Genomic DNA, 115343 nt, shown 5'->3' with positions numbered 1-115343 from the left:
TTTTATGGTTACAAGATTATCAATGGGTGGCAATAAGTTCCATTGCAACAACTGCGGGCGTTTTGATTGCGTTGTTTATTCCTTTAAAGAATAAGCGACAAGAAAGAAGCAATATCATTTACCTGCATTCTCAGGAAATTCTATCTTTTATCTATACTATTGATGATTTGCAGAATGTTGGGAGACGTGACGATAGTCCTGAAAATATTATAATCAAGCAAGCTTGTATGTTTAGTGTCCTTGATTTTAATACTTGGGAAAAAGAATCTTATGAATTAGCGAAGTATAATAGAGAAATATACGAATTATTTGGTTCCGTTACCATTGCAATTAGATCAGCAAGCAACATGGCTCAAGAGTTGTTAGATCCAAAAAACGCGGATATTTATGATGATACTTGTTTGGCCTTTGTAAAAGAGAGGGACAATGCGTTTGATCTGGTTAATGACAATAGGAAATCATTGGAAAAGAAAATAATTCATTAGGAGATCGTGTCATGATTAATTGGTTCAATTCAAATCAAGGGTTTGTAATGATAATTCTCACCTTTGCCTATGTTGTAGCTACAATTATCATTGTCGTTTATAGCAGTAAATCAACCAAGGAAATGAAGATTACTCGAGAGAACGAACTTCGGCCATATATCTTCGGACAGTTCACAAAGTTTAATGACTATAACAATATGATAGATTTTCAGATTAGAAATTCAGGAAAAACTGGCGGGATAATAAAGGAAATTGTTGTTACTCCAGAATTCCCCTTAGTAGATAAAAATGACAAGCTGAATCTTTTAGAGAATTTTGTTCTTGCACCTAATCAATTATTTACTGTTCAGTTATTTGGAAAGATAAAGGATCTGACAAGTAATATTTATAAAATTCATATTAAATATCAGGCAATAGGTTCTACAAGGTCATATACAGAAGATTATAAAATCCCTCTTGTTGCCTATGCCCTTATGGGGCATTCCTACACAAGTAGTGGAGGTATTTCCGATGAAGCAAATGCAATGAAAAATATTGCGAGCATCCTTTCCTCAATCAATAAAAGAATCTAATCTGGTAAAGCTCAAACTATTATCTCAAAGGGTATAAGATTCCTGGGGCCTCCGTTTTTGCAAAGTACTATCAGGTACTTATCAGAAGGAGGCCTCTATGGTTGATGCTCATTTAAATAGCAAGGAAATAAATACAAAGGATATTACCCGTCTTGTTATTGGTGGACAGATCAGGGTTGATGGTATCCGGTTTTGCATTGCCCAGACTGTCGCAGGCGTCTTGGGTTAGTATCATAAAAAAGTCCAACTTTTTGTACTCACCCCCCTTGATTAAAAGCAGCGCTCGAAGGGCTCTGCGCCCAGCTCGTGCAATATCATACCCCTTTGAAGTTCCCTGCGGATGGTCCTCTCATTCTTGCCCAATAACCGACCAAGGAGTGTGGGGCTGGTAATCTTCTGGTATCTGTTTGTTCCCAAGTAGTGATACTGGAGTCTCAAACGCTCCTCCCAAGTGAAATGAGTATGCTTGCATACAGACTTTATGATAAGCTTTGTCCGTCCCATAGTCACCTTGTTATTTAGTTCTGGTAAAACCATAGTAACAGAGCTCCATGGGACTTTGTTTTTCTTTCCGCGTTTCGGCGGACAATTCATCTTACTGTTCACCCATCTTACTGTTCACCCCCAATTTTATTGACATCTGAGGAAAAGTGTTTAAGACTATGAACTAGGAGACTATAATGTACTGAAATATCTATTCTATCAGTTTTTATAAACAATTCATTATCACCTAAAAAGGAGTGTACTGGCATGAAGAGGAAATTTTCAATCTGTTTTCTTCTTGTGATGATTGTTACATTGGTTCCATTAATTGGAGCAAAAACGGGCTGGGGTGGTACTGGAGAAGTAAATGTTCGATTGGCAAATAGCAACGAGCTCATCGTTGACTATCTAGTTACTGAAGGTAGAGGAACCGGGACTGCAAGCTTTCAGTGTGAGATAATTTCACCTGAAGGAAATGTATTTTCCGCCCAAAAAGCATCATCGACATGGAATAGGGGTGTTGCTTCCTGCCGATTCAACTTTCCAAGAGACTTCAGAGGTAATGATGCTATCATTTCTTCACAGCTCATATCAGGTGAATATTTAGTACTAGCATATTGGTATATTGATGGCTATGGAGTAAATGGGAAAGTCGCTGCTTGCTATTCATTGGTATCGATTTATTGATGTAAGATTCGATGAAGTTAAACTAATAATAAAAATCTATACTTTCGATACAAGATAACCAAACTACTGGCAAAATAGATAAGACGCTGTTTGGACGAATACAATCGGCTGGAGGGACTGGATCTGATCGATTAGGTTGTTGAGGCCAGAGAGAAGCGGAACAGATAAGGGATCGGATAGAGACTCTGTAAATAAAACTGTGTAACTGCAAATTCTAGGTAGCCCAGTAAGGGCGGAGGAGCATAGAATGAGCAGTATCATGGAAAGAGACAAGCTTGATTAGATGGCCGAAGAGTTGACCAAGGGAGTCACCTCCGAGAAGGATCTGAGTGCCTCATTCTCAGAGTTGATGAAAAAGGCCCTTGAGAAGGCCCTCGAAGCGGAAATGGATGTACATCTCGGCTATGGGAAGCATGAACCATCGGGCAGAAACAAGCAGAACAGTCGCAACGGGTACAGCAGAAAGAAGCTGAAGACAGAATCCGGTGAATTCGATCTGGAGACCCCTCGGGACAGGGAAAGCAGCTTCACTTCCCAGATTGTGCAGAAGGGGCAACGGCGTTTCACCGGGCTGGACGACAAGATACTCCTGTTATATGCGAAGGGACAATCCACACGGGATATCGCCGAATCATTGCAGGAATTGTATGGGGTGGAAGTATCCCATACCCTGATCTCACAGGTCACCGAAGCCGTGGTGGATGAGGTGCGCGAATGGCAGGCCCGACCCCTGGACAGCGTATATCCGATCGTGTATCTGGATTGCATTGTGGTGAAGATCCACCAGGACAAGAGAGTCACCACGAAATCGATCTACCTTGCACTGGGAATCAATACGGACGGCAGGAAGGAACTGTTGGGCCTCTGGATCAGCGAGAACGAAGGCTCGAAGTTCTGGATGTCGGTACTCACCGAGATGCAGCAGAGAGGGGTGCAGGATATCTTCATAGCCTGTGTGGATGGCCTTACCGGCTTCCCGGAGGCGATCAATGCCGTATTCCCCCGGACAAAGATACAGCTGTGCACGGTCCACATGGTGAGGAACTCGCTGAAGTACGTTTCCTACAAGGACAGGAAAGAAGTTGCGCGGGACCTGAAAAGGATCTATGCTTCCCTTACCGTGGAAGAAGCCGAAACGGAGCTGGAGGCATTCTCGGAGAAATGGGATGCCAAGTACGGATCGATCAGCAAGATGTGGGAACGGAATTGGGAGAATCTGATTACCATGTTCGAGTATCCTGACGAGATACGGAAGGTGATCTACACCACGAATGCCATCGAATCACTGAACAGCGTCATCCGGAAGTGGACCAGGAATCGCAGGATCTTTCCCAATGACACCTCGGCGATCAAGATCGTGTACCTGGCCATCCAGCAGGCCTCGAAACGGTGGACCATGCCGGTCCGTGACTGGGGACCGGTCATAAATAGACTTTTGGTAGAATATGGGGATAGATTTTCCCATGCGTAAGAAAGCCAGTTACACAGGAAAATTTACAGACTCTATCAAAAGCACCTTTCTTGCGTTTCAATCGGCCTTTCCTCGGCAGGTCCCCGATTGTGACACTGGGGATGTCACTGGCCCCTATCCAGTTGTACAGGGTTTTCTCGCAGATCCTCAGCCCCTCTGGCCACGTCTCATCCTTGTCGAGTGTCTTCAGTACGGCATAGGGGCTGTATTTGTGTTTCAGAATCAGAAGGGACATTCTTTGCACCAGTGCGTAGTGCCTGCCCGACTTGGGTGACGGTCCCTTGTACTTCATCTTCTCCTCTGCATCGATCTGGGCATGGTCTGCATTGTATTCTGTCCGAGAGAACGGGATGTCTGCAAGCACATGCTCCCCCATACCTCGCTGCAGTTCCCTGCTTATCGTTTTGGCGCTCTTGTGGAAAACAATTCCCAGTACCGTAGGGCTTCGCTCTTTGCTGTATCCGTTGCTGCCTGCATAATGATATTGCAGCTTCAGCCTCTCGCCCCAAGTGAAATGGCTTCCCTTGCAGTGCCTTCCCAGTGTAAGCTTTCTACGTCCCATGGTGTCTGTGTGTATGTTTTGATTTGTGGTTAAACCAAGAATAACACGATTCCCATGGGATTCTTTTTTGTCTTCAGCATTTCTTTTTTAGGTGGACATTTAATATTACTGCTCGCGGGATTGTACTAAATGCGATATTTATCTTGACAACTACAAGAATGATGCTGATACTGCAAACAAAGTATTGTATTTAAGACAGGGAATTTGATTCTCCAAGATGTACTATCCTGCGTAAAAATGAAAGACATTCATTGATTGTAATGGAGTGCTATATGGAGAAGAGATCATTGCCTTGTTTTCCCCAAAACATTGGTTCACCAATTTCTGTATTGGATCCGAATCCGATTGGAACAGGGTTGTTTTTGCATTCCTGGAAACTGTTTGCCTAAGCCTATCATCAATTCCTAAGAGATGGTGGAAGTGATTTTTTAAACGTATTGTTAAAGAGTAAAACTTGGAGATATTTTGCATTTTCCTCGTGAGAACCAGGGCCTTGATGGGGTGTTTCTGGCTTTTATAAACTTCCGATCTAATTACAATGATATAGATATTGTAGATGGGTAAGAACTTAAGAAAAAGGAGAAACCTATGAAATCAAAGTTGACTGCATTGCTTTTAATTTTTCTTGTTGCTTTTCCCCTATATGCCGGGGTATGGGATTCCATCAGGAGCGCAGGGCAGCATTTAACCGAAGCAACAAAGGATGTCGTTTCTGCTGGCAAGGAGGTTGTTGAACAGGCCAAACCGGCTATTCAGAAGACAACATCAAAGTTACAAGATCTTCAGAATAAATATGGACCACAAGTTTCCAAATTGTATGAGTCTGCCAGTAGTGTATTGAAAACTGCAATAGATAAAGCCCAAGAGGTCCTTCAATCAGAAACGATGAGAAATATTGCTGCGATTGCTTCAAAATATGGCAATCAAGCAGCACAGGAATTGTACGAATTGGGAGGACGTATGGGCGATGCTGCAGCAAGAGAAGCCGTGCGCATGTATAATAAATATGGTCCTGAAGTTGGTAAGGTCATGACGGACCTTTATCTCAGTGCAGGATCCTCGTTGAAAAGCGCCATTGACAGAGCAAGTCAAGTCTTGACGCCTGCCACCATGAAGAGGATTGCTCTCAGCGCTGGGAATTTGGGAATGGCTGCTGTCGAGAGCATATATCTTGCAGGAGCAAATTTTGGTGAAGCCGCTGCAAAAGAAGCTTTGAGTTACTATGACCAGAACGGGGTTCAGAAAGGCAATCAATATATAAATTCCTCACAATTCAAGAACAAGTATAGATGACCACTAGAATCAATTTTCAAAGTGATGAAGATGATTTTATAATCGACTAAATATTTGTACACAAATTGGCTTACAGGAGGTACATGATGAAATTTTTGTTGAAGCTTTTAATTTTTACGGTACTCATTCTCGGAGTTTATGAGATTTTCGTGAATGGATTTTGATTCATGGGGAGGAATTTGTTATGAAAGGTATCATGACTTTTGCATTATTTGCTTTTCTTATATGGCTATTATACAACATCTTGACAAGTCTTGGGTGGCTGTAATCATGAGGAAAATGCTGGAATCAGCAAGTAAGTGTATCGTAATGGTTGCTTTGGGGTGTTCTTGCTAGAAAGAGAGTCCCTTTGGTTTTTCCAGGATGCCATTCTTCATGCATGAACCAGAGCGGTGTGCCTGGAGTATTTTCATGGTACATGAATTTGAAGCATTCAATGAGATTTAACATTGCCATTGTAATCGATGCAGCATGGTTTTCATTTTTTAGGAGGAGCCTTCATGTTCGGCAGAATCACGCGTACCGGCTTCATGTTTGCAGTTGTCCTGTTAATCGGGGGCATGCTATCTGTAGCAGTCCAGAGATTTCTCGTCATTGAAGTGATCGACAGGGTAGGTGTGCAGATTGAAGGGAAGGTGAAGGGAATCACTGTCGGTGGGAGCAGTGCCCTGATGCTGGAGCCCGGTACTCATACAATCATGCTTGAGAAGGATGGGTATACAAGCACATCTCAGAAAGTAAACATCAAGTCAGGGGAAGTCACTAACATGAAATTGGATATGAAGAAGCCCTAGATCCAAGGAGAAGCCTTGGGATCCGATGACAAGACTGTCGTGTTCATCCAGAAGACTGGGACAGTGGAGATCCGTAGCGGGCCGTTTTTTTTGGGAGCGACCATCCATGTCAATGGAGTGAACTACGGGCAGGTAAACAGGAAGCTGTCAAACATGCCTGCAATCCCGATATATGTCCATGTCTCATATGGAGGGTGAAGGCCTTTTCTTGGGCTTTCGAAGGAAAAGGGAATGCATTCATATGAAGAATGGAAGAAAGCAGTATTCTTGTACATGAAGTATGGCAGAAGCCTTGCCAGAGCCGTGAGGATGCTGGGTTATACAAAATGGGTGCAAGCGTATCTTCTTGCTCTTGTCACTCTGTGAAAAGAGGGAAGTCCTCAATACTTGCAATGAAAACTCTGCTTTCCAATCTATCCTCCAGAGGTATAAGGAAACTATTGGGATGTAGGCTGGAAAGCAGGTGAATCGTCATGAATCCTGAGAACGAGCTGTTTGATTGATTATTCATTACTCTTGCACATATCTTGGGGTCGTTCAGTTACCGGGGCCATCTGGCTTCCTTGGGTAGCATTTGGGAAAATGGGAAATGCGGTTCATTCTGATACCAATAGGCTACGCTCGATACGTCATCCTGGCGTTCGAACAGGCCTTGCTGTTTGTTCACCCCTATTTATTGCAAGGTCACTTTGAGCTCCTGTTCGAAGGATATCGGATCAGGAAGATGAAAGCGATACAGCCCACGTTCAGTGGGTTTGTCATTCAGATAGTATAGGCTCTGGGTTAGTTCATCATTGCGTGAAAAATAGGGATAGCCCATGAATGGCGTACAGTAGGTATGCTCCTCTGTTAGATTGTCATCGCGGGAAGCAAAGCTCCAAGCCCCTCCAAAGTAATCCTCCGTGCCCGTGCTGCAGATCGTCGGATAGTCCCTATCTCCGTCCAAATAGAATTTCATTTCCCCTTCGCCCCACCAATAGCGCTGAAGCGTAGCAAGGGAAAGATAGGTCCCGACATACTGTCCCCTGCCTTTGACGTGGTCGAGGATTACATAGTCCCGGCCAAGGGAGGTCATGGATTCCCGATGCCACTGGGCATGAAAATAGGCCATCGACTCTGGTAGCTCATCAAGTTCACGATAGCCAATTTGATAGAAAATGGCAGGGATGGTTCGTCACGTTGGTTTTTCGCTGCCTTTTTGTATGCTTCTTATCTATATTAGCGATAATTCCTATTTAAACAGAACTACTCCTATCTTCCTCCCATTCCGGTCATCGTTATGCCTTCTACCAAGTACCGTTGGAAGAAAATATAAATCAAGAAACTTGGAATGATTGCGATGGAGGCAGCCGCCATGAGTCCTGACCAGTCGGTCCCATATTGTCCGTTGAACATATAGATGCCTAACGGTAAGGTCTTTACTCTATCTGTGCTAGTAATGATCAGTGGCCAGAGAAAGCTCTTCCATGAACCGATAAAAGTAAATACAAACAATGTCGCTATACCGGACTTCGCCATGGGGAGAATTATCCTGATAAACAAACCGGCGGGACCACAACCGTCTATCCGTCCGGCATCTTCCAACTCAAAAGGAATAGTCATCAGGAACTGTCTCATCAAGAAGGTCCCGAAGGCAGTGAATGCCATAGGCAGCACCAAAGCGGTATAGGTATCGTACCAACCAAACCTTTTCATAATGAGATAGAGAGGGATTACCGTTACCTGTTGTGGAATCATAAGAGTCCCCAAGTATAGGGTGAAGAGCATATCCCGTCCTTTGAACCGAATTCGGGAAAAAGCATAACCAGCCATGCTGGAAGTGATTCCTACAAGTAAGGAAGTAAGAGCTGCCACCCAAATTGAACTAAACAAGAATCGTCCGAACGGAAAGAACGTCCATGCGCGTTCGTAATTTTCCCATGCGATGTGCGTTCCGAAAATCTTTATGGGGAGCAACAAGACTTCCTTTTCAGGTTTTAGGGAAGTGGAAACCATTCCCAAAAACGGAACTAAGAACAATATGGAAAGAACTGTAAGTAATATATAACTGATAATCTGACTTATTTTCAGTTTGTGCATTCTTCGTCTAGGTATATCCATGATGTTCATATTATTCATATACCACCAAATCCTTTTGCATCCTCATTTGAAGGATTGTAAAAAACATGATAATGGCAAAAAGAATCCATGCCATAGCCGATGCATACCCTAATTTCAAATAAGTAAATGCATTATTATAGAGATACAAAACGATGGTGTTAGTAGCGTTTGCAGGCCCTCCATTCGTCATTATCAAAGTCTGGTCAAAAACTTGGAAAGAACTGATGACTGTCATGACAACCCCGAAAAATATATAGGGAGAAATAAGGGGTAGGGTGACCTTGAAGAAGATTTGCCCCTTATTTGCCCCGTCGATACGGGCAGCTTCAAGTTGTGAAGAAGGTACATTGTTCAGACCGGCAATAAATATAACCATATTGTAACCAAATCCCTGCCATAGGCTCATGATCACGATGGCTGACATTGCTGTTTTCATGTCACCTAGCCAGTTGATTTCCGGTATCCCAAAAATCGACAGGGTATTGTTGATAATTCCATATTGGGGAAGGAACAGCCATTTCCATATCATAGCTGTTGCTACAATTGGCGTTACCTGAGGAAGGAAAAAGATAGAACGATAGAGCTGGCTTCCTTTCATACCATTGGTTACCCAAACTGCCAATGCCAGGATTACATTCAGGCTTACATAAAACAGGACATATACGGCCGTATTCCCGAGAACTCTTAGAAACAGCGGATCAGAAGAAAACAAGTTGATATAATTATGAAATCCGATGAACTTCCTTTCTCCGAATGTCGGCCAGTCGAACAAGCTCATTACTGCCGATTGGATTACAGGGATTACGGTGAATATGAGAAATCCAAGAATATTAGGCAAAAGAAAGCAAATAGCAATTTTGGTATTCCTTCTATTTGTTTTCAGATCAGTTGCGTGTATCTTTTTCATCCTAAATTTTCCTTAAAAAGAAATCGCCGTAGCAAGCGGAGTTTAGTATTTTGCTACGGCGATAGATGATTTTTATTATTGCTGCAAAATACGATTTATTTCCTTTTGGGCAGTGTTCAACGCATCAGCGGCTTTAGTATCACTGAGGAAAACGCTTTCAAGATTCTGGTTGATAGTAACCAATACTTGCTGCCATTTTTTGGGAGTTATCTCTGTTATGCCTATCTCAGATGCCAGTGAAGATTCTACGGATTCCTTCAGTCCAAGTACATCTTCATTTTGTTTGTAGTACACATCACGAACAGATGCCCTGGCGGGAAGAGCCCGTCCCCATTTTGCAAGTTTTGTTTCGGATTCCTTGCTAGTAAGGACCTTGAGGGCAAGATATGCCTCTTGGGGATGTTTTGTATCTTTACTGATTCCGAAGCCTGATCCTGCGATAGGTGTTTTTCTGTATGACAAGCCTGGGATAACCATGGTAACACCGTATTTGAAATTAGACTTTGCCTTGACATTCGTGAGGTTCCATACGCCGTCCGTCAGGGCAGCTGAGCTTCCATTATAGAACTGCTCTCTATCCCAATTGGCATTGCCTGTATCCGATTGTAGAGGTGTATAACCGGCTTCAATCAAATCATCCAAGGCTTGGATTGCTGCAATAAATTCGGGAGTATTAACCCTAACCGTTCCATCAGTAGCAAGTATATTGGCTCCATTTCCCAATATAAACGAATATATACGATCGAACCCAGGCAATACGGAAGTACATTTTACGCCGTTTTCCTTCATTTTTTTGCAGGCGACTATAAAATCTTCCCAGGTATTCCAGGTATCTGGATAGGACATACCGCATTTGTCAAACTGATCAATATTATAGAACAATACGTATGGGCCAAAATCATATGGTAGACAATAGTATTCCCCGTTCATGCTCAATCCATCAATGATGCCTTTATAAAAATCATCCATGTTGATATCCTTGTCATTTTTGATGAATTGCGAGATAGGTAGAAAACCTTCTCCCAGATAATCCTTGGCCCTCTGACTTTGCATGTACAGAATGTCGGGTGGATTTCCTCCTGCAATTTCAGTCGGGAGCTTAGTCCAATAGCCGTTCCAGTCTGTAGTGTTCATCTCAACTTTGATATTGGGATATACCTTGTTCACATCCTCGGCAAGTTCCTGCCACTGTTGCTTTTCTTCTGCAGTGGAAACTTGCATCAACCACCGGAGAGTAATGACATTTTCCCCATCTGCCGTAACAGGCGTCTCGTTTTTTCCTTGTGCAAAACCCGTGGCAAAGACAGCAAATGATAGAACCACGACCAATATGAATCGTTTCATATTCTTTTCCTCCTTTTAAATTTCTGGCATAAAAGCTCTTTTTTATAGATGAAAGTCCCAATGAGTAAGTCGTTGGAAAGATATATTTTTTTCCACTGTTTCAACACAAATGACGTAATTAGTTTTTCCTACATAGCCAACAGGCGGATAAAACTCCCAGGAATGGTCACCCTCACACGTAGTGTGCTGTAAGAAAGGAACATTCTCACCTGATTCCAGAATATAGGCTTTCTGTATCGTCGAGGCGATGTTGTAGATTACGTAACGCCAGACTGGTTCAACGATATGAAGGAACAACTTGTGGTCTTTTGCGGTAAACAATGTCCAAGACAGGTCATAGGGATAAAAATCAAGTGCATGGGTTGCAAATATACTGTCTGCATTTTGATGGACATAGGTCCCTACAGTATTCAGGATATCGACGGACGGCTGAGGAACAATACCGTTGCAGTCCGGGCCAACATTCAATAAATAATTTCCACCCCGTCCATTGATCTTCAATAACAAATCAAGAATTTTTTTTGGATCTTTCCAATTGGTATCGCTTTTTTTATATCCCCATGTCTCATTGAGTGTCGCAGGGACTTCCCAATCACCGTTATATGGTAACAAAGGAATGAAATTATCTCCTGTCGTCAGATAATCACCCAAATTACTGCCAACACGGCCACTGATCAAGCAATTCGGTTGTATGGACTTTACTGTATTCACAATCCTCATGCTTTGACTTTCCGTCATTGTAAGTGGTGTATCAAACCACAATAATGCTATTTCACCGTACTTGGTAAGCAATTCCTTCAACTGGGGAATGCATTTCAAGTCCAGATATTTATCGAAGTCCTTCAGGGTATTGTCCGTTCCCTCTCGCAAACCGTTGGGATCGTCCCAGTCCTGGGCTTGAGAATAATACAGCCCCAGTTTCATGCCGTGCTTGATGCATGCAGTTTGCAACTCTGCAACGACATCCCGTCCGAACGGTGTCGCGTCGACGATGTTGTATCGATTGCAGTCAGATTTGAACATTGCAAATCCATCGTGATGTTTGGCAGTGAATACAATGTATTTCATTCCCCAGGATTTTGCCTGCAGTACCATGGCCTCAGCATCGAAATTCTCAGGATCAAATTGATTGGCCAGTTTTTCATATTCCTGGACAGGAATATCCAAATGATTCAGTATCCATTCGGCGATATTGGGAGTAGTCTTCCCTTTGTATTCGCCTGCAAGAATTGAATACAGTCCCCAATGAATGAACAATCCATACTTTGCCTCTTTAAACCATGTTTGATGAGTATCCTTTATCATTATTCCTCCTTCTGGTAAAAACCATAGACCCTATCAAATGAGCATGTAACCATTGGTACAATTGCTCTTTATCAACACGTTTCCTTGTGACTTTCCATAGCCATTCAGGCTTTCAAGCATTTTTTGTTAGCAACAGGTATTTGCTGATAAATTTCATCAATTGCATGAAATTACAAAGCGTTATCCATATTCAGAAACAATCAAAAATATCCATTTGTTGTTATCAATGGCAATAATAAATCCTATTGGCTATATTTGCAACATATTTTTTATTTAATTGTATCCATATGGATATATACATGAATTTTTAAAGATATAAATACGTATTATGATTGACTTTTGGAAACGATTTGACATACAGACAAAGATTCTTTCCCTTTCAAAGAAAGAAGTTGCGGCGCGTGCGGGTATCAACTATACCAGTTTTCTCAATTACGCATCAAAGAATCGCATTCCAAAGGCTGAAGAAGCTGCCAAGATAGCCAGGGCAATAGGCACCAGTGTGGAGTATCTTATATTCGGGGAAGAGCCGGATGCTGCGGAATTGGAACCTCAACTCAAGTGTGAGATGGATGAAAAAAGATTACAGCCAAGAGCGAAAGACGAAGAGGCGACGTTGCATATTCCTGTCCTCACTCAAAACAAGTCTGTAAAGGAACGCAGTACCACCTTGGTACGTATTCCGCTTAGGATGACCCGGAACATCAATCCTAGTACTTTGAAAGCCATCTTTGCCAAAGGCGATTCGATGAATGGCATCCAGATATTCGAAGGTGATACCGTGATATTTTCCCAAGGATATCTTAGCGAAAACGGTATTTATGTCCTTTCCTTATATGGAGAATTGAAAGTCAAACGACTGGAATTCAGGAGTGGGGAACAGAAACTCTATATCCATAGTGAAAACCCTCATTACTCGACGGAAGAGATTTCGATTGGAAACGAAAACCTCGAAATCCTCGGGAAAGTCGTGGGTTGGATTCATTGCCAGTCATAGTAATGTGCTCAGGCATTGCTAGAATAAAACTGCACATAACAGTATTGGTAATTTGCTGAGGTGATTTCAAAATGTCGAAGCTTGTTTGTAGATATTTAAAAATACTTGCATAGAGTGCAAAGTATCATGAAGTATCGGTTTCTATTTTTCCATTTTCATTGATATAGGCAACGGTTGCTCATTGCAACGAAGCATGATTACTTCTTTTAGGCTGCTGGGATTGCAACCTCTTTTGATTGCCAGTTTATTGTCTTTCTTGAATCGTCCTGTAAATTCTTGCTTACGTATTAAGATTATCCATCAAGCTTGAAACGTTGTCAAAAGGGCCATGTATATTCTCCTCATTCTCGGCTACATCCATCGCAGTTTGCGTAACAGCATTGGGAGTATTCAGAGTTACTTCAAAGGGAAATCCCCTGTAGCTAATTGCCTGTCTCAAGAAAACATTGATTGCAGTAGTCATATCCATGCCAAGATCAGCAAAAATCTGCTGCGCCTGCTGTTTAACCTCCCTGTTCATTCTGATTGTAATATTGGTATCAGCTTTTATTGCCATAGTGCTTTCTCCTTTCATCTAAAATCCCAAATGCTAAAGCGCATTATAAGTCCAGTATATATTCAATGAACATACTACGTCTGTGAAGGCAACTTGCTGGTAGAAAATCCAGAGAATCCTGCTGTCTGAAGTATATCTTCAGTAGACAGCAACTGGGATATTTTCCTTTTATTTATAATGATCATCTTATGCCCCTATATTGTAGTTTTGCCCTAATTTAACGCTTAACGATCCGACCATCTCTTATAGCGACGTATTGACATACAAATTATTACTTTTCGCTAATAAGATTTTTCTCTGAATCACCTGTATAAATCTTAGGTTTTGCACTGTATCTGGATGTTGCTTCCCTTTACCTTCTTGTTTAACTCATAGACTTTCTCCTGAACTTCCAACGCCTTTTGGGTATCACCGAGATCGGAGTAAGCATTGGCAAGGTTGTTCAGGGATTTCAAGGTATGAGGGTGCTCGTCGCCCAGTATCTTCTTGTTCAACTCATAGACTTTCTCATGAACTTCCAGCGCCTTCCGATAATTACCGAGATTTGAGTAAGCATTGGCAAGGTTGTTCAGGGATCTCAAGGTATGAGGGTGCTCGTCGCCCAGTATCCTCTTCCTCAAGCCATAGACTTTCTCATGAACTTCCAACGCCTTCCGATAATTACCGAGATCGGAGTAAGCATTGGCAAGGTTGTTCAGGGATCTCAAGGTATGAGGGTGCTCGTCGCCCAGTATCCTCTTCCTCAAGCCATAGACTTTCTCATGAACTTCCAACGCCTTCCGATAATTACCGAGATCGGAGTAAGCATTGGCAAGGTTGTTCAGGGATCTCAAGGTATCAGGATGCTCCTCTCCCTGTATCTTCTTTCTCAACCCATAGACTTTCTCCTTGATTGTCAATGCTTTCCGATAATTACCGAGATCGGAGTAAGCATTGGCAAGGTTGTTCAGGGATCTCAAGGTATCAGGGTGCTCCTCTCCCAGTATTCTCTTCCTTAACCCATAGACTTTCTCATTAATTTCCAGCGCCTTCCGATAATTACCAAGATTGGAGCAAGCATTGGCAAGGTTGTTCAGGGATTCCAAGGTATGAGGATGCTCGTCGCCCAGTATCCTCTTGCGCAACCCATAGACTTTCTCATGAACCTCCAACGCTTTTTGGGTATCACCGAGATCGAAGTAAGCTACGGCAAGGTTGTTCAGAGATATCAAGGTATCAGGGTGCTCGTCGCCCAGTATCTTCTTGTTCAACTTATAGACTTTCTCATGAACCTCCAACGCTTTCCGGGTGTCACCGAGATCGAAGTAAGCATTGGCAAGGTTGTTCAGAGATATCAAGGTATCAGGGTGCTCATCGCCCAGTATCCTCTTGCTCAACTCATAGACTTTCTCATGAACCTCCAACGCTTTTTGGGTATCACCGAGATCGAAGTAAGCTACGGCAAGGTTGTTCAGGGATTCCAAGGTATGAGGGTGCTCATCGCCCAGTATCCTCTTGCGCAACTCATAGACTTTCTCATGAACCTCCAACGCTTTTTGGGTATCACCGTGATCGGAGTACACTGCAGCAAGGTTGCTCAGGGTCGTCAAGGTATCAGGGTGCTCCTCTCCCTGTATCTTCTTTCTCAACCCATAGACTTTCTCATGAACTTCCAACGCCTTCCGATAATTACCGAGATTTGAGTAAGCATTGGCAAGGTTGTTCAGGGTCGTCAAGGTATCAGGGTGCTCCTCTCCCAGTATCCTCTTGCGCAACCCATAGACTTTCTCATAAATTTCCAACGCCTTCCGGGTGTCACCGAGATCGAAGTAAGCATTGGCAAGGTTGTTCAGGGATTCCAAGGTATGAGGGTGCTCATCGCCCAGTATCCTCTTGCGCAACCCATAGACTTTCTCATAAATTTCCAACGCCTTCCGGGTGTCACCGAGATTGGAGTACGTTACAGCAAGGTTGTTTAAGACTTGCAGGGTCTTTTCATCTTCAATCTCGTATTTCCTTGCAGTGAAATTTTCAAGTTGTATCCAGAATTCAAGGGTTCCTTTATCAGATGGCTTGGTTTTTATCAGTGCCATTCCATATGTAAATAAACCCTCCTGCAAATAATCTGCAGTTTTCTCAGAGATATCTGCAGTTATGTCCGAAACCGAGGAAAGAACTTCATAGGCTTCCCGATATTTACCGGACACTAACATAATTCGTGAAGCAATCGTCTTGATCCGTATTTCAAACTCCTTGTTCTGATCCCCAAACCCATTAAATAATGCAAGAATCTGTTTCGCTTCCTCAAAGAACCTTGCATCTATCAATGAATTCAAAGGTTCTTTAATCTCCTTAAAGAGGATGAGTGCTTGGAAATCATCTCTACATTGACTGAGGGAATACAACACATAGCTTGCAAGATTTCCAGCCTGTTCCTGAAGATTTTTTCCTTCTACCATCTTTTCCTTGAAGTAGAGTGCTGCTTTTCCCCTAATCCTCGTGATGAGCATAGGGGATTTTATGCTTTTAAATACGAGTTCCCTAACAACAGAATACATGAAATATCTGTTGTCAACCTGTTTCACCAAGGACAACGTGAGAAAATTCCCGTACGTTGTATCGGAAAAATCGCTGATGTCAGGCCGAAGATACGCTACCAGATTATCCGTCCAGTATTCCAAACATGACATGCTCATAATCAAGTCCAGCATGTTATCGCTCATTCCTTGGAGATACCTGTCAATAATCCGTTCAGGAGTCAGTCCATAGGTCTCTATGTTGTTCTGTTTTTCTGGGTATCTAGCGATGTCCCTAAATATCTCATAGCAAAAATCCAGGAATACTGGTACGCCTTGGGTGACCTCATACAGCTGTCCTATGAGGCCTGTGTCTTTTATTCCAACTTTCTGTAAATAGAGTTCGGCATCCTTTTTTGAGAGATTTCCAAGCAGATATTCATCTAGACCGATTGCAGCCCAAGAGGATTCCCTGCAGTCTTTTTCTGTATTCGGGGCTTCGCTAATCAACTTATCCTGTCCACAAATCACCCATAGGACATTGGGGGTACAGGCAATGAGCCCGGTCCTTCGGTGTTTTAGCCAGTCATCGATAGTCGAAGCGCTTCCTCTGCCACCTCCCCCGACAACGTTTATGAACTGTTCATACGTATCAAGCATAATCACTAACGGGTTCTTGGCTTTCTTCAGGTTGATTTCTAGATCCTCTGCAAAGAATGTCTGAATATGTGCCTGGATAATGTCGACATCTGTATCCTGAATATACATGCTGTATTTCTTGTATTTCTCCTTATTTTGTTGGAACAACTCCATAATTGGCTTGTCAGTTGCTGTCTCTGCTGCTTCGAGCGCCGCCAAGCTTCCGTTGATCAGGTCACCGATAACCGGTATAAAGTTCAGTCCAATGAAAAGCGGTTTGAGCACGTGGCTGTCGTCGATCATCTTGTTGATGGTTGCTTTTTTTCGGCTGTAATCATCACCACTGGCGTTTGCTATCTTCACAAGAGCCAACTCTGTCAAGAAGAATGTAAAGTTATAATTATTCGCGAGCTGTTTGCTAAGTTTTCTGATGCAATCTTCTCTGGTGCAAAGGGTGGTGCCATTCCTATCAAAATCATATCTGGCAAACTGATACTTTCCCTTTCCTTTCTCAAAAAGCTCCTGTTTAAGCTTGGTTTGCAGAGTGGTTTTCCCAATTCCGCTTATACCGTAATAGAGAATGGGGTGGGGTAAGTATGGGGTATTCTGTTCTTCATTCCTATTGTGCATACGGTTGGAAAGCTGGCCGAAATGATCCCAGAACACTTTTCGAGGTTCTTCCCTGTCGGTGAAGATATCCGAAGCCTTGATTCTTGTTTCTTCTATCAGAAAATCTATGCCACTTCTTTCCATGTTTATATCCCCTTAAGTAACAAATACTAACTGTAAGCTAGAATATTTATATGCAGAATATACCCAGAACATGATATAGGCAAAAGAAATATCGACTGAATCTTCCTAGTATATAATGTTTGTGGTATAGTGAGCTCCTAAGTCAAGACAATTCTTGTTGAAATCTTAAGTGGATTCTCAGGCTGTCTGCCTTTTGGATGCGATGGTTTCTTTTGAAGAAAAATACTTCATGTTTGGAATGATATAATCCAAGCTTTGATGCCTTCGTCCTCCGTTGTAGAAAACCCAGTAATCATCTATTGCAATCCTCAATTCTTCCACTGTCTGGAAGTCATTGAGGAAAAACATCTCATATTTTATACTTTTCCAAGCTCTTTCGATACAATATACGAAATTTCGTATATACATGTGAGGGGTTCTTCGAGAGATTGAAGAACAAAATATTCAATAATCGTTCTTGGTTTGGAATATCCTTCGAAGAATTCTGTGCACAGCTTGATGATTATATCTGTCGGTACAATAAAGAGAGAATTAAAATGTCATTGGGAGGAAGAAGCCCTATGGAATATCGTAGGAGTCTTGGGTTAATATCATAGAAAAGTCCAACTTTTTGTCCTCACCTCCCACCTACTGCTGTTTCTAGAAGTGGCCCAGCCTTCTATGAAAAGTATCTACTAAACAGGACTCAGATCTATTTATTTCTGATTCCTTATTCTTCATGGACAGGAATACCCATTGCTTTGATGACTGCCAAGATTGTCTGTTGCTGCTCGAGGTTCAGGAAAGGAAGAGCTTGTGCAATCATGGTATTGTATTTTCCCTTCTTGATAGTCTGAAAAGCCAATTGCAGTTCGGGTTCGTCGGCAAACTCTCCAAAGGCACTTCTATCAACTCCTGTTACAAGATACTCGACCGTTGTCTCGAGTGCCTGGGCAATCTTTACGGCATTGCCTGAAACCGGGATATTGCCTCTCTTGATTGCTGAAGAAAGAAATCCTGTACTCAACCCGGTCATGCGTGACAAATCCGACTGGGATAGGTGCCTTACAACAAGGAGGTCACGGACTCTTTGCCAAAAACTACCATTGCATTCCAGATATTTATTCATATTCAAAGTATAGGGCAGAGAGAAAGTGAAAACTCGTAATTACTAGCAGTAAATGGCATGTTTTTCTTGACAAAACTAGCAATTGCTAGTAAGTATAACAGTAAGTTGCTTTTTGCGAGTTATTCAGCAGTTGACAATGACTTCAACAAACATGGAACAACACAATTTGATGGACTCAGAAATTACCTGTTAAAGGAGATTAAATGATGGATGAATCAACCAGGATTCAAAGGATGAGATTTCCCGATCATCCTGTCGATGTGGTCATGGATACTGATACGTTTAATGAGATCGACGATCAGTTTGCGCTTGCGTATATGCTTGAATCCCAAGAGAAATTGAAGGTGAAGGCCATCAATGCGGCCCCGTTTTTCAACAGTCATTCCACAAGCCCTGAAGATGGAATGCTCCGGAGCTACGATGAAATCCTGCATGTCCTGAAACTTCTTGGAATGGAGCAATTCAACGACTTTGTGTATCAGGGCTCCTCTACATTCCTGCCTGATGAAAAAACTCCCGTAGAATCTCCTGCGGCACAAAACTTGGTAAAGCTTGCCCGCCAGCAGGATGCAGAAAAACCCTTGTATGTCATAGCTCTTGCAGCCATTACCAATATTGCCTCGGCTTTGTTGATTGATCCCTCCATCAGGGAGAAAATTGTCGTTGTCTGGTTGGGAGGTAACAGCTATACCTGGCCAAACAATAAGGAATTCAATCTCTTTCAGGACATAGCTGCGGCCAGGGTTGTCTTTGATTCTGGAGTTCCGGTTATACAGCTTCCTTGCATGGGGGTTGTCTCTGAGTTACGGACAACTGGACCTGAATTGCGGTTCTGGCTGAAAGACGAAAATGCCTTTTGTGATTATCTGGTCGATATTACGTACAAGGAAGCCCTGTTGAATAATCAGGGAGATTATTGGAGTAGGGCAATCTGGGACGTCGCTGCCGTTGCTTGGCTGCTTGATGAAAAGTTCGAGCTGTCCCGTCTTGAGGCAAGCCCCATTTGCCAATATGACAACCACTATAGCTTCGACCATTGCAGGCCTTTGATCCGATATGTCTATTGGGTCGATAGGGATCGTATTTTTGCAGATCTCTTTACAAAGTTATCAAAATAATCCCGGGAGTTTCCGGGAAAAAGGAGAAGGTATGAAAAAGATTCTTTGTCTTTTTGTGGTGTTTTTACTTTGTTTCTCTGTTTTTGCAAACGGAAAACAAGAAACCTCAGGACCCGTGGGTGGCGACAATCCTGTAGAAATTACCTATGTGACGTCTGGAGCCGGACAATGGGAGGATAAATTGAATCCCATTTTTGCCGAATATGAACGAACGCATAACGTCAAGGTGAATCTGGAATGCTACCAACAGGAACAACTGTTCCAGAATTTGGAAGTGAAATTGGGTTCAAAATCCTCCGAATACGATGTTATCGGAGTCGATGTCCCGATGGTTGCCGGCTATGTAACCAGAGGCTATCTGGAACCGATGGATCAGTATTTTACCGCTGAGGAAAAAGAAGGGTTCATCCCGTCGGCCATAAACGCCGGTACGTGGGATGGAAAATTCTATTGTCCTCCTATGAATACCTCTTCCCAGTTGCTTTGGTATAATACTGACTATGTCAAGCAAGCTGGCATTGAGATTCCACCCAATGACGTGAATCATCGTTTGACCTGGTTTCAAGTGATGGATATGGCACAAAAGGTGCAAAAGGCTGTTGACCCTGATGGAACCAAGGGAATTGCCGGACTGATGTTCGAGCAGGTTGGAAGGATCTACCAGATACTGGCACTTCCCAATAGTCTTGGTGCTCCTTCCATTGGGCCTGATGGAGTCACCGTCGAAGGAATTGTCGACTCACCGGAATGGATCAAGGCTCTTGAATTCTACAAGAGCACCTTCGATAGCGGGGTTTCTCTTCGCGGTATTTCGGCAGATGAGGTCGGCAACAATTTCCGTTCAGGAAAAGTCTGTTTCCTGATAGGGGGGACTTGGAACGAAGCAAGTGCAGACCAAGTAGGGTTCACTTCTTTGGCCTATTGCCCCTGTCCTGCCTTCAAGGGATATGAAGATACGGTTGCTACCCCAACGGGAAGCTGGCATTTTGGTGTTTCCTCTTTCTCCAAACATAAGGCGGAGGCTGCCGAATTCATCAAATATATGAGCCTTGGGGAAGGAAATACCTTGTGGTTGGCTGCAAACGGTGATATTCCCTCAACCCAGGCTGGTATCAATGCCATCATCGAAAATCCCGATGCCCCAAAGTACCTGAAAATTGCTGCCTTTGAAGCTGCCCATACGGCGGTGCCTCGTCCTGTTACTCCTGGCTATTCAGAATATGAGACGATCATCAATGCAATGCTTGAGGATATCCGTAATGGCGCAGAGGTAAAACCGGCTGTTGCCGATGCAATCAAACAACTGAACACTGCCCTTTACAAGTACAAGAAATAACTCGAAGTAGGTGGAGGCAGAGTCAGTTTCTTGATTCTGCCTCTTTTGTCTTTTGTCCGAGACAAAAAGGAGAAAAAATGAATTTCGGAACTATCAAAATGCAGAAGGCCTTGCCCTATGTCATGATCGGCCCGGCCTGCCTTCTCATTGCAGTTTTCAAGTTATATCCTATCGGGCGGACTTTGGTTGAGGGCTTTGTGTCCGATGGAAAGGTAGGGTTTGATACATACCGGAGACTTTTTCTGGACCAGACTTTTTGGTCCTCTCTCTGGGTGACGATCAAGATGAATATCGTTATAACCCCCCTCCAGATTTTCATTTCCCTATGTCTTGCTTTTTTGGTCAATTGCAACCTGAAGGGAATCGGGATATTCCGTACCATTTATTATCTGCCTGTGACCATCTCGATTACTGTAGCTACCTTATTATGGAATATGATGTTTAACGTCAATAATGGCATTCTCAATAGCATCCTCAATACTGTGGGGATTTCAAACCAAGGCTTTTTCATCGACAAAGCCCAAGCTCTTTGGTGCATCGTGGTCATTGCGAACTGGAAAGGTGTGGGGTACTGGATGATGTTTCTCCTTGCCGGGTTGAAAGGTATTGATGCAACCATCTATGAATCGGCAATCATCGATGGAGCTGGTTGGCTTAAGAGGGTAACTGCCATTACCTTGCCGTTGATCAAGAACACCCTTCTGTTTGTCTTTGTTGCCGATACGACTTCAAATATGTTGCTTTTTGCCCCGATGCAAATAATTACGCGTGGAGGTCCCCAGGGAAGTACCGATGTCTTGATGTATGAGGCATATAAATCAGCTTTTCAGTTTGTCGATCGTTCCCGTTCCTCGGCAATCGTCACTGTCTTGCTGCTTATGATAGGCGCGGTCTGCGTTTTCCAATTCAAGTTGCTGAACAACAAGGAGGAAAATTAATTATGTCAGGACGGAGATTTAGCTATTCGAAAATTTTGCTATGGCTTGTTTTGATTCTTATTGCCTGCATTACCTTGTTTCCTCTCTTATGGGGGCTTGCGTGTTCCCTTCGCAGTGATACGGAGATCTTTCAATATGCCCGTCCTCTTTCCTTCCATACCTTTGTTCCGGTGAAGGTTACCTTGGAGAGTTATGTAAGCATCTTTCGAGATTTTGATTTCCAGCGGCCTCTTGTCAATACGCTGTATGTGTCGGCAATTACCATTGTGCTGGGTTGTTTGATTAACAGCATAGCGGCCCTGGCTTTCGCCAAGTTTGAATTCAAGGGGAAAAAACCGATTTTTGTTGTTATCCTGATTTCCTTCATGATTCCCTTTGAAGCCATCGCCTTGCCTCTGTATGGTGTGGTTAATGGTTTCCATTGGGTAAATACGTTCTCAGGAATTATCATTCCTTGTCTGGCTGACGGGTTGGTCCTTTTCTTGTTCAACCAGTTTTTCAAGGATTTCCCGGAAAGCATCCTTGAGGCCGCAAAGATAGATGGGGCATCTTTGCCAAAGCTATATACACGTATCGTATTGCCTCTGAGCATTCCCGTATTTGTCACTGCCGGGCTCATGATTTTCATGAATCAGTGGAATGCCTATCTCTGGCCTTTGGTCATAGCTCGTTCTCCAGAAATACGTCTTGTCCAGATAGCCTTGGCTTCGTTCAAGATGGAGCGGGTAACTTTGTGGTCCTGTCTCTATGCTGCCTCGATGGTTTCTGCCTTGATACCTTTGCTATTATTCCTTCCTTTCCAAAAATATTATGTGCAGGGAATTACCAGTAGTGGAATCAAAGGCTGAAGAGGAAGGAGCGTTTCATGGAAATTCTTGTAGTCGGAAGTTTGAATATGGATTTTCGCATCGGTGTGGATCATTTGGTTTCGATGGGGGAGACTGAATCTTCCAGGCATTTTGAGCTTGTCCCAGGAGGGAAGGGGGCCAACCAGGCGTATGCCTCTGGCCGTTTGGGAAACAAGACGACAATGCTTGGGGCTGTCGGAAAGGATTCGTATGGTGCAAGTTTGATACAGAATCTTGAAAAAGCGAATGTCGATACAAGCCATATTGCAGTCCGGGAGGATATTGAAAGTGGTATTGCGATTGTTCAGGTAGATGACGGGGGCAATAACTCGATACTGGTTGTACCAGGAGCAAATGCAACTGTCGATAGGGCGTATATTGATCAGAATTTGGAAGTTCTGGAACAATGCGACCTTGTGTTATTGCAGATGGAAATTCCGGTGGAAACAGTTCTCTACGTTGCCAAGATTGCCAAAAGTATGGGTAAGACAGTTGTTTTGGATCCTGCTCCTGTACCGTCTTGTATGCCTTCCGAGCTTTTTCAATATGTTGATTTTATCAAGCCGAATGAGAGTGAATTGCGGATGCTTACAGGAGTAAACGATATTGAAGTTGGCATGCGTACTTTACTTCTCTACGGGGTGGGATGCGTGATCGTGACAGTCGGGAAGGAAGGTGCCAAGGTCTTGAATCGAATCGAGGATTCCGTGGTTACGTATCCGACGCCTGATGTTCCTATTGTGGATACCACGGCTGCAGGCGACTCTTTCGTTGCCGCCTTTGCAACGGCATATCTTAAAGACAAAGATATTGCCAATGCAGTTGAGTATGCAAATAAAGTAGGAGCTTTTGTCGTGACAAGGAAGGGAGCCCAGTCCTCAATACCAAATCAAGAGGAAATGGAAAGGTTTTGCAAGGAGTTGGAATTGTCTACATAAAGAGAGTACGGTGTCTTAGTCTTTGTCCGATCTTCTAAAACAGGAAGAATGAGTTCATGGTTTAGCATAATAGGAGAGGTCCTCTTTTCATACTCCTCTCCGAGCTTTGGTCAAATCTTTGCCCATGCCTTGATCTCCTTGATTTCTAGTATGTGTATGTACGCTCTTGTAGATATGGATAGCAAGCTAATATTAGGAGTAAGAGAAAAGAAATTCAGGAATTATATATGTCTTTGAGACATGATATATGGTATAGTCCTGTAATATCCGGATTGACTAAGTCCAAGACATAGAGTTGCCAGTGTTCTGGTTTTTCCTCTGTTGACATCATAAGTTCTACACTGAGTCTGGATAATCTGAAGAAATCTGATGAATGGATAGCTTTATCGTCGCAAAACAGCTTTCATGTGCTAATATTGCTTAAGCCTGAGGGGTTGAAGATGACTGATAATAAGAAAGAACTGGAACGCGCAGAATTACATCGTACCATTTGGGGGATTGCAAATGACCTAAGAGGTAGTGTAGATGGTTGGGACTTCAAGCAATACGTACTTGGTATGCTGTTCTATCGATATATTTCCGAGAACTTGACTGAGTACATTAACCATGATGAACGAGAAACAGGGAATACAGATTTTGATTATACCAAGCTCTCGGATGATGTGGCAGAAGAGGCTCGCGAGGATTTAGTTCATACGAAAGGTTTCTTCATCTTACCAAGCGACCTCTTTCAAAATGTCCGGAAAAGAGCAGTTGCTGATGAGAACTTAAATGAAACATTGGAAAAAGTATTTCATAGTATTGAAAGTTCTGCACAGGAAGGTCCCAGTGAGAATAACTTCAAGGGTTTGTTTGATGATCTTGATGTCAATAGCAACAAACTTGGGGGGACCGTTGCCAAACGTAACGAGAAGATTATCAAGCTCATGAATGGTGTGGGTGAAATGAAATTGGGCGATTATCGCGACAATACCATCGATGCCTTTGGTGATGCCTATGAATTCTTGATGGGCATGTATGCCTCCAATGCAGGGAAGAGTGGTGGTGAATATTACACACCACAGGAAGTGAGCGAGCTTTTAACGCGTATCACCCTGGTTGGAAAAACGGAAGTAAATAAGGTCTATGACCCTGCCTGTGGATCAGGTTCTCTGCTATTGAAGTTTGCAAAGATTCTTGGCAAGGAAAATGTTCGGCAGGGTTTCTTTGGTCAAGAGATCAACATCACCACCTACAACCTGTGCCGTATCAATATGTTCCTGCATGATATTGACTATGACAAGTTCGACATCGGTCACGGAGATACCCTGACCGATCCCTTACACTGGGATGATGAACCGTTTGAGGCAATTGTTTCCAATCCACCGTATTCCATCAGATGGGACGGTGATGCCAATCCATTGATGATCAACGATCCAAGGTTTTCGCCTGCGGGAGTCCTTGCGCCAAAATCTAAGGCAGATTTGGCATTCATCATGCATTCACTTTCTTGGCTGGCCACCAGTGGAACTGCTGCTATCGTCTGCTTTCCAGGTGTGCTATATAGGAGTGGGGCAGAGAAAAAGATCCGAAAGTACCTGATTGATAATAATTTCATAGATTGTATAATCCAGCTTCCCGACAATCTGTTTTTTGGGACCAGTATTGCTACTTGTATCATGGTACTGAAGAAATCCAAGTCCGAAAATAGCACGCTATTCATTGATGCGTCTAAGGAGTGTATCAAGGGAACCAATAGTAATAAGCTGACACAGAAGAACATGGACACGATCATTGACGCATATAAGAATAGGGCTAATAGTGACCATGTTTCGGTTCTGATTCCAAATTCTGATATTACTGAGCAAGATTACAATCTTTCAGTGTCCACATACGTAGAACAGAAGGATACGAGAGAAATAATTGATATTACTTTCCTCAATGAGGAAATCGAAAAGATTGTGGTTCGAGAAGATGTTCTAAGACGTGAAATAAAAGCGATTATTGAAGAAATCGAGGAGACGGAATAATGCGATTGTCTGATGTGTTGTCCAGGGCTCCTACGCTCGAGTTCACGCAAGTGGAAGGATTTCTAGGTGAAAGAAAACTTGCAACAGGCAGACAGCGGAAAATACAAGCAGGAAATATCGCGTTAAATTTTTACTGTAAGAAGTGCATGGATTCTCGGACGTTCTACTCGGGTGAGGAAATCTATTGTATAGGAGTTAATGAGCATTTAGTTAGCATTGACTGTGTTCTCAGATGCCATTGTGGATCATCTGTTCAGGCTTGGTTCCTCGTAGATTGTGATGGTGATATCAGTGGAATCGCGCCTGAGATTCGTATTCTAAAACGTAGCGAAAAATTATCTAGCGAAGTATCAATCGATGAAGGTCGCTTTGGTAGTTTTTCTTTACTCATTGAGAAAGCTCAATTAGCTCATCGTGAAGGTTTTGGTGCTGGTGCAATAGTGTATCTACGGAAGGTTTTCGAGCAAATCACTGCCCAAACAGCTGATGCAACCGGAATTGTTTATGAAAAACATGCTAACGGGAATCCAAAGAATTTTTTTGATCTGCTTAGAAAGGTAGATGAACAATGCTCAATTATCCCACGGGAGTTTTCTGCAAATGGATATAAATTATTCCAAGAGCTAAGCAATATTGTCCACGGTGAAAATAATGAAGAGCAGGCATTAGTGAAATATGATTCACTGCTTAGGCTTGTCATTGGAATTCTGGATAATAATAAGATCAAGACGGAACTTATGGCTGCAAGCGGTGCATTGGGGTGGGATGATGGAGGAGATCAGTAATGGATAAACTTGATGAACTAATTAATAAGAATTGTCCGAATGGGGTTGATCGTGTCAAGCTCGGTACCATTGCTTTAATAAATAGGGGTGGAAATTTTCAAAAAAAAGATTTTGTTAAAAACGGGGTCCCTTGTATTCATTATGGGCAGATTTATACTCACTATAACTTGTTTTTCGACCACACAATCACCTATATAAATGATGAAGCTGCAAGCAAATCAAAGTTTGCTTCTCAAAATGATATAATTATGGCTGTTACGAGTGAGAATATTGAAGATGTATGTAAAAGTGTTGCTTGGTTGGGCAGAGAAAAGGTTGCAGTTAGTGGACATACTGCGATAATTCAACACAACCAAAATCCAAAATATCTATCGTATTACTTTCAATCAACAGAGTTCTATTCCCAGAAAGTAAAGCTAGCGCACGGTACAAAAGTAATTGAAGTGACGCCTAACAAATTATCAGATATTATGATTCCTCTACCACCTCTACCAGTACAGCAAGAAATCGTCCGAATATTGGACAATTTCACGGAGCTTACAGCGGAGCTTACAGCGGAGCTTACAGCGGAGCTTACAGCGAGAAATAAGCAATATGAATATTATCGTAATCTTCTGTTAAAATCTACAATTCCTAATGCCCGAGTCCTGGGGGAAAAGAGGAGGGAGTTGCTTTTAGGGAGTGTAGCTCAGATAACGAGTGGGAAGAACAAGAAAAAGCTAGAGGTTGGAAACTATCCAGTATATGGTTCAACGGGTGTTATTGGTTACACCGATAAACCAGTATACAGTGGGATTCGATTACTTGTTGCTAGAGTTGGGGCAAATTGCGGGTACATTCAGCAGGTAGATGGGAATTATGATGTCTCGGATAACACTCTTATTATAACATTAGCTGGTCAGATCAACTATCGATATATGTATCATCTACTGACTTGTATGCGATTAAATCAATATGCTAAAGGTGGTGGGCAACCCCTTTTAACGGCAGGACAGCTAAAGGCATTTGAAATATCGATTCCCTCATTCGAAGAGCAGATTCGAATAGCTGAGATTCTCGACCGCTTTGATGCTCTAAGCAATGACCTAACCAACGGTCTTCCTGCTGAAATTGAAGCAAGACGAAAACAATATGAGTATTATCGCGATAAGTTGTTGACCTTCAAGGAGGCGAAGTAATGAGCCTTTATAATATGGTGGCTTCAACCAACGAGAATACAGTTATCGCTGAGTATATACCTGAATATTCACCCTCAGGTTCATATCAAAGTGAGTCCCAATTGGAGCAGGAGTTTATCAGGCTTCTCCAAACTCAAGGATATGAATACCTGAAGATTCACAATGAGGCTTCCTTGCTAACCAACCTGAGGAAGCAGTTGGAGGTGCTCAACAGCTATTCGTTCTCTGATACTGAGTGGAACTGGTTCTTTCAGAAATGCGTATCCGGAGCGAATGATGGCATCATCGAGAAAACCCGACGGATACAGACCGATCATGTACAAGTGTTGAAAAAGGACGACGGTAGCACTAAGAATATCTATCATATTGATAAAAAGAATATCCATAACAATCGTCTGCAGGTCATCAACCAATATGAAGAATCTGAAGGGACCCATGGAACCCGATATGATGTAACCATTCTTGTGAACGGCCTTCCTCTGGTCCATGCCAGAATTGAAGCGTCGAGGGGTCGCGATTCGGGAAGCGTTCAACCAGATCAATCGGTATCAACGGGAAAGCTTTTGGGCAGCCAGCGGTCTGTATGAATATGTGCAGATTTTTCATCATCTCCAACGGGATCCCATACCAAGTACTATTCCAACACCACCCGTATAAGTCATATCAAGGAAACAGGAGAAGGGGAGCGAAGGAAAAGCAAGAAAACCAGCAACAGTTTCGAATTTTCCTCGTATTGGGCAGATGGGGAGAATCAAGTCAATACCCGATTTGATTGACTTTACAAAGACCTTTCTGGCCAAGCACACGATCTTGAACGTGCTCACCAAATACTGTGTGTTCACCTCAGAGTATTCTCTCTTGGTCATGCGGCCTTATCAGATTGTCGCGACTGAACGAATCCTCTCTCGGATTGAGATTTCTCACAACTACAAGAAAACCGGTACCCTAGAGGCCGGCGGTTATATATGGCATACGACAGGCAGGCGGTAAAACGCTAACCTCCTTCAAGGCAGCTCAGATCGCATCATCTCTGGACTATATCGATAAGGTATTGTTTGTAGTAGACCGCAAGGATCTCTGACTACCAGGACCATGAGGGAATTACGATCGGTTCCAAAAAGGTGCTGCGAACAGCAACGCCTCAACTCGGATACTGCAGAAACAACTCGAGGATACGACTTCTCGCATCATCATCACCACCATCCAGAAACTGGATGTGTTTGTATCTAAGAATAAGGGGCATGAGGTTTATAAGAAGCACGTTGTCATCATATTCGACGAATGCCACCGTTCGCAGTTTGGTGATATGCATCGAAAGATAGTGAAATCTTTCAGGCAATACCATCTGTTCGGATTTACCGGGACACCCATATTTGCTGCGAACGCTGGAAATGGTGGCAATCCGCTTATGAGGACCACACCCCAAGCTTTCGGAGAGAAACTGCACACCTATACCATAGTAGACGCCATCAACGACCAGAATGTTCTACCGTTCCGCATCGACTACATCAACACGGTGAAGATGAAGGATGAGGTAAGGGATAAGGATGTATCGGCGATCGATACGGAAGCGGCCATGATGGACCCTGTCCGTATCCGCGGGATTGTTGGCTATATCTTGGACCATTTCGATCAGAAGACGAAGCGCAACAGCTTCTATTCTCTGGAAGGCCAACGTGTCTCGGGGTTCAATTCCATATTGGCTGTCGGCTCGATCACAATGGCAAAGAAGTATTACATAGAATTGAAGAAACAGCTGGCTGAGCGAGGACGCAAACTCAACGTAGCGACAATCTTCAGCTATAGCGCCAATGAAGCAGAACAAGAGGATGTGTTCCCTGACGAGGATTTTGACACTAGCGGCTTGGATAAAAACTCTCGAGATTTTCTGGAATCAGCGATTGCGGATTATAATGACGATTTCAATGTGAATTATGACGCCTCTTCCGAAAAGTTCCAGAATTATTACAAAGACCTATCCCTGCGGATGAAGAAGCGTGAGGTAGACCTTCTTGTAGTCGTGAATATGTTCCTGACTGGATTCGATGCCACTACTCTCAATACGTTATGGGTGGACAAAAACCTCAGACAGCATGGCTTGATCCAAGCGTTCTCCCGTACCAACCGGATCCTGAATTCTATCAAAACGTTCGGTAATATCGTTTGCTTCCGGAATCTGCAGAAAGAGACAGATGAGGCTATCGCCCTTTTTGGCGATAAGGATGCTGGTAGCATCGTCCTGTTGAAGAACTATGAAGCCTACTACTATGGGTATGACGAAAATGGAAAGCATCAGCCTGGATACACAGAGCTCATAGAAGAGCTTGGCCAGCAATTCCCTCTTGGGCAATCAATCATCGGAGAGCAGAACCAGAAAGACTTCATCAGGCTGTTCGGAAGCTATTCTCAGACTCAAGAACATCCTGACGGCATTCGACAACTTTACGGGAAACGAGATACTATCTAGTCGGGAATTCCAAGATTACCAAGGTGTATATATCGACCTGTATCAAGAGTTGACGAAGGACAGGAAGGCCGACAAAGAAAAGATCAACGAAGATATTGTCTTTGAGATTGAGCTGATCAAGCAGGTTGAGATCAACATCGACTACATCCTGATGCTTGTGGCTAAGTTCCATGAATCGAACTGTGAAGATAAGAGTATCTTGGTTTCGATAGACAAGGCGATTAACTCCAGCATCCAATTGCGAAGCAAGAAGGAATTGATTGAGAACTTCATCCACACAATAAATGCATCGACTGTGGTGGATGAGGATTGGCGTAAGTTTGTCGTCGAGCAGAAGGAAACCGATCTAGCAACGCTTATCGAAGAGGAAAAACTCAAGCAGGAAGAGACACGGAAATTCATCAACAACTCATTCCGAGATGGTTCTCTGAAAACCACCGGTACGGACATCGACAGGATCATGCCACCGGTATCGAGATTTGGTGGAGGCAATAGAGCTGTGAAGAAGCAAGGAGTCATCGAAAAGTTGATGCAGTTCTTTGAGAAGTATTTCGGGCTTGTGTAATGGTGTTGAGCTTCGACTGGTTTCGTTAACTATCGTTTAGTATTTTTAAACACCAAACAAACACCATCAGCATGCCTGAGACCGCAAATCAGGCGTTCTATTGAGTGTTTTTGGTCATTTCGGTGTAAAGGAGTCATTTTCCTCGAAACTAACATCTGCACAATGTACTGAGGATAAATGCGATTTTGGGGCCTGAAAATGCTTATGACTGTTCTATAATCTTTCAGCTATTGATTGTAACAATTTGACCATATCAGATGTTTTCAGGTTGCTGTCCTCTGATCCCATATATTGCTTTTTCTGCATTTTGGGGGCGAGTAAATTGTCTTATATAATCGTTGGTCTGATAACAAGTAGCTCCTATATACATAATTACTTTCTTGTTATGTAAGTACGGCAGACCAATGAAAGCAATGAAACCGATAGATATCCAACTGTATCCAATAAAGATGATACTTTCAGAAAGTATCTCGATTCCTGTCTACCCACCAGGTGAACACCAGGTGAACTATACGAACCGTTATATGAAATTGTAAGAGCTACCCCCAAGGTAGCTGCAAGTGTAATTAAAACATTGGTAGCATATGGGAATAGTTCCTTGGTTACCAAATTCCATTGCCAACTCTGCTTTTTCCAACGGTAGTAGTTGGGTCAGCTGACCTTCCACAGGCGGCATTGTTCGCTCAGGAAAAGATTGAGTCCCTGTTCTTCATAGTACAAATCTTCCAGACTCGATGTATCGGGCACGGGTGTATGCATCTCCAGGTACTTTTTTTAAAAACCCAATCTCCACGGCTTGTTTCCCAAGCTTTCGAAGCATATTGTCCGATAATTCGTTCTGGTCCTTCTTATCCTTGAGCCCCTCCTTGCCGGCATTGATGAATGCAGACTTCCAATTGATCACCAAGTTGGGGTGGATGTTGTTCCCCTGTGCAATCTGGGAGACTGCCTTCTGTGACTGCAACGCCTCCATGGCAATTTTTGCCTTGAATCCGCTGGGAAAGGTTTTTCTTTGCTTGCCCATGCTGGTATGATATCTCCATATCAGTAGCCAGGACAATCTGCTTCACCTTATTCCCCTGTTCTATTCTGTCTTATATCCTAGGCTCATTATACTATTGCCTGGCATGCACAATTGAATTCTCTCCGTTGGTTGTCAACATCAATTTGAGAGCTTGACTGGTGGGTGATTTTGGGCCTGTTACCGTGTGAATAGACAGGTCGCAGACACAGTATCGGGATTCAAATAAAAACAAATGGTGATTTTCCAAAGAATGCATTGACAAAAGATGCATGTGTCTGTTAAAAACATAACAGTGTTATCGAAGATGGGAGGCAAGCATTTTGAGAAATGGATCAAGTGTTCAGGACCGGATTGTTCTAGCTGCCAAGCAAGAGTTCCTGAACCATGGATTCAAGGACGCGTCACTGCGACGGATTGCATCGACAGTCGGGATGACAACCGGAGCCATATATACCCATTTCAGGGACAAGCAGGATTTGTTCGACATGGTTGTATCCCCGGTAACCGAACAGTTGGAAAATGTGTTCACGGAGCTGAGCAGGACATATTACAACGATGAAGGAATCATAAACGAAATTTCGTATGAGAAGACTATTGCAGATCTGACCGTTGTGTATGATTTCATTTATAAAAATTTTGATGTTTTCAGGATATTGCTGCTTGGTTCCAGCGGGTCGACACACGAGGATTTCATTCACGTCCTGGTAAACCAAGAAGTTCGGCATACACAGGCCTATCTGGATAGGCTGAACATGTGGGGCAGTCAGGGTATACAGTTAGACCCTTCTGTGATGCACACCATATCGGAAGGATATATCAATGCACTGTTGGAGCCGGTCAGGCACGGTATGACCCATCAGCAGGCTCTCGGGAATCTTGATTTCATTGTGACGTTCTACACGGGAGGTTGGTTGAATGTGTTTGGCCGATGCTGTCTTGATTGAAAAGATTGTATTTTTTTTATATTAAAAGTTAGCTTGAGCTAACTTATAAAGAACAGGGGGTGGGCATGTTCGAATCATGAGAGAGAGGGGCTGTAAGAGTCGGCACGAACATGAAGATGGCATTACGAAAACCGTATTGCCGGGTTCTGATCATGCATTGCAAACGGTATCGGATAAAAGTGATCGATACTTGACTGAGGATGGTGAGAATTCAGAGAACCGGGTATTTCTTGAGAAAGGAGAAGGGTTGACATGGGCACGTTACGAAAATTGCAAACATACATGGCAGGCAGAAGAGCACTGCTTCCCGCCGCTTTGGCGGTTTCAGCATTGAGTTCTGTGGCAGCGATGGTACCGTACATTCTGGTATGGTTCATCATCAGGGAACTATTCACCAATGGAATTCAGGCCTCTGGTGCACGGATAGCTGTCTATGGCTGGTATTCGATGGGTTCAGCAGTGGCAAGCATTGTATTGTATTTCATCGCACTTTCATTTTCTCACCTTGCTGCCTTCAGGGTTGAGACAAATATGCGAAGGCAGGCGATGGCAAACATAATCAGGATGCCACTTGGATTTTTCAACAGTACTACTTCAGGTCGTATTCGAAAGATCATCGACGATAATGCCGGGATCACTCATGGATTTCTCGCGCATCAACTGCCTGATCTTGCCGCTACGATTCTGACACCACTTACCGTTCTCGTTCTGGTATTTGTATTTGACTGGCGACTAGGGTTGACGTGTCTGATACCGGTTTGCTTCTCGTTTGTCATCATGAGTTTCATGATGAGCAACAAAGGGAGAAACTTTATGCAACGATATATGACATCGCTGGAGCAAATGAATACGGAAGCTGTAGAGTATGTGCGCGGTATCCCCGTGGTCAAGGTCTTTCAGCAGACCGTGTATTCATTCAAGAACTTCCATAAGAGCATCACAGCTTACAAGCAAATGGTCTACAACTATACGCGAATGTGGGAAAAACCTATGGCTGCATATACAGTGGTGGTCAACAGTTTTGTGTTCCTGCTTGTGCCTGTAGCCATCTTGATCATCACCCACACCGGCACCGTTGCACAAACAATATTGAATCTTATTCTCTATGTCCTTCTCACTCCTGTATTTTCACAAAGCATCATGCGCAGCATGTATCTGAATCAAGCCTTGGGGCAGGCAAAAGAAGCCGTCGACCGTATTGAGAACCTTACCGACTATCCACTGCTTCCTGTATCTTCAAATCCTAAACATCTCAAAGGGTACACTATTCAATTCGATGCAGTATCGTTCAGGTACCCAGGAAAACAGAACATGGCTGTTGACTCGGTAAGCTTTGAGATTCCGCAGGGGAAAACCACTGCTCTTGTTGGAGCCTCCGGCAGTGGAAAGACAACCCTGGCCAGACTTGTTCCCCGCTTCTGGGATGCCGACAGTGGTTCTGTGCGGATCGGAGAAACTGATGTACGGCAACTTGTTCCCGCAGAGCTGATGGCTTCCATCTCCTTTGTGTTTCAAAATACCCATCTATTCAAGACGTCCTTGTTGGAGAATCTGCGTTTTGGCAATCCTGAAGCAACATTGCAGGATATTGAACGGGCTGTGGACCAGGCACAATGTAGAGAAATCATCGACAAGCTTCCCCATGGCCTCTATACAAAGATTGGGACCGAGGGGACCTATCTCTCCGGTGGAGAACAACAGCGGATTGTGCTTGCCCGCGCGATTTTGAAAAATGCTCCTATTGTAATACTCGATGAGGCAACAGCCTTTACCGATCCAGAAAATGAACACCTGATCCAGCAAGCCTTCAAGAAGCTTACTGACACAAAAACCGTGCTCATGATTGCCCATCGTCTTACCAGCGTAACATCCGCTGACAATATCATTGTTCTGGATGCAGGCATGATCGTCGAACAAGGCAGCCATACGCAATTGCTAGGCAATAAAGGCTTATACGCAAAAATGTGGAATGAATATCAACAATCAGTCAATTGGAAAATCGGCAAGGAGGAGCTTGATGCTTAATATCATTCGAAAACGGTTCGCGCTCTCAAACAAGGGAGCAAAGGATTTTGTCATTGGGGCTTTGTGGACTATGGTACAGGATATCTCCCTAATGCTTCCTGTCGTATATATGTTTTCGTTTCTCGAAGACAGATTGAGTACTGTCTTTGACTCCTCGGCAAACCCAAGCCATGGGCTTTGGTATTATGTCCTGCTTGGTATCAGCTTCATGCTGATTATGTTTATGATTGCGATAGTCCAATATCGAAACACCTATACTACGGTGTATGAAGAGAGCGCCAACCGCAGAATCTCACTTGCAGAGAAGTTGCGCAGACTCCCTCTGGCTTTCTTCGGGGAAAAGAATCTCTCCGATCTCAGCTCCACCATCATGGAGGATTGTACCGATCTCGAGCATACCTTCAGCCACGCAGTACCGCAATTGTTTGCTTCTATCCTTGGTATAGCACTTATGGCGATTGGGTTGTTTGTCTACAACTGGCAACTTTCTCTGGCTTTATTCTGGGTGGTTCCCTTTGCTGCGGTGGTAATCCTGGTATCGAAGAAGATCCAGAAACGGGAGTTCCTTGCTGGCTACAAAATCAAACGTGAGGTGACCGAGCATATTCAGGAGGGACTGGAAACCATAGGGGAGATACAATCGTACCAGCAGGAAGCAGCGTATCTGGGAACTGTGAATGAAACAATTGATCGATACGAGAAGCAGTTGATCAAAGGCGAGTTGTTCGTCGGTGCGTTGGTAAACACTTCGCAAAGTTTACTCAAATTGGGATTGGTCAGCGTCATCATTGTCGGGGCTAACCTCCTCATCGCCCAAAGTATTGATCTTTTCACCTACCTGGTGTTCCTGTTGGTTGCCTCGAGAATCTATGTACCGATGGGTGAGGTCTTCAACAATCTTGCAGCTCTCTTCTTTCTTGATATACGCATCAATCGGATGAACGAGATGGAAGAGTTGCCGATTCAACAAGGTCGTACACAGTTCAATCCGAAACACTATACGATTGAGTTCGACCATGCATTTTTCTCTTACGAAGAGGGAAAGCCGGTAATATCCGATGTCAGCTTCGTTGCAAAACAAGGGGAAATTACCGCATTGGTGGGCCCGTCCGGTGGGGGTAAGAGTACCTGCGCAAAGCTCAGTGCCAGATTCTGGGATTGTGATAAGGGAACCATTCGTCTCGGAGGTTACGATATCAGTACCATCGATCCGGAAACTCTTCTCAAGCAGTTTTCCGTGGTATTCCAGGATGTAGTGTTGTTCAACACGTCGGTTATGGAAAATATCCGGATCGGCAGGCGCGAGGCGACCGATGAGCAGGTCATGCAGGCTGCACAGCTTGCCCAATGTGATGAATTCATCAAGATCATGCCACAAGGAATTCATACGGTGATCGGGGAAAATGGAGAGACGCTGTCCGGCGGTGAGCGTCAGCGAATTTCCATAGCCAGAGCGTTGCTCAAGGATGCCCCGATCGTATTGCTTGATGAGGCTACAGCTTCCTTGGATGTCGAAAATGAGACGAAAATCCAAGCAGCCATTTCCTCCCTGATTCAAGATAAGACCGTTCTAATTATTGCCCATCGCATGCGCACGGTGGCAAAGGCCGATCACATCGTAGTCCTTGAGGGGGGAGCGGTTGCAGAACAGGGGGCACACAAACGACTTCTTGCAAACAATGGCACCTATGCAAGGATGTGGAATCTTCAGCAGCAGAGTACTGTTTGGAATATCTAGTGCACACGAAGGAGTTATGTATGAGACAGGGAAAGCTTCAAACAAGAGATCTGATTACCGTTGGCTTTTTACTGTAATGTATTTCGTGTTGTTCTTCATTATGGGAATGTTGATGCCTTTCTGGATTATGCGCGATGTGTACGAAAAGATGATGCTCGATAGTATTGGCATTGATTATACATGCGTCGTACTGGACTTGTTTGAAAAGATTGTCTGGGCTGGTCATGGGGTATTCCTTGCTTAGTTCCACTTCGGTTAGTGAATTCCTTGCACTCATGGAGAGATTACATATCCCCTATTTCTTCCTCAAGATCTGGGAGAGGAGCAAGAGATACCCCAAGAACCGTTCAATCGCAAAAGCCAAGGAGAAACGGATTCAGGCTAGAGTGGAGTGGGAGAAATCCTACAAGAAAATTTCATGGACCAAAAGAACTCCCTGCTATCTTGCAAGGAGTTCTGATTTTTGGGCCCAGAAGGACTTGCCCCTTCGACCCACGGATTATGAGCGACCATTTAGTCACATCTAATTTATTTCATTATGTTCCTAAATTGATCAGCTACCAAGCATTATAAAACAACACAAAACAGTATAAGACACCCTTGAATTGGTATATTCTTTGGCACATTAATTTTGTTTTTCTTGTCATAATTATATTTATTAGGCATTTACGGTCATCCTTCCAATCTTCTTTGAAATGTAAAGAGCTGAATATATATAATCATTAGAAGAAGTACCCTATGCGATTTTTCTATTGCATCTGCCATCTTGTATAGTTTATTCTGATAGGAAAATAGAGGCATTAATCAAAATATACAAAGTTCCTACATAAACTTGTCTGATTTTTAAAAGGGACCGAAGTCTACAAGACTTTAGTCTGGTCCTTGCCTCAGGAGGATTCCTATGAACAAACAACAACTAGCTTCTAAAATTTGGGAAGCAGCCAATAAGATGCGCTCAAAAATCGAGGCCAACGAATATAAGGATTATATTCTTGGTTTCATTTTCTACAAATTCCTGTCTGACAAGGAAATGAAATTTCTGAAAAGCAACAATTTTGAACAAGAGGATATAAAGGCCCTTTCTGAAGACGATGGTGAAACGGTGGATTATATTCAGCGGAATGTGGGCTACTTCATTTCGTATCACCATCTCTTCTCTACTTGGTTGGAGATGGGCAAGGACTTTGATGTGTCCAATGTCAGGGACGCCCTTTCAGCGTTCAACCGGAATATCAATCCATCACACAAGAAAGTGTTCGAGAAGATTTTTGATACGTTGCAGACAGGTCTGAGCAAGCTTGGCGACAGCTCGGGGACACAGACCAAGGCGGTCAGGGACCTTATCCAGTTGATCAAGGTAATACCCATGGATGGCAAGCAAGGCTATGATGTGCTTGGTTTCATCTATGAGTACCTGATCAGCATGTTCGCAGCAAGTGCCGGTAAAAAGGCGGGGGAGTTCTATACCCCTCACGAGGTATCTCTCTTGATGTCTGAGATAGTGGCTGACCATCTCAAAAACAGAAAAGAGATAAAGATATATGATCCTACAAGTGGGTCGGGATCATTGTTGATCAATATCGGGCGGTCGGTTGCCAAACACATCGAGGATGAGAACAGCATCAAGTATTTCGCCCAGGAGCTGAAGGAAAACACCTATAACCTTACCCGTATGAACATGGTCATGCGAGGGATTCTCCCTGATAATATTGTCACCCGCAACGGTGATACGCTCGAGGATGACTGGCCATATTTTGATGAGAATGATCCGGTTAATACCTACGATCCCCTGTATGTGGATGCAGTTGTCTCCAATCCTCCCTATTCACAGGCTTGGGACCCTTCCAACAAGGAGTCGGATCCGAGGTACTCCCGGTTTGGACTTGCCCCTAAAAGCAAGGCGGACTATGCCTTCCTCCTGCATGATCTCTACCACCTGAAACCTGATGGAATAATGACCATTGTGCTGCCCCATGGCGTTTTGTTCCGAGGAGGCGAAGAGGAAAGGATTCGAAAGAATCTCATTGAATACAACCATATCGATGCGGTAATCGGCCTTCCTGCCAATATCTTCTTCGGTACAGGAATTCCAACCATTATCATGGTATTAAAAATGAATAGGAAATCCGATAATGTGTTGGTAGTGGATGCATCCAAAGGATTCACTAAGGTTGGAAAGAACAATAAGCTCAGGGCATCAGACATCAAGCGGATAGTCGATGTGGTTACCAGCAGAAAAGATACCCTGGCATTTTCAAGGTTGGTGAGCAAAGAGGAGATTCGCAAAAACGAATATAATCTGAATATTCCAAGGTATGTTGATTCCTCTGATGCATCGGAGAAATGGGACATTTATTCTTTGATGCTCGGGGGGATCCCCGAAAACGAAATCAATGATTTGCAGGACTACTGGGAAGCTTTTCCAGGACTTCAGGATAAATTGTTTGCAAAGGCTGATGGGCCATACAGAACCTTGGCAGTGAAAGATATAAAAGAAACTGTAATGTCCCATCCTAGTATCATCAGATTCGTGGAAAGCTTTTCACGTGCCTTTGATGGTTTTGGTGACAGACTTAGAAATGATCTGGTTTTTGGAATGCAAGACTTAAACATCATCAACGAGGAGTCGGTTATCAGTGATGATATTTTCTCACGGCTCAAGGGAATTCCGTTGGTCGACAAGTATGATGTCTATCAATTGCTGGATGATGAATGGGCTAGCATAACGATAGACTTGGAGATACTGCAGACTGAAGGATTTGATTCCTCAAGAAAAGTAGATCCCAGGATGATCATGAAGAAGGATGAAGAGGTTCAGGATGGATGGCGGGGACGGGTGATTCCCTTTGAGCTGATTGAGAAGACTATCCTAAAAGATCAATACAGGCAACTCCATGTAATCGAGGATAGGATTTCTGAAATAAATGCAAGCTATGAAGAGATCTTGGATTCTTTTTCCGAAGAGGAGAAAGAATCGGATGCGGTCAATGATGCCAAGGATAGCTTTGTCGCAGCCTGGATTGTAAAGGAAGCAAAAAGATTGCTTGCTGATAAGAAAAAAGGAATTCAAATCCCAGAAGACTCGTTTGAGGCAAAAATCATAACAGTCAATGCGCTGATATCAGAAGAGAAACAACTGAAATCGAAGCTTAAATTACAGTCTGCAGAGCTGCAAACCAGAACGAAGAAAGTAATCGAGAGTCTGAGTGATGATGAGACCAGGACACTGCTTTATGCAAAATGGATTGAACCCCTCCTGAATAGTATCGATTCAATTCCCAAGACGGTCTTGGACGGACTGATAACGAAGGTCGAATCGCTCACTGAAAAATACAAGACCACCTTCTCTGAAATTGAGGATGAACTGCATGAAACCCAAATTGCCTTGGGTTCCATGATGAAAGACCTGACGGGTAGCAACCATGATCTGGAAGGGCTTGAAGAATTCATGTCGTTATTGGGGGTGGAGTGATATGTCAGAGAATGCAAGGAAACCTTCAATTCGATTTGCTGGGTTCGATGATGCTTGGGAACAGCGTAAGCTTGATGACTTCGTATCGAGCATTACAAGAACAGACTCGGAATCTACTGCTCCTGTGAAAATGATTTCAGCAGCAAGTGGGTTTATAAATCAATCAGAGAAGTATTCGAGTGATAATGCAGGGCAAAGTTTGGCAAAATATATTCTCTTGAAAAGGGGAGAGCTGGCATACAATCATGGGGCTTCTAAATACAAGCCCTACGGTTCATGTTTCGCACTAAATGTTGATGAAGCAAGGATTCCATTCGTCTATCATTGTTTTGGGGTCGGAGATAATAACCCATATTTCACGGCGATTGTCTTAAATGATACGCGAGTAGACAAGCAATTGCGGCGGCTTGTTTCATCTGGTGCTAGGATGGATGGGTTACTAAATATTTCATTCGAAGCTTATAAAACGATTGAAGTAATGATGCCGAGCAATGCTGAACAAGACAAGATTTTTAAGTTTTTTGCTGATCTTGACAATCTTATCACCCTTCATCAGCGTAAGTATGAAAAAATGGTTTTTATAAAAAAATCTATGCTCGAGAAAATGTTCCCGAAAAACGGCTCAAGCATTCCAGAGATAAGGTTTGTCGGATTTACTGACCCTTGGGAACAGCGTAAGGTTATTAATGTAGCGCCTTTGCAAAGAGGATTTGACCTCCCACGACAGAAAATGCAGAGTGGATGTTATCCTGTTGTAATGTCAAATGGAATTAGCGGATATCATTCTGAATACAAGGTAAAAGCACCAGGTGTAGTTACTGGACGTTCTGGGACTATCGGCAATATTCATTATATAAATCAAGATTATTGGCCCCACAACACCGCTTTATGGGTTACAGACTTCAGAGGCAATTACCCACTATATATATTTTACATGTATCAGAATTTGAATTTGATTCGGTTTGGAACAGGTAGCGGTGTACCAACATTGAACAGAAATGATGTTCACAGTGTTGAAGTATATTTACCAAGACTTAAGGAACAGCAAAGGATTTCTACATTCCTACACGACTTGGACAACCTTATCACTCTTCATCAACGTAAGCTTGAGAAGTTGAAGAATATCAAGAAATCAATGCTCGAAAGAATGTTTGTATAAGGCGGGTATAGAGATGAATCAAACTACTTCAGTATTCACGAAGGAATCAGAGTTCGAAAAGGCTCTCATTGAAGAGCTCTCCAGAAAAGGCTGGGAACAGCAGGTGATCAAGAACCCGACTGAGAAAGACCTGGTCGAGAACTGGAAAGAGATCCTTAACAACAACAATATGATTCGTGATAGGCTGAATGGTCACCCTCTGACCGATGGTGAGATGCAGCAAATACTGGAACAGGTTATAGCACTGAGAACGCCTCTTAAGCTGAACGGCTTCATCAATGGAAAGACAGTCTCCATCAAGCGTGACAATCCGAAAGATACTGAACACTTCGGGAAAGAAATCAGTCTCAAAATTTATGACCGTAACGAGATTGCAGCCGGGCAAAGCCGCTACCAGATAGTGCAGCAACCGAAATTCACCTCACGTGAAGCAATTGCAAATGATCGCAGGGGTGATTTGATGCTCTTGATAAACGGGATGCCTGTAATACATATCGAATTGAAGAGAAGCGGCATTTCCGTTAGCCAAGCATACAACCAGATTGAGAAATATGCATATGAGGGGATCTTTTCTGGTCTCTTTTCTCTCATCCAAGTATTTGTAGCGATGGAGCCGAATGAGGCGGTTTACTTTGCAAACCCCGGCCCGGAGGGGAAATTCGTCAAGGACTACTATTTCCACTGGGCTGATTTCAACAATATACCAATCAATGGGTGGCAAGATATTGTGTCGGCTCTTCTCTCCATACCAATGGCGCATCAGCTGATTGGTTTCTATACTGTTGCTGATGGTTCTGACGGTATTCTCAAGGTGATGCGCAGCTATCAGTACTATGCTTCAAGTGCCATCTCCGATAGGGTGTCCAAGGCTCTCTGGGATGGGGGTGAGATGAGGGGTGGGTACATTTGGCATACAACAGGGTCCGGGAAGACAATGACAAGCTTCAAGTCTGCCCAGCTGATAGCCAATTCCAAAGATGCTGACAAGGTTGTATTCCTCATGGATAGGATTGAGCTTGGGACCCAATCTCTCAAGGAATACCGAGGGTTCGCAAATGAGACGGAGGATGTCCAGGCCACAGAGGATACATATGTGCTCATATCCCGATTGAAGAGTTCGAATCCTGCTGATACACTCATAGTCACCTCGATTCAGAAGATGAGCAGGATCAACGACGATGGACTTGGTGCACGCGACTTAGCTAAGATCAATTCCAAGAGGATGGTATTCATTGTGGATGAAGCACATCGTTCCACGTTCGGGGAGATGCTCCTGACCATAAAGAAAACCTTTCCTAGGGCAATGTTCTTCGGTTTTACGGGGACGCCTATATTGGAAGAAAATCAGAAAAAGAAAAGTACCACTTCCACTGTTTTTGGGGATGAGCTTCACCGGTATAGTATAGCGGATGGAATTCGTGACAGGAATGTCCTTGGATTCGATCCCTACAAGGTTCTTACATTCCGTGACAAGGACCTAAGGAAAGCTGTTGCATTGGAAAAAGCAAAAGCAGATTCAGTAGAAGAAGCAATAATGGATCCAAAGAAAAGCAGGATCTACTATCGATTCATGAATGAAGTACCGATGGCTGGGTATGTTGGCGAGGATGGAGCAGAGGTCTGGGGGAATGAGGATTATATTCCTACTCCCCAATATCTTTCTCCCGAACACCAACAAATGGTAGTAAAAGACATAATCGAAAATTGGCCTACCTTGAGCCGTGGCGGTAAGTTTCATGCAATCTTTGCAACCAGTAGTATTCATGAAGCAATAATATATTATAGGTTGCTGAAATCTGAAAAACCAGATTTGAGAGTGACCTGTCTTTTTGATCCTGGGATAGATAATAATGGTGGGGTAGAATTCAAAGAAGATGGACTTATAGAGATTGTAACAGATTATAATGCCAGATACGGCCAAGACTTTACCCTCTCGAATTATGACAAGTTTAAAAAAGATATTGCAAACAGGCTTGCCCATAAGGATCCTTATCAGCAGATCCACCGAACACCTGAAAAACAGATCGATATCCTGATTGTTGTTGACCAGATGCTTACAGGTTTTGATTCCAAATGGTTGAATACTCTATATCTGGATAAACTACTCCAGTATGAAAATATCATCCAGGCCTTTTCGAGGACCAACAGGATATTCGGTCCAGATAAGCCTTTTGGGATGATCAGATATTACAGGAAGCCCCACACGATGGAAAAGAATATCGAGAAGGCCGTAAAACTTTATTCGGGCGACAGGCCCTTTGATCTCTTCGTCGAGAAACTCGACAAGAACTTGGAGAATCTAAATTTGATATATGCAGAAATTACTGATCTCTTCACCCAAGCTGGGATTCCGGATCGAGAAAAGCTTCCAGCCGATAATTCTGAAAAAGGCAAGTTTGCATCGCTTTTCAAGGATCTCAACGATTACCTTGAGGCGGCCAGGGTGCAGGGTTTCGTATGGGAAAAGACTAATTACTCGTTTGGTGAAGGTGAAGAAAAGAAAACAATTGTAATATCATTTGAAGAGAATGAATATCTCATCCTTGCCCAACGATACAAAGAACTTTTTTCTGATAGCGATGGGAAATCGGAAACTCCCGATGAAGTCCCCTTTGCTATAGATGGAAACCTTACGGAGATTGATACCGGCAGGATCGATAGAGAATATATGGATTCCCGGTTCGAGAAATATTTGAAGGCGCTAAACCTAGGTGATGAGGAGGAAAAGCAGAAGACACTGGATGAGCTTCACAAGTCATTTGCTGCCCTTACACAGGAAGAGCAGAAATATGCTGCATTGTTTCTCCATGACATCCAAAGAGGAAGCGTGGCCATTGAGGCGGGAAAGACATTCAAGGATTATGTAATTGAGTATCAGGCAAGAATCAAGAACGATCAGATACACAAGCTGGCTTCAGTGTTTGGCATGGATGAGGAGAAGCTGAGGGGTTTCATGAAATTCCGGGCAACCCCATCCAATCTTAATGAATACGGTCGGTTCGATGACTTGGTCAGCACAGTTGATAGGACGAAGGCGAAAGCGTTCCTTGAAGATTTTGAGAAAACGAAGCTCAAGGAGTACAAGGTTACGATAAAAATTGATAAGTTCTTGCGGGATTTTATCATCAAAGGCGGGTTTGATGTCTGAACATCTAGTTTAAATCAGGGTACTCCTCTGATGGGTGTGGGAAGAAGTCCCACTAGGGGATTGAAAACTGATTCCGTTTACAAAATGCTGCTCAATTTCTGAATCCAGAAAATATAGATGTCCCATGCAAGTTATTTTTCTGTACTATGATTAAAAATTTTCGAGTATTTACTTTATAGAAGTTGTAAAAAGGAAAAGAGGAATTTATGAACAACAGAGACAACCACTCAAACACTCTGATTTTTATTGATACCAACATTCTTCTGATACCCTTAAAGATAGACGGTCTGAGTGTTGAGGAATTTAAACATTTGTTCAATCCCTTCATTGATAATATTTATGTCCTCCATACTGTGTATGACGAATATAAAGAAATTTGCAGGATGATTAATAAGAATAATATTCAAGCAATAGACCAAGCGTTTCAAACTTGGGCAAAAGCTACATCTGCTCTAAGAGTATTAGTTGAAACAATTCCAGATTGGAGACATTTCTCTAAAAAGTGCTTAAGTTCCAGCATAATCAAGCAAGCAGAAGAACTAAAATCTAATACAAATACTAGAAATAAATCTATTTGTGAGGAATCTATTTCAGATTTAGAGCCTTTTATTCGGTCAAGGCTTTATCGTGAAAACTTTTCCTATACAGAAAAATTAAAATTGTATGAACAAGCCGAGTTTAGATTCCGAAACCAGATACCCCCAGGATATAAAGATAATGGTAAAAAAGGTATTGGCAGATATTCGGATTTTATTATATGGAAAGAAATGATAAAGGCAACGAATGAAATCTTTAAAGAAGAATCTGGATGGCATGAAGTTGTTTTTATAACAAACGATAAAAAAGAAGATTGGTTTAGTGATGATTCAAAAGTTAAATTAAAAAGTGAATTCGAAGAAGAAACTGGATGCTGGCTTCAAATAATGAATTTAAAAGAATTCAAGGAAGCCCACAGAAATCAAGTTAAGAGTTTAACGAAGCTAATGAACAGACTTCAAGAAAAACTTGAAAAAAAGAATACAGACAAGGCTTTATACTACTTAAAAAGGCAACTTAATATCCTTGTTCCTTGGGGAGCTACCTTAAATAATCTAGCCGATTATCTTTCAGAGGCAGAGCAGGAAGTTATAAAGAAAGCAATTCAAACACTTCCGGGGGCTATTTATGTTATCCCAATTCAAATCTTAGATTTAACACCTAGAGCAGCAAATTGCTGTTTATATGCGAAAGTCACAACTGTTGGAATGTTTTCTAAAATGACTTTATTTGAATTAGCCAGTTTTCGTTGTTTCGGGAAAAAAAGTTTGCAAGAATTACAATCCAAATCAAAAAGTCTGATAGATTACTTTAATATAACTGGAGAGGAGTCAATTATTGCATCAATTACAGGATAGCCTGAGGATCATCAGCCAATTGGCTTTGGGGTGGCAGAGAATGGATTAATTTATTATTTTTGCAATACTCCTCGATATTGTTTGCGTCGGGCTTTAATAGCGTTCCGTTTGAACCTATGATTATTATGGATACTAGTTAATAAAATGTAGCATTATTAGATTTATCTTATGCGCGCCAATCCGATGGTTTTAAATTATACACTAGCTCTGTCTTTGCAAGCATTTTCAACTTTGCTATATTGGTACATAAAGGCTTCATCCTATATAAATCCTTAAAATGCGGCATTCCAGGGGGGGGGTACCAATTTTCCTCCTAATTCTTTGTATCAAAGTTGAGGGCAAGACATACAATTGTACCTGCGAGCCTGCACAATAAAATGTTCCCCAAAAGGGGGCTCAGAGGGTTACTCAACTATATTATTGGCACAGCCGGAAAAGTTACGTGATATTGGTCCCGAATTACTCAACTATTAGCCAAGAAAAGACAGTAAATATAGCAGTTTATGATTTTTTAGTCTCAGTTAGATTCTGCGTTTTATACAGGACCTCAGTCTGCGATTAATGGGACAGTTTCCGTTGGGTCGGGACAGCAATCTTTCTATCTGAAACATTCAGATTTACCCTTGAGAAATGTCCAAGAAGGATGAATTCAACTCAAGGGAGGTTGCATATGCAACAACTTAAGGGTTACTCCTGTTTTTCCCAGTTCCCTATGAACATACTCCATATCAGTTGGTTCATAGACTTCTTCGGAAACATGCTTTTCTTCTTTGCAGACTCCATTGTCTGGCAAGTTGAGTGCTTGGACAGATGTCTTGAACGGGATATCTCATTCAATGACATCCCTTGCTCATGAAGCTCTAAAATGAGCTTCACTTTGATCTTTTTGGTCATGCTGACCTCCTCAGAATTTGATACCGGAACCAAATTATTCCGATACGGATATTCTGGGGCATGTTGCTTAATAAGTGGTGCTCAAATTGATTTCAGTGGTGCTAGTGGTGCGAACAACTAATCGGTGCCAATGGTGCGACAAGTGGTACTGTATTTGCGAACGATGGTGCTTACGCGCGCGAATATTCAGGACATTAACATTTATTCAGAAAGCGATGATGAAAAGATGCTGATATGATGTGACCGGTGTCAATAATTAAAAAACGTAGATGAGAGGGAAACTGCAGTTTTTCGGCACTTGACCACTCTGATATTCGTGGATTGGTTACCTACAGGTCAATGGTTCGCCAAAAGCTCTGTCAGTCTTACGACGAGGATCAGGAGTAAGTCTTCTGCCTCAAAGCGTCAACGAAGATAACTGAATCATGCACTGAGTTGTCCCCCTCACCCGTATATGAAGTCAGGCAATGTTGCCCGTCATCATTCCCCACACGAAACATGCGAGTTCCCTGGCCCCTGCGGCGGTTGCGACATTCACATTCTTGTTGCACCTGAATGCTAGGTTCTGCATGCGCTTTTTGATTCTCTTGGCCCCACGATCGGCATATGCAATGATCTCGGGACTTTGCCCTTGCTGTCGGTTCGATATTCTCCAGCTCTTGCTGTATGGATTCGATCGTTTGATGCCTTTAGTTGCCTCGACAAGCAAAGTCCGCACCCTCGAGTTGCCGGTTTTCGTGATGCCGGTGTATTGAATATGCTTGCCGCTGGATACCTGTCCTGGGCATAGCCCTATGTAACTCGAGAATTCCCTTGCAGAGGGGAAACGGTGGAAGTCACCAACTTCACAGACAAGGGCCAACGCTGTGTGGGTCTCGATTCCGGTAAAGCACACCAATTTCTCAACCTTGTCTTTGTAGCGTTCCTGGTTGGATATGCCTTCTATCATTTTATCCATCATGTCGATCTTGACTTCCAAGTCTTTGATCTCTTGCAGATATGTCTGGAATGAATACTGCAGCATTGGATCATTGAATTCCAGTGATTCCACCCATTTCATGTACTTCTGGGTCCAGTTGTTGCCGGAATCAGTATATGCGCGACCAAGTCTCAGCAGGAAAGAGAGCAATTGCTGCTTTACTTTCTTCAGATGCCCTTTCAATGTATTCCTCGCCCGCGTAAACTCCCGGGTAGCCTGGTCTTCATCATCCAGTATGTACACTGATTTGTAGGCGTCTGTGGCAAGCGCCATGGCAAGCATCTTGGCATCCCTGCGGTCTGTCTTTATCCGCTCTCCAGGAGCTTTCTTTATCGTTGTGGGCGCTATGATCACGCAGTGGTATCCATGGCCTTGGAGGGATTTGCAGAGGCCGTAGCTGGTCGGCCCTGCCTCATATCCCACAAGGACCTCAAAGCCAGGATCCAGATTGCAGTTTGACAATGCTTTTCTGATTGCTTTCATCATCGGTACGGAACCCGAAGCAATGGTGCCAATTTCGTAATACGATGGATTTCCCTGATCGTCACGGTAGAACATGAATGCGCTGTTCGTGTCCTTATGGACATCAACACCTATGTAAGCTATCTTTTCCATGGTGACTTCCATTTGCATGTGCTAAGGCTGTTCATGCAAGGTTTGCTCTATGAACCAGTGACAGGAGCTCTTTGCGGTATCTTCCTTGGAATTGGTAAGGAAGATGGTGATCACAAGGCTCCGGGGAATGAATGGAGCTGGGAAAATCTGGCAGTTGATGCTTTGGGTGTGGTGGCTGGGGCTTATTGTGCCTGGCTTCTATATTCAGGTTTATAGGTAGATTCAGAAATATTTAGGTAGTCTGATCCAATGATACTAGATTAGCTTCTGATATTCTATTAATGAGGAGATTTGCGAAATTGATAAAAGTGGTTGCATCATTGGTAGATATGAATAAATCGGGATTTTTTGATGCGTCGTTTTTTAGATTTTTCAAGTAATTAAAAATTCTTGAACTATCGTTATTGATTGTGCTGAATCTGCGTAAATCTTGCATTAATCCCGGAATATAGTAACGATAAGAATCTTTAACTGGAATTTTTAAATCGGAAACTTTTTTGATTATAGAATTTTCTACTAGTTCTCACGCTAGGAAAATTGCATTTCTAGGTGACTCTTGAACAATATCTTCTGGTAAAACAGTTTTTTTTGAATTATCTGATACTTTTATTCTATTCAATTCAATTCTTCTTGGCTGGTAATACTATTTAAGGCTTCCATTTTATCAGCAAAACTTAATGATACTCTCTTATAATCAAGTTTTGCTAGTCGCTCAAGCAGAGTTCTAAATGGTTTTCTGAAGATCAGTACAAAAGTAAAAATTAATAAAGGCCATGTAAGAGCATCGATAATATTCATGGTAAATATTTTCTAATCCATATTAATTGTCCTTCTTTCAAGAGTTTAACTTCAACATTACCATAGGGCAAGCACAACTATCAGAAATATTTTATAAAAATTAAGGATGGTCTTGGGCTTCATTGTGCTGTACCATTAGCACATATTTGGAGGTGTTTCATGTTTGTATATATTGATGAGGCTGGTCACACCGGAAAGAATAGCAAAGATCCAGAACAACCAGTTTTTCACTATATGGCTGCAGCTTCAACTAAAAACCTTGATCTTGATATAGATGGACGATTTAAAAAAATATTAATTAAAAATGGAATTTCTGAAATTCATGGTGCAGAAAACGTTGATAAATTAGAAGCCTACGCATCTGATCTTTTGAAGATTCTAAGCTCAAATTCAGTCTCATTTTTTTATTCCATAATTGAGAAAGATTTTATGGCATACGCAAAGTTGTATGATACATTATTCGACAATATTGAGAATAAAGGGGCAAGGTTTCAAGCCTATCAAGTAAGAACATTGAGGTTGACATTACTCGGAATATTAATGGAAATCTTACCAGTTGAGATAGCACATAGCTTTTACGAGGAATGTTTATTTGCCGGAACTGAATCGGATTCCAAATCTGTGCTTATTGATACTTGTAAAGAAATTTTAGCAAGGATACATAGAATTAAAGATGAACGAGCAAGACAAATTATTTCGGATGCAGCGGAATGGGCAATGAAGAATCCATCTGGTATAACAACATACACCAAATCTAGAAAAGATAGATGGATGCATCTTCCACATGTAGCAGGTTTTTTGCCACTGATGAGTATGCTATCTAATTATTCTAGCAAGCATAAATCACCAATCATGAAAATCACTCATGATAATCAAGATCAGATTCGGAAGATTTTGAGTGAAATACACCGAGTTGCTTCAGATCCAGAGGTTTTAAATACTCTTAATCTTGGTGAAAATGGAACTATAGAATTAAAGCAAATTAAGAAAACCAGTTTTGAAATCAGTGATTCATCAAAAAGTTTTGGATTACAGACCGTAGATATCTGTCTTTATGTTCTTTCTCATTCAGAGAGAATTCAACAGATGTCTATTGAATGGCCGAATACTTATAATTTGCTTGAATATGTAGGATTTCATACATCATCTTATATATTAACCAAAGAACGTTTATTAGGTGAAGCAATCGAACGATTAGATCGAACTATGAATACACCCCTTTCTGAAGAGGTAATTGAACGTAGTAAGCAGACTATTGAGAAATGGGAAATGGATTTCCAAGCACAACCAAAATAAATTGATATAAGCATGAAGCAAAAGGTGATTTATTTCTAGGAAGATTAATAAAAAGGTAGGTATGTGATGGAACTTGAGAAAAATACCATAAAAAATCTGATTGATTATTTGGTAAAGCATCGATATCCAAAAGATAGTTTTACACTTGAGTATAACCTTGGTAAGAATTGTTTTGTTGATTTAGCAGTCATTGATCAAGAGTTGAATATTCCGATTCTCCTCTTTGAAGTAAAAAGCCGAAAAACAGAAAGCTCCATCAGATTGGGAAACAGGCAACTTGAACAGGACCTCGCATATCTTGAAGATAAAAGTACGCCAGCATATTTAGTCTTTCCAAAAGCAGTAGAACCTTTCTTTGATTTGCAACGGGTTAATTCTCCGTTGTCTGAAATTGGAAGTAATCCGATTGGGAATCCTGAGGATATTCTTGGGGATTTTGATTATTATAGAAATACTGGAATATCACAAAAGAAGAATGAGAAACAAGAAAAACAAGAGAAAACAGTTGAAACTTTTTCTTATGTTTGTTGGATTCTAGCAGTGGTTCTTGTGATTTTTGCACTTTTAGTAAATTTTGGGAAAATCGTCATCAACCAGAATGCTGGATTAATGTTCCTTCTAGCAATAATGCTTATTTTAGCACCTTTTGTCCAAAGCATAAAAATCCTTGGTTTCGAAATCAATCAATTCGATAAAGCGACGAAAAAGAAAGATAACCATAACTAGTCCAATATCAAATTGCCCTTAGATTCTGCATATCCCCATTTTGCTATCCTATCTGTGTATATGCATAGGAGGCTATCATGGTTGATGCTCATATCAGATCAAAATCGATTATTACCGAAGATATAAAGAACCTTCTTATTGGGGGACAGACGGGAGTCGAAGGTATTCGGTTCTGTCTGGCATCAGTTGTTAATGGGGAAGATCTTTCCAATGCTTCATTGAACTGGTATCTGCTATATAAAAATAAGTATGGTACCGATGCGGGGAGTTATAGAATATTAAAAGCAACTATTACTTAAAATTTGCAGATGCTGCAGAATCAAGCTCAATTCTCTATCGTACCAAAGGAGATATCGAAGCTGATGAACAACTTGGGATTGAAGCAAAGGAAGGATACCCTGTACCTAATTTTGCAAACATCTCAATCATTGGTAATATTTTTAATAACGATGGTACTTATGATGCTGAAGGGAATGTGCTTACAGAACCTACTAAACAAAAAGGTTAGTTCGTAAACGTAAGGGCGAAAGCTGCAGAACCTGTGGAATTGATTGATCCGTATTCCTTTGAAGTTGATACGCCTTTGAGTGTATGGGGTTGCGATAAATAGAATTTCGCAATTCTTATTCCTTTATTGCGCGAAATATATTTATCGGCTGTTTAATAAAATTTCGCTGTTTAAACGGCAATGCTAGTTTATGGCGTTTATTAAAGTGTTTACTATTTATTAAACAAAATGAAGGGATAACCTTTAAACGTTCATTAAACGCTTGATATCTCTTCAAATTTCGCAATCTCCTCTGGTTTATTCCATGAGTTACTGGATTATTCTTTCCATATAAACTTGGATTCAATAAAAGAAGCTGAAGAAACTGATCTGTAAGTCCTGGGTTGAAGACAACATTTCCTGGAAAAATTGATTAGTAATGATTTGATATTTAATTTCGCTATTTCCGTATTGCCATTTCGCGAAATACGTTTATTGGCTGTTTACAAAATTTTCGCTATTAAACGCTGGATAGACATTTCTTATGTTTATTTCAGTGTTTATCGTTTATTAAACATTTAAGCTAAGAACTGATTAAACAGCGTTTAAACACCGTTTACTATCCAGATTTCGCTATTTCTGCTGGTTTATTTCATGTTCCACTGGATTATTAGATTCATATCATTCTGGATTCAACAACAACAGCAAGCCCCTAATGAAATTTGAATTTGAAATTCGTTATCAATCGTAGGGTATTTCATTCTTAGGATACCAAAGAAACTTATTTTAGAGGTTATGTTCCTATAAGGATTGTTTTTAGAACATTGTAGTGCTTTCTATTACATTGTGAAAAAAGAACTCCCTGCATATTACAAGGAGTTCTGATTTTTGGGCCCAGAAGGACTTGAACCTTCGACCCACGGATTATGAGTCCGATGCTCTAACCAACTGAGCTATAGGCCCGGGAAAACCGTATCTAATCTAAAAGATTTTCAAAAGAATGTAAAGCAGAAAAGGCCAGTTGTTGTAAAAAACCCTGTTTGCATTGCTCCTCTTGTTTCCACATGATATGATTCTTACCAAATCTAGGAGATTCTCGATGCGAAAGAAATTGACTATTGTGCTGGTTCTCTTGCTTGTCATTTCAAGCGTATCCTATGCCTCAAACTGGCGATACGTCTTTGACAGTTGGAATCAACACCCCGAAATACTTGAAGGTTTGGTTCCCACCCATGCCATCATGGGCGGAGGGTATGATGGACTATCCTTCATTGAAGGCAACCGAACAGAGTTGCAACTCCTTCTTGGATTAGGATACAGCCAGCGCAAAATATGGCAAGATCCTACAAATGGGTCTGTCATTACCGATAACCCTCTTATCTATGATGTATTTCAGAGTGATTCCAAAATACGAGTATCCCAGGGCTTTTTAAAATCGCCGGTTCCTTCCAAAGACCTTTGGACAGCCTATATCGGAGTTGAAAATACCATGGAAATATATAAGGATTCCATGGTTGTCGGAAGCACCAGACAGAATGGGACTGCAACCCATGCAGTATCATCGATAGCTGACTGGTTTTCCTCGTATGGAGTTTCTCCCTCCAACAATGCATATTATCCGGATTTTGGTACAAATGGCTCAGCAATGCTCCAAACCACCCTTGTTGCAGGGCTTACACTGGATATGATGGATGACAAGATAGTTACCCAAAATGGCCTGGTCAGTGACTTGTCCCTGAACTATGGGCCCTCGATTCTCAACAGTTTGCTTGACGGCACAGCATCGTTTTATAGCATCACCTCAAACACGGAAATAGCAAAGACACTCTATAGTCTCAAAGCAGGCAAAACCAATAATGCCTTCTCTGTCGTGCTTGCCGACAGATTCAATGTCAATTGGACTGATGGTTCGGCCGTTCCTCTTTCTGTACAAGGTCCTATTTCCCTCGGGAATAAAGTCAGGGGTTATGCCTCTTGGACGTATAACACCCAGTTTACCGTAGTCAATAATCTTGATCTCCGAATTTGTGGCCCAGAGCCCTGGTCCCAAGGGTTCTTTCCCAAAGTCACTCTCTTTTTGGACCTAGGGTATGGCGCAGGCAATTACTTCAATACCACTGTTTCATCTTCCAACTTCCTGGCAAGTACAGGAGTTCAGGGAACCCTTGTACTTTTCGATTCCCTTACCTTGGGATACCAGGTTGCCTATCTCTTTACCAATGACAATTATGTCTATTATGGCAATCCCATTGTAGGTTCCGTGACCATGGCGTTGCACTTCTAAGAGCAAAATCGTACAAAAGAAGAGACTTCCTTTTGGAAGCCTCTCTTTTGCTCATATCCTGAAATCCCAAATTCTCAGTTGGTTTCAAGTCCTTTCTTGTCTCTGCCTTATAGAATTGTTTTTTTGAAACTATCCGTAAGATGGCAGGATTCATTGACCAATTTAGTTCGCTCCTTACCATCAGGAAGCGTCTTGATCTTTGTATCTATATCAATATAGCGTGCAAGAGCATCTTGGTACTCTTTTGAATTATAGTTTTTCTCGATCCAATATCGATCATCATCGTTGATCGCTGCAGTAATTTCTTCAGGAAAAGAATCGAGATATTCACTCTCTTCGAACGTAATGGCATGCCAGATATTGGATCCGGAACCTGGTTGCCCGAGAAGCCGGGGAATCAGATAGATATTGGAAAGCATGGTTCTTGCCAAGAGACTGTCCGCATCCAATCCCATTCTATGGATCATCAAAGTCCAGCAGAGAAGCTGAAAGGGTTCCCCGATATCTGTAGGGAAATGTTTTTCGTACCACTTTATATATTCTGCGGAACTCTTGCTGTCATTCAGGAGAAAATATAAATAGAAGAGATAATAGCGGTCGTTGCTACTGTCCTCGATCGTCCCATGTTCCCTTTCGAAACCATCGAGCTTGGATCTGAACGTGTCAATCTGAGTTTGCAGCCCTAGTGGCGTTTTGGAAAACTTCATCATATTGTGCTCCTTTCTAGACTTTTGAAAGGTGATAGTTGGCAAGCTACTGATTGTATGACAAAACTATTTTCTTTCAGGTATAGTATATATCCAAAAACCAAAACATACCAGAGCAGGAGAAAATGGTGCAACTTACAAAAAAGCGACGTCCTTTTGGGATGTCGCTTTTTCTGATGCTTGGTCTTTTCTGGATTTTGCTCGATGAATTCTATTTATACGGATTTGCTTCGCTTTTCTTGAGAATATCCTTCTGGTCGAAACCCAGGGCAGAAAGTGCCTTGACCGTCTTGTCCAGTTGATAGGCAGGAATCCAACGAACCGTCAGGCGAACTGTGTTGGCCTCAGTCATCTCTGCATACGGCCTCAGTCCCGCATTGAGCAATCGATCATACTGGGAATAAGCCGTGATCACGGAGCTATAGGAACCGACCTGGATCTGGTACCACCCGGTATCCCCGGCTCGATTGTATTTTGATTCGGGAACCTCAGGCTCGAAAATCAAGGTAAGCGTTACCTTTGCAGTTCCGTTAGTAAGCATATCGATCTGTTTGGCCGCCGAAGGGGTAAGGTCGATGATTCTTCCGTCCACGAAAGGCCCCCGATCATTTATCCTGACATCAACACTTTTTCCGTTATCCAGATTGGTAACCCGAACTATGGTACCGAATTTCAACGTCTTGTGAGCCGCCGAAAGGGAATTGGGATCGAAACTATCACCGTTTGCAGTAAGGCTTTCCGCCTTGTCGCTGGTATACCAGGAAGCAATGCCGGTTTCGATGACCGTTCCCGGCTCCATCTTGGGAACCTGGGCATCTTCGGCGAACAAAGGGAACAACAATATAAGGCAAAAGGCAAAGGCAATGACTTTTTTCATGCTATGAGTATACGCTCTCTCCTTTTGTTTTGGCAATATGGAGTTGTTGCCAGTTGAATTCCTGTAGTGGTTTCACTATAATCTCGGACTATGAGCGAACAGAACGTATCTACACATTGGGCGGACATATACGCCGACAAGATCATTCGGGAGAAGGGCGAGAAGGAATGCTATACATGTGCTTCCGGAATAACCCCTTCTGGCACCGTGCATATCGGGAACTTCAGGGAAATCATCTCTGTCGACCTTGTAGTGAAAGCTTTGAGGGCCAAAGGCAAGAAAGTCCGTTTCATCTACAGCTGGGATGATTACGATGTATTCCGCAAGGTCCCCAAGAACATGCCCCAACCGGAGTTGTTGGCAACCTATTTACGTAAACCCATCACCTTGGTACCCGATACCACTGGTCGTGCCGATAATTATGCCCGGGCCAATGAACTTGATGTAGAGAAAATTCTTCCTACCGTGGGCGTCTCCCCTGAGTTTCTTTATCAGGCAGAACGCTACCGTAGCAGCCAGTATGCCGAAGGCATGCGCACGGCCCTTGAGAAGAGAGCAGAGATAAAGGCAATCCTTGATGAATATCGCACCGAACCCCTCGGGGAAGATTGGTGGCCCATCTCCGTATTTTCCTCCTTCACGGACAAGGATAATACCACTGTCCTGGGTTGGGATGGTGCCTATGGCGTTACCTACCGTGATGATGACAATGGCAAGGAAGAGACCCTTGATCTGAGAACTACAAGCTATGCAAAACTCCCCTGGAGAATTGACTGGCCGATGCGCTGGGCGAATGAGGGAGTCGATTTCGAACCAGCCGGCAAGGATCACCATAGCGAAGGTGGCTCCTTCGACACTTCCAAAAAGATAGTCGAAGTCTTCGGAGCCCACGCCCCTGTTTCGTTCCAATATGATTTTATCAGTATCAAGGGCAGGGGAGGAAAGATCTCTTCCTCCAGCGGAGAGGTTGTCTCTCTTTATGATGTACTGGAAGTCTATACCCCGGAAATTACCCGCTATATGTTTGCGGGTACCCGCCCCAATACGGAATTTTCCATCTCCTTCGATCTCGATGTACTGAAGATCTATGAGGATTATGACAATTGCGAGAGGATTTACTTCGGCTTGCTTCCCGTCAACGAGAAACGTATGGCCAAGGAAAAGAGAGTCTATGAGTTGAGCCAGGTCGGCTCTGTTCCCAGTGAGGCTTGTTATCAGATTCCTTTCCGCCATTTGTGCAACGTACTCCAGATCCACAGTGGAAATATTGATGACGTGCTCTCTACCCTCGATCCGATGACCAAGAGTCAGGAAGAACGTTTACGGGTGAGATGCCTGTGCGCCTGGAACTGGATTACCCTGTTTGCTCCCGAGGAGTTCAAGTTCAAGCTTGCCTCTGAAGATGATGCGAAGGTAGCGTTGGAACCCAGCCTATTGAAGGCTGTGCAGGCTCTTTCTGAGGTTGTTTCCCGCATGGATCAAATCGAGGACAAGGCTTTTGTCGGAGAACTCTATGCTTCGGCTACCGATAATGGAGTCGAGACCTCGGATTTCTTTACTGCAGTCTACCAAGTACTCATTGGCAAGGAGAAAGGACCGAAGTTGGCTCCCTTCATCCAAGCTTGCGGAAAAGAAAAGGTCCTTCCTATTTTAAAGCGCTACTAAGTCTTTGATCTGTCTATTGCAGGGAGGGCATTTGCCCTCCTTTCTTTTTGGGTGTATTCTTACAAAAATAAGGAGCAGTACATGAAAGTCTTGATGATCAACGGAAGTCCCCACAAAAAGGGCTGTACCTATACTGCCTTGAGTGAAGTCGCCTCGTCCCTGGAAAAAGAAGGAATTGAATATGAAATCCTGCATATCGGGGCAGGACAGACCCGTGGATGCATTGCCTGTGGAAAATGCAGGGAAACAGGGCTGTGTGCCTTCAATGATGATTTGGTGAATACGGCGATCGAGAAGGCAAAAGCTTGTGATGCCCTAGTTCTCGGAACCCCTGTTCACTATGCCTCCGTAGCCGGAGCCTTCAGTGCTTTTTTGGACAGGATGTTCTACGCCTCAGGTGGTAGTTTCGCCCTCAAACCGGGGTGTTCCGTGGTTTCTTGCCGTCGTGGCGGATCCAGTGCGGCCTTTGACCAGTTGAACAAGTATTTTACCATCAGCCAGATGCCTGTGGTCTCTTCCACGTACTGGAATAGTGTCCATGGGCTGACACCTGAACAAGTCAAGCAAGATTTGGAGGGTATGCAAGTCATGCGGAACCTGGGGGCAAATCTTGCCTGGTTGCTCAAGAGCATCGAAGCCGGAAAAGATTTGGTGAAAAGACCTGTGACCGAAAAACAGGCACGGACGAATTTCATCCGCTGACTATAAGAAAAGCAATTTGCATTTTTGCAAATTGCTTATTCTGATGAACCTACGGCATCCACTGATCTGAGTCTAGATTTTCCGAATTCAATTTTGAAAATGCTCAGTATGCGTTAACTTAGAAGCTTATCGAGGACAATGGAATTGTTTCTCCATTTGTCCTTGGCCTTGACTTGCAAATCCAGGCGAAGTTTTCTGCCTGGGAAAATCAACCGTATTTCCTTTTCGGAACCTTGGCGGATCTTCTTTATGTTTTCCCCGCCTTTCCCTACGACGATGCCTTTCTGGCTGTCACGTTCGACATTGATGAACGCTCGTACCCAGACAGTGTTTTCCTCTTCCTTGTTCTCAATATCCGCGATCTCGACAAAAATTGAATGCGGCAGTTCATCGGTAACCAGATTGATGGCTTTCTCCCGGATGATCTCGCTGATCCTGAATTCCAGGGGCTGGTCGGTATAGGAGTCCACTGGATAGAGCAACTCGCCCTCCGGAGCCAGCTTGAAGAGCTCAATGAGGATTTCATCCACTCCCTCATCCTTCTTCGCTGAGGCTACCAGAATGATTGACTCTGGTAGGTGTTCATGCAAGAACTGCTTTCCTTCCTCTATTTCATGTTCCTTGAGGATATCACTCTTGTTCAGGCAGCAAACCACCGGAGGTTTTGACAGTGCCAGAATTTGGGCAATGGCAAGCTCTTCTTCCCCTGCCGGTCGTTTCGCATCGAGCATGTAGAGGATGACATCACAGTCTTCCAGACTTCTTACCGCGGTCTCTTGCAAGCGCTTGTTCATTGTCTTGTCACTGAGATGGTAACCCGGGGTATCGGTAAAGATCAATTGGCCTCGTTCATCGGTAAAAATACCTCTGATGGCATTGCGAGTGGTTTGTGGAGTCCTGGCGGTAATTGAGACTTTCATTTCACATATTGTATTGAGAAGGGTACTTTTGCCGGATGACGGCCTCCCTATAATTGCAACAGTAGCACATTTCATGGATGATTCCTCCAAATCTGAGTATAGCCTATAGATAGGAGACTGCCTACTGTAGCAGCTCAAGCCGACAATCCTTGTTTCTTGCCAGTATCCCTTTTCAATTGGGCTGTTATCCCGTATACTCTCAGAGTGCATCCAGATGCATAAATCCATAGCTAAGAGAGGCTTTCCATGCCACAGGAAGAAGAGAAGAAACCTGCAGTCCAAGATCCACAAATTAATGATAAATTACTGAAAACCCGTTCGATCATGCTCAGCGGGGAGATAAATAAGGAAAGTGCGGAGCAAGTGATCAAGCAGTTGCTGGTCCTCGAGGGAGAAAGTAGCGAGCCTGTCCGTATCTTCATCAACAGTCCCGGCGGGGATGTCGATGGTGGGTATGCCATATTCGACATGGTCCGTTTTGTCACTTGCCCGGTGTTCATGATCGGCATGGGCTTGGTGGCAAGTGCCGCGGCACTGGTTCTTCTTGCCGTTCCTGTCGAGCGAAGGATTGCCCTTCCGAATTCTTCCTATCTTATTCACCAGCCGATGAGTGGGATGAAAGGGGTTGCAACCGATATCGAGATTCATGCCCTGCAGATCCAGAAGCTTCGCAACAAGCTTGATGCCCTCATTGCAAAGGAAACAGGAAATACCATTGAAAAGGTTAACTCCGATACTGAACGGGATCATTGGCTTTCCAGTGAGGAAGCCAAGGAATATGGTCTTGTAAGCAAGATTGTTTCTACCCGAGCTGAACTATAGGAAGTTTGATGCCCAAGACAAAATATTTGAATGAAGCAGAGAAAAAAGCTGGTCAGAATGCCATGTACATCGAGGAAACGATCAATGGTGTTTCGTATAGTCTTCTTGCTGATACCATTGTGTATTTGCTTGCTCTAAGCTTCGGTGCCAGTAGCCTTGCCTTGGGCTATATTGCCTCGGCAAGTTATATAGCCGGGGTTGTCCTTCCCTTTGTTCCCCGATTGTTCCAGGGGAAAAATCAGGTCAAGGTCCAGTCTGCCGTATGGTATCTCAGGGGATTCGTATGCCTTGGGTACCTTGGCTTGTTCTTTTTGGAAGGAAGTGCCGCGGTACTGCTCCTCTTGGGTATCTATACTGCCTTCTGCATCTTTCGTATGGTTGGGGTTGCCCTCAATGACTTTACGCTGAAGAGCATAAGCAGTGTTTCCAATCGCGGTAAGGTAGTGGCCAACGTCAATGTTGCCTATCAAAGTTCCTCGATGATCGTACGATGCCTTATGGCGCTGGTACTGGGCTTCCAGCAATTCTCAGGATTGTTTGGTATGTTGATGCTCCAGATGATCGGGGTCGTCGGCAATACCCTGGCTTCCCGAAAGATTCGCCATATTCCATGCAGAAGTGTCGTGACCTACAAAAAAGGCAGGAATGTCTGGGTCTTGTTTCGGGAAGCCATGCAACAACATATGCTCAGCAGGCGTCTGTTGCTTAGGTGGATTTCTACCTGTGTGGCCGTGATATTCGGAATGACCGTTCCTTTTTTGCGTGTGGAATTGCATCTGTCAGGCAGTATGGTTGTCCTGTATTCGGTGGCCCTTGGCCTTTCCGCTGTCTTTGCCAGTTTTTTTAGTAAGCAATTCGCCGACCGATTGGGCTCGCGCCCCTTGGTGGTGCTGTCCTCTTTGTTTACGCTTTTCTTTCTGGTTATCTGGGTTCTCTTGCCTGCCTCCACCCCTCCCATCTGGTTCTTTATCCTGGGATTTTTCACCAATTTCTTTATTTCCATGGTCAGCATCCTGGTTGTCCGGTTGGTTGCCCAGGTAATGCCTGATGAAGAAGCAATTTCCTTTAATTCCATGGTTAACTTTGTCATTGCCATCATTGCCTTTGCGGTAGGTCTGGTCAGTGGAATGCTCGCTGCCCAGGGAGAGCTCGCCCGAAATCTGTTTACCCTGGAAGGGCAGGTCGCGGGAAATGGGTACTCCTTGGTATTCATATTTGCACTGGGACTTACGGCCGTAGAGACCTTGGTTGCCACCCGGTTGCAGGAAGTAGGATCTTATTCTTCGCAGGCAGCGGCCGCGGTAATCTTTTCCGTGCACGGCCTGCAGGCCGTATCGATGCTTGAGAAACTTGACCGTACCACCAATCCTGCCAAGCGTCGTGCCTTGATGCTTGCCCTCGGGAACAACCTTAACAATATTGCAACCAGCGAGATGCGAGGCATCCTTGCTTCTCCGTTCTCGACTGACAAGAAAGAAGTCCTGCGAGCTTTGGCTGACCGACCACGACCGGCACTCTTTGATGTGTTGATTCGAATTGCCCAGGATAATGATTCCTATGTCCAGCTTGATGCAATTGCCGTACTCGGTTCGTATGGCAAGGAACCCAGGGCCAAAGAGGTCCTAGCTCAACTATTGCTTGAGGGTCGCTGGTCCTCCGTTCGTTCGATGGCAAGCAAATCCCTTGCCCGGATAACGGAAAGTACAGAGTATCTTTCCATCGTCAATGAACTTTCCTTGCAAGCCCGGCATATTGACGAGGAGATTGACTTTCTCCTGGCCAAGCGGTTTATGGATAAACAAGGATTGTTCTACCAGGATTTCTTCCTTTCCGTCGAACAACGGCGCTCGGCAACCTTTCGGCAAACCAGATATGCGGTTCTGGCCTCTTTCTTGAAATTTGGTTCACCCCGGCTTTCCAACCTGTATGAATTGATGAACAACGGGGACGTCAAGGATTTCCTTTCGGGCTTTCTCACTGAAGCAAGGGATCTTCCGCAGATCGATGAATGCTATGACGAGATCCTTGTTGCCTTTGAGACGGAAAATTGGGGTTATGTCAGGGATTTTTGCATGGGAGTCTTGGATATTTGTGACGTTTCGCAGAATCCTTGCTTCGAGAATCTACGTTTGGGAATTCTCAAGGGACGGGAAATGGATCTTGCTCTTTTTGACATCCAGGACTTTCTTTCAGAACTCTACTTCAGTTATTCCTTGGGCAAGAACTCCAGGAGTTGAAGCAATAGGAGTGTATATGCACCTGCCTTGATGAGGTGTCTATGATAATTCTTATCCTTCTGCTTGTGCTACTTTCCTTGAGTGGTTGTTCCTTGGAGGCAAGTTCCCCGAACCTCGATTCCTTCAAGGTGCTTACCTATAATGTCCAGAATCTGATGGATGCAACTCTTGATGGAACCGAATATGAGGAATACAAGCCCTCCGAGAGCTGGAATACCGAAGCCTATCACCAACGCTTGAAAAAAGTATCAGAGGTCCTGGTAAATCGTAAAATTGGAGTTTGTGATGTCCTTGTCTTGCAGGAAGTCGAAAATGCGAGGGTAGTATCGGACCTCCTTGAACGCCACCTTGCCAGAAAGGGTTATTGCTGGTATGCCACTGCCAGTGAGAAGGGTGGGGCTATCAGTGTTGCCGTAATAAGTCGGGAAAAGCCTGAACGGATCATGGTTCATGATGTGCCAGGAGCAAGGCCTGTCATTGAGGCAATCTTTGATACAAAATATGGTGATATCGCCTTGTTTGCCGTACATGCCAAGAGCCAGATCGGAAAAGAGAACGAAACGGAAGCCTTGCGTCTTGAAATGGCCCGGACGGTAACCAGTGCAACAAAGAAGGACAGTGAAAGACTGATATTGGTGTGTGGGGATTTCAATGAGGATCCCGATGCCTATTTCCAAGGGAATGGAAGGCAGACTGCGTTGATCGAAACCCGGTTTTCCCAGGCTCGTTCCTATATGGATACAGGTTCGCTGGGAATTACGGGATTACGCGATGAGGTCTATGCCGATGTCTGGTACAACCCCTTTCTTGACACAAAAAAGCAGCAAGAGACTCCTGGGTCCTGTTATTTCTCGGGACAATGGCATTGCTATGATCAATTTCTGGGAAATGGACTGCTTTTTGACAGAAAAGGGTGGGATTATGATTCCTGCCAGGTGGTGGCTCCCTCCTTTTGTTCAAATCCGGATGGAACCCCCTTTGCCTGGAAGGTCTCATGTAAAAGTGGGGTCAGCGACCATTATCCGGTATTGCTGACCCTCTTGAAAACTTTATAGTTTTATTGGTTTTGGAAATTTCAGTTCATAGAATATTTGTTCAAGTTCCAAGGCTATATTGATATTGTGAATTACTGGCATGACGCCATCTGCCTGCAATTGTGGCTTGAGGGTTATGGGGCTGAAGTTCAAGATTCCCATTACTCCTGCCTTTACCAGTCTTTCATAGCTATCGGCCGCCGCTTGCTCAGGTACTGTGATGATACCGGCAGTTACCTCAAGGGCTTCCACGACTTCATCGATTCTGCTGATGGGATAAATGGGAACTGGATGGGAAGCGTCACTGTAGACCAAAGGATCACTGTCAAAGCCTGCGACAATCCTGATGCCATCGGGTTCGAAGCCATTGTAATGCATCAAGGCCCGGCCGATTCTTCCGCAACCGATGATTATGCAGTTCTGTGGATCGCCTTTTCCGAGGATGGTTCCAAGGGAACTGAGCAGGTCATAGATTTCATAACCACCTCTTTTTTGCCCATGTATGCCCAATTGTGAGAAATCTTTACGGACAATTGCAGCAGAAACACCAGCTGCATCAGCTAGGTTATGTGCAAACACTTTCTCAAGTCCAATAGTCTTGAGACGATTAAGTGATCTGTAGTACCGTGTGATTCGTACAAGTTGGTCATTGTTCATGTTCAGTTCTCCTGTTAATGTGATTTAGTGTAGATTATAATTATTAAATGGTCAATATAAAAAAACAGAATCTGCTTCCGTGTCGCAATTTGCGTCATAAACTCGTCTCTAATAATATACATGTACCGTATAAAAATGCTATGATGCACCAAAACATTATTCTGGGTATTGGAGGTTACATGTCGGTACAAAACGAATTCAAGTTCTCCCCCGAATTGATTGCATTCATCAACGAGTGGAAGAACAAACCGGGGAATCTCATTATGGTTCTCCATAAAGTTCAGGAAGAACAGGGGTTTATCTCCCGGGAGGGAGCAGATCAGGTTGCCCATCTTCTTGACGTCCCTCTTGCGAAGATCTGGGGAGTCATTTCCTTCTATCATTTCTTTAAGCTTACCAAACCTGGCAAGCACAACATTCAGGTATGTCTTGGCACTGCTTGCTACTTGAAGGGTGGCCAGATATTGGCTGATGAATTGGGAAAGCAACTTCAAATCGGCTTTGGTGACGTTACGCAAGATGGGGAGTTCTCCCTTGAAGCCGTACGTTGCGTTGGTTGTTGCGGGCTTGCTCCTGTCATGACGGTTGGCGGCGAAGTATTCGGAAAGGTAACAAAAGACCAGATTTCCGGAATTATCAAAAAGTTCAAATAAGGATAACGAAACAGGGCATATGCATATTTTTATCTGTGATTTCTTGCTGGATATCGTCCAGAATTCATTTGAGGCAGAAAGTACCTATGTCAGCCTCATTCTGGAGGAGACCGAGGATAGGCTTCGATGCCTGGTCCAGGACAACGGCAAGGGCATGGATGAACAATTGCAGAAGAGAGTGCTCGATCCTTTCTATACGGATGGGGTCAAGCATCAGAAACGAAAGGTCGGTCTGGGATTGCCGTTTCTCATCCAGGCAGTTGAAGCTGCCGGAGGAACATTTTCCCTGAATTCCGAGGTTGGCAAAGGTACCCAGGTGGATTTTAGTTTTGATTTATACAATATCGATACTCCGCCGCTAGGTGACCTCCCTTCAACCTTGAGACTCTTGTTTAGCCATCCGCTTGCATTCGGATTTTGCGTAAAACGTTCGCTTACCACCCGGAAGGGACAAGGTGAATATGAGATTTCAAAATCTGAATTGGTGGATGTCCTGGGTACTTTGACACAGTGCGGTACAATGACCTTGCTGTTGGAATTCTTGACATCCCAGGAAGACGACCTGAAACGGTTCTATGTGGAGCATGCACCTTCTGTAGTGTAGCTTTGGTTCGCAGAATATTGAGGAGACGTGAACAATGGGTAAAATGACGCTTGAAGATTTGAGAAAGCTGAGGGAAACCAAGCAGAGTGCCTTGCAGAAGCGTGATATCGAGGGCAAGGATTGCCAGATAATCATCGGAATGGGTACTTGTGGTATCGCAGCAGGGGCCAAGGTCGTGTTGGATTCATTCCTGCAGATTCTTGATGAGAAGAAAATCACGAATGTATCGGTCACCCAGACTGGATGCATGGGCCTTTGCTATGTGGAACCAACCATAGAGGTTTTGGTTCCCGGTATGCCCGACGTAATTTATGGCAATGTAGATGTTGCTACAGCTAAAAAAATTGTTGAGCAACACATCATCGGTAAGCAGTTGGTAACTGATCACCTCTTTGATCGCCCTGCTGCTGACATCATGAAGAAGGACGGGGGTAGATAATGGCTTTCAGAAACTACATCTTGGTCTGTGGAGGTACAGCTTGTGAATCGAGCCGTTCAGACCAGATTTACCAGAACCTTGTGGAAGAGTGCAAGGCACAGGGCTTGGCCGAAGAAGTACAGGTAGTCAAAACCGGATGTTTCGGTTTTTGCGAACAGGGACCGATCGTAAAGATCCTTCCCGAGGATTCGTTCTATGTACAGGTAAAGCCTGAAGATGCCAAGGAGATCGTTGCCGAGCATATTATCAAGGGACGTGAAGTTACCCGTCTTTTGTATAATAAGGAAGCAAGCCATAAGCATGCAAAGGTCGAGGATATCAAGTTCTATCAGAAGCAGTTCCGTATTGTATTGAGGAACTGTGGTTTTATTGACCCTGAGAACATTGATGAATATATTGCCCGTGAAGGGTATGCCGCTTTGGAAAAAGCCCTCTTTGAAATGACCAGTGACGATATCGTCGAGGAATTGAAGACTGCCGGGCTCCGAGGCCGTGGTGGTGCAGGATTCCCCACTTGGATGAAATGGAATTTCACCAAGCAGGCTCCTGGTGATGTCAAGTTTGTTGTCTGTAACGCCGATGAAGGTGACCCCGGTGCCTACATGGATCGTTCCACCCTGGAAGGGGACCCGCATTCGGTTCTTGAAGCAATGACTATTTGTGGAAAGGCCATCGGAGCCCACCAAGGTTATATTTATATTCGTGCAGAGTATCCTTTGGCCATCCATCGACTGGAAGTTGCCATGAAGCAATCTCGCGAATATGGCCTTCTGGGCACCAATATCCTGGGAAGCGGTTTTGACTTTGATATTGAAATCCGTCTTGGTGCAGGAGCTTTTGTCTGTGGTGAGGAGACTGCTCTGTTGCAGTCAATCGAAGGTCATCGTGGTATGCCACAACCTCGTCCACCATTCCCTGCCGTAAAGGGACTCTGGGGAAAACCGACTGTCATCAATAATGTCGAGACCTGGGCCAACGTCCCTGTGATCATTACCAAGGGTGGCAACTGGTTCAACAAGATAGGTACTGCCGACAGCAAGGGAACCAAGGTCTTTGCCTTGACGGGAAAGATTTGCAATTCAGGCCTTGTCGAGGTACCGATGGGTACTACCCTGCGGGAAATCGTATTCGATATCGGTGGTGGTATTGCCCATGGAAAGAAATTCAAGGCAGTGCAGACCGGTGGTCCCAGCGGTGGTGTCATCACCGAGGCCAACCTCGATACTCCGATTGACTTCGGCTCCTTGGTTCGCATCGGTTCAATGATGGGTAGTGGTGGAATGATTGTCATGGACGAAGACGATTGTATCGTCGATGTTGCCAAGTTCTACCTGAATTTCACTGTTGATGAATCGTGCGGAAAATGTGCCCCATGCAGAATTGGTGGACGTTCCCTTTGCAATATCCTTGAAAAGATAACGGTAGGAAACGGCACGTTGCAGGATCTGGAAACCTTGAAGACCATTGGGGCAGCCATGAAGAAAGGATCCCTGTGTGCCCTTGGGCAGACAGCCCCGAACCCTGTTCTTTCATCCATGCATTTCTTCCCCGAGGAATATATGGCCCATATCATTGACAAGAAATGCCCGAGTGGTACTTGTAAGAAGTTGGTTACCTATTCGATTAACCCGGAGAAATGTATTGGCTGTACTGCTTGTGCACGTAAGTGCCCGGTTGCGGCAATTTCCGGTGAAAAGAAACAGGTCCACTCCATAAACTCCAGCATTTGTATCAAGTGCGGTGTGTGTAAGGAAACTTGCAAATTTGGAGCCGTCGAGATCCACTAGGATCTTCAAGAGGAGGAATCAATTGAGTATCGTACATGTAAAGATAAATGGTATCCCCGTAGAAGTAGAAGAGGGGACCAGCGTATTGAATGCTGCAAAGGCTGCCGGGGTGCGCATCCCGACTCTTTGTTATCACGAAGACCTCAAGCCCTTTGGTTCTTGTGGTCTGTGTATTGTCAAGCAGGAAGGAAATGCAAAAATCCTTCGTGCCTGTGCTTCCCCTGTCAGTGAAGGCTTGAGTGTCGTCACCAATGACCCGGAACTGTTTTCCGTTCGCAAGACAATTCTGGAATTGATGTTGAGTACCCATCCGACTTCCTGCCTGACTTGTATTCGCAATGGCGAATGTGAGTTGCAGGACCTGGCTGCCGAGTTCGGCATCAGGGAGCAACCCTTCGAGGTCAGGCTCAATGACAAGCTAGCTGACAAATCGACTGCCTCCATCGTGCTTGATCCAATCAAATGTATCAAATGCGGTCGTTGCGTACAGGTTTGTCAGGATCTTCAAGGTGTGTTTGCCCTTGAGTTCATTGGCCGTGGCGATTCCACCTGCATGGCTCCTGCTGCAATGCTTGCCCTGGATGACAGTCCTTGTGTGAAGTGTGGCCAGTGTGCAGCCCATTGTCCGGTCGGAGCCATCTATGAACGCGATGAGACTGATATTTTCCGTTCTGCTGTTGCTGATCCGGAGAAAAAGGTTGTCGTGCAGATCGCCCCTTCGATTCGTGTTGGCTTGAGTGAGTCCTTCGGACTTCCTGCCGGTACGGTAACGACCAAAAAGATTTATGCTGCTCTTCGTAAAATCGGGGCAGACGTAATTCACGATACCAACTTCAGTGCTGATCTGACCATCATGGAAGAGGGAAGTGAGTTGGTGAGTCGTTTGACCAAGGGTGGCGCTTTGCCGCAGTTGACAAGCTGTTGCCCGGCTTGGATCGACTATGTGGAGAAGTATTATCCTGATTTGCTAGAGAATGTATCAAGTGCCAAGAGTCCGATGATGATGCAGGGAGCTATTACCAAGACCTATTATGCCCAGAAGGCTGAAGTAGATCCTGCCAAGATTTTCTCTGTTGCCATCATGCCCTGTACTGCCAAGAAGTATGAGATCAAGCGCGACGATAACATGCATGCCTCTGGGTATCCTGATGTCGACCTGGTCTTGACGACTCGTGAGCTTGCTCGTTTGATCAAGAGTTCCGGTATGGACTTCCTCAAGATTGAAGAAGAGGAAGCTGATAGCCCGATCGGTGAATATTCTGGTGCCGGTACCATTTTTGGTGCTACCGGTGGAGTAATGGAAGCCGCAGTCAGAACCGCCTACCATCTTGTAACCAAGAAAGAGATGGACAAGGTTGAGGTTGAGGCTGTACGTGGACTTGAGGAGATCAAGAAAGGGACCGTCGATTTCGATGGTACTCCTGTAAGGGTTGCCGTGGTCCATGGTCTTTCCAATGTGAAGGTCTTGATGGATGAGATTCGTGCTGCCAAGGCGGAAGGCAAGACAGCTCCGTATGAATTTATCGAGATCATGGCCTGTCGCGGTGGTTGTATCGCCGGTGGTGGTCAGCCGTATGGTGCTGACGATGAAGTACGTAGGGAGCGAAGTGAAGGTTTGTACTCTGATGACAAGAACAGTCAGGTACGGTGCTCGCACCAGAACCCGTCCATCATCAAGTTGTATGAGGATTTCCTCACGGAGCCGATGAGCAAGAAGGCTCACCATCTGTTGCATACCAGCTATCACGAGATTCCGCTGTATAAAGCTTGATCAAAATTTTTTCATGGTACGAAATGCCCGGCTTTTTACAAGGCCGGGCATTCTTTGGCCCTATTGCTATGAAGTGTTTTATCTGATAAAACAATACTTAAAGAAGAATATATTCACTGTTGGTATGTAACCTATCCAATTAAAATCCTTGCGTTTGTAATTAAGACGCTCTATCCTGATTATATAAAGAGTATACTAGGGGTAGTTCGAGTATTTTAAGTCATTTTTGTATTGTGCAAGAGAGTGAAAGCTACGTTTGCTAAAGTGATTTTCATGCACGGTAAGAAGATTTTTCGTGTTGAATAAGCATACATATTACGAAATCTGGTAGATTGGAATTTATGACAAGATTTCTAGAAAGGGATTTTTATATGGCATTGTTGGATAATAAGATAGTAAAAGAAAAGAATTTCCGCAAGCGACAGGAGTGGTTCTGTCACTTGATTGTACTATCTGGATATCTTTGTGTCTTGATTAATTTCGTTGCCTTGGTGGCCGTATGGAAATGGATTGCACTTCCGGCAAATCTACCCTATACGACCTATTACTATTGGATGCGCTATATACTCATTCCTACAGGTGTTTTGCTAGCAGTTGTCTGGATTATTGATTTCCTTGTCAAAAGAGAAAAAATTTCTCTTATCGTAAAGGAATACACTGTCATCTTGCTTTTGGTTTTTTGTTTTGCCTTTTTGATTGTAGTTCATAAGATAGCACTGGTCTTGCTTGCTTCCTTTCTTATACCGATTTTTATCTCTACCATGTTTTCCCAACCTAAATTGACAAGGAACGTTTTTCTTATCAGTATCGGGACCATGATAGCCTGTACCTATATCATCTTGCCTTGGATTCCCGCTCGTATACAGGACGGATATCTCTGGGTGGAATTGTTCTCGGCTTTGGCCCTTGTGAGTTGTGCCTATGTTTTTTCTCGAATACTGATCCGGTATTCCATGGATAACCTTGCTGAACTGAAGGTGTCCTATGAAATGCAGTCGAGGTTGCACAGCATGATGCAGTCCGACCGTTTTACAGGATTGCATAATCGGTCGACGTTTGATGAGTTTCTCAATTCCTTTGTCGAGGAGAGTATTCATAATGGAGAACCACTTTCCCTGGCTATTCTTGATTTGGATCATTTCAAGACAGTCAATGATACCTATGGACACGCCAAAGGAGACCAGGTGCTCTTGTATTTTTCCCATCTTCTGAAAAACCGGGAAGGAGAAGATACCTATGCCTTTCGCTTTGGTGGTGATGAGTTTGCAATACTGTATAAACGTCTTGATACCATTGAGACTGTCTTATCTTGTGACAATCTCCGAAATGAGGTAACGCAAAATGCAACAAAGATATTGGGAATAAATATTGCCTTCAGTTGCGGAGTTGCGACATTCAAGGCAAATTGGGAAAATGCCACGGCATTCTTCAATGCCGCCGATAAAGCGCTTTATCTAGCTAAGCAGCATGGAAGGAATCGAACGGAATTGGCCGAGGTTCATTCTTGAGTTGATATCCGTTGGTTATGGAATATCGAAAGTACATATCCTTCAGGAAAAACAAGGCGTGTTTTTCCAATCATATTCATTTCCTTATAAGAATCTCCCGATCGGTACCAAGCCAAAGACAATGAATCCTGTGAATATAATAAATGGAGACTTGTCTGATTTGATAAGAAACAGGTTTGGCCATAAGGAGAAATATCGTATCTCAACACTCTGACCAATTGAAAAGGAGAACCAAGAGGCACCTATCAAATATTTGAACACTTGGGGAGCTGTTACGTTTTTAGGCTGAAATTCTACAAACAAGGCCTTTGTTTGGTTCATTTTGCTAGTACGTTTTATTTCTACAATGACTCCGCTGGCAACCACTCCGCATTCTGACAAGACAATCGACAGGGCAAGACTCGACAAACCTATTACGAAAAAAACAACAGAAACAAACATCACCATCCACTTCCTTAGCCTTGGTATTCCGGTGAAGAACTCCTCTTTTGATGTATGAATCATCTATCTAGCATAATTACTATAGATCCCAAAAAACATCAGTCAACATGGTTTTCGCCGTGTCTGGAAATTATCCTGATTGCACCAAAAATATCTATTTGTTCCAATAATTGGGGACAATGGCATTTATACTGTCCTGTTGACCAGATTTATTGTATATTTTTTTTATGAAAAAGATATACCTCGCTTTATCCGACACCTTGGCACTTTTAGTGCATGATGATGTGGTTGACATAGCTGGAAATCAAAAAGGATTGATACGTATTGGACTGCCAGGGGGACGGAGCGCCCTTCCCTTGATACAGGGAATTCTTTCTTGCCCCCAGGACATCCTTTCGCGTTTGCGTCTCTACCTGGTTGATGAACGTCTATCCGAGGATACCAATTTCAATACGCTGTATAAGGCGGGATTGGAAGAGGCCTTCAACAAGGGTATTCTCAAGCCTGACCAATTGATTGTTCCCAAAGTGGGGCATCCCTTTATAGAAAATGAAGGTGAATTGTCTTTGCTCTATCTGGGAGTAGGAGAGGATGGTCATTTTGCTTCCCTGTTTCCCGGGTCCTATCCTTGTCTTGACGAACCAGGAAAAGCTGAGGTTGCTTTTGTTGACAACTCTCCGAAACCCCCTGCTGGACGTATTACCGTAACCTACAGTGGTTTTCGAGCCAAGGCAAGCCAGGCCAAGATTCGTTTGCTGTTTCTTGGGGAAGGAAAGCGTATGGCTTTGTCCCGATTGTTGGGTGGTAGAGAAAAAGTTTCGACCCTTCCTTGCAGTTTCTTTTCCCTGGAAGGTTTTTCGGTCGATATTGTTACTGATTTAAAGGGAATGTAAGTATGAAAAGAATCATTATTCAGTTTGGGGGAACAGGCGATCTTGTTCGCAAGAAACTCTATCCTGCCTATGACAGTCTTATCAGGAAGGGCTTCGATTTTACGGTGCTTGCCTTGGGCAGAAGGTTTGCCGATCGTGCAGAGTTCCTCGCTTCCATGGTGGATTCAAATGTTTCTGAGCAATTCCTGGAAAGGCTCGAATACCTTTCGTATGATATGGAGGATCCCAAGGCCACGGACGTCTTGCATGACCGTTTGCAACAGATAATGGGGAAGGCAGAGGAGATAGAACTGATTTATTATCTGGCCTTGCAACCTTCCTTGTATGAAGAGGTCATTGCCCAGATACAAAAAATCGATTCCCAGGTCTCCTGCGATTGCGTCATTTCCAAGAAGATCATAGTCGAGAAACCTTTTGGGTTCGATTTGGAGAGTGCCGAACGCTACAACAGAATTCTTTTGAAGGGATTTTCCGATAAAGAGATTTTCAGGGTTGATCATTACCTGGGCAAGGAGTTCATGCAGAATCTTTTGATCCTTCGGTTTCACAACGATATCATACGAAGGATTTGGGATAAGGATTCCATCGAGAATATACAGATAATCTTTGACGAAACCCATGGAGTCGATCAGCGATTGGGGTTCTATGAAAAAATCGGGGTGGTTCGCGATACGATACAGAACCACATCATGCAAATCATTACCTATTTGACGATGAGTGAGCCTGCGGCCCTTACGCCAGAGGATATTGCCATAGAAAAGGTGAAGGTGTTGCGCTCTATTGCCCCGATCACTGATTTCAGGATGGGAAAATATGAATCCCTGGGCATCAACAGCGGACACGAGGTAAACACTCCCACCTATGCAGCCTTCAAGCTTTCGGTAAATACCTATGGGTTTACCGGTATCCCGATCTATGTACGAACAGGCAAGATGCAGAATGAACCCAAGTCCCTTATTTATATAAAATTCCGAAATACTACCAAGAAGGTGATGCATGATGATGCGATAGCCGAGAATGGGATTATCATTACCATTCATCCAGAGCTTACCATTGATATATGCATGAATCTCAAGGAACCGAATACTGCCTGGAAGTCAAAGCCGGTACGGTTTCGGTTCAATCAGGCAGAAACGTTCGGAGCCAATACCCCAGAGGCCTATGAACAGATCGTGCGGAAAATACTTGAAGGGGATAAGAGTCTCTTTCCTTCGATGCAGGAAATCCGCGAAGCCTGGAGAATCGTTGTTCCCATGCTGCAAGAAGATATCCCTTTGGAAATTTATCCTGCAAGACGGCTTCCGAACCTTGCCAAGGAATTGGCCAGGGACAATGAATTCGAGTGGTTTGCCTAGATTGGGAGAGGCTTTCAAAGAGGACGCAGGTATCTGCCTGCGTCCTTTGCTATAAGGTTGGTGCGATGGTTCTTTTCTTTTTCTATCCGGTAGCCTCCTTGTTATTGTGGAATTCTGCAGAGCAGAATTTTATTACTGGCATTTGAAACCAGGACCAAAAATTCCTTGTCAGGCGAAATGTCGGCCTCGGAGGGAATGAAGCTTCCCAGCGGTGTACTTCCCAGATAGCTCAATTCCCCTGAAGTGCTGTCTGCCTGAAAGCAGTTTATATTCTTGCTGTCCTGACAAATGGCATACAGAATGGTTCCCTCTGGATTGGCAAGCAACTGAGTTATTCCCTGCATGTTGTCGATCCCGTCTTGCCCAGAGATCCAAACATCTTTTTGTTCCCAAGTCAGGGAATTGGTATTCTCAAAACGATTGAGTGCATTTGCAGTTCCGCAAACTACATTGTTCTCATTGAGGAACGCAACCGAACGTATTCCCTTCAAGTACGGGGTTTCATTTTCCTCGGCACTGAAATTTTTGTCGTTTGCCAGCAAGGTATCGGAATTATCTCTTGTACAGATTTTGAGAAATCCGTCAGGGGTGCTGAAAAGGGCTGCCTTGGTATTACCCGGTGATATCGCCATTCCCGAAATTTCTGCTAGACTCGATAAGAAGAAATAGGAAAAGGAATTCGTCTGGAAATCTGTCTGGGTTGACGCATATGCATTGCTTTTTGGCAGATCGGTGGAAAGCGGAACCGTGCAATAGAGGGTACCATCGGAACTGTCGAGGGCAAGTTTATCAATGGAAGGAAAGGTAAGGGTAGTTCCATCGGTCTTTGTATATTTGACATTATTCCTATAAAAAAGTTTGGTGAGGGAACTGTCGGACGCGTCATACTGATATAGACCAATACCGGGAGTCGTATTATCAGCGATGGCGACCCTGTACGAATTGGGGTCGACCAGGATATCAGTGATGCTTGTGGTGTTGAAATTATCATTGATAGTATAGGTGTGCATGACTTCCAGAGTGTCCCGGACGATCCTGCATACTTGCAGGGAATTGTGAGTTGTACTTGCCAGTAATACTTTTCCATCAGGAAGGAATGCTATCTTGGCCTTTCCCCCGACATATAAGCCTTCGGTTCCGTCCACAACCTCGGTTACGAGAACAGGAATATTCGCTGTCCCTGCAACCGTTGCTTGAAAAGGAAAACTGGCAGATCCAGAACTGGCTAGCAAGGCCCCCTTTGCTATGACATCGAGACGATGGGTCCCGCTCGTAGGAGTGAAGGGACAACTCAAGCCAGTGGCGATTTGTTCTCCATCCAGATACCAGCTGATATCCAGACTCCCCTTATCTGCAATATTGCTGGTCGTTATTTCTGCCGTTACTTTTTGCATGGCAACCATCGATGAAGATAATCCACTTATAGAGCATTCAATGGGAGTTCCTGCTTTGTTTACGAGGGTCAGGGAACTGGGAATCTCTGCATACTTATCAAGGTCCAGGATGATGGTTCCTTCGGTTATCTTGTTTCCTACTACCCTGACTGCCTCAGCACAACCTGAGACTGCTATAGTCCCGCTATAGAGACGTGCCTGTACCAGATAGGATCCTGCCGGATAGAAAGCGCTATAGGTAACAGCCCCATTTGCCAGATTATTGACTGTCGGGGTTACGGAAGTCTTTACGCCGTCTTGGTTGGTAATGGATAGTTCAATTGCCGCATTGGAAATCTTGGAAACATCCCACTGGAAATTAAGGGTCATGGTTCCCGTTCCCTTCAAGGTATCGAGTTGGATGACTGCATTCGTGGGTTCCAAAGTCAACTGGAAGGAAGTTGTTCCTTCTACGAGATCCACCCCGGAACTGTTTTGCCCTACGGCATACAAGTTCCAGTTACCGATCAAGAGTCCTTCTATTTCCAGGTTGGCTTTTGATGACTCCAGGGAAAAAGTGCTGTTATCCGGTCCTGTGCCCTGGATGAGAAAGTGTTCCACAGCAAGAGGGATTCCAACAGGAACCAATGACTTTTCTTTTGAAGAACCGCTTTGCAGGGCCAAGTGAAGAGTTGAGCGTCCTGGATTTTCTTTGCAGCCTGACAGAATGAGCAAGGCCATGATCACTATGGCAAAAGCGATTCGTCCGGAAATGATTTGATGTTTTTTCATGAAAACCTCCAACCGGAAAGAATACTTTTGCAGTGTATTGCTTCAACATTCTTGCTTTTTACTTGGAAAACAGGATACTGGAGGTATAATGAAACTGAAAAATATTCTGACGAACCAGTTGATCTGCTTGCCCTTGCTTGCAAATACAAAGCAAGAGGTCCTTTCTGAATTGTTGGGACTGCTTGTTGCCTCTGGTTTGGTGAGTGACCAAAAACTGGCACTTTCTGATATTCTGGCACGGGAAGACAAGATGACGACAGGAATCCAGAATGGGGTTGCCATCCCCCATGCAAAAACAGAGGCAGTCGAGAAAATAATTGCTTGCGTTGGAATAAAACCAGAGGGTCTTGATTTTAAGGCTCTGGATGGAAAACTATCCAGGATTTTCATCCTCATGCTCTCCCCCAATGATGGGCTAAAGCAACATGTTCAGTTTCTTGCTGAAATCAGCAGGATCATGAAATCCGAAGAAGTTCGTACAAGGATGATCCATGCTACCGACAAGAGTGAGATTCTCTCAGTCTTTGGGCTTTAATCCTTTTCATTTGTCTTGTATGGGGGTACATTCTTATTATGAAAACTATTGTCAAAGGTCTCTTGTTAGCAATAACACTCGTGATTGTCTTTTATTCTCCGGCAAAAATTGGAAATGTCCTCTATTACACTCTGTTTCCCCTAATGTTTGTCTTGGTGTATATTTTCTATATAATTAGTTATGGTGTATCGGAAAAAGATGTAAAAAAGGTTCGTGACGAACCTTTTGCTCTTTCTTTTTTCTGTGGTATGGTCCCTCCTCTTGGAGAAGGGGATCTGGTAAGGGGCCGTCTGGTCATCGATGGCAAGAAGGTTGTGCTCTATAAAAGATCAGATAAGGATTGGAAGCGTAATGCTCCCTGTAAGCCTGTTTGGTCTCTTGAAGTCCCTGACTTGAAAAGTATAGGGGTAGGTCCTGTCTTGTCTGTCAGAAAGGGAATTGTGCTCTACCAGGAGGAAAGTTCAGCTCGCTTTGTATATTTCAAGGCAAAGAAACAGAAAGCGACGATAATAAAGGCTCTTGGTTGGAGCGAAACTCCCCACATCCCACAACCAGTGGAAGTATATTCCGAGGCAGCCAGTGCACCTTCTTTCTCGAAGGCCATGGAAGGTAGCAAGCCAGATCAAAAAGAAGGTCTAGAGCCTGAATCCAATACCAATACGTAAGGGTACAGCAATCCAATGGTTGGTCATTGAGGGAATTTCCAATTGATACGTTATTCCTGTTGAAGCAAATAAACTGAAGGAATCAGTCAATATGTATTGTATTCCTGCCATCGCTTGAACTGAAGCTCCCCAAGTGATTGAATTTGTGCTGTCATAGAAGAGCGTTGGCCCCAAGGCAAGGGAGATGGGAAACGTTATATCTCCTTTTCCAAGATTCCAGATACCTTTGCCTAGAATACTGGCATAGAACCTGTTGGGAGTATCGGAAATCATGCCAAGTTCCAAGCTTCCTCCAAAGCTGAGGGTATTCGTATTTGCAACAAAATCGAGATTTGCACCCCAGCCCTTGGAAAAAGTATCAAGTTGTTTATCAAAGAAAGAAATTGCAAGATTTATCTGGGAGGTGTTTTCCTTGGCAATCGAGGGAATCGTCTCAGCCTTGACCTCTGGCTTTTTGACGTCCATTGATGTTGGTTCGTTTCCACTCATTGTACCTGCAGAATTAGCAACAGAAGTCGTTGGGGCTATCGGTTCTATTTCCTGAACAGGTGCATTGGACATACTTTCTGGTTTTGAAATTGCGGTTTTCAGGGGTGAACCTGTTTCAGCAATGGATTTTAGCATGTCTTGAGTAATATATGGGGACGTGGATTCAGCTGCCAGAAGAGGAATCCTTATCATATCCTTTTGTGGCAAAAGGGAAGCGAGAAGCGGATCGTTAGGCAAGGGCATTGGTTTGGATGTTGCCGTCAATTCGGATTTCTTGCTTTCCTGTCCAGCAGATATTGGCAGTTGTGACGCTACTGTTTCAACCGGGGCAATTGCATTCTGTCCAGAATCAGTAACTTTTGCGATTACTGTTTTTGCTATCGGCTGAAGTTGATCTTGCTGTGTTTTCTGCTCGTTTGTAGCTTTCTCTTGTTGCATGGCCGAATTGTTTTCAAGGGTTTTGCTTTCCTGTATTGATGTTGCCACAGGCACAGTTTTCCCTTGTCTGAAAACCCAATAGGTTCCTCCAAGGATTGCAATGCTGGCGATAATGAGCAACACACTTACCAAGTTTTTGTTCACGTCAAGACTCCTTATATTTAGTATAACAAATAATTACGATCTTACACTGCAATTTTTACCCCATTATTTAAAAACTCTTTTTTTCTTCATAAAAGTATATGTAGACCCTCTAATCGAGGTAAGAATTCTTTCTTTTTTTACCAAGCAGAAAGTTTTTCTGGTTTTTTTTCATGTCTCCATCCTGAATTTTATGTAGTTGACTTAGGGAATGTTTCCCATCTGGGGAAGATGCTAGGGTTGAGCTCTCAGGAGAGTGGCAGGATGAGAAAAACACTTATTGGATTATTGATGCTTGTCTGTCTTTCAAGCCTTTGGGCTGAAGAATCAAATACGGTATTTGTTTCTGCCGATGCTTCGGGGCTGGACGTTCTATGGAATGATTCCCTCCAGGCAAGGGTGGATTTTGGATTCAGGCTTTCCTCCGGCTTTGGACTCAGATTGCCTTTTTCTTTCTTTTCGGACACTACCTATAATGATGTATCTCTTCTTGAGCTTGGTCTTTTTCTGGACTATCGACCGTTCTATAACGGTTTTTTCATATCAGTTTCACTTTTTCAAATGGGATTCTATGGAGGGTTGGACAAGCCTGCCGAACCCAATCCCACGCTCAATGAAGTAGCTTTTGGCTTTACTTGGCATTTCTTCAAGGATTTCTTTGTGGAGCCAAGACTTCTTATCAGAGATCCAAATGGGGTCTTTGAAAATGAATACGATTCACTTTCAAATTCTTTTCCCGGATATTCCCAGGTTCGTTTTTCCATCTCTTTTGGTTGGGATTTTCTTGCCATTCCCAAACCAGAGATGAGGAACGAAGATTCTATTCGGCAGGAAGGAGGGGGTGTTCAATGAACAAGTCAGTACAAGGAATTGCCAGATGTTCCATTGTGTTTTGTCTGATCGTTCAACTCTCAGGGTGTTCTCTGGGATGGGAGGCAAGCAGTAAAGCAAAAATAACCGATAAAGAATTGTTTTCCTCGGTTGCAAGGGTGATTGAAGAACAGAAAGATGTGGTACAGGATTATCTGGATATCGAGATTCCCAAAACCTTGGAGGGTGATTTTCCCAAGGGAGAGGATGTTGTCCAAAGTACTCTATTGGAAGACCAGGGACGAGCGTACCTTGAGTTTTGTTATGCAGTGAGCAAGGGAAATACGGAAAATCAGGTTGAAACGGTCGTAGATTATGCCCAGGATCTTATCAGCGAGGAAGCAATGGTGGATTTGCAAGCCAAGCTCTCACAGACTCGCTCCCTTATGATGCAAGATGGCGAAACCTTTGCCAGGGGACTTGCTCCTTCCCAGAGGGCAGCTTTCTGGAAGGATATGCAAAAGTTGGTTACCCGGACACTGGTTTTGTTTACTGCCGGAATTGTCTATGCGTTCATTCCGACAGCTGTGTTCTGGGGGAAGATAACGGCTGCCTCCGCCGTTGCTGTCGCGGCCGGGGTGGTTGCCAGTTCGATGATGTCCCTTTGGCGTTATTATCAATTCGGTGGAAATATTGATGAATCCTTCAATGAATGGCTTCTGAGTGTAACGACGGAACCTGAGGTTTCCTTTGCCTTGGCCTCAAGTATGATTGCCGTGGGAAAAACCATGAAAAGGGGGCCTGTCGTTACGGGGATCATCATATGTGTCTTTGCCCTGTATAATGTAATCGATATGGTCAAGCCAATGCTCAAGCAATATGATTTTACTGTTTGATGGCAGGGGGTACTGATACAGTACCCTTTTTTGTATGTTGCTCTCTCCATTGGTTTGTGAAATAATGTTTTTATTGGAAAAAACATTTTACAGGAGATGAATATATGGCAACTATAGTAGCGAAAGAACTTTTGGAAAGATTTTTACGGTATGCAGTAATCGATACTATGAGTGACGAGGCTCTTGCAGCCACCAGACGCCCCTCTACCGATAATCAGTGGGACTTGTTGAATCTGCTTGTCACTGAATTGAAAAGTCTCGGCCTAGAGGATGTATGCCTTGATGAGAAGGGCGTTGTCATTGCCCATATACCCTCCAACCTGGATCATACTGTACCCACCATTGGTCTCATGGCCCATGTGGATACCGCTGACGATGTGATGGGCAACGGGGTGAAACCCCGGGTCATTGAAGCGTATGCAGGTGGAGATATCAAGCTCAATGAGGAATATTCCATAGTTGCCGCAGAAAATACAGAGCTTGCAGGATATCTTGGCAAGACGCTCATCGTAACCGACGGAACAACCTTGCTTGGAAGCGATGACAAGGCAGGAGTTGCGGAGATCATGACAGTTGCCCAGGTGCTTTGTTCTGACAAGACAATCAAACATGGGGAGCTTGAGTTGATTTTTACCTGTGATGAGGAAACCGGTGCCGGTATGGATGATTTTCCCTATGACAAGATTCGTTGTGACTATTGTTATACCGTTGATGGGGGCAAACGGTTTGAGATTGAATCTGAATGTTTCAATGCCGCTACCGTAAAAGTTCATTTCTCCGGAGTCAGCTACCATCTGGGAGCTGCCAGGGGGAGACTTGTCAACGCAGTTACCATGGCTGCCTTCTTTGTAAATGGCTTGCCTCAGGCAGAAAGCCCCGAGGCCACCGATGGCAGATATGGCTATTATTGTGCGCAGACCATCAATGGAAATGCCACGGATCTTGATCTCATCCTCTATCTTAGGGATTTTGATTTGACTGTCTTGGATCGTAGAATCGAGGCCATACACCAACTGGCCAAGGCAACGGAAGCCCTTTATCCGAATGGAACAGTTACTGTTGAGGCAAAGCACGTGTACTACAATATGGTCTTCGCCGCCCAAAAAAAGCCAATTGCAATGGAATCCTTGAAGGAAGCAGGAAAACGTCTTGGCATGAAATTGGATGAACAGTTGATCAGAGGCGGTACGGATGGTGCGCGGATGGCAAATGAAGCGCATATCCCCTGTCCCAATATTTTCACGGGAGGCCATAATCTTCATTCCCGATTTGAATGGGCTGCCTTGCCGGCAATGGTTGACAGTGCTTCCTTGGTGCTTGAGATTGTCAAGATAGGTGCCGAGGCATGAAGCGAATCGGCTTGCTGTTGTTTCTGCTGATGCTTTGCTTTCCTGTCTTCAGTATGGAGCCCAAATTCCAGGTAACCCTGGCAGAAGTGGATGCAGAGACCGACTTGGGGCATCTTGTCGAGGCCTCGGTACGTTCAGCAACCGAAAGAAGTTTTTTACCACGTCTTCCCTATCCTCTGGAGGAAGGGGAAGACGTGTCGGTTTCGATAGATCCCATCATACTTACCGGTCCCTACCAGGTTCGATGTTCCCTTAATTTCTTCTTTCGGGGAAAGGCTCTGAAGCTGCAGCTTTTTGCCAAGGGAAAGAGCCTTGCTTCTTTGGGAGACTCTATTGAAACAACACTCTATTCTCAACTTAGGTATGATGCCTTGTCCCTTTTTGACCAGATCGAAGGGCTATCCTTGGGGTATGTCCATGGCTCAAGTCTTTCTTCCTCCCTTCCATCAGGGACTCTGTTGCATGTTGGTGATCAGGTCGCGGTATCCGATAACCAAGGGAAAAGAACAGGTCTCTTGGTAACCGAAGGTATCCTTCAAGGGGATGTGCCTGTGGCTCGGTTTCTACCTCTGTATGGAAAAACCTTGCTTCCAGGTATGGCCTTGTCCAAGATTTCAGGGAGAACCTTTACGGTTTCGGCACCGGTTTCTTATCAGAATTCCCTTATTACAGTGGGCCTTGAAGGGACCTATAGCCAAAATATCGGGTTATATCCTTTCTTATTTTCTCTCAAGGTATCTGCCTTGTATCGTATGGATGGTTCTTTTGCGACCTTTGGACTTACGGGCCTTGAAGTTCGTCTTCCTCTTTCCCTGGTATTTGGTTCCACGAGGCAAGGTCTTGCCAACGGTTCAATTTCTGCTGCCTGCAGGATAGGCCTTGGGTTTTCCACAACAGAAAATGAGATGATTCTGGGCAGCGAAGCTGAGCTATCCTATCAATATTCCCTCAGTGCAAGTTGGGCCCTGCAAGTAGGTGTTTCCAGTAAATATTGGTCATTATCCGATAAGGCCTACGATTCAGGACTTTCTCTTATTCTCTCAACGTCGTACACTTGGTAATACTATGAGACAAAAAATCGGCATCATCCTACAAAAGAAGAAAATTTTCCTACTGGTGGTCTTTCTGCTTGCCTTGGGATTGTTCTCTTCCTGTTCCTCGATTTCAAATCTTGTCAGATCCTCGGTTGAAGGTGTTCCTTCCTGGGTTTATGAGCCTGAGGCAGCAGCGAACCAGACAATATTCGTGGGAAAAGGGGAGGGTACGGTATCTTTCAATGCCCGTTTGGTTGCCTATGAAGATATTATTACCCAACTTTCTGCCTATATCGGACAGGATGTCAAGAATATGTATTACCGCGAATTGACTACAACTGATGCAATTGCAGTGCTCGGATTGAAAATTACCCATGAATATGCAAAAAATGATGCCAATACCTTTGCCTCCTATCTTATGGCTACTGCAGACACTGCAAAGTTGGTTTCCAAGCGTACTGATGTAATGAATGCAATGTACAAACGGGATAACGACATAGAAGCTATGCTTTCAAAAGCAGAGCAGGCGTATCGCTTCAACAAGGATATTGAGGCGATCAACCTCTATCTCGAAGCCGCGGTAGTCTCTTCCGGGGGTATGGTTTCCGTTAAACAGCATGAAGTAGATGCTTTACTGGAGAAAGCAGAAGCAGCCATTTCTGCATTACGTTTCTCCATATCAAAATCGGATGCCAGCAAGGCTACCTGTACTGTGTATCTCAGAAGAAAAAGTCGATTGTTGTTTCCCAAGATTCTCAATGCTCCCATTGAGGCAAGATTTTCTGCCAGGAATAGTCTTGGAAGGGATTACACCGATACGTTGATGTTCAATACGGCAAATAATGGCTTTATTTTTTTCGTCCCCTATAACCAAGGGATAGCAGGAAGTGGGACCATTGTATTTGGGCTTGATCTTTCTGAGGCAATTTCAAGGTTGCAAGGTATCATACCAGATGTGAAAATCCAGAAACTCATAGCTGCAGTTGATGCAAACCGTGTCAGTTTTGCCTATTCCTTGGTTTCTCCTTTGCAAGATGGAGGCCTTCTGGCTGATATTCATGAATATTCCATCAAAGGAGAACTGCTGACTTCCCGAACCGCCACCGAAGCAATGTGCAGCGAACTTTCCATCGATTCTGTTTTTGCGGACTCTCAGATGGTGGAAGCAACGGAAGGGACTGATCTGAAAGCTGAAATTGCAAAATTGAATAAACAAGCCAGATATTTTTTACTTGGAAAGGTGGGTATTATTGATGAACAACTTCTTGGTGGCAAATATACGGTAGTTGTCTCTGGTTCTGTACAAATCTGGGACCTTTCGAAAAGTGAATCCATTGCCGATACCCGCGAAATCGAGGCAGTTGCCTTTGATGTGGATCCATCAAAGGCAAGAGGTGAAGCCTTTCGAAGATTTGGGATGATTGCCTCATCCTTGCTTACCCAGTATCTGCTTTGAGTTTTTCAGGTCAGTGTTTTGTATAGGTCCTGACCAAGTCAAGGAAGTCTCCGGGATTATTGCTGATTATCCCTTCAACTCCCATATCCAACAAAGTCTTTGCATCTTCCTTGGAATTAACCGTCCAGGAACAGATGGGATACCCTTTTTTGGTGTGAAATTTTTCCATAGTCTGGTTTGTTACTTGTGCTTTATCAGGTTTTAGGTAATTGCATCGTGCTATATGTCTTCCCCAGCCATGGCGAAAAATTCTTGGAACGCCTTCCCCGTCGGAATAAATGACGGCAGTCGGCAAGGCAAAATGGGTCAGCGTGTTGAATCGGCGAAGAGAAATGGGATTGAAGGAGCTTATCATGCAGTTTTTCTCCAAGTCAAAAGCGCAGATGGTTTCCCAGGTTTTTTGTTCAAGCCCATGATTCTTTATATCCGAGGCTTTCAGTTCAATATCATAGTACAATTTATCTGAACAAGTCCTGAATAACTCGGAAAGCAAGGGAATTTGCTCCCCTTCATATGCACTTCCCTTATGACTGCCTACGTCAATTTTTCGAAGTTCCTGGAAGGTCAATTCCTCCACGATGACATCCTGTCCGCTTACCCGTTTGAGGTTTGAGTCATGGACGACCACCAACTCTCCGGTCTTGCAAAGATGGACATCAAGCTCTACTCCGGGAATTCCCCTCTCTACGCACATTGCAAAGGCTGACAAGGTGTTTTCCGGGGCAATGGAAGAATAGCCCCTGTGACCGAATAGCATCGGCTTTTCAGTATTCTTGAAAAATGGTTTCATGTTCAAACTCCTGGGGAATATGATTTTAATAGTGAAATTTCATCAGCATAACGACTGCTGTCGGGGGTTTCCAAGATAAGGGGAATCTGGGAGAAACGTTGGTCTTTCAGGATGAAAGAAAAGCAATCAAGACCTATGAAACCCTCACCGAGGCTTGCATGGCGGTCTATATGGCTTCCCAAATCTAATTTTGCATCGTTAAGATGCATTCCCTTTAATTTGTCAAAACCGAGTATAGCAGAAAATTGCTCCATGGTATTTGCAAAAGCCTCAGGATTCCTTATATCGTAGCCTGCTGCGAAAATATGGCAGGTATCGATGCAGATGCCCACTCGGTCACGATGTTTGCAATATTCCAGAATCTTGGCAATTTCTTCAAAGGTAGACCCCACGGTAGATCCTTGCCCTGCGGTTGTTTCCAGAATGGGGGAAACTGATGGTTCTTGCTCCAGGACCTCATCCAGGGATTGGGCGATGAGTTTGAGACAGGACTGCCGGTCGCTGTTGTCCACAGCTGATCCCGGATGGAAATTAAGCGTATCCAATCCCAGAGTCGCGACTCGATGCATTTCATCGAGAAAGGCCTCGAGACTCTTCTGCCGTTTCACTGGATCTGGATTTCCGAGATTTATAAGATAGCTGTCATGGGGAAGAATTTGGTTTTTTCCATACCCCAGACTAGCACAGGTCTTCTTGAAAAGAGATGCTTGTTCGGTTGTTATAGGATTTGCAGTCCATTGCCGTTGGTTTTTGGTAAACAAGGCAAAAGCTGTAGCGTCAAGTTCGTGTGCCTTGAGGGCAGCCTGCTCAAAACCCCCGGCAATACTGGAATGGAAACCAACATAAAACATGCGAAAAAGGTAGCTCTTCAACGAAGGGTTGTCAATCACCGTAAGTAATGCTACTGTTGCTTCCTAGCATAGGAGCATAAGGATCATGGTCGAAAAACGGTTGTCCGTTGGAAGTGAGATATCTGGGTTTAAACTCCTGGAGGTAACCCCTCTGGAAGATTACAAGGCAACAGGTTATTTGTTTCGGCATATAGCGACCGGAATGGAAGTATATCAGGTCGTCAATGATGATTCCGAATTATTCTTCGGTTATGTATTCAAGACCACACCAAGCAACGATTACGGAATAGCACATATCCTTGAGCACAGTGTTCTCGCCGGTTCCCAAAAATACCCGGTCAGGGACCCCTTCATGACTCTTTTGAAGGGAAGCACCAATACCTACATGAATGCCATGACCTATCCTGACAAGACGGTCTATCCCGCAGCCAGTCCTCTTCGTGAGGATTTTGAGAATCTTTTCAATGTGTATAGCGATGCCGTCTTTGCTCCCTTGCTTCGTGAGGAAACCTTTCAACAAGAGGGTGTTCGTCTGGTTTGTGATGGAGAGGCCTGTCATTTTGAAGGAGTCGTCTTCAATGAAATGCTGGGTGACGGTGCCGACCATGATAGTATCGTTGGAAGGCAAAGTGTCAGAACCCTGTTTCCCGATACTCTGTATACCTTTGAATCGGGAGGAATCCCTGAAGAGATCATAAAGCTCGACTACCAACAATTCCTTTCCTTTTATGGAAGGTTCTACCATCCTTCAAATTGTCGTCTGTTCCTGTATGGAAAACTTCCCGTGGGAGAGAAACTGGAATATCTGGACAAGGAATATTTGAGAACCTGTGGAATGATAAAAGTCGATGATATTCCTCCTTGTTCGCAACCTTGGAGTTCTCCCAGACATTTTACCTTTACCAGTCCCGTTGAAGAAGGAGAGGGCGAAGGAAATTGCTCCGTGGTCCTTTCCTGGGCAACCAGTGAAGTCAGCGATCCTTTGGAAGTCATTACCCTTTCGACTTTGGTCGATATCTTGCTGGGAAATCCTGGGTCTCCTCTTTACAAGGCATTGCTTGATTCAAAACTCGGCCTCGATATATCCCCTGAAAGCGGAATGAGTGCAGATTTCAGACAAATGCCCTTCGTTGTGGGATTCAAGGGGATCAAGCAAGAAAAAGCAGAAGAAGCAGAAAATCTCATACTGTCCGAGATCAAGAAATTGGTCACCGACGGAATTGATCGAGAGGTCATTGCCTCTTGCGTGAAACGGGCCAAATTCAAGCAACAAGAGATACCTGGCGGTATTCCTACGGGAATTCGTGCACTATTGCGATCCTTGCGTGCCTGGTTGCTGGATCTCAGCCCATCTGAATCCATCGGAATATCGAAACCCCTGGTGGCTTTGGAAGCGGCCATGGAGAAAAACGATCGGTATTTCGAAGACTGGATGCAAAAGCATCTTTTGGACAATCCTCACCGATGCCTGGTGACGGTCGTACCGGACAAGGAACATCTGAAACGACAATTGGGTTCCATCGAGAAATATGCAAAGCAACAATATGATGCCTTGGGAAAGAAGGGCGTAAAGTCCCTTATGGAGCAGAATGGCCGGTTCCTGGAATTCGAGCAACAAGGGGATACCCCCGAAGCTCTTGCCACTGTTCCAAGATTACACCTTGAGGACTTACCCAACGAGGTCAAGACCAATACACATGAATATTCCTTGCTTGCAGGAAGGGATTTGTTTTACCGTCCTTTGTTTTGCAATGGTATTGTCTATGCGGACTTGGCAATACAGATTGAGGACCTTTCGGAACGGGAACTTAGGTTGATGCCCTTATATATCCGATTGATTCAAATGACGGGTCTTGGTGATCTTACTTATCCGCAGGTATCAACTCGACTCAGACATCTTACCGGGGATTTCAGTCTATTCTTGGAGTCAGGCTCTACTTTGGAGGCTACTACTGATCGACAGTTGGTACTATCCCGTATCAAGACCCTGGTCGAGGATTTCCCCGAGGCCATGACCTTTATCGGAGATTTGTTCAGGAATGCCAAGGTAGGCGATCCTGAACGGATACAGGCGGCTCTTTCAGATCTTACGACCGATTATGCTGATAATGTGACCTATAATGCCCATAGTTTTGCAGCTTTGGCTGCTGCCTCGGTGATGAGCAATGTACAGCATGAAGGTGAAATCCTCTCGGGTTTTCACCAATGGTTCTTTTTGAAAACTCTCTTGGAGGATCAAATTCCTTCCCTTGCAAAGGAATTGCTGGCATTGCAAAAGACCCTTTGCTCAAGAAGTCGATTTTCTCTTCATTTAACTTGCGATGAACAGTATGCAAAGGATTTAACCTCGACTTTGGAAACATTCCTTTTGGACTTTCCTCAGGGAGAAGGTATTGTTCACCGGCAACGTAACTACAAGGAAGTATCGGAAAGCGAAGCTCATTCGATAGGTTTGTATAGATTGCCTTCGACTGTGAGTTATAGTGCGTATGTATTGAAGAGCAGTCCCTGCGGGTCGAAGCTGCAGGCAGCCCAGGTACTCTTGGGCCAAATTCTTTCAGGCAATGATTTATGGGAAATCGTACGGGGACAGGGGGGTGCCTACGGGGTATCAGCCCATGCCGATGTCATGGAACAACTTTTTCTGTTTACTTCATATCGGGATCCTCGTATTGCAGGAACGCTTGCCGATTTCCGCAAGGTATTGGAAACCTATGCAACCAAGAAAATTGACTGGAAGGATATCGAGAATGCCCTTATTTCTACGGTAGGAGATGATTTGAAGCCTCTTTCCCCTTCCCAGGAAGCAATTCTTTCCTTTCGGAGGATCTTGTATAGGATAACTGATGAATTCCGTTCGAAAAGAAGGAAACAACTTCTGGAGATTACGGCCCAGGATCTCAATGAAGGAGCCAAGGCCTTGTTGGAAAATGCTGAACAAAAGGATTCCTTTGTAGCCATTGCCGGTGGACAGCTTTTGGATATTGAAAAAGCAAAGAATCCTATGCTTGATCGCCCTTCGGTACGTTTGCCACTGTAGGTCGTTCCCCCCATATTCTAGCAAGGGAATTGAGTTCCTTGGGGTCCTTGAGTTTGAGTACGACACATTGCCTGATGCTTGCCTTGCTTTTGGCAATGTCCTCTGCAAGGGCCTTACAGGTCGGGGCCCCGCATAGTCCACAGTCGATTCGGGGAAGAACCGCAAGTATCTGGCGGGCTTTTTCCATCTTGTGGAGTGCCTTTGCCATATCTTCATCCAGTTTCATGGTGGTTTTGGGTTTAGGTTGTTCTTGATAAAGCTGGGGAAGCAGATACTGCTTATGCTTGAGGATTCTCTCTTCCAATTCCTTGGGAAGTTCCTTGGGCAGGCTTTCGGACCAGTGCCGGAGTCTTTCACTTGCCAGGAATCGATTTCTGACCGCCAGTATTCCCCCTGCACAACCCTGGGCACAAGCCTCCAACTCAAGGAAATCCAACTCAACGTCCTCCTCTTGTTCGAGAAGTTCCAGAAATTCGATTACATTATGCATTTCGTCAATAGCCAAAGTCCTTCCTTCAACTGTGTTGCATTGCCCCTTGGGCAGGCACCAACGGGCAGCTTTTCTGGTACACAGGGGAAATGAAAAGGTCGTATCGCCATCCAAGGCATACAACTTCCGATTCTTGGAAAGCAAGCTTCTTATCATATTGTAGGCAGTGTCAAAATTGATTACTCCCTGGAACAAGGAATTATCTTCTGACCCTTGGGTCTTTATCTGGGCTATCTTTGCTGCGCAGGGAGTAATGTAGAAAATCCCGATTTGTTCGATTCCATAGGTCTGTTCGAGCTCCGATCGAGCAAACAAGGCTACAATTTGGGCTGGGGTCCGTTTTCTGCTCAGATTATCCAATAGGAGAGGGTAGCGGATCTGGATAAGACGCTGAACTGACGGACAATAGTTGCTGATCAAGGGTTTTTCCTGGTCTGCTTCGGTTGCCTTGAGCAAATGCAGGATGTCGATTCCTGTCTCTGCAAGATAGAGCTGGGTGAAGCCGCAGTCGTAGAAGGCCCGGCAAATCTGCTGGACTGTGTAGATATCAGGAAACTGGGCAAAAAAAACAGCGGGAATGACTGCCACCCTATGGGTATATTCCAGCAATTGCCCGAATAAGCTTTCTTCAATTGCCATTGCGTTGTTTGGACAAACGGCCATGCATTGTCCGCAGTCGATGCAACGTTCACTGATTATCTGAGCTTTTCCCCCAGCGATGCGAATAGCCCCTGTAGGGCAACGTTTCATGCAATGCGTACATCCCTTGCAAAGGTCCTCGCGTACATGCAGACTGTGATGGAAAGGTCGGTCAATCATGATTGAACCTCCAATTTGAAATACATCGAGACTCTGGTATGATCCCCAGCCTTGGTGTAGATATCAAGTTTGTCACAGTTCTTTTTGATATTCGACATACCCATGCCTGCTCCGTAGCCCAATTCCCTCACTTCTTCTGTTGCCGTTGACCAACCGTCGGTCATGGCCAACTCCAGGTTTTCTATTCCGGGACCAATATCGATGGCTTGTATCAAAACGCTATCTTCCTCGATATCGCAAACAAGTTTGCCTCCGTAGGAATGGGCAATGACATTGACCTCTGCTTCAAAGGTTGCAACGATGATTTGCTTGATCTTGTGCGGAGGAATATCAAGCTGTTTTAGAAGACGCTTGATTTTGCTTGAGGCAACCCCAGCCACCGAGAAATCTTTTGCAGGGACGGTAAATTCTTCATGCATCTCAATATACCGGCTTTAACCCTTTTTCATACAACAATCCACTTACTTTAAAAAGAGAGTAGGGAGAGTAGGCCAGCGCAATGTCCAGTTCCTTTGCCATGTCTATCATGCCTTGGCTTGGTCTTTTGTTTCTCACAAGCAAAATATTGGTAATATCGCTCATTTCAGCTGTTCTGATCGCTTGGTTGTTTGATAACCCCGTAATGAGGAGTATGTCGTCTTCCAGGAGGGTAAGGACATCACTCATCAAATCACTGGCAAACCCACTCCGTACATCTTGGTCAAGATGTGATTCTCCACAAACCAGAATCCCATCGACACAGGCAATGATATCTTTCAATTTCATGGGTTCCAGTATATCATGCCACGGTTAAATTCGGTAAAAAAATAGTTATATGCCGTCCTTGTTCTGAAAGGCATACGTCTTGAGGGGGCGGAGCATCTTCAATCGGAGACGTTCCTTGAGCTCTGAATCAGTTACAAACCCTGATGAGTTCTTGTTTGTCTCAAATAACTTGTCAAGGGAAACGGCAGTGGAAAAGATGTCCAAGGCTTCCTTTTCTCCTTGATCAATATGCTGTTGAATTGTGCCCCGATCAAAATTCAAGGTTCCCTTGAAAAAATTACCCAGTGTCTCCTGGGGGATGATCTCCACGAATCTTGCCTGGGGAAAGGACCTTCTATCTACGGCGGTTTTTCGTGAAAGATGAACCACTATGAAATCCCGCACTCCTGTATCATAGAGTATTTTTACAGGGATATTGTCGGTTATTCCTCCATCAAGAAATTGTTCATTTCCAATGTTTTCGACTGAAAATAGCAAAGGGAGGGCTGAACTGGCCAGTAATATGGCCTCCGCTTCCTGCTTGGGAAGCCTGTTCAGCAAGAAAGACTTGCTTTTCATTTCCGTACACGAAAAACAGGTTGCATAGGCCTGAACCTTTTGGTAGGGCAAGACAGGGTCTGTTATATGATTCTCGATGATTTCACGCATTTTTTCCCTTGGGAATATTCCCGAGGCAAGCTTTGCAGAAAGGAACCGAAGGAGGGTTTTCTGGAAACCTTTTTTGATCTTGAACTCCGGAAAGTCAGAAAACAATTGCTGTACCAATCTTTCGCTATCTTCCTTGGTAAAAGGCAGGACATCCTTTCGTTGGATGGTCTGCCAGACATCCTTGCAGTTTTCAATATTTCCCATGGCGAACATACAGGCATTGAGGGCTCCCACGGAGGTCCCTGAGACATCGGTTATCAGTTGTTCCAGATTTGCTTTTCTCAAGGCTTGCCAGACACCTAATTGATAGGCGCCTTTTGCTCCTCCTCCTGCCAATACCAGTCCTATTCGTCGGTTTTCTTGCATGCTGCAAGTATACGTCCTAAAAAAAGAAAAGTTCAAGGAATAGCTTTTCCGCTTGTTCTTTTCTTCCTTTGGTTTTACTCTTTGGCCAAGAGGCATGGGTATGGCAAAAGACAAGAATGCGGAGATCCTTGCCTGGGCTTTGAGCCAGGCTGTGGGGCGAGATGATGAAAATGAAGTGAGACGATTGGTGGCGAAAGGAGCCGATGTGAACTTCATTCCAGATACGACCCTTCTGATGCGTTGTGCGGCGACTACGTTCAATTTGGAACTTTTCAAGGCAATGGTCACTGACCTGCGGTCGCTGTCTACTACTGATTCAAGAGGCTGGAATGCAATGATGTATGCCCTTGATGCCGGAAACCTGGGTATTGTCCGGTATTGTATCCAGCAAGGAATACCGGTCAATTATAGCCAGGAAATTGATCAACCCCTTATTATCGCGATACAGGCGGGACGGATAGGTATAGTGAAATTCCTGCTGAAAGCCGGGGCTGAGGTGAATGCACCGGATTCCCTTGGCCGGACTCCCCTCATGTATGCCTTGGCCAAGGGAAACACGGAAGTTGCCATGATGCTCGTTTCCCAGGGAGCTGACCTTATGCACAAAGATACCAAGGGAAAGAGCATTCTTACCTATTCCTTGGAAAGCAATGATCTTTCCGCCCTGAAATATAGTATTGAATTGGCACGGCTCTCCTTGCCGAAGGGCATTCTTGTGGACGCAGTTTCCTCACGTGTCGACCTCGATATAATCAAATATCTGGTGGGACAGGGAGCTGATGTTTCTCTTGAGTCAACGGAAGTTCCCAGAGGTATCTTGCTTGACCTTGCAGTGCAATCAGGAAGGGATGACCTAGTCAGGTATCTGCTCAAGCAAGGTGCACCCATGAGTGAAAATATCCTGGAAATCGCTGCTCGTCAGGGAAACCCCGATAGTATCAAGATTATTCAGAAGTATGATCCTCCCCAGGGTGATCGAGGGCGATTTATCGAGGCTGTCGTTCAAAGCGGGAACCTGAAATTGCTCTCTTCGGTCATGGAGGAAATTCGCGTGATGGACCGGGATACCCAGCATCGTCTTATGTTCATTTCAGTCCATTCAGGGTTTCCTGTTTTGTTTGAGCAACTCAGGGATGAACTTGACCTGGATGTCGACTATCTCGATGACCAAGGATCGAGTCTGCTCTTTGAAGCTGTCTATCTCGGATTCCCCCCTCAGGTGAAACAAGTAGGTTGCGTAACCAAGGACGACCTTTACAGAGTCCGAAGAACCGTCTCGGATCGTATCGGACGATATGAAATTCTCAGGAATCTGGTAGAAAAGGAGCATATTCCTGTTAACTTGACCAATGTAAAAGGTGAATCTGCCATCCAGATAGCTGCCCGGTATTTGAATTTCCCGGCTATCCAGTATCTCCAGAAACAGGGAGGGGGGCTTTATGGGGAAGACGAAAAGGGTGAAAGTGCCGAGGAAATCCTGTTGAAGACCGGAATAGGAAAGCTTGACCAACGAAAAATGGAGAAAGCCATGGAAGAAGGTACTTGTTTGGGAAGAAGATCACCAATCCTGTATAGACTTTAGGAAGCTGTTCTGCCTGGTTTACCATTCTCTCTTGATTCCTTTTTTTAAATCTTTGAAAAAACGGTTTCAAGAAGCTATACTATGGTAAACAACAGGAGGTATTTCGTGAAATTCATTGGAGCTTTGGACCAGGGTACTACCAGTACCCGGTTTATTCTTTTCGACAAGGATGGAGCAATTATTGCTTCACATCAAATTGAACATAAGCAGATTTTCCCTGAACCGGGTTGGGTAGAGCACGACCCTTGGGAAATCTGGAAAAATACAAGTGAATGTATTACGGAAACTTTGCGTAAGGTTGATGCAACCGGTTCTGATGTTTCCTGTATAGGAATTACCAATCAGCGAGAGACCATTCTTGCCTGGAATCCAAAAACCGGAAAGGTGTGGCACAATGCCATCGTCTGGCAAGATTTGCGTGGAGCTGCCTTGATCAATGAACTCAAGGAAACGGTCGACCTTCAATGGCTCAGGGAAAAGTGCGGCTTGATCTTCAGTCCTTACTTTGCGGCATCGAAGATTGCCTGGTTGCTTGCCTCGATTCCCGGCTTGCGGGTGGCAGCGGAGAAAGGGGAGGTTATATTCGGCACCATTGATACGTGGTTGACGTGGAACCTTACTGGAGGAAAGGCACTGGTTACGGATGTTACCAATGCCTCACGGTATATGCTTATGAATATCCAGACATGCCAATGGGATGATGAATTGCTCTCATTATTCAATATTCCCAAATGTTCCTTGCCCACCATCGTGCCTTCTTCCGGAGTGGTATATGCAAATACAACTTCCGACGGGCCTTTCAAGACTGAAATTCCTGTTTGTGGTATACTCGGGGACCAACAGGCTGCCTTGTTTGGCCAGGCTTGTTTTACGGAAGGACTTGGAAAGAGCACCTATGGTACCGGGTGTTTTTTATTGGTCAATACTGGGCACAAGGTCTGTACCTCGAAACTGGGTTTGTTGACTACCGTTGCCTATCAAATTGGCTCTGAACCTCCTGTCTATGCCTTGGAAGGGTCAATTGCCGTAGCTGGATCTTTGGTACAGTGGGCAAGGGATAATTTGATGATAGTGGAATCTCCACAAGAACTGGACAAACTGGCCGCCTCTGTGCCAGACTGCGGGGGTGTTTATATTGTACCGGCTTTCAGTGGCTTGCTTGCACCGTATTGGCGTTCGGAAGCACGAGGGGTTATTGCGGGATTGACAGGATTTGCAACAAAGGCTCATTTGTGTCGTGCTATACTGGAAGCAACAGCTTTTCAGGCAAACGACATCTTTGAGGCGATGGAGATTGATAGCGGTATTCACATGACAACCTTGAAAGTTGACGGAGGGCTTACAAATAGCGAGCCTCTGATGGCATTTCAGGCTGATTTACTGGGAATTCCCGTGGTCCGCCCCCTTGTTGTCGAAACAACAGCCCTGGGAGCTGCTTATGCCGCTGGTTTATCAATAGGGGTCTGGAAGAATATGGGTGAGCTATCTGCCTATTGGAAGGAAGAGAGACGATGGAAACCTACCATGAGCGAAAGCATCCGTGAAAAAAAATCCCGGTTGTGGAAAAAAGCGGTGAGCCGGACACTAAATTGGATTTCTGTCGATAGCGAAGAAGTGGAGTCATAGAATGTGGTCTGATACCTTGCGAAATTTCTTTTCCTTTATACGCCCTGTTCTTGAGATCGGGGTCTTGGCCTGGGTTTTCTATCGCTTCTATGAAGCGATAGCCCAAACCAAGGCACAGCAAATCGTCAAGGTATTCATTACGCTTTTTGCTGCCTATGCCCTGAGCTATATACTGAAACTTGAAGTTCTGCTTTGGTTCTTCAAGAATATTTCCATTCCGGCTACCATTTTTATCTGTATCGTGTATCAGCCGGAACTCAGGAGATCCTTCACGCAATTATGGAGTGGAAGGAGCAGACTGTTTCGCATTGGTACCCAGACTACCAACGGAGACCAGATCGACAGTATTCTCAACGCCTGCAATGTACTGGTAAATAAACGAAGGGGAGCCTTGATTGTGTTTCCCCGACGCTTGGGTGTCAAAAATATCATAGATAGTGGAACTCGTCTCAATGCAGATCTCTCGACTTCCCTCATTCTGACTGTTTTCGACCATGATACTCCCTTGCATGATGGAGCAATGGTTGTCCAGAACGGAAGGATCATTGCCGCAGGTTGTTATCTTCCTCTCAGCGAACAGACAGATATCAAGAAAAGCTTCGGAACCCGTCACCGTGCAGCCTTGGGCATGGCTGAGGAATCGGATGCCGTGGTATTAGTCGTTTCCGAGGAGACCGGGGCAATAAGCATGACGTACAATGCAAACCTGTATTATGACCTTGATCCCCTGACCATCAAGCGGATGCTTCTGGCTTTGTTTAGTTATCACGATATTACGCCTGAAGAATTGCAACAGGAGGCATCCTCCGATGAAGCGGAATAAATATTTACAAAACTTCATATATGATTGGCCTGCAAAGGTCTTGTCGCTTGTCTTTGCCATCGGCATTTATCTTTTCATACAGTATTCAACCATTGGGGCAAGGGTGGTTACCATCCCCCTGGATGTAAATCTTCCTCCTTCCTATACGGCAGAAAGCCTTGTTCCTCATTCTGTGGATATTCGCATCAAGGGAAATGATGATATTATTTATCTCATTGATCCCGATTACATCACCGCTCGCATTGATTTCTCTTTTGTCAAGGAAGCGGGAATTGCCACGGCTCCAGTTGTTCTGGAATATGAGGAAAATGTATTCAATAACGGAGGTGTCTATATTTCTGCTGAACCCTCCCAGTTCAGGATACTCTTCGGCAAGAAGGGGAGCAGTCCGAATGATTGATGGAATAGGGATAGATGTAGTAAATATTTCCAGGATGGCTTCTCTTTCCTCTGTAGCCCTGCATAGGCTTTTCCATGCAGCTGAGATTGCCAGTGCCTTGCAATTGTCCAGTGACCAGAGAAATGAATATCTTGCCGGTAGATTTGCCGCAAAAGAAGCTTTGGGAAAAGCCCTGGGCTCTGGAATGGCCGGTTTTTCACCTTCTGAGGTTTGTGTAAATTCCTTGGGAAACGGAAAGCCTGTCATGGAATTGTATGGAAAGGCCAGGGATTTGGTCGGGGAGCGCATGATTTTGCTTTCCATCTCTCATGATGATCCGGTGGCCACTGCCATCGTCTTGTTGCAGGAGACCTGTTGATGCCTCGATCCGATTGGCAAAGACCTCCCCTTAAGCCCCTTGTTGAAGGGGAACGTCGGATAATGCTCAAGGTAGCCTATAATGGTACCCATTACAGTGGCTGGCAGAAACAAACCAATGCCCATTCCGTAGTGGGGGAACTGGAACAGGCTCTAGTGAAAATGCTGGAAGAATCTGTTGTGATCATTGGCAGCGGAAGAACTGACAGTGGAGTTCATGCCATAGGTCAGGTGTGCCATTTCGATATCCTGAACAAGAAGATCAGGGGTACTTCCTTTGCCCCTGCGCTCAATAGGCTCCTCCCTCTGGATATCAGGATTCTGGAAAGTTGTGAAGTGGATGGAACCTTTCATTCCCGCTTTTCAACCATGGCACGGATGTATCGGTACTATATCAAGGAAGAAAAAACTGTTACGCCCTTTGATGATCATCAGGTAGGAAAGATCAGGAAATTTCCGGAAATTTCCTTGTTGCAGGAATACGCAGAGGTTATTCAGGGAACCCATGATTTTACTACCTTTACGGCAAGCGGGGACATCTGTCCGAGCAAATGCCGGGATATCTATGAATCTTTTTGGTCGTACGAAACTGATAGGTGGGGAAGCAAGGTTCTGGTCTATACCATTTGTGGCAATGCTTTCTTATATAAGATGGTTCGGTCCTTGGTAGGATCGATGATTGAGTTTTCCGAAAAACAAAGACCTGTCTCTGATTTTATACAGGCCCTTGCCTCGAAAGATCGCCATTTGGCGGGACGTACCGCAAGCCCTTGGGGATTATATCTGGTTCGCATTTCCTATGATAAACAGGAGTATGCTTGGTTCGAGGAGAAAAGTAATGAATGATGTGGAACTGAAACGGGAAGCCTTGGCTTCCTCTCTTCAGGAGTTTTTGGTACTCTGCGACCAGACAGAAGAAATTATCACCGGAAAACCCGGGCAGCCGACTCCTGTAATGGATTTTTCCGGTTTGCTTGATTCTCTTCTTCCTCTTCCCCTGGACAAGAATTCAATTCGGGGGTGTACCTCCAAACAGTTGCAACTGCTGGTCGAGGGATGTACCAGATGCAGGTTATGTGAAAAAAGAACCCATACTGTTTTCGGTGAGGGAGTCCTTCCTCCCAGGTTGATGGTAATCGGGGAAGGTCCCGGGGCTGAAGAGGATGCCACCGGAAGGGCGTTTGTAGGACGGGGTGGAATCTATCTGGATTCCTGGCTCTCTTCCATCGGGCTGTCCCGGAATAAGAATGTCTATATTGCCAATATCGTGAAATGCCGTCCTCCCGAGAATCGTAACCCGCTACCCGATGAAGTCGCTGCCTGTCTGCCTTTTGTCAAACGCCAGATTCAGCTTGCCAAACCAGAATTGTTGCTCTTATGCGGAGGAGTGGCAAGCAAGTCCCTCTTGGATACCACCGAAGGGGTTGGTAAACTCAGGGGACGATTTTTCAGATGTGAAGGAATTCCTGCCTTGGTAACCTACCATCCAGCCGGGGTTTTGCGAAACCCTGAATATAGGCGACCTGTTTGGGAGGATTTGAAGAAAGTTGCCTCGTATCTTGGTATTCCCCTTGCAGGGAGGTCTTGATGCCTAAGTTCCTGGAACTTGTGCTTGATGTTCCCTTGAAACAGAGTTTTACCTACAGTGTCCCTCCCGAACTCGAGCAAATGGCCCAAGTGGGCATGCGTGCAGTCGTTTCCTTCGGAAAAAGGGAGATGACAGGATATGCCATCGCTGCCCTTGAGAAATTCGAGGCAGAATATACAATCAAACCGATAAAAAGAATAATAGATGCCCAACCTCTTTTTGGTCACAGGGAAGTTGAGCTTTCCCTCTGGATGTCCCGTTTTTATCTTTGCAGTCAGGGAGAAGCCTTGAGCTTGATGATTCCTGGCGGTAGGCGTGATAGCGGGATGCCTGCCCTTGAGGCGGAAGAGGATTTGACCATTGGGTCAGTAAAACAACTTTCGACGGAACAATCCAACGCCATTGAAACGATTCTTGCAGCTACCCGCCCGATGTATTATCTCTATGGGGTTACCGGGAGCGGTAAAAGCGAAGTATTCCTTCGTTGTGCCGAGGCGATGATAGAGAAGGGGAAGCAAGTCATCTATCTTGTCCCTGAAATTACTTTGACCCATCAGTTGGTTCGTCAGGTTGCAAATCGATTCGAGAATAAAGTGGCTATCCTGCATTCAGCCTTGACGCCGAGCCAACGGCTGGCCCAATGGAAAAAGATCAAGAATGGAGAGGTTATGCTGGCAATTGGGGCCCGGAGTGCCGTCTTTGCCCCCTTTGAGAATCTTGGCTTGATCATCATCGATGAAGAGCATGAAAATAGCTACAAGAGTGGCAATACTCCTCGATACCATGCTCGTCAGATAGCCCAGAGACGATGTCTGGAAACAAAGGCTACCCTTGTCATGGGAAGTGCCACACCCTCACTTGAAGCCTGGAAAATGATGAAAGATGACACGCAATTGCAATGTTTGCGTCTCGATAATAGAGTCGGGGGTGGTGTCCCCCCCCAAGTTCTGATTGTTGATATGAAAAATGAAAAACGAACCATCAGCCGAGCCTTGCAGGGGCAAATAAAGGAAGTCCTTGCGAAAAAGAAGCAGGTCATCCTCTTCTTGAACAGGCGAGGTTATTCCTATTTCTTTCATTGCAAGAGTTGTGGGTATGAGATGGTTTGTCCCAATTGCTCAGTAACCCTGACCTACCATAAGGAACATAACGAGATGGTTTGCCATTATTGTGGATACAGGCAGAAACCGATAGCTGTCTGTCCCGAATGTCATTCCCTGGATGTTGGCTACAGTGGTTTTGGAACTGAGATGGTTGAGCAGGAAATAGGGCAACTTTTTCCGAATGCATCCATAGAGCGTCTTGATACGGATAGTGCAAAGGACAAGAAGCTGATGGCCACTGTTTTGGATGAATTTCGCAAGGGAAACATCGATATATTGTTGGGTACCCAGATGGTGGCCAAGGGATTGAACTTTCCGGGGGTTGAGTTGGTTGGTATCGTGTTGGCGGACAGCGGAATGAATATCCCTGATTTTCGGTCACAAGAACGGACCTTTTCCTTGTTGATGCAAGTTTCAGGAAGGGCGGGACGTTACAATGACCAGGGAAGGGTTGTAATCCAGACCTTCCATCCTGACAATGCCGCTGTTACCTATGCCCAGGAAGGCAGGGTCGATGCTTTCTTTGACCAAGAATTGGCAATGCGCAAGGAGACAGGTTTTCCTCCATACAGCAGATTGATAAATCTGGTCATCAGGGGAAGAAATAGGGAAAAGGTTCTTGAGCAGGCTTCCTGCCTGGAGACGCTCCTGGAAGGCCTTGCTTCCCAATTTCCCGTAGACAAGGCACCCTTGGTACTCTGTAACTGTGAGTGTCCCTTGGAAAAAATAGCTTCGAACTGGCGTCATCATCTCTTGGTAATGGGAAGCGAGGCCTCTTTGGCCCATCGTTTGGTTGCCAATGCTCTTCTCCAATATTCCGCTCCTTCCGGTATTTATATTGAAGTTGATATAGATCCCCTGCAAATGATATAGCGTTGACTGGATAACATAAGTATTGGTATCATATGGATACTATGATGTTAGATATATATACACTCGGAGAAGAGGTACTGTACGAAAAGTGCCAACCGATAACAAAGTTTGATAGTGGCTTGCGTGTCTTGGTGGATGCAATGTTCGAGACCTTGTCAGAAGCTGATGGAGTTGGACTTGCCGGTCCCCAGGTAGGAGTTCCAAGCCGTGTGTTTGTCATTTCTATCCGCGACGAGGTAAAACAAGCCTTCATCAATCCCCAGATCATCGAAACTTCGATTGAGATCAGTACGGTTGAAGAAGGTTGCCTCTCCATTCCCGGTGTCTGGCACGATGTTGACCGCCCCGCCAAGGTAACAGTCCAGGCTCAGGATATCGAGGGGAAATCCTTTATGGTCAAAGCTGACGGTTTGTATGCCCGTGCGATTCAGCACGAGAATGACCATTTGAACGGAACCTTGTTCATCGAACGAATTTCACCGGAAGAAAAAGAGAAGGTCGTACGGGCCTATGAAAGGAAGAATCGCCCAAGAAAGAGAATGAAGCCGTGAAGATTCTGTTTGCAGGTACTCCAGAGATAGCCGTTCCTGCCTTGAGGGCATTGAATGATTTTTTTGAGATAGGTGCGGTGCTTACCAATGCTGATAAACCTGGCCCCAGAGGAATGCAGTTGCTTCCCTCCCCGGTCAAGGTTGCTGCCTTGGAATTAGGCCTTCCTGTATTGCAACCGGAACATCTGGGGTCTGAGGCACGTGAACTTATCGGCAGGTATGGTTGTGATACCGCTCGTTTGCTTTGCCTTCGGTAAACTTTTCGGACCGAAATTTCTATCCTTGTTTTCAGGGGAAAAACTCAATATACATCCTTCTGCCTTACCTTTGCTCAGAGGTTCTTCTCCTATCCAGGGCGCAATTCTCCAACAATTTTCCCAAACAGGGATCAGTATCCAGAGGCTTGCTCCCGAAATGGATTCAGGAGAGATCGCCGCTGTTGAGATGTTTGCTCTTGCTGGGGATGAGACGACCCGTTCATTGACCGAGATTGTCATGGAAAAGGCTGCTCCTCTTGCTGTGCGGACCCTTACCGGGATACAGGAAGGAACTGCAGTCTTTTCTTCTCAGGTAGGAGAACCTTCGTATACACAGATGATAACCAAGGAGATGGCAACCCTTGACTGGTCCCTTCCTGCCAAGAGTCTGCATGCCTTGATTCGGGCCATGATTCCCTGGCCGAAGGCAACTACCCGATTCAAGGACCAAACCCTGATGATTACTTCTGTCTGGGGCTGTTTGGATGAGGCAGGCACCGAAGAGGTCCCTCCAAATGCTGTTTGCGGTACAGTGCTCAAGAGCCAAAAGGGCAAAGGAATTGCGATAGCCACTGGCAAAGGGGTGCTCTGGATCGATCGGTTGCAATTGGAAAAACGTAAGGAGATGGATTGGCAATCTTTTCTCAATGGTAATAAGGATTTTATAGAAACAATATTGAGGTGAATAAGGATGAAGCGAATTGTATTGGGGCTTACAGTGTTACTGTGTTCCTTTTCCTTGTTTGCAACTACCCCAAAGGTAGCTGTCGTTCTTAGCGGCGGTGGTGCACGTGGGTTTGCTCATATAGCTGTTTTGGAAGCTATCGAAAAAGCGGGTATTCCCATCGATATGGTCTTTGGTACCAGTATGGGGGCCTTGGTCGGCGGTCTGTATTGTGCAGGGTATACACCAGCAGAAATTCGGGCGGTGGTAAAAAAGATTGATATGGTTTCCTTGTTCACGGAAGAGCCCTCTGGAAAGAACTCTTCTGTCGCTCCTGCCTTTGACAATGTTCCTGCCAATATATTTTCTGTTGGATTTGATTCAAAGGGATTTGGTACTGCCCCTGGCCTTGTCGGCGACCAGAAGGTGTTGGCCTTGTTCAATTTCCTGCTTTCAAGGATTCCCGAAAATGTTGATTTTGATGATCTGGCTGTCCCGTTTCGTTGTGTTTCAACTAACTTGTTTAGTGGAAGACGGATTGTGTATAGAGATGGATCTTTGGTAGGTGCCATCCGAAGCAGTATGTCCTTGCCCATTGTTTTTACCCCCTATCCCCAGAAGGACGGAAGCTATGCCGTAGATGGCGGTATGGTAGATAATATGCCAGTACAATTGGCAAAGGATTATGGATTCGATATTGTCATCGCCTGTGACGTCAATGCCAAGCAAAGAACCTCAGATGTCAGTTCGCTCTCCTCAGTGCTGAACCAGACTCTTTTTTTGGTTACCCAAGGGAATGTAACCAAACAGTACCCGCTTGCCGACATCTTGTTATTTCCTGAGCTGGCAAATATCAATACCATGGATTTTTTCAAGTCAGAAGAGATCATCAAGATAGGGGAGCAGGCTTGTGAGGATAAAGAGCAGGATTTTGTGCAGCTTGCCCAGAAAATTTCACAGGACAGACCGTTGGTAGTTCTTGATCCTGATAGGATCGGCCCCTACTCGGAACTTCCCGATCCACTTATAACGAAGGTCCGTATCGTCGATACCTCTGCCGTTCCAAATCCCAAGAAACCACAAATAAGTACCTTGAAGGCTTTTATTGGGCTTCGTCTCAATGAAACTACGAAGGCCGATCTTGTTTTGGCCTTGAATAGGATAAAAAAGAACTACCAGTTGTCCTCGATAAGTTATGAGATGGCCGATGTCAGTAATGACGAGGGAACGCTCTTGGTAAATATTCGATCATTTCAAGAAGGTTCTTCAAAGGTCAGCCTTGGCTTCAATGGGTCCTTGGGGCTTTCAAACAATACTCCTGCAGCTGCAGGCTGGATTGTCCCTGAGGTGAATTTGAATGCATTTTTCTCCCATATCTTCCATACGGATTTTTCTTTTGATACGACTCTTTCCGTTGGACAGACCCTGAGACTTGATGTTGCGGTAAGATATCCGTTCGTAGCGACTTCTTTTGCCGCTTTGGATATTGTGGCCAATGCTGCTATCTTCCATGGTTGCCTAACGCCTCAGGATAGCAAGATCTATGGGAATCGTGGGGCTGACCTTGATGCAGGATTTCTGTTTAATCTGGGATTGGATTATCAGTTCAATGATTTCGGAAGGGCAAATTTCGGGACTGATTTCAGCTTTGTTTACATCGATTCAGTAAGTGGAGGCGCTTCTCATTCCATTGCCTCCCCGATGCTCTATGGTTCCGTTATCTGGAATACCCAGCAAAGCTTCTTTTCCTCTGAAGGAATTCGTGCGGAGTTTGCGGCAACAGTCGGGAATCCAGATGGTTTGATGTATTCTTTGCGAGTAGCAATCAGCAATCGTTTTTCGATACGGAAAAACGATGGTATCAGGTGGGACTTGCAGATATCTGTCATGCGGCTTCCCTATCAACTGCTGTCTTCCTATGTTGAGTTCGGAGGGTTCTACGGTATGCCTGGATATAGCATAGGAACTCTTAAGCGGGACATGATCATGGCTGGGGTGTCCTGGCAACATGATTTTGAAAATTTCAATGGGTTTCCTGTACATCTTTTTACTACCTGCAGGGTAGGGACCGCCGATGGGTATGACCCCTATCTGGCAACGAGTGAACCAGAGACTTCCTTGCTGGCCAATTCCATAGGTCTGGAGGCAGGACTGGGAGTAATGGCCGGTGTCGAGACACCTATCGGGAATATTATGGCTGGCCTTGGAGTCAGTAGCCAGGGCAACCTTGCTCTTATTGTTGGAATCCTCTGATGGTTGAATGCTGGAATACCTATCGAGATCATTTGGAAAAGGTTTATGGCAAACGAGTTTACCGTATTGGCATAGATGGAGGTTTTTCCTGTCCAAACCGTGATAAGGAAAGAGGTGGTGGCTGTATCTATTGTGATGGGACAGGTGCTTCTGCCATATACCAAAGGACAACGGAACGGGGATTCACTCATGCCAGTTCTTTCCATGAGAAGGTAAGCAATGCAACTCCTTTATTGGTACCTTCCCTGGAAAAACGATGTGCTTCCATCAAGACCCAAATTACACGAGGGAAGCTTTTTCTTGCAGATCGGTACAAAGCCGAGTTGTTCAGTGCCTATTTCCAGGCTTGGACCAATACCTATGCAGATAAGGATACGTTGAAAACTTTGTACGATTGTGCTCTTGAAGAGGGTCCTTTTACAGAATTCATCGTTTCTACAAGGCCGGATTGCCTCGACGACGAAGTCCTGGATTTGCTTGAGAGCTACAAGGGTAGGGTCCAAAAGGTATGGGTTGAACTAGGGTTGCAAAGTGCAGATGATGCAACACTTGCGCTTATTGAAAGGAATCATACGAAAAAAAACTATATTCAGGCAGTGGATTCGTTACATATGCGGGGTATTGGTGTTTGTACTCATGTAATAATTGGGTTGCCGGGTGAGAGCAATAGGCAATTTAGCGAAACTGCCCGATTGATCAATAGTGTAGGCAGCGAGGCAGTAAAGATTCATAACCTTGATGTTTGCGGGGGTACAAAACTCAATGACTGGTACAGGGAAGGAGAGGTAAGCGTTGCCTCTGGCAGAAGACATTTGGAAAACTGCATATATTTTCTACGGCAACTCAAGTCTGATATAGTTATTGAGCGTATGATTTGCGAAACTCCCCAGCATCGTCTGGTAGCTCCCCGGAGCTTTCCGGACAAGAGTGCCTTTCTCGGCTCTCTTCACAATGCAATGGAGCAACAAGGTTTTAGGCAAGGGGATTTTGCATGAAGAAACGACTTCCATTACAATTGATTATACGAACGATTGGAATTGTCCTGACAGTACTGATTGTTATAATGATTATCCATTATTCTTTTATTCCAGCCAATGAATTTCCTGTAATTTCCTGGATTCCCTTTGCTGATAAGGGAGACCATATGCTGGCCTATGCCGGCTTGGGCTTTTCCTTGTTTTTGGCTATCTTGCAAATTCCTGGTTCAGGGAAGACCAGAAAAGAACACGTTACCCATTCAACGCTTCACCTGACTTCCTGGTCAGGTCGTTCAGTAGTGATTTCACTGCTGATCGGTTCTGCCCTGGGTGCCCTGATTGAGCTTTTACAACCTTTGTTCGGGCGTTCCCGGGAATGGTTGGATTTTTTTTCCGATACCTTGGGTCTGGTAGTTGGTGTAGCCGTGGCCTTGATGATCCTCAAGTTGGTGGGTAGTTTTTTCCTGACACGGCCTTGGCTCTATGATCCGAATTGGAAGGATGAAGTACATGAACTTGACTGAGAAGATTTCACAGGCCTTGCAACATGCTGTTGTGCATCTTGGCCAGGATGTCTTGGCCTGCCTTGACCAGGCGATAATGCAAGAATCGGAAGACCTGGATGATATACATGGACAGGCAAGCCTTACAGTCCTGAAAGCGATCAAGGAAAACCTTGCCATCGCAGATAAGACAGGGTTGCCTATGTGCCAGGATACTGGGATGTTCGATGTTTTCATTGCATTGGGAAGAACCTGTCCATTGCTTCCTGCCCAAATTGAAAAAGCAATAATCCAGGGTTGCAAGGATGCTGTAGTGAAAGCTTCCTTCCGTCGCTCCGTGGTTGAGGAACCTGTTTTCGAAAGAAAGAATACCCTGGATAATCTTCCTCCCATTCTGCATTGGGATCTTGTTGAAGGCGATTCGCTTGTCCTTTCGTTCCTTCTCAAGGGATTCGGAAGTGAAAACTGCAGTTCAATACGGATGCTCAATCCTACAGGGGGGAGTGCTGCTGTCATCGCAGCTGTCGCTGATATTGTCCGACTTGCAGGCGGAAAGCCCTGTCCTCCTATTTTCCTCGGCGTTGGCTTGGGAGGAACCATGGAACGTGCTGCTTCTCTGAGCAAGCGTGCTCTCCTTAGGGAAGCGGGAATTGCCAATACCTCTCCTTCCTATGCGTTGCTTGAACAGCAGATTCTTGAAAAGGTTCAATCCCTTCGTATCGGAAGCGGAGGTTTTGGAGGCCGTGTAACTGCTCTCAATGTTGCCGTGGAATACGAGCCGACCCATATCGCAGGTATGCCCTTGGCCGTATCGATCAATTGTTGGGCAGATAGAAAGGCCAGGGTGATATGGGAGGGTGAGGATGCGTAAGGTGGATCTTCCTCTGTCAATGGATACTATTTGTACCTTCCATATCTTTGACCAGCTTCTGCTTTCAGGAAAATTGTATGTGGCCCGAGACCAGGCACATAGCCGTTTGGAGGCTCTTTTGAATGCAGGCGATGAATTACCGTTTCCCCTGGTAGGGCAAGCAATATATTATATGGGACCGTCGCCATCGCCTGAAGGGTTTCTTATAGGCGCCTGTGGCCCCACCACAAGTGCAAGAATGGATGCCTTCACTCCAAGGTTGTTGGATCTTGGCTTGAAGGCAACCATAGGGAAAGGCCCTCGAAGCAAGGACGTGCTTGATGCAATAGTCAGGAACCGGGCAGTGTATCTTCAAGCCTTTGGAGGCTGCGGTGCCTTGTATGCTTCTACGGTCAAAAAGGTGGAGACCCTTGCTTTTGCAGATCTGGGCCCTGAGGCCTTGCTCTGTCTTACCGTTGAGGATTTCCCGGTTATTGTAGCCATAGATTGTTTTGGCAAGAGTGTATACGCTTGTTGAAAATCAATCCTTTCTTCCAAAAGGATGATAATTGACCGTAGTTTTTTTGCTATAGTGGGTTTTATTCTCTCTTTTGTTCTTTTTGCTGGACGTTTTTGGCTTTGTGTTATAAAGTTTTCAGTATGCAAGCCTCCGACTGGGGGTATTGTCATCTCGGGGTGAATGACAATGCTAACTAGTTATGGTACCTACGTGTATGCTTGGAGGCAAAACCCCTGCAACGGAAGGATACGACCGTGAAGAATTTTCCATTTATTTGCATTGCTTCTTGTCTTATGGTTTTCTCTTTGGTTGGGTGCAAGGCTTCACAGGATGAAGCAACCCTAGTTGCCAGTGCTGACGTACCAACAACTCCCCAAGCCTCTTCTGTGGTAAGTTCCTCAGATTCAATAAAAGATCTTCCAGTTCCTACATCAATGGAGGATCGGTTTAGCTATACCTATGGATATATGCTGTTTGCAACCATGAAGCAACAGGGTTTCGATAGCATGGATAGCAGTTATTTTGCCAAAGGCGCGTGGGATGCCGGGAATGGCAATCGTTATTTCACGCAAGAACAAATGTCCCAGATCCTCCATGAAGTTCAGACAAAAATGCTTGAACAAGCCCAAGCTGAAACTGATGCCCTGGCAGCGAAAAATCTTTCCGAGGCTGAGAGCTTTCTTTCCGTAAACAAGACTCGAGAGAATGTAACTACAACAACCTCCGGTTTGCAGTATCAAGTTCTTCGCGATGGCTCGGGAGAAACTCCATCCCCTGAGGATATCGTGGATATTGATTATAAGATTCTTTTGCTTGATGGTACGGTAGTCGATAGTTCCTATGAACGTGGATATTCCTCTTCCCTGCAACTCAAGACAATGAAGGTTCCTGGATTTGTGGAAGGAATTGAGCTCATGACCCCTGGTTCCAGCTACCGGTTCTGGCTTCCTCCTGATCTAGGATATGGAAAAGATGGGACGCAGAGCATTGGGCCCAATGCTCTCTTGATTGCAGAGGTCGAGCTCAAGTCAGTGAAAAAGAGCACTGCCAAAATCAGTGCAAGCGTAGCTGTTTCAGTATCTACAGGGAATGCTCCAGCCCAATAAGTGGTGGAAAGAAATCAAGTATTTCTTCGATGGACTTGCATTCGTATGTGGGCTTTTGAGCTAGGCTACAGCTTGTTTCCTCTGTATGTATCCAAAGGGTGTCGAGGTTGCTGTTTTGTCCGCCTTGCATATCGCTGGATTCGCTGTCTCCAATCATGATGCATTCTTCTTGTTTGTCCTGGAGATCTGCTTTTTGTAGCATATAGGCAAAAAATCGGGGGTCTGGCTTCTGGAATCCCACTTCCTCACTTATAAAGATATCCGTAAAATACTTTTCCAAGGATGAAGCAGCCAATCGGCCTCTCTGCACGAAGGAGATGCCATTGGAAGCAAGATATAACCGGTATCCTCGCTTGATGAGAGTTTCCAGGGTGCTCTTGCTTTCAGGGAAAAGTAGACCTTGTCTTGAAAGATGAGTCTCGTAAGCTGAACTAACCTCGGTACCTTCAACCGGAATGCCAAGTAAGGCAAGAAAAATCTTGAAACGTTGGGTTTTCAATTCCTGAAGGGTCGTTATTCCTTGTTCAAGCTCTTTCCAGCATTTTTCATTTACTTCTCCATAGAGTTCCAGATTTTCTTCGGTATCAGGGAAACCTAGTTGTTGGGCCAATAGGGAAAAGGCCCTTCGTTCGGCAAGGGAGAAATCAAAGAGTGTTCCGTCGGCATCCAAAAAAAGATTTCGATACATAGCGATGCTTGTCCTTTACTTGTGGTGGTCTCCTGAGTACCATATAGGAAAAGACTTGTGTTGTACAGAAAGAGCGTGTAAGGAGATCACCGATCATGCAAGATTCATTTTTAAAACGTCACTTGAATATTGCCTTCGCAATAGGTATTGTCATGGCTGCCTTGGGTTTGTACATGATGTTTCAAAGTAGTTCATTTGTCCAGGTATTGGTAACCATCCTGGGAGTTTCCTTGGTGATTTCAGGTGGGTATTCACTTTTTTCCCAACATACCTACAGCCGGGGGAAAAAAAGCAAGGTGCTTTCCGTGGTGAAGAGTCTGGGTAGCATTATCATAGGTGCTTTGGCAGTAATCCTGCCCTTTACGGTTGCAGGGATAAGTTGGGATATCCTGATCTACCTTCTGGCTGCCCAGATGGCAATTTCGGCAGTAGTGTCCTTCCTGGATGCCTTCTTGCTTCGTAAAGGCGAGGTCAGTGTCTCCCCCATCCTGGTTGACGGGATATTTTCCTTGATCTTTGCCGTCTTGCTTTTTATCTTTCCACGACAGATTGGTTCAATGGTGCTGAAAATAGTCGGGTTCATTATCCTTGCCTCAGGTATCGGCCTCGTTGTATGGTCTTCGAGTATCAGAAAGCTTGCCAACCAATTCAAGGAATCTTCTGTCATTGAAACCACAGGTGAAATCATTGAGGAAACCGAGACCAAGCCAAAGGCTTAGGGTATCAGGTAGCTTCCATATAGACCGTACCTGCTGATTTCGTTGTCAGGCAACGATTCCGGGCCAAGGGTTATGATCGAGGATTGCAAGGGCAATACCTTTCTGGTGAAAAGATAGTCTATTCTTTCTTCCATATCCTGGATCTTCAAAGTATTGCCGGCATTGGTTGCTTCATTGAAATGGGTTAGGCGATAGGTGTCATAGAAACCTTCCTGTTCAAAGGTCTGGGAAAGTGGCCAGTGATATTCCACTTGTCGGTAGGATATCGGGCTGAAAGTGTTCCAGTCTTGGTAGGAAGGTTCATACAGCGAAGCACCGACAATCGTCGGCAGGGTATTTTCCCCTTCTTTGATGACTTGCTCCACCTTTTTTATTCGTTCTGGAGCAATTTCCTTTTCAACGGCTTTCCAGTCAGAGCCACTCTTGAATGCTTGAAGAACAGAATATTGGGGAAGGTTGATCAAGGAAAGTTGAACTGTCTTGCCTTTGCTGTATTGGACTACCACACCATTTTCCGAAGTACTGACGACTGCAAAATCAGAAACGATTGCGCCGTCTGCAAAAAGGGTTGCATCTGAATGCAATTGTCTTACCAGGGCAATGACGTTTTCCATGTTTCCTGTCAGGAATATGACAGGTACCTTGAGATCGTCAATGCTTTTTGCTACCTCGGCTGCAAGGGCAGTATCTGTCCAGGGGGTGTCAGCAAGGGGTATTATCAAGGCATTGAGCTGCTCGCCGTTTTGGGCAAGGAGGCTTGGTTTGTCGCTGTCGTAGAACCTGGGAAAGGTTATCTGGTCAAGTGGTGGGATTTTTCGGATTTCTGCTTCCCTTGCTTGTTTTTCCTGTTCCAGTTTCAATTGGAGTTTTGCCTCGGCATCAGCTGCTTCCTTGGCTTTTTGTTGCTCCGCTTGCTGTTTTGCCTCTTGTTGCAATTTTGTTTCTGTAAGCTTTTGTTGTTCAGTTTGATGAATTTGGGCAAGAGTACGTTCTTTTTCCATCAGTTGCGTTTGCAAAGTTTGATTTTCCTTTGTCAATGCATCGATGGTTGCTTGCGTTGCCTTTTTTGCATTTTCTTCCTGCAAGGCTTCTTCTTGCGCCTGGGCTTCTGCTTCTTGGGCTTGAAGAGCTTCTTGTTTGATCTTCTGTTGTTCTTGCAAGGCTTTTTGTGTTGCCGCTTCCTTCTCTTTTTGTTCAGCTTGTTTTGCAAGCAAAGCATCCTGGGTTGCCTTCTTTTGGGCCTCAATTACAGAGTAACGGGTTACCAGGGGCGTTGTGGTTGGTAGGGAAGGGATAGGATCGATATGTGTCTTTGCAACCTTTTGGGTATAGGTCTGGCAACCCATGAAAGACAACGGGGCAAGCAAGAGAAGGAGTGCAAAAAGATAATATCGTTTTTTCATTGGTGGTTTCCTTAGATGTTGAAGAAAGCTTCTGCCCTGGCTTTTGCGTCTGCTTTTCGTTTTTGTTCTTCCAGACTGTATTCTCCGAGCATAAAGGCGTCACAGAAGTTTTGTTCTGTCTTTTCCTCAATGTATTCTTCGATGCCTTCCAGACAATCATGGTAAGCACCAGGACTGTAAAACCTACAATTAAAGCAACTATGCAAGGGTTTCCCGCACTTAGGGCAGAGCGTGCTTGTTCCGATTATCAAGGTGGAGTCGATGGTTGTATGGCAATGATGACATGCTTTCATGATTAAAACGCCAGTCTTTCCCCGTACTGAGCCATTTCGTCCTCAGTGTATGTTGTTTTTACAAAGCCAAATCTCTGGTTGTCCTCCGCATAGCGTGGGATGACATGGATATGAAGGTGGGGAACCTCTTGTCCACTGGCTTTTCCGTTATTGATCAGTATGTTGGTACCCTCGCAATGGAGAGTGGAACGTAGTTTGTCATCGGCTTCTTTTGCCAGGTGCATCATGTGTTCCAACACTGTATCCGGGCATTCGCTGAAAGTAGGGTACGGTTCCTTTGAAATAATCAGCAAATGACCTTTATTGACAGGATTGATATCAAGGATGGCTATGCATAGTTCATCTTCATGAAGTTTTGTAGAGGGAATGGTCCCTTTGATGATTTTAGAAAAAATGGTTTCCATATAATACCTCGCCGCTATTGTAGCACACAAGTGTCGTGTCGGAAAAGGATTGTGAGGACAAAAGGGATTGCACAAAAATACCTAATGTACTATTATCCACGGAGGTATGCTGTCTTTACGGTGTGCTGGGTTGTCATGTACCTTTGCCTTATGGACCAATTCTTGGTGACAAGGGCTTTTAGGTTCCTGCAATAGGGAAAAGAAATAGCTGTAGTTTACAGCTGCAGCATCGCTTATATTCTATATTATAGAGGTTTAATAGTATGGCTGACTTGCAACAAATGAGGAATATCGGAATTAGTGCCCACATTGACTCGGGTAAAACGACTCTTACCGAAAGGATCCTCTACTACTGCAATAGAATCCACGAAATTCATGAAGTTCGTGGCAAGGATGGCGTTGGTGCTACCATGGATAGCATGGAGCTTGAACGTGAACGTGGTATCACGATTGCCTCTGCAGCAACCAATGTTCAGTGGAAAGATACGGAAATCAATATTATCGATACTCCGGGACACGTTGACTTCACCATTGAAGTTGAGCGTTCCTTGCGCGTCCTTGATGGCGCAATCCTGGTATTGTGCTCTGTTGCAGGCGTGCAGAGCCAGTCAATAACAGTTGACCGCCAGATGAAGCGTTATCATGTTCCCCGTATTGCCTTCATCAACAAATGTGACAGGACAGGTGCAAATCCCTATCGTGTCCAGAAACAATTGGTCGAGAAACTTGGGTTGAATGCAGTTCTTCTCCAGATTCCCATTGGGCTTGAAGACAAGCTTGAGGGTGTCGTTGATTTGATTACCATGAAGGCCCTTTATTTTGATGGTGGCGAAACCCAGGATCAAATGCGTGAGGCTGAGATTCCTGCAGAATTGCTTGAAGAGGCCAAATCAAAACGGGAAGTAATGCTCGATAGCATATCCATGTGTTCCGATGAACTGATGGAAGCAATGCTCGAAGACAATGTTACCGTCGAGATTATCCAGAAAGCAGTTCGAAAGGCTACTATTGCCCTGCAGCTTGTCCCGGTTCTTATGGGATCAGCTTACAAGAACAAGGGTATCCAGGCTTTGCTTAATGGTGTTGTCAGCTATCTTCCGAATCCTGCCGAGGTCACCAACAAGGCTCTCGACATCGACAACAACGAGCAAGAGATCATACTTCCTTCCGACGAAAATCTTCCTCCTGTCGTTCTTGCTTTCAAGCTTGAAGATGGCCAATATGGGCAGTTGACCTATATTCGCGTATACCAAGGTAAAGTCAAGAAGGGCGACGAACTGTACAATACCCGTAGCCATAAGAAGTTCAGGGTTGGTCGTTTGATCAAGATGCATGCTGCCGCCATGGAAGATCTTGTCGAAGCAGGTTGTGGTGAAATTGCTGCCTTGTTTGGTATTGAGTGTGCTTCTGGCGATACTTTCTGTGATCCGAAATTGAACTATTCGATGAGCTCCATGTTTGTCCCAACTCCGGTTATTTCCCTGTCAATCAAACCGATTGACAAGAAATCGGCGGACAATATGGGCAAGGCCTTGAATAGGTTTACCAAGGAAGATCCTACTTTCCGTTGTTTTGTTGACCCAGAATCCAACCAGACCATCATCCAGGGAATGGGAGAGTTGCACCTTGAGGTTTATGTCGAGCGTATGAAGCGCGAATACAAGGCAGAGGTCGAAATTGGCCAGCCTGAGGTTGCGTTCCGTGAAGCCATTACCCAGCGTGCAGATTTCAACTATACCCATAAGAAGCAGACAGGTGGTTCCGGTCAGTATGGCCGTGTTGCCGGATATATGGAACCCATTCCAGATCCTGCAGAGGGTGAGGAAGCCAAGGATTACGAATTTGTCAATGAGATCAAGGGCGGTTCGATTCCTAACGAGTATATTCCTTCCTGTGACAAGGGCTTCCAGGCCAGCATGAAGAAAGGTACCCAGATTGGTTTCCCTGTCCGTGGTGTTCGTTGTGTTATCAATGATGGTGCCTGGCATCCCGTTGACTCTTCTGATATGGCCTTCCAGTCTGCTGCTGTCGGTGCATTCAGGGAAGCCTATGAGAAAGCCAAGCCAGTTATCCTCGAGCCTATCATGAAAGTCGAGATAACTGCTCCCAGTGAGTTCCAGGGCAGCCTCTTTGCCTCGGTAAACCAGAGACGTGGTATTATCATCAGTTCTACTGAGGATCATGCAATGTGTACCGTGTATGCCGAAATTCCTCTTTCTGAGATGTTTGGCTATTCGACTGCTCTTCGTTCCCTTACCCAAGGAAAGGGCGAGTTCTCGATGGAAGTCTTCAAGTATGGTCGTGTACCAGTGAGTGTTTCCGATCAGCTCAAGAAAGATTACCAAGAAAAGAGAAAGAACGAACAGAAATAATCTGTTGGTTACCAGAAAAAGCCAGGTGGTTTCAAACTACCTGGCTTTTTTGTGCGCAATTTTCCTGACCTTTGGAGAGGAGTTTGGGATACTTCCCCCAAAAAGTTCCCACGGCAGGGGAAATCCATAGTATACTTTAGATGAACCAAAAATCTTCTCGGAGGTGAGCATATGGAAATCGAAGAGTTGAACGACTTGAGCCCGCTTAGGATGTTTGAAAAATCATTGGATGGTGGACTCGGTCGTGGAAATCTGGGTGTACTTGTTTCTCGTCATGGTGTAGGAAAGACTGCATGTCTTGTACATTTGGCAACCGATAAGCTTCTTAGGGGGGAACATGTAATTCACGTATCCTTTTCCGGGAATGTCGAACATGTCATTAATTGGTACAAGGAAGTGTTTCGTGAGGTCTCCGACGGAAAGAGTCTGGATGATGCAGCCGTCGTCTATAACAATATTCTTTCCAATCGTGTCGTGATGAATTTCAGTCAGGAGAATGTTACGATCGACAAGGTCCTTTCCAGTTTGGAAACGCTTATCAAGCATGGATCCTTCAAAGCTGATGCTATTTTGTTTGATGGTTATAAACTAACAGTTGCAACCCCTGAGGATGTAGCTAAAATCAAGAAATTCGCTCAAGATATGAATCTCGAGGTATGGTTCAGTGTATCTCCGGTTCGTGCTGATGTCGTGTATGATGTATATGGAGTTCCCAATACCATGGGGAAATACTCCAAGATGATCGATGTCTTGATTGGTTTGATCTACAATGAAACCAGGGACAAGGTCGTAATGACAATAGTGAAATCCCATGGAAGCATGCATGAGAAACCCATGGGGGTCAATTTGGATCCAAAAACAATGCTCATCTCTAACTAATATGCAAAAGGGCCGCGAAAGCGGCCTTTTTCTAGGGCCTGGAGTTACAGATAAGGATATACAAAACCCTGAGCTTTGTTTTTTCATTGCCCAGGGTTTTGTTTTGCCAAGATTCTTATAAAAGCAAAGTATCAATCAAAAGCTTTTTCGATTTTCTCAAGAAAATCCTTTGGAACGATGGTCTTTATTATGACCATCGATTCATTCTTTACCAAGACCAGTACGCCCGTCAGGGAGTTCTTTGCCAGGTAATATAGGGGGCTGGCTTTTCCCGTGATTTTTTCCTCCACTGGCGTATAAGCTTTGCGATCCTTTGCACTGGCTTGGAAGTCACCAAAGGCCCAGTCATTGACATTGACAGACCCTTCCAGGAAGTCTTCCTGCTTGTCGGGAAGTTTCGGAAAAAAATCGATCTTGGTCAGTTTCTCTACTGCATCCACGGTTGTTGCAAATGATTCCAAAGGTTTTGAAGATCCCTCGTTGGGCAGGATAAAACCAATTGCCTTGAGTTGGGGGTCAGTGTAATCGAGCAAGACCTTGTAATAATACTTTGGAACGGCTACCTTGTTTTTCCCGATGGTCTTGAAAGGTCCATCAGTCAAGACAGGGCCTGTCACCACATAGATGGATCCCTCGGTGTCTGCAATGTTTCTGACTGCAGATTCCAACTTGCTCCAGATACCGCGATTGAATTGAGGATCCTGGGGACTCATGTTACTAAGATAGAAAGAATCCTCCATAGCCTCTTTTGACCAGCTTTGATCGGCTGCAGGGATGAGATGCCCTCGGTCATATCCACTACTTTTATAATCATCCAATGAAGCTGACCTGAATTGAACTGCCGGGTCAGCCTTGAAATCATCTGTACGCTCGTAGGTACCGTACAGTTCATCCCTTGTCAGTTCATAGGCAACCCATTTTGCCTGTTCATTCCTGTCATCATAACAAAGGGTATAACCCGTATGGTTGATGATTTCATCACCATCATAGGTACGGGGAATTTCCAGGCCTTGAATGGTTCCAACAGATGAAGTGCTCTCGAACTCAGTCTCCGAAGGTGCAAAAATGAGAGTCAAGATCCAGAGGATGAGTATGGCTATCAGTAGATAAAGAAGCTTCTTGCCTCGTTTCTTGACTTTAGCTACTTTGACATCCATTGTCTTCTTGAGTTTGTTTTTCTTCATCGGTCAGCCCCTCGTTTGGTTGTTGGAAAAGTATATAGGGTGGAACAAAAAAGGAAAAGCCGTATTTGCTTTCCCTCTCTTGGATCAACGAACGTATGTAATGGTATTTACCTTATGTTCCAATTTCTCGGGCAGTGGTTCTGCTGCATACCCTAGGGCAAGCGTCGCAGTGACCTGGAATCCTTGGGGAATCCCATACTCAGTGAGTTTTGTGTCAATTTCATTGTTTCCGTTGATACGGTTGCACCAGACTGAACCGAGACCCAAGGCATGGGCAGCTTGCATCATGTTAGTCATTGCACAGGCAGTATCAGCTTGGGCAAAACGATTTCCTTGTTCTATGGAAACGAGAATAAGGGTAGGGGCATGATAAAAAAAAGATTTTCCTTCCCCTGCAACCAAGAGATCCAATTTCTTTAGCAACTCAGGATTTTGCAAAGCCGTAAAATGCCAAGGTTCCTGGCGCATTCCGTTTGGGGCTTGGGTGGCTGCATGGAGAACCAGCTCCAGTTTTTCATTTTCAACTTGCTTTTTCTGGAAGGACCGGATACTTCTTCGTGTGATGATTGACTTCATGACTTCATTCATTTCTTATTCTCCCTAAATATTAGTTATACCTATTCACATTTGTCTTTCCAATAGGGTATGTTACTTGAAATGAAGATTCTAATGCAAATCGGTATTCTCTTTGGCCTTTGCCTACTGGGTGAAGTGCTATCCTCCGTAATTCCCCTGCCTCTTCCCGGAAGCATCATCAGTATGGTGTTATTGTTTCTGCTTCTCATGTCAGGGATAATGAAAGAGCAGCATATCGAGAAACCCGCTGACTATTT

The 115343-nt window shown here is 44.4% G+C and carries 112 protein-coding genes, 1 tRNA gene and 2 pseudogenes (2 of these 115 cut by a window edge); 81 read left to right on the top strand and 34 right to left on the bottom strand.

The window, feature by feature from the left end; genetic code table 11:
• The 5 genes from ACHZBG_RS11690 to ACHZBG_RS11670 form a co-directional block, all read left to right on the top strand.
• Nucleotides 1-485, top strand: the 3' portion of a protein-coding gene (locus ACHZBG_RS11690; protein WP_320129634.1) for a hypothetical protein. It extends 10 nt beyond the left edge of the window; the window shows 485 of its 495 coding nt (coding positions 11-495); its start codon lies beyond the left edge, outside the window; its stop codon occupies nt 483-485.
• Between the two features lie 11 nt (nt 486-496).
• Nucleotides 497-1057 (top strand): hypothetical protein, encoded by a 561-nt coding sequence (locus ACHZBG_RS11685; protein ID WP_320129633.1) that lies wholly within the window; start codon nt 497-499, stop codon nt 1055-1057.
• Nucleotides 1058-1154: 97 nt separating this feature from the next.
• Entirely contained in the window at nt 1155-1286 is a 132-nt protein-coding gene (locus ACHZBG_RS11680) for a hypothetical protein (RefSeq protein ID WP_320129632.1), read from the top strand.
• Between the two features lie 521 nt (nt 1287-1807).
• Nucleotides 1808-2227 carry a hypothetical protein gene (locus ACHZBG_RS11675; protein ID WP_320129631.1) on the top strand — a complete coding sequence of 140 codons (420 nt, stop codon included), beginning with the start codon at nt 1808-1810 and terminating at the stop codon, nt 2225-2227.
• A gap of 283 nt (nt 2228-2510) precedes the next feature.
• Complete coding sequence (locus tag ACHZBG_RS11670) at nt 2511-3698, top strand: IS256 family transposase (protein WP_320129630.1); 1188 nt, start codon at nt 2511-2513, stop codon at nt 3696-3698.
• On the opposite strand, the gene ACHZBG_RS11665 is transcribed toward ACHZBG_RS11670, so the two are convergent.
• Nucleotides 3649-4260: a hypothetical protein gene (locus tag ACHZBG_RS11665; RefSeq protein WP_320129629.1), complete on the bottom strand. Its 612-nt coding sequence runs from the start codon at nt 4258-4260 to the stop codon at nt 3649-3651. The genes ACHZBG_RS11670 and ACHZBG_RS11665 overlap by 50 nt on opposite strands.
• Nucleotides 4261-4848: 588 nt before the next feature.
• Here ACHZBG_RS11665 and ACHZBG_RS11660 point away from each other — a divergent pair.
• The 4 genes from ACHZBG_RS11660 to ACHZBG_RS11645 all read left to right on the top strand — a co-directional run bounded on the left by ACHZBG_RS11660 (nt 4849) and on the right by ACHZBG_RS11645 (nt 6713).
• Entirely contained in the window at nt 4849-5553 is a 705-nt protein-coding gene (locus ACHZBG_RS11660; protein ID WP_320129628.1) for a hypothetical protein, read from the top strand.
• A 500-nt stretch (nt 5554-6053) separates the two neighbouring features.
• Nucleotides 6054-6347 carry a PEGA domain-containing protein gene (locus ACHZBG_RS11655; protein WP_320129627.1) on the top strand — a complete coding sequence of 98 codons (294 nt, stop codon included), beginning with the start codon at nt 6054-6056 and terminating at the stop codon, nt 6345-6347.
• A gap of 15 nt (nt 6348-6362) precedes the next feature.
• A complete protein-coding gene (locus ACHZBG_RS11650) occupies nt 6363-6545 on the top strand; it encodes a hypothetical protein (protein ID WP_320129626.1) in 183 nt (60 codons plus the stop codon).
• A 33-nt stretch (nt 6546-6578) separates the two neighbouring features.
• Nucleotides 6579-6713 (top strand): hypothetical protein, encoded by a 135-nt coding sequence (locus ACHZBG_RS11645; RefSeq protein WP_320129625.1) that lies wholly within the window; start codon nt 6579-6581, stop codon nt 6711-6713.
• Nucleotides 6714-6888: 175 nt separating this feature from the next.
• Here the strand turns inward: ACHZBG_RS11645 and ACHZBG_RS11640 are convergent, their stop codons facing one another.
• From ACHZBG_RS11640 to ACHZBG_RS11615, 6 genes are all read right to left on the bottom strand, one after another.
• Nucleotides 6889-7014 carry a hypothetical protein gene (locus ACHZBG_RS11640; RefSeq protein WP_320129624.1) on the bottom strand — a complete coding sequence of 42 codons (126 nt, stop codon included), beginning with the start codon at nt 7012-7014 and terminating at the stop codon, nt 6889-6891.
• 6 nt (nt 7015-7020) lie between these two features.
• Nucleotides 7021-7506, bottom strand: coding sequence for a glycoside hydrolase family 172 protein (locus ACHZBG_RS11635; protein WP_320130068.1), 486 nt, complete (start codon nt 7504-7506; stop codon nt 7021-7023).
• 92 nt (nt 7507-7598) lie between these two features.
• Complete coding sequence (locus ACHZBG_RS11630; RefSeq protein WP_320129623.1) at nt 7599-8465, bottom strand: carbohydrate ABC transporter permease; 867 nt, start codon at nt 8463-8465, stop codon at nt 7599-7601.
• Nucleotides 8458-9354 (bottom strand): sugar ABC transporter permease, encoded by an 897-nt coding sequence (locus tag ACHZBG_RS11625; RefSeq protein WP_320129622.1) that lies wholly within the window; start codon nt 9352-9354, stop codon nt 8458-8460. The genes ACHZBG_RS11630 and ACHZBG_RS11625 overlap by 8 nt, the downstream gene beginning before the upstream one ends.
• A gap of 75 nt (nt 9355-9429) precedes the next feature.
• Nucleotides 9430-10698, bottom strand: coding sequence for a sugar ABC transporter substrate-binding protein (locus ACHZBG_RS11620; protein ID WP_320129621.1), 1269 nt, complete (start codon nt 10696-10698; stop codon nt 9430-9432).
• Nucleotides 10699-10740: 42 nt separating this feature from the next.
• Nucleotides 10741-12003, bottom strand: a complete 1263-nt coding sequence (locus ACHZBG_RS11615) for an alpha-L-fucosidase (RefSeq protein ID WP_320129620.1) — start codon at nt 12001-12003, stop codon at nt 10741-10743.
• A 328-nt stretch (nt 12004-12331) separates the two neighbouring features.
• Between ACHZBG_RS11615 and ACHZBG_RS11610 the strand changes: the two genes are divergently transcribed.
• Nucleotides 12332-13000: a LexA family transcriptional regulator gene (locus ACHZBG_RS11610; RefSeq protein ID WP_320129619.1), complete on the top strand. Its 669-nt coding sequence runs from the start codon at nt 12332-12334 to the stop codon at nt 12998-13000.
• Nucleotides 13001-13280: 280 nt separating this feature from the next.
• On the opposite strand, the gene ACHZBG_RS11605 is transcribed toward ACHZBG_RS11610, so the two are convergent.
• The 3 genes from ACHZBG_RS11605 to ACHZBG_RS11595 all read right to left on the bottom strand — a co-directional run bounded on the left by ACHZBG_RS11605 (nt 13281) and on the right by ACHZBG_RS11595 (nt 17851).
• Complete coding sequence (locus ACHZBG_RS11605) at nt 13281-13556, bottom strand: type II toxin-antitoxin system RelB/DinJ family antitoxin (protein ID WP_320129618.1); 276 nt, start codon at nt 13554-13556, stop codon at nt 13281-13283.
• 317 nt (nt 13557-13873) lie between these two features.
• Complete coding sequence (locus ACHZBG_RS11600) at nt 13874-17443, bottom strand: tetratricopeptide repeat protein (RefSeq protein WP_320129617.1); 3570 nt, start codon at nt 17441-17443, stop codon at nt 13874-13876.
• A 177-nt stretch (nt 17444-17620) separates the two neighbouring features.
• Complete coding sequence (locus tag ACHZBG_RS11595) at nt 17621-17851, bottom strand: IS3 family transposase (protein WP_394699392.1); 231 nt, start codon at nt 17849-17851, stop codon at nt 17621-17623.
• Between ACHZBG_RS11595 and ACHZBG_RS11590 the strand changes: the two are divergent.
• Nucleotides 17851-18039: pseudogene (locus tag ACHZBG_RS11590) on the top strand (IS3 family transposase); the annotation flags it as partial. The gene ACHZBG_RS11595 and the pseudogene ACHZBG_RS11590 sit on opposite strands and share 1 nt — an antisense overlap.
• 113 nt (nt 18040-18152) lie before the next feature.
• On the opposite strand, the gene ACHZBG_RS11585 reads toward ACHZBG_RS11590, so the two are convergent.
• Nucleotides 18153-18458 (bottom strand): hypothetical protein, encoded by a 306-nt coding sequence (locus ACHZBG_RS11585; RefSeq protein ID WP_320129616.1) that lies wholly within the window; start codon nt 18456-18458, stop codon nt 18153-18155.
• A gap of 296 nt (nt 18459-18754) precedes the next feature.
• Between ACHZBG_RS11585 and ACHZBG_RS11580 the strand changes: the two genes are divergently transcribed.
• The 13 genes and pseudogenes from ACHZBG_RS11580 to ACHZBG_RS11520 all read left to right on the top strand — a co-directional run bounded on the left by ACHZBG_RS11580 (nt 18755) and on the right by ACHZBG_RS11520 (nt 30733).
• Entirely contained in the window at nt 18755-19669 is a 915-nt protein-coding gene (locus ACHZBG_RS11580; RefSeq protein ID WP_320129615.1) for a nucleoside hydrolase, read from the top strand.
• Nucleotides 19670-19700: 31 nt separating this feature from the next.
• Entirely contained in the window at nt 19701-21005 is a 1305-nt protein-coding gene (locus ACHZBG_RS11575; RefSeq protein WP_320129614.1) for a sugar ABC transporter substrate-binding protein, read from the top strand.
• A 77-nt stretch (nt 21006-21082) separates the two neighbouring features.
• A complete protein-coding gene (locus ACHZBG_RS11570) occupies nt 21083-21943 on the top strand; it encodes a sugar ABC transporter permease (protein WP_320129613.1) in 861 nt (286 codons plus the stop codon).
• Between the two features lie 2 nt (nt 21944-21945).
• Nucleotides 21946-22791 carry a carbohydrate ABC transporter permease gene (locus ACHZBG_RS11565; protein ID WP_320129612.1) on the top strand — a complete coding sequence of 282 codons (846 nt, stop codon included), beginning with the start codon at nt 21946-21948 and terminating at the stop codon, nt 22789-22791.
• A gap of 17 nt (nt 22792-22808) precedes the next feature.
• Nucleotides 22809-23729, top strand: a complete 921-nt coding sequence (rbsK, locus tag ACHZBG_RS11560; protein WP_320129611.1) for a ribokinase — start codon at nt 22809-22811, stop codon at nt 23727-23729.
• Between the two features lie 440 nt (nt 23730-24169).
• Complete coding sequence (locus ACHZBG_RS11555; protein WP_320129610.1) at nt 24170-25738, top strand: type I restriction-modification system subunit M; 1569 nt, start codon at nt 24170-24172, stop codon at nt 25736-25738.
• A complete protein-coding gene (locus tag ACHZBG_RS11550; RefSeq protein WP_320129609.1) occupies nt 25738-26523 on the top strand; it encodes a hypothetical protein in 786 nt (261 codons plus the stop codon). Before ACHZBG_RS11555 ends, ACHZBG_RS11550 begins: the two co-directional genes overlap by 1 nt.
• On the top strand, nt 26523-27701 hold the full coding sequence (locus tag ACHZBG_RS11545; RefSeq protein ID WP_320129608.1) for a restriction endonuclease subunit S: 1179 nt from the start codon (nt 26523-26525) through the stop codon (nt 27699-27701). The genes ACHZBG_RS11550 and ACHZBG_RS11545 overlap by 1 nt, the downstream gene beginning before the upstream one ends.
• The gene (locus tag ACHZBG_RS11540; RefSeq protein WP_320129607.1) at nt 27701-28288 is read left to right on the top strand and encodes a type I restriction endonuclease; all 588 of its coding nucleotides are present in this window, start codon (nt 27701-27703) and stop codon (nt 28286-28288) included. The genes ACHZBG_RS11545 and ACHZBG_RS11540 overlap by 1 nt, the downstream gene beginning before the upstream one ends.
• Complete coding sequence (locus ACHZBG_RS11535; RefSeq protein ID WP_394699402.1) at nt 28239-28358, top strand: hypothetical protein; 120 nt, start codon at nt 28239-28241, stop codon at nt 28356-28358. Before ACHZBG_RS11540 ends, ACHZBG_RS11535 begins: the two co-directional genes overlap by 50 nt.
• Before the next feature lie 84 nt (nt 28359-28442).
• Nucleotides 28443-28691, top strand: a complete 249-nt coding sequence (locus ACHZBG_RS11530; protein ID WP_320129606.1) for a hypothetical protein — start codon at nt 28443-28445, stop codon at nt 28689-28691.
• Nucleotides 28663-30168: pseudogene (locus tag ACHZBG_RS11525) on the top strand (HsdR family type I site-specific deoxyribonuclease). The gene ACHZBG_RS11530 and the pseudogene ACHZBG_RS11525 overlap by 29 nt, the downstream one beginning before the upstream one ends.
• Nucleotides 30104-30733, top strand: a complete 630-nt coding sequence (locus ACHZBG_RS11520) for a hypothetical protein (RefSeq protein ID WP_320130066.1) — start codon at nt 30104-30106, stop codon at nt 30731-30733. Before ACHZBG_RS11525 ends, ACHZBG_RS11520 begins: the two are co-directional and overlap by 65 nt.
• 709 nt (nt 30734-31442) lie before the next feature.
• Here the strand turns inward: ACHZBG_RS11520 and ACHZBG_RS11515 are convergent.
• Nucleotides 31443-31757, bottom strand: a complete 315-nt coding sequence (locus ACHZBG_RS11515; protein WP_320129605.1) for a transposase — start codon at nt 31755-31757, stop codon at nt 31443-31445.
• 320 nt (nt 31758-32077) lie between these two features.
• Between ACHZBG_RS11515 and ACHZBG_RS11510 the strand changes: the two genes are divergently transcribed.
• From ACHZBG_RS11510 to ACHZBG_RS11465, 10 genes are all read left to right on the top strand, one after another.
• The gene (locus ACHZBG_RS11510) at nt 32078-32701 is read left to right on the top strand and encodes a TetR/AcrR family transcriptional regulator (RefSeq protein ID WP_320129604.1); all 624 of its coding nucleotides are present in this window, start codon (nt 32078-32080) and stop codon (nt 32699-32701) included.
• A 282-nt stretch (nt 32702-32983) separates the two neighbouring features.
• Complete coding sequence (locus ACHZBG_RS11505; RefSeq protein ID WP_320129603.1) at nt 32984-34726, top strand: ABC transporter ATP-binding protein; 1743 nt, start codon at nt 32984-32986, stop codon at nt 34724-34726.
• A complete protein-coding gene (locus ACHZBG_RS11500; RefSeq protein WP_320129602.1) occupies nt 34719-36464 on the top strand; it encodes an ABC transporter ATP-binding protein in 1746 nt (581 codons plus the stop codon). The genes ACHZBG_RS11505 and ACHZBG_RS11500 overlap by 8 nt, the downstream gene beginning before the upstream one ends.
• A gap of 16 nt (nt 36465-36480) precedes the next feature.
• Nucleotides 36481-36708 carry a hypothetical protein gene (locus ACHZBG_RS11495; RefSeq protein WP_320129601.1) on the top strand — a complete coding sequence of 76 codons (228 nt, stop codon included), beginning with the start codon at nt 36481-36483 and terminating at the stop codon, nt 36706-36708.
• Nucleotides 36665-36991, top strand: coding sequence for a hypothetical protein (locus ACHZBG_RS11490; RefSeq protein ID WP_320129600.1), 327 nt, complete (start codon nt 36665-36667; stop codon nt 36989-36991). The genes ACHZBG_RS11495 and ACHZBG_RS11490 overlap by 44 nt, the downstream gene beginning before the upstream one ends.
• 374 nt (nt 36992-37365) lie before the next feature.
• Complete coding sequence (locus tag ACHZBG_RS11485; protein WP_320129599.1) at nt 37366-39936, top strand: type I restriction-modification system subunit M; 2571 nt, start codon at nt 37366-37368, stop codon at nt 39934-39936.
• Between the two features lies 1 nt (nt 39937).
• Nucleotides 39938-41095 (top strand): restriction endonuclease subunit S, encoded by a 1158-nt coding sequence (locus ACHZBG_RS11480; RefSeq protein ID WP_320129598.1) that lies wholly within the window; start codon nt 39938-39940, stop codon nt 41093-41095.
• Between the two features lie 13 nt (nt 41096-41108).
• A complete protein-coding gene (locus tag ACHZBG_RS11475) occupies nt 41109-44243 on the top strand; it encodes an HsdR family type I site-specific deoxyribonuclease (RefSeq protein WP_320129597.1) in 3135 nt (1044 codons plus the stop codon).
• Between the two features lie 206 nt (nt 44244-44449).
• The gene (locus ACHZBG_RS11470; RefSeq protein WP_320129596.1) at nt 44450-45637 is read left to right on the top strand and encodes a PIN-like domain-containing protein; all 1188 of its coding nucleotides are present in this window, start codon (nt 44450-44452) and stop codon (nt 45635-45637) included.
• Nucleotides 45638-46307: 670 nt separating this feature from the next.
• Nucleotides 46308-46493: a hypothetical protein gene (locus ACHZBG_RS11465; protein WP_320129595.1), complete on the top strand. Its 186-nt coding sequence runs from the start codon at nt 46308-46310 to the stop codon at nt 46491-46493.
• A gap of 498 nt (nt 46494-46991) precedes the next feature.
• Here the strand turns inward: ACHZBG_RS11465 and ACHZBG_RS11460 are convergent, their stop codons facing one another.
• Nucleotides 46992-48125, bottom strand: a complete 1134-nt coding sequence (locus ACHZBG_RS11460) for an IS110 family transposase (protein ID WP_394699391.1) — start codon at nt 48123-48125, stop codon at nt 46992-46994.
• A 33-nt stretch (nt 48126-48158) separates the two neighbouring features.
• Between ACHZBG_RS11460 and ACHZBG_RS11455 the strand changes: the two genes are divergently transcribed.
• The gene (locus tag ACHZBG_RS11455; protein ID WP_320129593.1) at nt 48159-48341 is read left to right on the top strand and encodes a hypothetical protein; all 183 of its coding nucleotides are present in this window, start codon (nt 48159-48161) and stop codon (nt 48339-48341) included.
• 399 nt (nt 48342-48740) lie between these two features.
• On the opposite strand, the gene ACHZBG_RS11450 is transcribed toward ACHZBG_RS11455, so the two are convergent.
• Nucleotides 48741-48923, bottom strand: coding sequence for a hypothetical protein (locus ACHZBG_RS11450; RefSeq protein WP_320129592.1), 183 nt, complete (start codon nt 48921-48923; stop codon nt 48741-48743).
• 159 nt (nt 48924-49082) lie between these two features.
• Here ACHZBG_RS11450 and ACHZBG_RS11445 point away from each other — a divergent pair, with 159 nt between their 5' ends.
• The 3 genes from ACHZBG_RS11445 (at nt 49083) to ACHZBG_RS11435 (ending at nt 51244) form a co-directional block, all read left to right on the top strand.
• Entirely contained in the window at nt 49083-50219 is a 1137-nt protein-coding gene (locus ACHZBG_RS11445; protein ID WP_320129591.1) for a DUF3800 domain-containing protein, read from the top strand.
• A 66-nt stretch (nt 50220-50285) separates the two neighbouring features.
• Nucleotides 50286-50945, top strand: a complete 660-nt coding sequence (locus ACHZBG_RS11440; protein ID WP_320129590.1) for a hypothetical protein — start codon at nt 50286-50288, stop codon at nt 50943-50945.
• 77 nt (nt 50946-51022) lie between these two features.
• Nucleotides 51023-51244 carry a hypothetical protein gene (locus ACHZBG_RS11435; protein ID WP_320129589.1) on the top strand — a complete coding sequence of 74 codons (222 nt, stop codon included), beginning with the start codon at nt 51023-51025 and terminating at the stop codon, nt 51242-51244.
• Nucleotides 51245-52321: 1077 nt separating this feature from the next.
• Here ACHZBG_RS11435 and ACHZBG_RS11430 read toward each other — a convergent pair.
• Nucleotides 52322-52395: transfer RNA gene (locus ACHZBG_RS11430), tRNA-Ile, on the bottom strand.
• A gap of 136 nt (nt 52396-52531) precedes the next feature.
• Here ACHZBG_RS11430 and ACHZBG_RS11425 point away from each other — a divergent pair.
• Nucleotides 52532-53716 carry a hypothetical protein gene (locus ACHZBG_RS11425; protein WP_320129588.1) on the top strand — a complete coding sequence of 395 codons (1185 nt, stop codon included), beginning with the start codon at nt 52532-52534 and terminating at the stop codon, nt 53714-53716.
• A gap of 107 nt (nt 53717-53823) precedes the next feature.
• Here the strand turns inward: ACHZBG_RS11425 and ACHZBG_RS11420 are convergent, their stop codons facing one another.
• On the bottom strand, nt 53824-54426 hold the full coding sequence (locus ACHZBG_RS11420) for a hypothetical protein (protein WP_320129587.1): 603 nt from the start codon (nt 54424-54426) through the stop codon (nt 53824-53826).
• A 208-nt stretch (nt 54427-54634) separates the two neighbouring features.
• A complete protein-coding gene (locus ACHZBG_RS11415; protein ID WP_320129586.1) occupies nt 54635-55300 on the bottom strand; it encodes a septal ring lytic transglycosylase RlpA family protein in 666 nt (221 codons plus the stop codon).
• A gap of 90 nt (nt 55301-55390) precedes the next feature.
• On the opposite strand from ACHZBG_RS11415, the gene lysS reads away from it, so the two are divergent.
• Nucleotides 55391-56965: a lysine--tRNA ligase gene (gene lysS / locus ACHZBG_RS11410; RefSeq protein ID WP_320129585.1), complete on the top strand. Its 1575-nt coding sequence runs from the start codon at nt 55391-55393 to the stop codon at nt 56963-56965.
• Nucleotides 56966-57046: 81 nt separating this feature from the next.
• Complete coding sequence (locus tag ACHZBG_RS11405) at nt 57047-57667, top strand: flavodoxin family protein (protein WP_320129584.1); 621 nt, start codon at nt 57047-57049, stop codon at nt 57665-57667.
• A gap of 113 nt (nt 57668-57780) precedes the next feature.
• On the opposite strand, the gene era is transcribed toward ACHZBG_RS11405, so the two are convergent.
• The gene (era, locus tag ACHZBG_RS11400) at nt 57781-58662 is read right to left on the bottom strand and encodes a GTPase Era (RefSeq protein WP_320129583.1); all 882 of its coding nucleotides are present in this window, start codon (nt 58660-58662) and stop codon (nt 57781-57783) included.
• A gap of 171 nt (nt 58663-58833) precedes the next feature.
• On the opposite strand from era, the gene ACHZBG_RS11395 reads away from it, so the two are divergent.
• From ACHZBG_RS11395 to ACHZBG_RS11385, 3 genes are read left to right on the top strand one after another with little or no spacing between them, the layout of a single operon-like run.
• Nucleotides 58834-59409: an ATP-dependent Clp protease proteolytic subunit gene (locus tag ACHZBG_RS11395; protein ID WP_320129582.1), complete on the top strand. Its 576-nt coding sequence runs from the start codon at nt 58834-58836 to the stop codon at nt 59407-59409.
• 8 nt (nt 59410-59417) lie between these two features.
• On the top strand, nt 59418-61646 hold the full coding sequence (locus ACHZBG_RS11390) for an MFS transporter (RefSeq protein ID WP_320129581.1): 2229 nt from the start codon (nt 59418-59420) through the stop codon (nt 61644-61646).
• Between the two features lie 41 nt (nt 61647-61687).
• The gene (locus tag ACHZBG_RS11385) at nt 61688-62701 is read left to right on the top strand and encodes an endonuclease/exonuclease/phosphatase family protein (RefSeq protein WP_320129580.1); all 1014 of its coding nucleotides are present in this window, start codon (nt 61688-61690) and stop codon (nt 62699-62701) included.
• Here the strand turns inward: ACHZBG_RS11385 and ACHZBG_RS11380 are convergent.
• Nucleotides 62696-63337 (bottom strand): redox-sensing transcriptional repressor Rex, encoded by a 642-nt coding sequence (locus ACHZBG_RS11380; protein ID WP_320129579.1) that lies wholly within the window; start codon nt 63335-63337, stop codon nt 62696-62698. The genes ACHZBG_RS11385 and ACHZBG_RS11380 overlap by 6 nt on opposite strands.
• A gap of 179 nt (nt 63338-63516) precedes the next feature.
• Between ACHZBG_RS11380 and ACHZBG_RS11375 the strand changes: the two genes are divergently transcribed.
• From ACHZBG_RS11375 to ACHZBG_RS11350, 6 genes are all read left to right on the top strand, one after another.
• Complete coding sequence (locus ACHZBG_RS11375) at nt 63517-63990, top strand: NAD(P)H-dependent oxidoreductase subunit E (protein ID WP_320129578.1); 474 nt, start codon at nt 63517-63519, stop codon at nt 63988-63990.
• 19 nt (nt 63991-64009) lie between these two features.
• Nucleotides 64010-64594: a sensor histidine kinase gene (locus ACHZBG_RS11370; RefSeq protein WP_320129577.1), complete on the top strand. Its 585-nt coding sequence runs from the start codon at nt 64010-64012 to the stop codon at nt 64592-64594.
• Between the two features lie 34 nt (nt 64595-64628).
• Nucleotides 64629-65033, top strand: a complete 405-nt coding sequence (locus ACHZBG_RS11365) for a (2Fe-2S) ferredoxin domain-containing protein (RefSeq protein ID WP_320129576.1) — start codon at nt 64629-64631, stop codon at nt 65031-65033.
• On the top strand, nt 65033-66820 hold the full coding sequence (locus ACHZBG_RS11360; protein ID WP_320129575.1) for an NADH-quinone oxidoreductase subunit NuoF: 1788 nt from the start codon (nt 65033-65035) through the stop codon (nt 66818-66820). The genes ACHZBG_RS11365 and ACHZBG_RS11360 overlap by 1 nt, the downstream gene beginning before the upstream one ends.
• 22 nt (nt 66821-66842) lie before the next feature.
• The gene (locus tag ACHZBG_RS11355) at nt 66843-68591 is read left to right on the top strand and encodes an NADH-dependent [FeFe] hydrogenase, group A6 (RefSeq protein WP_320129574.1); all 1749 of its coding nucleotides are present in this window, start codon (nt 66843-66845) and stop codon (nt 68589-68591) included.
• Nucleotides 68592-68962: 371 nt separating this feature from the next.
• Nucleotides 68963-70099: a GGDEF domain-containing protein gene (locus ACHZBG_RS11350; protein ID WP_320129573.1), complete on the top strand. Its 1137-nt coding sequence runs from the start codon at nt 68963-68965 to the stop codon at nt 70097-70099.
• 84 nt (nt 70100-70183) lie between these two features.
• Here the strand turns inward: ACHZBG_RS11350 and ACHZBG_RS11345 are convergent, their stop codons facing one another.
• Entirely contained in the window at nt 70184-70540 is a 357-nt protein-coding gene (locus ACHZBG_RS11345; protein ID WP_320129572.1) for a hypothetical protein, read from the bottom strand.
• A 227-nt stretch (nt 70541-70767) separates the two neighbouring features.
• Between ACHZBG_RS11345 and ACHZBG_RS11340 the strand changes: the two genes are divergently transcribed.
• Both ACHZBG_RS11340 and ACHZBG_RS11335 read left to right on the top strand, forming a co-directional pair.
• Nucleotides 70768-71433: a 6-phosphogluconolactonase gene (locus tag ACHZBG_RS11340; protein ID WP_320129571.1), complete on the top strand. Its 666-nt coding sequence runs from the start codon at nt 70768-70770 to the stop codon at nt 71431-71433.
• Nucleotides 71434-71435: 2 nt separating this feature from the next.
• On the top strand, nt 71436-72788 hold the full coding sequence (locus ACHZBG_RS11335) for a glucose-6-phosphate dehydrogenase (protein ID WP_320129570.1): 1353 nt from the start codon (nt 71436-71438) through the stop codon (nt 72786-72788).
• A 101-nt stretch (nt 72789-72889) separates the two neighbouring features.
• On the opposite strand, the gene ACHZBG_RS11330 is transcribed toward ACHZBG_RS11335, so the two are convergent.
• Nucleotides 72890-74953: a hypothetical protein gene (locus ACHZBG_RS11330; protein ID WP_320129569.1), complete on the bottom strand. Its 2064-nt coding sequence runs from the start codon at nt 74951-74953 to the stop codon at nt 72890-72892.
• Nucleotides 74954-75041: 88 nt separating this feature from the next.
• On the opposite strand from ACHZBG_RS11330, the gene ACHZBG_RS11325 reads away from it, so the two are divergent.
• Together ACHZBG_RS11325 and ACHZBG_RS11320 are read left to right on the top strand one after the other, a co-directional pair.
• Entirely contained in the window at nt 75042-75488 is a 447-nt protein-coding gene (locus ACHZBG_RS11325; protein WP_320129568.1) for a PTS sugar transporter subunit IIA, read from the top strand.
• A gap of 38 nt (nt 75489-75526) precedes the next feature.
• On the top strand, nt 75527-76153 hold the full coding sequence (locus tag ACHZBG_RS11320) for a hypothetical protein (protein ID WP_320129567.1): 627 nt from the start codon (nt 75527-75529) through the stop codon (nt 76151-76153).
• Here ACHZBG_RS11320 and ACHZBG_RS11315 read toward each other — a convergent pair.
• Nucleotides 76124-77224, bottom strand: a complete 1101-nt coding sequence (locus tag ACHZBG_RS11315) for a hypothetical protein (RefSeq protein ID WP_320129566.1) — start codon at nt 77222-77224, stop codon at nt 76124-76126. The two genes, ACHZBG_RS11320 and ACHZBG_RS11315, sit on opposite strands and share 30 nt — an antisense overlap.
• Before the next feature lie 261 nt (nt 77225-77485).
• Here ACHZBG_RS11315 and ACHZBG_RS11310 point away from each other — a divergent pair, with 261 nt between their 5' ends.
• From ACHZBG_RS11310 to ACHZBG_RS11290, 5 genes are all read left to right on the top strand, one after another.
• A complete protein-coding gene (locus ACHZBG_RS11310; RefSeq protein WP_320129565.1) occupies nt 77486-78073 on the top strand; it encodes a hypothetical protein in 588 nt (195 codons plus the stop codon).
• A complete protein-coding gene (locus tag ACHZBG_RS11305) occupies nt 78070-78927 on the top strand; it encodes a hypothetical protein (RefSeq protein ID WP_320129564.1) in 858 nt (285 codons plus the stop codon). The genes ACHZBG_RS11310 and ACHZBG_RS11305 overlap by 4 nt, the downstream gene beginning before the upstream one ends.
• A gap of 104 nt (nt 78928-79031) precedes the next feature.
• Nucleotides 79032-80276: a peptidase T gene (pepT, locus tag ACHZBG_RS11300; protein ID WP_320129563.1), complete on the top strand. Its 1245-nt coding sequence runs from the start codon at nt 79032-79034 to the stop codon at nt 80274-80276.
• Nucleotides 80273-81337: a hypothetical protein gene (locus ACHZBG_RS11295; protein ID WP_320129562.1), complete on the top strand. Its 1065-nt coding sequence runs from the start codon at nt 80273-80275 to the stop codon at nt 81335-81337. Before pepT ends, ACHZBG_RS11295 begins: the two co-directional genes overlap by 4 nt.
• Nucleotides 81338-81341: 4 nt before the next feature.
• Complete coding sequence (locus ACHZBG_RS11290) at nt 81342-82766, top strand: hypothetical protein (RefSeq protein WP_320129561.1); 1425 nt, start codon at nt 81342-81344, stop codon at nt 82764-82766.
• A gap of 10 nt (nt 82767-82776) precedes the next feature.
• Here the strand turns inward: ACHZBG_RS11290 and ACHZBG_RS11285 are convergent, their stop codons facing one another.
• Nucleotides 82777-83556 carry a glycerophosphodiester phosphodiesterase family protein gene (locus ACHZBG_RS11285; RefSeq protein WP_320129560.1) on the bottom strand — a complete coding sequence of 260 codons (780 nt, stop codon included), beginning with the start codon at nt 83554-83556 and terminating at the stop codon, nt 82777-82779.
• Nucleotides 83557-83558: 2 nt separating this feature from the next.
• Complete coding sequence (gene nfo / locus ACHZBG_RS11280) at nt 83559-84407, bottom strand: deoxyribonuclease IV (RefSeq protein ID WP_320129559.1); 849 nt, start codon at nt 84405-84407, stop codon at nt 83559-83561.
• A gap of 85 nt (nt 84408-84492) precedes the next feature.
• Here nfo and ACHZBG_RS11275 point away from each other — a divergent pair, with 85 nt between their 5' ends.
• A complete protein-coding gene (locus ACHZBG_RS11275) occupies nt 84493-87447 on the top strand; it encodes an insulinase family protein (protein WP_320129558.1) in 2955 nt (984 codons plus the stop codon).
• Here the strand turns inward: ACHZBG_RS11275 and ACHZBG_RS11270 are convergent.
• Genes ACHZBG_RS11270 through ACHZBG_RS11255 form a run of 4 tightly spaced genes read right to left on the bottom strand, consistent with a single transcriptional unit; the run spans nt 87410 to nt 90535 of the window.
• The gene (locus tag ACHZBG_RS11270; protein WP_320129557.1) at nt 87410-88756 is read right to left on the bottom strand and encodes a [Fe-Fe] hydrogenase large subunit C-terminal domain-containing protein; all 1347 of its coding nucleotides are present in this window, start codon (nt 88754-88756) and stop codon (nt 87410-87412) included. The genes ACHZBG_RS11275 and ACHZBG_RS11270 overlap by 38 nt on opposite strands.
• A complete protein-coding gene (locus tag ACHZBG_RS11265) occupies nt 88753-89175 on the bottom strand; it encodes an ATP-binding protein (protein ID WP_320129556.1) in 423 nt (140 codons plus the stop codon). Before ACHZBG_RS11265 ends, ACHZBG_RS11270 begins: the two co-directional genes overlap by 4 nt.
• A 1-nt stretch (nt 89176) precedes the next feature.
• Complete coding sequence (locus ACHZBG_RS11260; RefSeq protein WP_320129555.1) at nt 89177-89521, bottom strand: hypothetical protein; 345 nt, start codon at nt 89519-89521, stop codon at nt 89177-89179.
• 45 nt (nt 89522-89566) lie between these two features.
• Nucleotides 89567-90535, bottom strand: coding sequence for a patatin-like phospholipase family protein (locus ACHZBG_RS11255; RefSeq protein ID WP_320129554.1), 969 nt, complete (start codon nt 90533-90535; stop codon nt 89567-89569).
• Nucleotides 90536-90635: 100 nt separating this feature from the next.
• Here ACHZBG_RS11255 and ACHZBG_RS11250 point away from each other — a divergent pair, with 100 nt between their 5' ends.
• The 17 genes from ACHZBG_RS11250 to ACHZBG_RS11170 all read left to right on the top strand — a co-directional run bounded on the left by ACHZBG_RS11250 (nt 90636) and on the right by ACHZBG_RS11170 (nt 106568).
• On the top strand, nt 90636-92117 hold the full coding sequence (locus ACHZBG_RS11250; protein WP_320129553.1) for an ankyrin repeat domain-containing protein: 1482 nt from the start codon (nt 90636-90638) through the stop codon (nt 92115-92117).
• A gap of 105 nt (nt 92118-92222) precedes the next feature.
• Nucleotides 92223-93743 (top strand): glycerol kinase GlpK, encoded by a 1521-nt coding sequence (glpK, locus tag ACHZBG_RS11245; RefSeq protein ID WP_320129552.1) that lies wholly within the window; start codon nt 92223-92225, stop codon nt 93741-93743.
• 1 nt (nt 93744) lies between these two features.
• A complete protein-coding gene (gene cdaA, locus ACHZBG_RS11240; RefSeq protein WP_320129551.1) occupies nt 93745-94566 on the top strand; it encodes a diadenylate cyclase CdaA in 822 nt (273 codons plus the stop codon).
• Complete coding sequence (locus tag ACHZBG_RS11235; protein WP_320129550.1) at nt 94553-94966, top strand: hypothetical protein; 414 nt, start codon at nt 94553-94555, stop codon at nt 94964-94966. The genes cdaA and ACHZBG_RS11235 overlap by 14 nt, the downstream gene beginning before the upstream one ends.
• A complete protein-coding gene (gene acpS, locus ACHZBG_RS11230; protein ID WP_320129549.1) occupies nt 94959-95324 on the top strand; it encodes a holo-ACP synthase in 366 nt (121 codons plus the stop codon). The genes ACHZBG_RS11235 and acpS overlap by 8 nt, the downstream gene beginning before the upstream one ends.
• Entirely contained in the window at nt 95324-96169 is an 846-nt protein-coding gene (truA, locus tag ACHZBG_RS11225; protein ID WP_320129548.1) for a tRNA pseudouridine(38-40) synthase TruA, read from the top strand. Before acpS ends, truA begins: the two co-directional genes overlap by 1 nt.
• The gene (locus ACHZBG_RS11220) at nt 96162-96911 is read left to right on the top strand and encodes a uracil-DNA glycosylase (RefSeq protein ID WP_320129547.1); all 750 of its coding nucleotides are present in this window, start codon (nt 96162-96164) and stop codon (nt 96909-96911) included. The genes truA and ACHZBG_RS11220 overlap by 8 nt, the downstream gene beginning before the upstream one ends.
• On the top strand, nt 96911-98887 hold the full coding sequence (gene priA / locus ACHZBG_RS11215) for a primosomal protein N' (RefSeq protein WP_320129546.1): 1977 nt from the start codon (nt 96911-96913) through the stop codon (nt 98885-98887). Before ACHZBG_RS11220 ends, priA begins: the two co-directional genes overlap by 1 nt.
• Before the next feature lie 41 nt (nt 98888-98928).
• The gene (gene def, locus ACHZBG_RS11210; protein ID WP_320129545.1) at nt 98929-99438 is read left to right on the top strand and encodes a peptide deformylase; all 510 of its coding nucleotides are present in this window, start codon (nt 98929-98931) and stop codon (nt 99436-99438) included.
• Entirely contained in the window at nt 99435-99695 is a 261-nt protein-coding gene (locus ACHZBG_RS11205; protein WP_320129544.1) for a hypothetical protein, read from the top strand. The genes def and ACHZBG_RS11205 overlap by 4 nt, the downstream gene beginning before the upstream one ends.
• Nucleotides 99658-100380, top strand: a complete 723-nt coding sequence (locus ACHZBG_RS11200) for a methionyl-tRNA formyltransferase (RefSeq protein WP_394699390.1) — start codon at nt 99658-99660, stop codon at nt 100378-100380. The genes ACHZBG_RS11205 and ACHZBG_RS11200 overlap by 38 nt, the downstream gene beginning before the upstream one ends.
• A gap of 6 nt (nt 100381-100386) precedes the next feature.
• Entirely contained in the window at nt 100387-102612 is a 2226-nt protein-coding gene (locus ACHZBG_RS11195) for a patatin-like phospholipase family protein (RefSeq protein ID WP_320129542.1), read from the top strand.
• Complete coding sequence (locus tag ACHZBG_RS11190; RefSeq protein ID WP_320129541.1) at nt 102612-103607, top strand: TIGR01212 family radical SAM protein; 996 nt, start codon at nt 102612-102614, stop codon at nt 103605-103607. Before ACHZBG_RS11195 ends, ACHZBG_RS11190 begins: the two co-directional genes overlap by 1 nt.
• The gene (locus ACHZBG_RS11185) at nt 103604-104113 is read left to right on the top strand and encodes an antibiotic resistance protein VanZ (RefSeq protein ID WP_320129540.1); all 510 of its coding nucleotides are present in this window, start codon (nt 103604-103606) and stop codon (nt 104111-104113) included. The genes ACHZBG_RS11190 and ACHZBG_RS11185 overlap by 4 nt, the downstream gene beginning before the upstream one ends.
• Entirely contained in the window at nt 104100-104963 is an 864-nt protein-coding gene (locus ACHZBG_RS11180) for a fumarate hydratase (protein WP_320129539.1), read from the top strand. Before ACHZBG_RS11185 ends, ACHZBG_RS11180 begins: the two co-directional genes overlap by 14 nt.
• Nucleotides 104956-105480 (top strand): FumA C-terminus/TtdB family hydratase beta subunit, encoded by a 525-nt coding sequence (locus tag ACHZBG_RS11175; protein WP_320129538.1) that lies wholly within the window; start codon nt 104956-104958, stop codon nt 105478-105480. Before ACHZBG_RS11180 ends, ACHZBG_RS11175 begins: the two co-directional genes overlap by 8 nt.
• A 236-nt stretch (nt 105481-105716) precedes the next feature.
• Complete coding sequence (locus ACHZBG_RS11170; RefSeq protein ID WP_320129537.1) at nt 105717-106568, top strand: FKBP-type peptidyl-prolyl cis-trans isomerase N-terminal domain-containing protein; 852 nt, start codon at nt 105717-105719, stop codon at nt 106566-106568.
• Here ACHZBG_RS11170 and ACHZBG_RS11165 read toward each other — a convergent pair.
• On the bottom strand, nt 106543-107256 hold the full coding sequence (locus ACHZBG_RS11165; protein WP_320129536.1) for a YjjG family noncanonical pyrimidine nucleotidase: 714 nt from the start codon (nt 107254-107256) through the stop codon (nt 106543-106545). The two genes, ACHZBG_RS11170 and ACHZBG_RS11165, sit on opposite strands and share 26 nt — an antisense overlap.
• A 95-nt stretch (nt 107257-107351) precedes the next feature.
• Between ACHZBG_RS11165 and ACHZBG_RS11160 the strand changes: the two genes are divergently transcribed.
• Complete coding sequence (locus ACHZBG_RS11160; protein ID WP_320129535.1) at nt 107352-107975, top strand: DUF308 domain-containing protein; 624 nt, start codon at nt 107352-107354, stop codon at nt 107973-107975.
• Here ACHZBG_RS11160 and ACHZBG_RS11155 read toward each other — a convergent pair.
• Genes ACHZBG_RS11155 through ACHZBG_RS11145 form a run of 3 tightly spaced genes read right to left on the bottom strand, consistent with a single transcriptional unit; the run spans nt 107972 to nt 110075 of the window.
• Nucleotides 107972-109378: a hypothetical protein gene (locus tag ACHZBG_RS11155; protein ID WP_320129534.1), complete on the bottom strand. Its 1407-nt coding sequence runs from the start codon at nt 109376-109378 to the stop codon at nt 107972-107974. The two genes, ACHZBG_RS11160 and ACHZBG_RS11155, sit on opposite strands and share 4 nt — an antisense overlap.
• An 11-nt stretch (nt 109379-109389) precedes the next feature.
• Complete coding sequence (locus ACHZBG_RS11150) at nt 109390-109671, bottom strand: hypothetical protein (RefSeq protein ID WP_320129533.1); 282 nt, start codon at nt 109669-109671, stop codon at nt 109390-109392.
• Between the two features lie 2 nt (nt 109672-109673).
• Nucleotides 109674-110075 carry an HIT family protein gene (locus tag ACHZBG_RS11145; RefSeq protein WP_320129532.1) on the bottom strand — a complete coding sequence of 134 codons (402 nt, stop codon included), beginning with the start codon at nt 110073-110075 and terminating at the stop codon, nt 109674-109676.
• A 263-nt stretch (nt 110076-110338) separates the two neighbouring features.
• On the opposite strand from ACHZBG_RS11145, the gene fusA reads away from it, so the two are divergent.
• Together fusA and ACHZBG_RS11135 are read left to right on the top strand one after the other, a co-directional pair.
• Nucleotides 110339-112447 carry an elongation factor G gene (gene fusA / locus ACHZBG_RS11140; RefSeq protein WP_320129531.1) on the top strand — a complete coding sequence of 703 codons (2109 nt, stop codon included), beginning with the start codon at nt 110339-110341 and terminating at the stop codon, nt 112445-112447.
• A 171-nt stretch (nt 112448-112618) separates the two neighbouring features.
• A complete protein-coding gene (locus ACHZBG_RS11135; protein WP_320129530.1) occupies nt 112619-113326 on the top strand; it encodes a hypothetical protein in 708 nt (235 codons plus the stop codon).
• 131 nt (nt 113327-113457) lie between these two features.
• Here the strand turns inward: ACHZBG_RS11135 and ACHZBG_RS11130 are convergent, their stop codons facing one another.
• Both ACHZBG_RS11130 and ACHZBG_RS11125 read right to left on the bottom strand, forming a co-directional pair.
• Nucleotides 113458-114510, bottom strand: coding sequence for a DNA/RNA non-specific endonuclease (locus ACHZBG_RS11130; RefSeq protein ID WP_320129529.1), 1053 nt, complete (start codon nt 114508-114510; stop codon nt 113458-113460).
• 84 nt (nt 114511-114594) lie between these two features.
• Nucleotides 114595-115098 carry a nitroreductase family protein gene (locus tag ACHZBG_RS11125; protein WP_320129528.1) on the bottom strand — a complete coding sequence of 168 codons (504 nt, stop codon included), beginning with the start codon at nt 115096-115098 and terminating at the stop codon, nt 114595-114597.
• Nucleotides 115099-115167: 69 nt separating this feature from the next.
• Between ACHZBG_RS11125 and ACHZBG_RS11120 the strand changes: the two genes are divergently transcribed.
• Nucleotides 115168-115343: the start of a CidA/LrgA family protein gene (locus ACHZBG_RS11120; RefSeq protein WP_320129527.1), read on the top strand. The gene runs 196 nt beyond the window's last position; only the first 176 of its 372 coding nucleotides appear in the window; its start codon is at nt 115168-115170; its stop codon lies off the right edge, out of view.

The sequence above is a fragment of the uncultured Sphaerochaeta sp. genome, from assembly GCF_963676625.2.
GTDB lineage: Bacteria > Spirochaetota > Spirochaetia > Sphaerochaetales > Sphaerochaetaceae > Sphaerochaeta.
This window is presented reverse-complemented; position numbering and strand designations above follow the sequence as displayed.

What these genes read in the sequence shown, in the direction of transcription:
- ACHZBG_RS11675 (WP_320129631.1), top strand. Translation starts at nt 1,808, where the DNA reads ATGAAGAGGAAATTTTCAATCTGTTTTCTTCTTGTGATGATTGTTACA.
- ACHZBG_RS11470 (WP_320129596.1), top strand. Translation starts at nt 44,450, where the DNA reads ATGAACAACAGAGACAACCACTCAAACACTCTGATTTTTATTGATACC.
- ACHZBG_RS11295 (WP_320129562.1), top strand. Translation starts at nt 80,273, where the DNA reads ATGAAGCGAATCGGCTTGCTGTTGTTTCTGCTGATGCTTTGCTTTCCT.
- ACHZBG_RS11630 (WP_320129623.1), bottom strand. Translation starts at nt 8,465, where the DNA reads ATGAATAATATGAACATCATGGATATACCTAGACGAAGAATGCACAAA.
- ACHZBG_RS11585 (WP_320129616.1), bottom strand. Translation starts at nt 18,458, where the DNA reads ATGACCGGGTTGAGTACAGGATTTCTTTCTTCAGCAATCAAGAGAGGC.
- ACHZBG_RS11405 (WP_320129584.1), top strand. Translation starts at nt 57,047, where the DNA reads ATGAAAGTCTTGATGATCAACGGAAGTCCCCACAAAAAGGGCTGTACC.
- ACHZBG_RS11285 (WP_320129560.1), bottom strand. Translation starts at nt 83,556, where the DNA reads ATGAAACCATTTTTCAAGAATACTGAAAAGCCGATGCTATTCGGTCAC.
- fusA (WP_320129531.1), top strand. Translation starts at nt 110,339, where the DNA reads ATGGCTGACTTGCAACAAATGAGGAATATCGGAATTAGTGCCCACATT.
- ACHZBG_RS11550 (WP_320129609.1), top strand. Translation starts at nt 25,738, where the DNA reads ATGCGATTGTCTGATGTGTTGTCCAGGGCTCCTACGCTCGAGTTCACG.
- ACHZBG_RS11475 (WP_320129597.1), top strand. Translation starts at nt 41,109, where the DNA reads ATGAATCAAACTACTTCAGTATTCACGAAGGAATCAGAGTTCGAAAAG.
- ACHZBG_RS11255 (WP_320129554.1), bottom strand. Translation starts at nt 90,535, where the DNA reads ATGCAAGAAAACCGACGAATAGGACTGGTATTGGCAGGAGGAGGAGCA.
- ACHZBG_RS11335 (WP_320129570.1), top strand. Translation starts at nt 71,436, where the DNA reads ATGAAAAGAATCATTATTCAGTTTGGGGGAACAGGCGATCTTGTTCGC.
- ACHZBG_RS11605 (WP_320129618.1), bottom strand. Translation starts at nt 13,556, where the DNA reads ATGGCAATAAAAGCTGATACCAATATTACAATCAGAATGAACAGGGAG.
- ACHZBG_RS11460 (WP_394699391.1), bottom strand. Translation starts at nt 48,125, where the DNA reads ATGGAAAAGATAGCTTACATAGGTGTTGATGTCCATAAGGACACGAAC.
- ACHZBG_RS11660 (WP_320129628.1), top strand. Translation starts at nt 4,849, where the DNA reads ATGAAATCAAAGTTGACTGCATTGCTTTTAATTTTTCTTGTTGCTTTT.
- ACHZBG_RS11125 (WP_320129528.1), bottom strand. Translation starts at nt 115,098, where the DNA reads ATGAATGAAGTCATGAAGTCAATCATCACACGAAGAAGTATCCGGTCC.
- ACHZBG_RS11545 (WP_320129608.1), top strand. Translation starts at nt 26,523, where the DNA reads ATGGATAAACTTGATGAACTAATTAATAAGAATTGTCCGAATGGGGTT.
- ACHZBG_RS11435 (WP_320129589.1), top strand. Translation starts at nt 51,023, where the DNA reads ATGGTTGATGCTCATATCAGATCAAAATCGATTATTACCGAAGATATA.
- ACHZBG_RS11135 (WP_320129530.1), top strand. Translation starts at nt 112,619, where the DNA reads ATGGAAATCGAAGAGTTGAACGACTTGAGCCCGCTTAGGATGTTTGAA.
- ACHZBG_RS11645 (WP_320129625.1), top strand. Translation starts at nt 6,579, where the DNA reads ATGCATTCATATGAAGAATGGAAGAAAGCAGTATTCTTGTACATGAAG.
- ACHZBG_RS11270 (WP_320129557.1), bottom strand. Translation starts at nt 88,756, where the DNA reads ATGATTGACCGACCTTTCCATCACAGTCTGCATGTACGCGAGGACCTT.
- ACHZBG_RS11350 (WP_320129573.1), top strand. Translation starts at nt 68,963, where the DNA reads ATGGCATTGTTGGATAATAAGATAGTAAAAGAAAAGAATTTCCGCAAG.
- ACHZBG_RS11345 (WP_320129572.1), bottom strand. Translation starts at nt 70,540, where the DNA reads ATGTTTGTTTCTGTTGTTTTTTTCGTAATAGGTTTGTCGAGTCTTGCC.
- nfo (WP_320129559.1), bottom strand. Translation starts at nt 84,407, where the DNA reads ATGTTTTATGTTGGTTTCCATTCCAGTATTGCCGGGGGTTTTGAGCAG.
- ACHZBG_RS11600 (WP_320129617.1), bottom strand. Translation starts at nt 17,443, where the DNA reads ATGGAAAGAAGTGGCATAGATTTTCTGATAGAAGAAACAAGAATCAAG.
- ACHZBG_RS11480 (WP_320129598.1), top strand. Translation starts at nt 39,938, where the DNA reads ATGTCAGAGAATGCAAGGAAACCTTCAATTCGATTTGCTGGGTTCGAT.
- ACHZBG_RS11365 (WP_320129576.1), top strand. Translation starts at nt 64,629, where the DNA reads ATGGGTAAAATGACGCTTGAAGATTTGAGAAAGCTGAGGGAAACCAAG.
- acpS (WP_320129549.1), top strand. Translation starts at nt 94,959, where the DNA reads ATGATTGATGGAATAGGGATAGATGTAGTAAATATTTCCAGGATGGCT.
- ACHZBG_RS11530 (WP_320129606.1), top strand. Translation starts at nt 28,443, where the DNA reads ATGGGGAGAATCAAGTCAATACCCGATTTGATTGACTTTACAAAGACC.
- ACHZBG_RS11235 (WP_320129550.1), top strand. Translation starts at nt 94,553, where the DNA reads ATGAAGCGGAATAAATATTTACAAAACTTCATATATGATTGGCCTGCA.
- ACHZBG_RS11620 (WP_320129621.1), bottom strand. Translation starts at nt 10,698, where the DNA reads ATGAAACGATTCATATTGGTCGTGGTTCTATCATTTGCTGTCTTTGCC.
- ACHZBG_RS11185 (WP_320129540.1), top strand. Translation starts at nt 103,604, where the DNA reads ATGAAGAAACGACTTCCATTACAATTGATTATACGAACGATTGGAATT.
- ACHZBG_RS11275 (WP_320129558.1), top strand. Translation starts at nt 84,493, where the DNA reads ATGGTCGAAAAACGGTTGTCCGTTGGAAGTGAGATATCTGGGTTTAAA.
- truA (WP_320129548.1), top strand. Translation starts at nt 95,324, where the DNA reads ATGCCTCGATCCGATTGGCAAAGACCTCCCCTTAAGCCCCTTGTTGAA.
- ACHZBG_RS11505 (WP_320129603.1), top strand. Translation starts at nt 32,984, where the DNA reads ATGGCAGGCAGAAGAGCACTGCTTCCCGCCGCTTTGGCGGTTTCAGCA.
- ACHZBG_RS11575 (WP_320129614.1), top strand. Translation starts at nt 19,701, where the DNA reads ATGAAAAAGATTCTTTGTCTTTTTGTGGTGTTTTTACTTTGTTTCTCT.
- ACHZBG_RS11260 (WP_320129555.1), bottom strand. Translation starts at nt 89,521, where the DNA reads ATGAAATTGAAAGATATCATTGCCTGTGTCGATGGGATTCTGGTTTGT.
- ACHZBG_RS11370 (WP_320129577.1), top strand. Translation starts at nt 64,010, where the DNA reads ATGCATATTTTTATCTGTGATTTCTTGCTGGATATCGTCCAGAATTCA.
- ACHZBG_RS11320 (WP_320129567.1), top strand. Translation starts at nt 75,527, where the DNA reads ATGAAAACTATTGTCAAAGGTCTCTTGTTAGCAATAACACTCGTGATT.
- ACHZBG_RS11615 (WP_320129620.1), bottom strand. Translation starts at nt 12,003, where the DNA reads ATGATAAAGGATACTCATCAAACATGGTTTAAAGAGGCAAAGTATGGA.
- rbsK (WP_320129611.1), top strand. Translation starts at nt 22,809, where the DNA reads ATGGAAATTCTTGTAGTCGGAAGTTTGAATATGGATTTTCGCATCGGT.
- pepT (WP_320129563.1), top strand. Translation starts at nt 79,032, where the DNA reads ATGGCAACTATAGTAGCGAAAGAACTTTTGGAAAGATTTTTACGGTAT.
- ACHZBG_RS11145 (WP_320129532.1), bottom strand. Translation starts at nt 110,075, where the DNA reads ATGGAAACCATTTTTTCTAAAATCATCAAAGGGACCATTCCCTCTACA.
- ACHZBG_RS11515 (WP_320129605.1), bottom strand. Translation starts at nt 31,757, where the DNA reads ATGGGCAAGCAAAGAAAAACCTTTCCCAGCGGATTCAAGGCAAAAATT.
- ACHZBG_RS11685 (WP_320129633.1), top strand. Translation starts at nt 497, where the DNA reads ATGATTAATTGGTTCAATTCAAATCAAGGGTTTGTAATGATAATTCTC.
- ACHZBG_RS11380 (WP_320129579.1), bottom strand. Translation starts at nt 63,337, where the DNA reads ATGAACAATGACCAACTTGTACGAATCACACGGTACTACAGATCACTT.
- ACHZBG_RS11200 (WP_394699390.1), top strand. Translation starts at nt 99,658, where the DNA reads ATGGTTGTGATACCGCTCGTTTGCTTTGCCTTCGGTAAACTTTTCGGA.
- ACHZBG_RS11415 (WP_320129586.1), bottom strand. Translation starts at nt 55,300, where the DNA reads ATGAAAAAAGTCATTGCCTTTGCCTTTTGCCTTATATTGTTGTTCCCT.
- ACHZBG_RS11150 (WP_320129533.1), bottom strand. Translation starts at nt 109,671, where the DNA reads ATGAAAGCATGTCATCATTGCCATACAACCATCGACTCCACCTTGATA.
- ACHZBG_RS11220 (WP_320129547.1), top strand. Translation starts at nt 96,162, where the DNA reads ATGAATGATGTGGAACTGAAACGGGAAGCCTTGGCTTCCTCTCTTCAG.
- era (WP_320129583.1), bottom strand. Translation starts at nt 58,662, where the DNA reads ATGAAATGTGCTACTGTTGCAATTATAGGGAGGCCGTCATCCGGCAAA.
- ACHZBG_RS11610 (WP_320129619.1), top strand. Translation starts at nt 12,332, where the DNA reads ATGATTGACTTTTGGAAACGATTTGACATACAGACAAAGATTCTTTCC.
- ACHZBG_RS11580 (WP_320129615.1), top strand. Translation starts at nt 18,755, where the DNA reads ATGATGGATGAATCAACCAGGATTCAAAGGATGAGATTTCCCGATCAT.
- ACHZBG_RS11595 (WP_394699392.1), bottom strand. Translation starts at nt 17,851, where the DNA reads ATGTATATACGAAATTTCGTATATTGTATCGAAAGAGCTTGGAAAAGT.
- ACHZBG_RS11310 (WP_320129565.1), top strand. Translation starts at nt 77,486, where the DNA reads ATGAGAAAAACACTTATTGGATTATTGATGCTTGTCTGTCTTTCAAGC.
- ACHZBG_RS11305 (WP_320129564.1), top strand. Translation starts at nt 78,070, where the DNA reads ATGAACAAGTCAGTACAAGGAATTGCCAGATGTTCCATTGTGTTTTGT.
- ACHZBG_RS11330 (WP_320129569.1), bottom strand. Translation starts at nt 74,953, where the DNA reads ATGAAAAAACATCAAATCATTTCCGGACGAATCGCTTTTGCCATAGTG.
- cdaA (WP_320129551.1), top strand. Translation starts at nt 93,745, where the DNA reads ATGTGGTCTGATACCTTGCGAAATTTCTTTTCCTTTATACGCCCTGTT.
- ACHZBG_RS11325 (WP_320129568.1), top strand. Translation starts at nt 75,042, where the DNA reads ATGAAACTGAAAAATATTCTGACGAACCAGTTGATCTGCTTGCCCTTG.
- ACHZBG_RS11425 (WP_320129588.1), top strand. Translation starts at nt 52,532, where the DNA reads ATGCGAAAGAAATTGACTATTGTGCTGGTTCTCTTGCTTGTCATTTCA.
- ACHZBG_RS11195 (WP_320129542.1), top strand. Translation starts at nt 100,387, where the DNA reads ATGAAGCGAATTGTATTGGGGCTTACAGTGTTACTGTGTTCCTTTTCC.
- ACHZBG_RS11265 (WP_320129556.1), bottom strand. Translation starts at nt 89,175, where the DNA reads ATGCATGAAGAATTTACCGTCCCTGCAAAAGATTTCTCGGTGGCTGGG.
- ACHZBG_RS11455 (WP_320129593.1), top strand. Translation starts at nt 48,159, where the DNA reads ATGCAAGGTTTGCTCTATGAACCAGTGACAGGAGCTCTTTGCGGTATC.
- ACHZBG_RS11495 (WP_320129601.1), top strand. Translation starts at nt 36,481, where the DNA reads ATGTATGAGACAGGGAAAGCTTCAAACAAGAGATCTGATTACCGTTGG.
- ACHZBG_RS11500 (WP_320129602.1), top strand. Translation starts at nt 34,719, where the DNA reads ATGCTTAATATCATTCGAAAACGGTTCGCGCTCTCAAACAAGGGAGCA.
- ACHZBG_RS11130 (WP_320129529.1), bottom strand. Translation starts at nt 114,510, where the DNA reads ATGAAGAAAAACAAACTCAAGAAGACAATGGATGTCAAAGTAGCTAAA.
- priA (WP_320129546.1), top strand. Translation starts at nt 96,911, where the DNA reads ATGCCTAAGTTCCTGGAACTTGTGCTTGATGTTCCCTTGAAACAGAGT.
- ACHZBG_RS11340 (WP_320129571.1), top strand. Translation starts at nt 70,768, where the DNA reads ATGAAAAAGATATACCTCGCTTTATCCGACACCTTGGCACTTTTAGTG.
- ACHZBG_RS11290 (WP_320129561.1), top strand. Translation starts at nt 81,342, where the DNA reads ATGAGACAAAAAATCGGCATCATCCTACAAAAGAAGAAAATTTTCCTA.
- ACHZBG_RS11485 (WP_320129599.1), top strand. Translation starts at nt 37,366, where the DNA reads ATGAACAAACAACAACTAGCTTCTAAAATTTGGGAAGCAGCCAATAAG.
- ACHZBG_RS11155 (WP_320129534.1), bottom strand. Translation starts at nt 109,378, where the DNA reads ATGAAAAAACGATATTATCTTTTTGCACTCCTTCTCTTGCTTGCCCCG.
- ACHZBG_RS11540 (WP_320129607.1), top strand. Translation starts at nt 27,701, where the DNA reads ATGAGCCTTTATAATATGGTGGCTTCAACCAACGAGAATACAGTTATC.
- ACHZBG_RS11450 (WP_320129592.1), bottom strand. Translation starts at nt 48,923, where the DNA reads ATGAATATTATCGATGCTCTTACATGGCCTTTATTAATTTTTACTTTT.
- ACHZBG_RS11395 (WP_320129582.1), top strand. Translation starts at nt 58,834, where the DNA reads ATGCCACAGGAAGAAGAGAAGAAACCTGCAGTCCAAGATCCACAAATT.
- ACHZBG_RS11190 (WP_320129541.1), top strand. Translation starts at nt 102,612, where the DNA reads ATGGTTGAATGCTGGAATACCTATCGAGATCATTTGGAAAAGGTTTAT.
- ACHZBG_RS11625 (WP_320129622.1), bottom strand. Translation starts at nt 9,354, where the DNA reads ATGAAAAAGATACACGCAACTGATCTGAAAACAAATAGAAGGAATACC.
- ACHZBG_RS11665 (WP_320129629.1), bottom strand. Translation starts at nt 4,260, where the DNA reads ATGGGACGTAGAAAGCTTACACTGGGAAGGCACTGCAAGGGAAGCCAT.
- ACHZBG_RS11165 (WP_320129536.1), bottom strand. Translation starts at nt 107,256, where the DNA reads ATGTATCGAAATCTTTTTTTGGATGCCGACGGAACACTCTTTGATTTC.
- ACHZBG_RS11385 (WP_320129580.1), top strand. Translation starts at nt 61,688, where the DNA reads ATGATAATTCTTATCCTTCTGCTTGTGCTACTTTCCTTGAGTGGTTGT.
- lysS (WP_320129585.1), top strand. Translation starts at nt 55,391, where the DNA reads ATGAGCGAACAGAACGTATCTACACATTGGGCGGACATATACGCCGAC.
- ACHZBG_RS11445 (WP_320129591.1), top strand. Translation starts at nt 49,083, where the DNA reads ATGTTTGTATATATTGATGAGGCTGGTCACACCGGAAAGAATAGCAAA.
- ACHZBG_RS11655 (WP_320129627.1), top strand. Translation starts at nt 6,054, where the DNA reads ATGTTCGGCAGAATCACGCGTACCGGCTTCATGTTTGCAGTTGTCCTG.
- ACHZBG_RS11360 (WP_320129575.1), top strand. Translation starts at nt 65,033, where the DNA reads ATGGCTTTCAGAAACTACATCTTGGTCTGTGGAGGTACAGCTTGTGAA.
- ACHZBG_RS11570 (WP_320129613.1), top strand. Translation starts at nt 21,083, where the DNA reads ATGAATTTCGGAACTATCAAAATGCAGAAGGCCTTGCCCTATGTCATG.
- def (WP_320129545.1), top strand. Translation starts at nt 98,929, where the DNA reads ATGATGTTAGATATATATACACTCGGAGAAGAGGTACTGTACGAAAAG.
- ACHZBG_RS11565 (WP_320129612.1), top strand. Translation starts at nt 21,946, where the DNA reads ATGTCAGGACGGAGATTTAGCTATTCGAAAATTTTGCTATGGCTTGTT.
- ACHZBG_RS11555 (WP_320129610.1), top strand. Translation starts at nt 24,170, where the DNA reads ATGACTGATAATAAGAAAGAACTGGAACGCGCAGAATTACATCGTACC.
- ACHZBG_RS11175 (WP_320129538.1), top strand. Translation starts at nt 104,956, where the DNA reads ATGCGTAAGGTGGATCTTCCTCTGTCAATGGATACTATTTGTACCTTC.
- ACHZBG_RS11160 (WP_320129535.1), top strand. Translation starts at nt 107,352, where the DNA reads ATGCAAGATTCATTTTTAAAACGTCACTTGAATATTGCCTTCGCAATA.
- ACHZBG_RS11670 (WP_320129630.1), top strand. Translation starts at nt 2,511, where the DNA reads ATGGCCGAAGAGTTGACCAAGGGAGTCACCTCCGAGAAGGATCTGAGT.
- ACHZBG_RS11680 (WP_320129632.1), top strand. Translation starts at nt 1,155, where the DNA reads ATGGTTGATGCTCATTTAAATAGCAAGGAAATAAATACAAAGGATATT.
- ACHZBG_RS11375 (WP_320129578.1), top strand. Translation starts at nt 63,517, where the DNA reads ATGTCGGTACAAAACGAATTCAAGTTCTCCCCCGAATTGATTGCATTC.
- ACHZBG_RS11420 (WP_320129587.1), bottom strand. Translation starts at nt 54,426, where the DNA reads ATGATGAAGTTTTCCAAAACGCCACTAGGGCTGCAAACTCAGATTGAC.
- ACHZBG_RS11440 (WP_320129590.1), top strand. Translation starts at nt 50,286, where the DNA reads ATGGAACTTGAGAAAAATACCATAAAAAATCTGATTGATTATTTGGTA.
- ACHZBG_RS11180 (WP_320129539.1), top strand. Translation starts at nt 104,100, where the DNA reads ATGAACTTGACTGAGAAGATTTCACAGGCCTTGCAACATGCTGTTGTG.
- ACHZBG_RS11390 (WP_320129581.1), top strand. Translation starts at nt 59,418, where the DNA reads ATGCCCAAGACAAAATATTTGAATGAAGCAGAGAAAAAAGCTGGTCAG.
- ACHZBG_RS11465 (WP_320129595.1), top strand. Translation starts at nt 46,308, where the DNA reads ATGCAACAACTTAAGGGTTACTCCTGTTTTTCCCAGTTCCCTATGAAC.
- ACHZBG_RS11250 (WP_320129553.1), top strand. Translation starts at nt 90,636, where the DNA reads ATGGCAAAAGACAAGAATGCGGAGATCCTTGCCTGGGCTTTGAGCCAG.